Source organism: Paraburkholderia sp. MM6662-R1 (assembly GCF_050436245.1).
Taxonomy (GTDB): Bacteria; Pseudomonadota; Gammaproteobacteria; order Burkholderiales; family Burkholderiaceae; genus Paraburkholderia; species Paraburkholderia tuberum.
Genome location: NZ_JBNDLV010000001.1, coordinates 1,484,812 through 1,600,154 on the forward strand (window position 1 = coordinate 1,484,812; position 115,343 = coordinate 1,600,154).

General features: G+C 63.7%; 99 protein-coding genes, 1 tRNA gene and 2 pseudogenes (2 of these 102 only partly in view). 55 read left to right on the forward strand and 47 right to left on the reverse strand.

Going from position 1 to position 115,343, the window contains the following annotated elements; all coding sequences use genetic code 11:
- From OKW39_RS07070 to OKW39_RS07110, 9 genes are all read left to right on the forward strand, one after another.
- Window positions 1-113, forward strand: the end of a protein-coding gene (locus OKW39_RS07070; protein WP_429562329.1) for a hypothetical protein. It extends 349 nt beyond the left edge of the window; only the last 113 of its 462 coding nucleotides appear in the window; the start codon falls outside the window, past its left edge; it ends in the stop codon at window positions 111-113.
- Window positions 103-348, forward strand: a complete 246-nt coding sequence (locus OKW39_RS07075) for a hypothetical protein (protein WP_429362046.1) — start codon at window positions 103-105, stop codon at window positions 346-348. The genes OKW39_RS07070 and OKW39_RS07075 overlap by 11 nt, the downstream gene beginning before the upstream one ends.
- A complete protein-coding gene (locus OKW39_RS07080; RefSeq protein WP_429362047.1) occupies window positions 341-685 on the forward strand; it encodes a hypothetical protein in 345 nt (114 codons plus the stop codon). The genes OKW39_RS07075 and OKW39_RS07080 overlap by 8 nt, the downstream gene beginning before the upstream one ends.
- Complete coding sequence (locus tag OKW39_RS07085; RefSeq protein ID WP_429562330.1) at window positions 678-3,452, forward strand: DUF927 domain-containing protein; 2,775 nt, start codon at window positions 678-680, stop codon at window positions 3,450-3,452. Before OKW39_RS07080 ends, OKW39_RS07085 begins: the two co-directional genes overlap by 8 nt.
- Window positions 3,453-3,740: 288 nt before the next feature.
- Window positions 3,741-4,076 (forward strand): hypothetical protein, encoded by a 336-nt coding sequence (locus OKW39_RS07090; protein WP_429362051.1) that lies wholly within the window; start codon window positions 3,741-3,743, stop codon window positions 4,074-4,076.
- Entirely contained in the window at window positions 4,073-4,453 is a 381-nt protein-coding gene (locus tag OKW39_RS07095; RefSeq protein ID WP_429362052.1) for a hypothetical protein, read from the forward strand. Before OKW39_RS07090 ends, OKW39_RS07095 begins: the two co-directional genes overlap by 4 nt.
- Window positions 4,454-4,578: 125 nt before the next feature.
- The gene (locus OKW39_RS07100; RefSeq protein WP_429362053.1) at window positions 4,579-4,842 is read left to right on the forward strand and encodes a hypothetical protein; all 264 of its coding nucleotides are present in this window, start codon (window positions 4,579-4,581) and stop codon (window positions 4,840-4,842) included.
- A gap of 103 nt (window positions 4,843-4,945) precedes the next feature.
- Window positions 4,946-5,323 (forward strand): single-stranded DNA-binding protein, encoded by a 378-nt coding sequence (locus tag OKW39_RS07105; protein WP_429362054.1) that lies wholly within the window; start codon window positions 4,946-4,948, stop codon window positions 5,321-5,323.
- A gap of 240 nt (window positions 5,324-5,563) precedes the next feature.
- A complete protein-coding gene (locus OKW39_RS07110; protein ID WP_429363770.1) occupies window positions 5,564-5,782 on the forward strand; it encodes an HGGxSTG domain-containing protein in 219 nt (72 codons plus the stop codon).
- A gap of 992 nt (window positions 5,783-6,774) precedes the next feature.
- Here the strand turns inward: OKW39_RS07110 and OKW39_RS07115 are convergent.
- Both OKW39_RS07115 and OKW39_RS07120 read right to left on the reverse strand, forming a co-directional pair.
- Window positions 6,775-7,191, reverse strand: a complete 417-nt coding sequence (locus tag OKW39_RS07115) for a DUF4279 domain-containing protein (protein ID WP_429362055.1) — start codon at window positions 7,189-7,191, stop codon at window positions 6,775-6,777.
- 10 nt (window positions 7,192-7,201) lie between these two features.
- A complete protein-coding gene (locus tag OKW39_RS07120) occupies window positions 7,202-8,077 on the reverse strand; it encodes a hypothetical protein (RefSeq protein WP_429362057.1) in 876 nt (291 codons plus the stop codon).
- A 195-nt stretch (window positions 8,078-8,272) separates the two neighbouring features.
- Here OKW39_RS07120 and OKW39_RS07125 point away from each other — a divergent pair, with 195 nt between their 5' ends.
- A complete protein-coding gene (locus OKW39_RS07125; RefSeq protein WP_429362058.1) occupies window positions 8,273-8,530 on the forward strand; it encodes a hypothetical protein in 258 nt (85 codons plus the stop codon).
- A 717-nt stretch (window positions 8,531-9,247) separates the two neighbouring features.
- On the opposite strand, the gene OKW39_RS07130 is transcribed toward OKW39_RS07125, so the two are convergent.
- Both OKW39_RS07130 and OKW39_RS07135 read right to left on the reverse strand, forming a co-directional pair.
- Entirely contained in the window at window positions 9,248-9,640 is a 393-nt protein-coding gene (locus OKW39_RS07130; RefSeq protein ID WP_244144823.1) for a hypothetical protein, read from the reverse strand.
- Between the two features lie 6 nt (window positions 9,641-9,646).
- Window positions 9,647-10,171, reverse strand: coding sequence for a hypothetical protein (locus OKW39_RS07135; RefSeq protein WP_429562331.1), 525 nt, complete (start codon window positions 10,169-10,171; stop codon window positions 9,647-9,649).
- 902 nt (window positions 10,172-11,073) lie between these two features.
- On the opposite strand from OKW39_RS07135, the gene OKW39_RS07140 reads away from it, so the two are divergent.
- Window positions 11,074-12,012: a class I SAM-dependent methyltransferase gene (locus OKW39_RS07140; RefSeq protein ID WP_429335950.1), complete on the forward strand. Its 939-nt coding sequence runs from the start codon at window positions 11,074-11,076 to the stop codon at window positions 12,010-12,012.
- Window positions 12,013-12,036: 24 nt separating this feature from the next.
- On the opposite strand, the gene OKW39_RS07145 is transcribed toward OKW39_RS07140, so the two are convergent.
- The 5 genes from OKW39_RS07145 to OKW39_RS07165 form a co-directional block, all read right to left on the reverse strand.
- Window positions 12,037-12,876 carry a hypothetical protein gene (locus OKW39_RS07145; RefSeq protein WP_429362061.1) on the reverse strand — a complete coding sequence of 280 codons (840 nt, stop codon included), beginning with the start codon at window positions 12,874-12,876 and terminating at the stop codon, window positions 12,037-12,039.
- 142 nt (window positions 12,877-13,018) lie between these two features.
- Window positions 13,019-14,095 (reverse strand): acyltransferase family protein, encoded by a 1,077-nt coding sequence (locus OKW39_RS07150; RefSeq protein ID WP_429362063.1) that lies wholly within the window; start codon window positions 14,093-14,095, stop codon window positions 13,019-13,021.
- Window positions 14,096-14,222: 127 nt separating this feature from the next.
- On the reverse strand, window positions 14,223-14,930 hold the full coding sequence (locus tag OKW39_RS07155) for a glutathione binding-like protein (protein WP_184021434.1): 708 nt from the start codon (window positions 14,928-14,930) through the stop codon (window positions 14,223-14,225).
- A 128-nt stretch (window positions 14,931-15,058) separates the two neighbouring features.
- A complete protein-coding gene (locus tag OKW39_RS07160; RefSeq protein ID WP_090803585.1) occupies window positions 15,059-15,280 on the reverse strand; it encodes a hypothetical protein in 222 nt (73 codons plus the stop codon).
- A 229-nt stretch (window positions 15,281-15,509) separates the two neighbouring features.
- Window positions 15,510-15,701: a CsbD family protein gene (locus OKW39_RS07165; RefSeq protein WP_090803583.1), complete on the reverse strand. Its 192-nt coding sequence runs from the start codon at window positions 15,699-15,701 to the stop codon at window positions 15,510-15,512.
- A 203-nt stretch (window positions 15,702-15,904) separates the two neighbouring features.
- Between OKW39_RS07165 and OKW39_RS07170 the strand changes: the two genes are divergently transcribed.
- From OKW39_RS07170 to OKW39_RS07190, 5 genes are all read left to right on the forward strand, one after another.
- The gene (locus OKW39_RS07170; protein ID WP_429362065.1) at window positions 15,905-16,231 is read left to right on the forward strand and encodes a hypothetical protein; all 327 of its coding nucleotides are present in this window, start codon (window positions 15,905-15,907) and stop codon (window positions 16,229-16,231) included.
- Between the two features lie 306 nt (window positions 16,232-16,537).
- The gene (gene dcm / locus OKW39_RS07175) at window positions 16,538-17,830 is read left to right on the forward strand and encodes a DNA (cytosine-5-)-methyltransferase (protein WP_429562332.1); all 1,293 of its coding nucleotides are present in this window, start codon (window positions 16,538-16,540) and stop codon (window positions 17,828-17,830) included.
- 30 nt (window positions 17,831-17,860) lie between these two features.
- Window positions 17,861-18,307 (forward strand): very short patch repair endonuclease, encoded by a 447-nt coding sequence (locus OKW39_RS07180; RefSeq protein ID WP_090803578.1) that lies wholly within the window; start codon window positions 17,861-17,863, stop codon window positions 18,305-18,307.
- Between the two features lie 241 nt (window positions 18,308-18,548).
- Window positions 18,549-19,052, forward strand: a complete 504-nt coding sequence (locus OKW39_RS07185) for a YbhB/YbcL family Raf kinase inhibitor-like protein (protein WP_429562333.1) — start codon at window positions 18,549-18,551, stop codon at window positions 19,050-19,052.
- Between the two features lie 117 nt (window positions 19,053-19,169).
- Window positions 19,170-20,588, forward strand: a complete 1,419-nt coding sequence (locus OKW39_RS07190) for an MFS transporter (protein WP_429562334.1) — start codon at window positions 19,170-19,172, stop codon at window positions 20,586-20,588.
- Window positions 20,589-20,673: 85 nt separating this feature from the next.
- Here the strand turns inward: OKW39_RS07190 and otsA are convergent, their stop codons facing one another.
- From otsA to OKW39_RS07220, 6 genes and pseudogenes are all read right to left on the reverse strand, one after another.
- The gene (gene otsA / locus OKW39_RS07195; RefSeq protein WP_090803575.1) at window positions 20,674-22,101 is read right to left on the reverse strand and encodes an alpha,alpha-trehalose-phosphate synthase (UDP-forming); all 1,428 of its coding nucleotides are present in this window, start codon (window positions 22,099-22,101) and stop codon (window positions 20,674-20,676) included.
- Between the two features lie 234 nt (window positions 22,102-22,335).
- Entirely contained in the window at window positions 22,336-22,548 is a 213-nt protein-coding gene (locus tag OKW39_RS07200) for a hypothetical protein (RefSeq protein ID WP_429335943.1), read from the reverse strand.
- Between the two features lie 214 nt (window positions 22,549-22,762).
- Window positions 22,763-23,020, reverse strand: a pseudogene (locus OKW39_RS07205) (hypothetical protein); the annotation flags it as partial.
- Window positions 23,021-23,141: 121 nt separating this feature from the next.
- Window positions 23,142-24,542, reverse strand: coding sequence for a sigma-54-dependent transcriptional regulator (locus OKW39_RS07210; protein WP_429562335.1), 1,401 nt, complete (start codon window positions 24,540-24,542; stop codon window positions 23,142-23,144).
- Window positions 24,543-24,811: 269 nt separating this feature from the next.
- Entirely contained in the window at window positions 24,812-25,063 is a 252-nt protein-coding gene (locus OKW39_RS07215; protein ID WP_018419790.1) for a hypothetical protein, read from the reverse strand.
- 58 nt (window positions 25,064-25,121) lie between these two features.
- Window positions 25,122-25,439 carry a DUF883 family protein gene (locus tag OKW39_RS07220; RefSeq protein WP_184059523.1) on the reverse strand — a complete coding sequence of 106 codons (318 nt, stop codon included), beginning with the start codon at window positions 25,437-25,439 and terminating at the stop codon, window positions 25,122-25,124.
- A gap of 398 nt (window positions 25,440-25,837) precedes the next feature.
- Here OKW39_RS07220 and OKW39_RS07225 point away from each other — a divergent pair, with 398 nt between their 5' ends.
- From OKW39_RS07225 to OKW39_RS07235, 3 genes are all read left to right on the forward strand, one after another.
- A complete protein-coding gene (locus OKW39_RS07225; protein WP_429562336.1) occupies window positions 25,838-26,896 on the forward strand; it encodes a sigma-54 interaction domain-containing protein in 1,059 nt (352 codons plus the stop codon).
- Window positions 26,897-27,235: 339 nt separating this feature from the next.
- Window positions 27,236-27,814, forward strand: a complete 579-nt coding sequence (locus OKW39_RS07230; RefSeq protein WP_429335941.1) for a hypothetical protein — start codon at window positions 27,236-27,238, stop codon at window positions 27,812-27,814.
- Window positions 27,811-28,347 (forward strand): hypothetical protein, encoded by a 537-nt coding sequence (locus OKW39_RS07235; RefSeq protein ID WP_090803568.1) that lies wholly within the window; start codon window positions 27,811-27,813, stop codon window positions 28,345-28,347. Before OKW39_RS07230 ends, OKW39_RS07235 begins: the two co-directional genes overlap by 4 nt.
- Window positions 28,348-28,414: 67 nt before the next feature.
- Here OKW39_RS07235 and OKW39_RS07240 read toward each other — a convergent pair whose 3' ends face one another.
- On the reverse strand, window positions 28,415-29,761 hold the full coding sequence (locus OKW39_RS07240; RefSeq protein WP_026225663.1) for an AAA-associated domain-containing protein: 1,347 nt from the start codon (window positions 29,759-29,761) through the stop codon (window positions 28,415-28,417).
- Window positions 29,762-29,780: 19 nt separating this feature from the next.
- Complete coding sequence (locus OKW39_RS07245; protein WP_090803567.1) at window positions 29,781-31,532, reverse strand: ABC transporter permease; 1,752 nt, start codon at window positions 31,530-31,532, stop codon at window positions 29,781-29,783.
- 781 nt (window positions 31,533-32,313) lie between these two features.
- Between OKW39_RS07245 and OKW39_RS07250 the strand changes: the two genes are divergently transcribed.
- The gene (locus OKW39_RS07250) at window positions 32,314-34,005 is read left to right on the forward strand and encodes a sensor domain-containing diguanylate cyclase (RefSeq protein WP_429562337.1); all 1,692 of its coding nucleotides are present in this window, start codon (window positions 32,314-32,316) and stop codon (window positions 34,003-34,005) included.
- A 172-nt stretch (window positions 34,006-34,177) separates the two neighbouring features.
- A complete protein-coding gene (locus tag OKW39_RS07255) occupies window positions 34,178-34,444 on the forward strand; it encodes a hypothetical protein (RefSeq protein ID WP_090803564.1) in 267 nt (88 codons plus the stop codon).
- Window positions 34,445-34,505: 61 nt separating this feature from the next.
- Here OKW39_RS07255 and OKW39_RS07260 read toward each other — a convergent pair whose 3' ends face one another.
- Complete coding sequence (locus OKW39_RS07260; protein WP_090803562.1) at window positions 34,506-35,822, reverse strand: ATP-binding protein; 1,317 nt, start codon at window positions 35,820-35,822, stop codon at window positions 34,506-34,508.
- Complete coding sequence (locus tag OKW39_RS07265; RefSeq protein WP_090803560.1) at window positions 35,806-36,531, reverse strand: response regulator; 726 nt, start codon at window positions 36,529-36,531, stop codon at window positions 35,806-35,808. The genes OKW39_RS07260 and OKW39_RS07265 overlap by 17 nt, the downstream gene beginning before the upstream one ends.
- Before the next feature lie 218 nt (window positions 36,532-36,749).
- Here OKW39_RS07265 and OKW39_RS07270 point away from each other — a divergent pair, with 218 nt between their 5' ends.
- Entirely contained in the window at window positions 36,750-37,283 is a 534-nt protein-coding gene (locus OKW39_RS07270; RefSeq protein WP_090803559.1) for a periplasmic heavy metal sensor, read from the forward strand.
- 134 nt (window positions 37,284-37,417) lie between these two features.
- Here the strand turns inward: OKW39_RS07270 and OKW39_RS07275 are convergent, their stop codons facing one another.
- Window positions 37,418-38,128, reverse strand: a complete 711-nt coding sequence (locus OKW39_RS07275; RefSeq protein WP_429562338.1) for a pirin family protein — start codon at window positions 38,126-38,128, stop codon at window positions 37,418-37,420.
- Window positions 38,129-38,706: 578 nt separating this feature from the next.
- On the opposite strand from OKW39_RS07275, the gene OKW39_RS07280 reads away from it, so the two are divergent.
- The 5 genes from OKW39_RS07280 (at window position 38,707) to OKW39_RS07300 (ending at window position 43,744) form a co-directional block, all read left to right on the forward strand.
- Window positions 38,707-39,483, forward strand: a complete 777-nt coding sequence (locus OKW39_RS07280) for an ABC transporter substrate-binding protein (RefSeq protein WP_429562339.1) — start codon at window positions 38,707-38,709, stop codon at window positions 39,481-39,483.
- Between the two features lie 272 nt (window positions 39,484-39,755).
- The gene (locus OKW39_RS07285; protein ID WP_090803552.1) at window positions 39,756-40,445 is read left to right on the forward strand and encodes an ABC transporter permease; all 690 of its coding nucleotides are present in this window, start codon (window positions 39,756-39,758) and stop codon (window positions 40,443-40,445) included.
- Complete coding sequence (locus tag OKW39_RS07290; RefSeq protein WP_018419774.1) at window positions 40,442-41,155, forward strand: ABC transporter permease; 714 nt, start codon at window positions 40,442-40,444, stop codon at window positions 41,153-41,155. Before OKW39_RS07285 ends, OKW39_RS07290 begins: the two co-directional genes overlap by 4 nt.
- Window positions 41,156-41,194: 39 nt before the next feature.
- Complete coding sequence (locus OKW39_RS07295; protein ID WP_187613461.1) at window positions 41,195-41,974, forward strand: ABC transporter ATP-binding protein; 780 nt, start codon at window positions 41,195-41,197, stop codon at window positions 41,972-41,974.
- Window positions 41,975-42,586: 612 nt separating this feature from the next.
- The gene (locus OKW39_RS07300) at window positions 42,587-43,744 is read left to right on the forward strand and encodes a porin (protein WP_187613462.1); all 1,158 of its coding nucleotides are present in this window, start codon (window positions 42,587-42,589) and stop codon (window positions 43,742-43,744) included.
- 183 nt (window positions 43,745-43,927) lie between these two features.
- Here the strand turns inward: OKW39_RS07300 and glnK are convergent, their stop codons facing one another.
- Complete coding sequence (glnK, locus tag OKW39_RS07305; protein ID WP_013088783.1) at window positions 43,928-44,266, reverse strand: P-II family nitrogen regulator; 339 nt, start codon at window positions 44,264-44,266, stop codon at window positions 43,928-43,930.
- Between the two features lie 102 nt (window positions 44,267-44,368).
- Window positions 44,369-46,081: an NAD+ synthase gene (locus OKW39_RS07310; protein ID WP_090805620.1), complete on the reverse strand. Its 1,713-nt coding sequence runs from the start codon at window positions 46,079-46,081 to the stop codon at window positions 44,369-44,371.
- 150 nt (window positions 46,082-46,231) lie between these two features.
- Between OKW39_RS07310 and OKW39_RS07315 the strand changes: the two genes are divergently transcribed.
- Window positions 46,232-47,401: a GNAT family N-acetyltransferase gene (locus OKW39_RS07315; RefSeq protein ID WP_429562340.1), complete on the forward strand. Its 1,170-nt coding sequence runs from the start codon at window positions 46,232-46,234 to the stop codon at window positions 47,399-47,401.
- Between the two features lie 10 nt (window positions 47,402-47,411).
- Complete coding sequence (locus OKW39_RS07320; RefSeq protein WP_090803545.1) at window positions 47,412-47,729, forward strand: GIY-YIG nuclease family protein; 318 nt, start codon at window positions 47,412-47,414, stop codon at window positions 47,727-47,729.
- A 6-nt stretch (window positions 47,730-47,735) separates the two neighbouring features.
- Here the strand turns inward: OKW39_RS07320 and OKW39_RS07325 are convergent, their stop codons facing one another.
- Both OKW39_RS07325 and ppa read right to left on the reverse strand, forming a co-directional pair.
- Window positions 47,736-49,832 (reverse strand): FUSC family protein, encoded by a 2,097-nt coding sequence (locus OKW39_RS07325; RefSeq protein WP_429562341.1) that lies wholly within the window; start codon window positions 49,830-49,832, stop codon window positions 47,736-47,738.
- A 287-nt stretch (window positions 49,833-50,119) separates the two neighbouring features.
- Window positions 50,120-50,647: an inorganic diphosphatase gene (gene ppa / locus OKW39_RS07330; protein ID WP_090803541.1), complete on the reverse strand. Its 528-nt coding sequence runs from the start codon at window positions 50,645-50,647 to the stop codon at window positions 50,120-50,122.
- A 297-nt stretch (window positions 50,648-50,944) separates the two neighbouring features.
- Between ppa and OKW39_RS07335 the strand changes: the two genes are divergently transcribed.
- The 4 genes from OKW39_RS07335 (at window position 50,945) to OKW39_RS07350 (ending at window position 55,854) form a co-directional block, all read left to right on the forward strand.
- The gene (locus OKW39_RS07335) at window positions 50,945-52,384 is read left to right on the forward strand and encodes an aldehyde dehydrogenase family protein (RefSeq protein ID WP_187613467.1); all 1,440 of its coding nucleotides are present in this window, start codon (window positions 50,945-50,947) and stop codon (window positions 52,382-52,384) included.
- A 91-nt stretch (window positions 52,385-52,475) separates the two neighbouring features.
- On the forward strand, window positions 52,476-53,234 hold the full coding sequence (locus OKW39_RS07340; protein WP_090803537.1) for an SDR family oxidoreductase: 759 nt from the start codon (window positions 52,476-52,478) through the stop codon (window positions 53,232-53,234).
- A gap of 140 nt (window positions 53,235-53,374) precedes the next feature.
- The gene (locus tag OKW39_RS07345; protein ID WP_184065461.1) at window positions 53,375-54,694 is read left to right on the forward strand and encodes an MFS transporter; all 1,320 of its coding nucleotides are present in this window, start codon (window positions 53,375-53,377) and stop codon (window positions 54,692-54,694) included.
- 215 nt (window positions 54,695-54,909) lie between these two features.
- Window positions 54,910-55,854, forward strand: a complete 945-nt coding sequence (locus OKW39_RS07350; RefSeq protein WP_429335935.1) for a cupin domain-containing protein — start codon at window positions 54,910-54,912, stop codon at window positions 55,852-55,854.
- Here OKW39_RS07350 and OKW39_RS07355 read toward each other — a convergent pair.
- The gene (locus OKW39_RS07355; RefSeq protein ID WP_090803531.1) at window positions 55,851-56,813 is read right to left on the reverse strand and encodes a LysR family transcriptional regulator; all 963 of its coding nucleotides are present in this window, start codon (window positions 56,811-56,813) and stop codon (window positions 55,851-55,853) included. The two genes, OKW39_RS07350 and OKW39_RS07355, sit on opposite strands and share 4 nt — an antisense overlap.
- 743 nt (window positions 56,814-57,556) lie before the next feature.
- Here OKW39_RS07355 and OKW39_RS07360 point away from each other — a divergent pair.
- Window positions 57,557-58,672 (forward strand): lactonase family protein, encoded by a 1,116-nt coding sequence (locus tag OKW39_RS07360; RefSeq protein WP_429562342.1) that lies wholly within the window; start codon window positions 57,557-57,559, stop codon window positions 58,670-58,672.
- Window positions 58,673-59,275: 603 nt separating this feature from the next.
- Window positions 59,276-59,854, forward strand: coding sequence for an acetate uptake transporter (locus tag OKW39_RS07365; protein ID WP_090803527.1), 579 nt, complete (start codon window positions 59,276-59,278; stop codon window positions 59,852-59,854).
- A gap of 382 nt (window positions 59,855-60,236) precedes the next feature.
- Here the strand turns inward: OKW39_RS07365 and OKW39_RS07370 are convergent, their stop codons facing one another.
- Window positions 60,237-60,659 (reverse strand): ACT domain-containing protein, encoded by a 423-nt coding sequence (locus tag OKW39_RS07370; protein ID WP_429562343.1) that lies wholly within the window; start codon window positions 60,657-60,659, stop codon window positions 60,237-60,239.
- Between the two features lie 285 nt (window positions 60,660-60,944).
- Here OKW39_RS07370 and acs point away from each other — a divergent pair, with 285 nt between their 5' ends.
- On the forward strand, window positions 60,945-63,005 hold the full coding sequence (acs, locus tag OKW39_RS07375) for an acetate--CoA ligase (protein WP_090803523.1): 2,061 nt from the start codon (window positions 60,945-60,947) through the stop codon (window positions 63,003-63,005).
- Window positions 63,006-63,156: 151 nt separating this feature from the next.
- Here acs and OKW39_RS07380 read toward each other — a convergent pair.
- Window positions 63,157-65,212 (reverse strand): annotated as a pseudogene (locus OKW39_RS07380) (sigma-54-dependent Fis family transcriptional regulator).
- A 310-nt stretch (window positions 65,213-65,522) separates the two neighbouring features.
- Here OKW39_RS07380 and OKW39_RS07385 point away from each other — a divergent pair.
- The 5 genes from OKW39_RS07385 (at window position 65,523) to OKW39_RS07405 (ending at window position 72,818) form a co-directional block, all read left to right on the forward strand.
- A complete protein-coding gene (locus OKW39_RS07385) occupies window positions 65,523-67,049 on the forward strand; it encodes an aldehyde dehydrogenase family protein (RefSeq protein WP_429562344.1) in 1,527 nt (508 codons plus the stop codon).
- Between the two features lie 266 nt (window positions 67,050-67,315).
- Window positions 67,316-67,567: a PAAR domain-containing protein gene (locus OKW39_RS07390; RefSeq protein WP_429562345.1), complete on the forward strand. Its 252-nt coding sequence runs from the start codon at window positions 67,316-67,318 to the stop codon at window positions 67,565-67,567.
- Window positions 67,568-67,620: 53 nt separating this feature from the next.
- Window positions 67,621-71,457, forward strand: a complete 3,837-nt coding sequence (locus OKW39_RS07395; protein ID WP_429563467.1) for a type VI secretion system Vgr family protein — start codon at window positions 67,621-67,623, stop codon at window positions 71,455-71,457.
- A 1-nt stretch (window position 71,458) separates the two neighbouring features.
- Complete coding sequence (locus OKW39_RS07400; protein ID WP_429562346.1) at window positions 71,459-72,061, forward strand: hypothetical protein; 603 nt, start codon at window positions 71,459-71,461, stop codon at window positions 72,059-72,061.
- 154 nt (window positions 72,062-72,215) lie between these two features.
- Window positions 72,216-72,818 carry a hypothetical protein gene (locus OKW39_RS07405; protein WP_187613473.1) on the forward strand — a complete coding sequence of 201 codons (603 nt, stop codon included), beginning with the start codon at window positions 72,216-72,218 and terminating at the stop codon, window positions 72,816-72,818.
- 59 nt (window positions 72,819-72,877) lie between these two features.
- On the opposite strand, the gene OKW39_RS07410 is transcribed toward OKW39_RS07405, so the two are convergent.
- The 6 genes from OKW39_RS07410 to hemC form a co-directional block, all read right to left on the reverse strand.
- Complete coding sequence (locus OKW39_RS07410; RefSeq protein ID WP_429562347.1) at window positions 72,878-74,599, reverse strand: diguanylate cyclase; 1,722 nt, start codon at window positions 74,597-74,599, stop codon at window positions 72,878-72,880.
- 36 nt (window positions 74,600-74,635) lie between these two features.
- On the reverse strand, window positions 74,636-76,375 hold the full coding sequence (locus OKW39_RS07415) for a SulP family inorganic anion transporter (RefSeq protein ID WP_429562348.1): 1,740 nt from the start codon (window positions 76,373-76,375) through the stop codon (window positions 74,636-74,638).
- A gap of 113 nt (window positions 76,376-76,488) precedes the next feature.
- Window positions 76,489-77,517, reverse strand: coding sequence for an SDR family oxidoreductase (locus OKW39_RS07420; RefSeq protein WP_090805618.1), 1,029 nt, complete (start codon window positions 77,515-77,517; stop codon window positions 76,489-76,491).
- Between the two features lie 257 nt (window positions 77,518-77,774).
- Complete coding sequence (locus OKW39_RS07425) at window positions 77,775-78,965, reverse strand: heme biosynthesis HemY N-terminal domain-containing protein (RefSeq protein WP_184059569.1); 1,191 nt, start codon at window positions 78,963-78,965, stop codon at window positions 77,775-77,777.
- 2 nt (window positions 78,966-78,967) lie between these two features.
- Window positions 78,968-80,959 (reverse strand): fused uroporphyrinogen-III synthase HemD/membrane protein HemX, encoded by a 1,992-nt coding sequence (hemDX, locus tag OKW39_RS07430; RefSeq protein WP_429562349.1) that lies wholly within the window; start codon window positions 80,957-80,959, stop codon window positions 78,968-78,970.
- Window positions 80,959-81,957 carry a hydroxymethylbilane synthase gene (gene hemC, locus OKW39_RS07435; protein ID WP_429562350.1) on the reverse strand — a complete coding sequence of 333 codons (999 nt, stop codon included), beginning with the start codon at window positions 81,955-81,957 and terminating at the stop codon, window positions 80,959-80,961. The genes hemDX and hemC overlap by 1 nt, the downstream gene beginning before the upstream one ends.
- Window positions 81,958-82,500: 543 nt before the next feature.
- Between hemC and ppc the strand changes: the two genes are divergently transcribed.
- The 6 genes from ppc to OKW39_RS07465 all read left to right on the forward strand — a co-directional run bounded on the left by ppc (window position 82,501) and on the right by OKW39_RS07465 (window position 91,233).
- On the forward strand, window positions 82,501-85,737 hold the full coding sequence (gene ppc / locus OKW39_RS07440) for a phosphoenolpyruvate carboxylase (RefSeq protein ID WP_429562351.1): 3,237 nt from the start codon (window positions 82,501-82,503) through the stop codon (window positions 85,735-85,737).
- 165 nt (window positions 85,738-85,902) lie between these two features.
- Window positions 85,903-86,715 (forward strand): helix-turn-helix transcriptional regulator, encoded by an 813-nt coding sequence (locus tag OKW39_RS07445; protein ID WP_184045646.1) that lies wholly within the window; start codon window positions 85,903-85,905, stop codon window positions 86,713-86,715.
- Between the two features lie 140 nt (window positions 86,716-86,855).
- Window positions 86,856-88,262 carry an argininosuccinate lyase gene (argH, locus tag OKW39_RS07450; RefSeq protein WP_429562352.1) on the forward strand — a complete coding sequence of 469 codons (1,407 nt, stop codon included), beginning with the start codon at window positions 86,856-86,858 and terminating at the stop codon, window positions 88,260-88,262.
- Window positions 88,263-88,623: 361 nt separating this feature from the next.
- Entirely contained in the window at window positions 88,624-89,157 is a 534-nt protein-coding gene (locus tag OKW39_RS07455; RefSeq protein ID WP_090803500.1) for an energy transducer TonB, read from the forward strand.
- Between the two features lie 368 nt (window positions 89,158-89,525).
- Window positions 89,526-90,833: an MFS transporter gene (locus OKW39_RS07460; RefSeq protein ID WP_090803499.1), complete on the forward strand. Its 1,308-nt coding sequence runs from the start codon at window positions 89,526-89,528 to the stop codon at window positions 90,831-90,833.
- Window positions 90,834-91,053: 220 nt separating this feature from the next.
- The gene (locus OKW39_RS07465; protein WP_018419748.1) at window positions 91,054-91,233 is read left to right on the forward strand and encodes a hypothetical protein; all 180 of its coding nucleotides are present in this window, start codon (window positions 91,054-91,056) and stop codon (window positions 91,231-91,233) included.
- A 34-nt stretch (window positions 91,234-91,267) separates the two neighbouring features.
- On the opposite strand, the gene OKW39_RS07470 is transcribed toward OKW39_RS07465, so the two are convergent.
- Entirely contained in the window at window positions 91,268-91,399 is a 132-nt protein-coding gene (locus tag OKW39_RS07470) for a hypothetical protein (RefSeq protein WP_269217455.1), read from the reverse strand.
- A gap of 520 nt (window positions 91,400-91,919) precedes the next feature.
- Window positions 91,920-92,924: a lipopolysaccharide heptosyltransferase I gene (gene waaC / locus OKW39_RS07475; RefSeq protein ID WP_090803495.1), complete on the reverse strand. Its 1,005-nt coding sequence runs from the start codon at window positions 92,922-92,924 to the stop codon at window positions 91,920-91,922.
- 245 nt (window positions 92,925-93,169) lie between these two features.
- Between waaC and OKW39_RS07480 the strand changes: the two genes are divergently transcribed.
- Both OKW39_RS07480 and OKW39_RS07485 read left to right on the forward strand, forming a co-directional pair.
- On the forward strand, window positions 93,170-94,192 hold the full coding sequence (locus tag OKW39_RS07480; RefSeq protein WP_429562353.1) for an IS30 family transposase: 1,023 nt from the start codon (window positions 93,170-93,172) through the stop codon (window positions 94,190-94,192).
- Window positions 94,193-94,250: 58 nt separating this feature from the next.
- Window positions 94,251-95,687 (forward strand): chloride channel protein, encoded by a 1,437-nt coding sequence (locus tag OKW39_RS07485; protein WP_429335919.1) that lies wholly within the window; start codon window positions 94,251-94,253, stop codon window positions 95,685-95,687.
- Window positions 95,688-95,912: 225 nt separating this feature from the next.
- On the opposite strand, the gene minE is transcribed toward OKW39_RS07485, so the two are convergent.
- The 9 genes from minE to OKW39_RS07530 all read right to left on the reverse strand — a co-directional run bounded on the left by minE (window position 95,913) and on the right by OKW39_RS07530 (window position 105,665).
- Window positions 95,913-96,167 carry a cell division topological specificity factor MinE gene (gene minE, locus OKW39_RS07490; protein WP_008922443.1) on the reverse strand — a complete coding sequence of 85 codons (255 nt, stop codon included), beginning with the start codon at window positions 96,165-96,167 and terminating at the stop codon, window positions 95,913-95,915.
- Window positions 96,168-96,181: 14 nt separating this feature from the next.
- Complete coding sequence (gene minD, locus OKW39_RS07495) at window positions 96,182-96,997, reverse strand: septum site-determining protein MinD (RefSeq protein ID WP_018419744.1); 816 nt, start codon at window positions 96,995-96,997, stop codon at window positions 96,182-96,184.
- A gap of 106 nt (window positions 96,998-97,103) precedes the next feature.
- A complete protein-coding gene (gene minC, locus OKW39_RS07500) occupies window positions 97,104-97,952 on the reverse strand; it encodes a septum site-determining protein MinC (protein ID WP_184045634.1) in 849 nt (282 codons plus the stop codon).
- Window positions 97,953-98,160: 208 nt separating this feature from the next.
- Window positions 98,161-98,694 carry a GNAT family N-acetyltransferase gene (locus tag OKW39_RS07505; protein WP_090803490.1) on the reverse strand — a complete coding sequence of 178 codons (534 nt, stop codon included), beginning with the start codon at window positions 98,692-98,694 and terminating at the stop codon, window positions 98,161-98,163.
- A gap of 91 nt (window positions 98,695-98,785) precedes the next feature.
- Window positions 98,786-99,571, reverse strand: coding sequence for a type I methionyl aminopeptidase (gene map, locus OKW39_RS07510; RefSeq protein ID WP_187616018.1), 786 nt, complete (start codon window positions 99,569-99,571; stop codon window positions 98,786-98,788).
- A gap of 780 nt (window positions 99,572-100,351) precedes the next feature.
- Window positions 100,352-101,959, reverse strand: a complete 1,608-nt coding sequence (locus tag OKW39_RS07515) for a hypothetical protein (protein ID WP_090803486.1) — start codon at window positions 101,957-101,959, stop codon at window positions 100,352-100,354.
- A gap of 739 nt (window positions 101,960-102,698) precedes the next feature.
- Window positions 102,699-102,789: transfer RNA gene (locus OKW39_RS07520), tRNA-Ser, on the reverse strand.
- Window positions 102,790-102,991: 202 nt separating this feature from the next.
- On the reverse strand, window positions 102,992-104,287 hold the full coding sequence (serS, locus tag OKW39_RS07525) for a serine--tRNA ligase (RefSeq protein WP_090803484.1): 1,296 nt from the start codon (window positions 104,285-104,287) through the stop codon (window positions 102,992-102,994).
- Between the two features lie 64 nt (window positions 104,288-104,351).
- Entirely contained in the window at window positions 104,352-105,665 is a 1,314-nt protein-coding gene (locus tag OKW39_RS07530) for a replication-associated recombination protein A (protein WP_090803482.1), read from the reverse strand.
- A 212-nt stretch (window positions 105,666-105,877) separates the two neighbouring features.
- Here OKW39_RS07530 and cytX point away from each other — a divergent pair, with 212 nt between their 5' ends.
- The gene (cytX, locus tag OKW39_RS07535) at window positions 105,878-107,194 is read left to right on the forward strand and encodes a putative hydroxymethylpyrimidine transporter CytX (protein ID WP_429562354.1); all 1,317 of its coding nucleotides are present in this window, start codon (window positions 105,878-105,880) and stop codon (window positions 107,192-107,194) included.
- Window positions 107,195-107,314: 120 nt separating this feature from the next.
- Here cytX and OKW39_RS07540 read toward each other — a convergent pair whose 3' ends face one another.
- Window positions 107,315-107,503, reverse strand: coding sequence for a hypothetical protein (locus OKW39_RS07540; protein WP_244144826.1), 189 nt, complete (start codon window positions 107,501-107,503; stop codon window positions 107,315-107,317).
- A gap of 141 nt (window positions 107,504-107,644) precedes the next feature.
- Between OKW39_RS07540 and OKW39_RS07545 the strand changes: the two genes are divergently transcribed.
- Window positions 107,645-107,914, forward strand: a complete 270-nt coding sequence (locus OKW39_RS07545) for a hypothetical protein (protein WP_429562355.1) — start codon at window positions 107,645-107,647, stop codon at window positions 107,912-107,914.
- Between the two features lie 358 nt (window positions 107,915-108,272).
- On the opposite strand, the gene lolA is transcribed toward OKW39_RS07545, so the two are convergent.
- Window positions 108,273-109,016, reverse strand: coding sequence for an outer membrane lipoprotein chaperone LolA (gene lolA / locus OKW39_RS07550; protein WP_429562356.1), 744 nt, complete (start codon window positions 109,014-109,016; stop codon window positions 108,273-108,275).
- 151 nt (window positions 109,017-109,167) lie between these two features.
- Window positions 109,168-111,477: a DNA translocase FtsK gene (locus tag OKW39_RS07555; RefSeq protein WP_167368628.1), complete on the reverse strand. Its 2,310-nt coding sequence runs from the start codon at window positions 111,475-111,477 to the stop codon at window positions 109,168-109,170.
- 391 nt (window positions 111,478-111,868) lie between these two features.
- Between OKW39_RS07555 and trxB the strand changes: the two genes are divergently transcribed.
- The 4 genes from trxB to OKW39_RS07575 form a co-directional block, all read left to right on the forward strand.
- On the forward strand, window positions 111,869-112,870 hold the full coding sequence (gene trxB, locus OKW39_RS07560; RefSeq protein WP_090803474.1) for a thioredoxin-disulfide reductase: 1,002 nt from the start codon (window positions 111,869-111,871) through the stop codon (window positions 112,868-112,870).
- Window positions 112,871-113,073: 203 nt separating this feature from the next.
- Complete coding sequence (locus OKW39_RS07565; RefSeq protein WP_429563468.1) at window positions 113,074-113,841, forward strand: Smr/MutS family protein; 768 nt, start codon at window positions 113,074-113,076, stop codon at window positions 113,839-113,841.
- Between the two features lie 116 nt (window positions 113,842-113,957).
- Entirely contained in the window at window positions 113,958-114,617 is a 660-nt protein-coding gene (locus tag OKW39_RS07570) for a glutathione S-transferase family protein (protein WP_429562357.1), read from the forward strand.
- Window positions 114,618-114,747: 130 nt separating this feature from the next.
- Window positions 114,748-115,343 carry the 5' portion of a LysR family transcriptional regulator gene (locus OKW39_RS07575; protein ID WP_090803470.1) on the forward strand. 325 nt of this gene lie beyond the right edge of the window, so the window shows 596 of its 921 coding nt (coding positions 1-596); the start codon lies at window positions 114,748-114,750; its stop codon lies beyond the right edge, outside the window.

Consider the following 115,343-nt stretch of genomic DNA (forward strand, 5'->3'; position numbering starts at 1 on the left):
CGGCGCGCACGAGTCCCGAGGCAAAAGCGCGGAACGCTCGCACAAAACCGGCCGCCTCTTCGTGTGCGCGTAGCACTGAGGACTCCTCAAAGGAAGCAGGCCATGCGCGCTAACTCCTCAATACACAGCGAGGTACTGGCCGAACTCGAACAGGCGACCAATGTGCTCAACGCGCTCGACTCCTTGATCGGCGTGCAGTTCAGCGGCGGCGGTCTGGAACCGGAGGAGTTCTACACCGTCACGGCGGAACTCTCGGAGAGCATCACCCGCCGCCTTGATACCGCGCACCGCGCGATAGCAGGTAACGACACCGCGCCCGCCATATCACAGGAGGCGGCCCATGCCTGAGTGCGCCTACCGCTTGAAGCTCTCGACCGAATGGCCGTACCTGTTCACGTTCTATGTGGCCGTCGAGCGCGTGGCCCCGCACATGATCGATGTAGACGCCGTGGAGATTGTCGACGCACTGGCAAAGGCCGCAGAACGTCAGCGAGCGCGCCTGCAGGGCTCCGACTACAGCGAGCCGCGCGAGCCGTTCACGGTGGCCGCAATCCCGCACTACACCGTAGCGATTGTGTTCGATGCCCGCACATTCGACTCGTTCCGCATTCGCAACGAAGCGGCATCAATTCTTTTCACACTCAGGCGCGAGATCGAACGCGCGCAGGAGGTGCCGCATGAGTGAACTCATCATGGACGAACAGCAACGCATCGAGGCGGCGCTCGCCGCCATCCCACCCGACATCGAGCGGGAACAGTGGTGGCGCATCGGCGCTGCCCTGAAACACGAGCTCGGCGACGGCGGTTTCGATGCATTCGACCTGTGGAGCAGGGGCGGCGCGAGCTACAGCGTTGCTGACGTACGCGACACGTGGCGCTCACTGAGTACAGACGGCCGAATCACCATCGGCACGCTGTACGGGATCGCAAAGCATTACGGCTTCCAGCTGTCAAATCACGCCGCGCCCGCCGTCGATGTTGCGGTGATCGAGAGGCGCCGGGCAGATCGCGCCGCACGCGCCGAAAAGGCGGAGGCCGAGCGCCTGACGCGCGCCCGCGCGGCGGCAACACTCGCGTTCGCGGTGCTGGCGAAATCGTCACCGGCCCGCGACGATCATCCGTACTTGATACGCAAGGGACTAACCGCGCCCGCCACGCTGCGCGAGCTTGACATAAAGCACCTGACGGCGCTGCTGAACTATCCCCCGAAACAGGGAGACGTTCCGCTCACGGCACGCGTGCTGCTCGTTCGCATTGAAACCGCGGACGGTGTGACGAGCCTGGAGATGATCGACGGGGACGGCCGCAAGACAGCGTTGTCTGGCGGCACAAAGGCCGGCGCGTACTGGCTCGCTTCGCAGCCGGGCGACGCGGTGCACAGGATCGCGATCGCCGAAGGCGTGGCAAGCGCGCTTACGCATCAACAGCTCTACGGGACGGACCTTGCGGTAGCCGCCCTGTCGGCAGGCAATCTCCCGAAGGTAGCCGAGGCGATGCGAGCCGCCTATCCCCAAGCCGTGATCCTGATTCACGGCGAGATCGGCAACGGAGCCGGAAAGGCACTTGAAGCCGCCCAGTCCGTCGGCGGCGCGCTGGTTATCCCTGACTTCGGCGATGACCGTCCGGACGACGCGACCGACATCAATGACCTGTTCGTACTGCGCGGTGCCGAAGTGGCACGCGCGTGCGTTGATAGTGCGCAAGCCGTCGAACTGGCAGGGGAAATGGATCGTGGTTCAGCCAGTTTCCCCCGCATCGAAGAGCGTCCGTGCTGGCGCGTTTATGACGCGTGGGAGGAGATTGACGGCAGGCGGATGAAGCCGGGTGTTTACTGGCATGGCGTCAAGCTCGGCAAGGGCGACGCGCCGCCGGAGATGGTCGACAAGTGGATCAGTTCGCCCTTGTGGGTCGCGGCGATCACGCGCAATCAGGAAGACGCCGAGTATGGCCGGTTGCTCGAGCTGCTGTCGCCGGCCGGCAGGCGCAAGAAATGGGCGATGCCCATGTCCATGCTCGCTGGCGACGGAAACGAGGTGCGCGCCGTGCTGCTGTCCGAAGGGCTGGTGTTTGATCTGAATGACCGGCAGGCTGTGCCGCGCTATATCGCGGGCCAGCATCCAAAGCTGACGATGCGTGCGGCGAGCGTGACAGGCTGGCACGCCGGCGCATTCGTTCTACCCGAAGTAGTGATCGGCGCAGACGATATCTGGTTTCAGTCAACCGGGCGCACCGCGCCGTATTCGAGCGCCGGCACGTTCGAGCAATGGCGCGAGCTCGCGGCGCTCGCCGTCGATAACCGGCTGCTGGTGTTCGCCATGTGCGCCGGATTCGCCGGCCCCTTACTTGGTCCGTTGAACATTGACGGAGGCGGTGCGCACCTGTACGGCGACTCGTCACACGGCAAGACGACAGCGGCGCGGGCCGCAATCAGCATTTGGGGCAGTCCGCGCTTTGAGAGGAAATGGCGGGCGACTTCAAATGGTCTGGAGGGTACCGCTGCGCTCCACTCAGACACACTGCTGATGCTGGACGAGATCGGCGAGATCAAGCCGCACGACCTGTACGAGACAGCCTATGCGCTTGCCAACGGCATGGGAAAAACACGCGCGAACCGGCACGGTGAGGCCCGGCAGGCGACGCGCTGGCGCGTTTTCGTGCTCTCTACGGGCGAACCGACCGTTGCGGCACGCATGGCGGCCGGCGGCATCGAGGCGAAGGCGGGCCAGGCCGTGCGCCTGCTGGACGTGCCAGTCACCGGCACATACGGCGTGTTCGAAACACTGCACGGGCGCGCATCGGGTAGCGCGCTGTCGGACGAAATGCGCGCAATGGCGGCGACACACTACGGCCACGCCGGGCCGCGCTTCATTGAGGCGCTGGTGCGCGAGTTGCGCGCTGATTTTAGGCTCGCCGATGCGCTGCATGGTCTTCTGGAGAGATTCGACGCGGCGGAGGGACAGGAGCGGCGGGCGGCGCGTCTGTTCGCGGTGTGTGCGCTGGCCGGGGAAATGGCGATCGCTTGGGGCATCGTGCCGTGGCAATCGGATGAACCGACCCGCGCCGCCCTTCATGCGTTCAACCTCTGGCGCAGGGAACGTCCCCCCGGCGGTCAAAGCGCGGAGCACGCCGCCATCCTGCGCGCGGTGGCTGACTTCATTGACCGCTACGGCGACAGCCGGTTTTCGAACATCGAGGGAAGCGCCGACCTGATCCGCGATCGCGCTGGGTACTGGAAACAGGACGGCGAGCGGCGACTGTACCTGTTCACGTCTGGAGGCTTGCGCGAAGCGACAAAGGGCAACGACTTCAATCGGGCCTTGCGCGCGCTCGACGAAGCGGGCGCGATTGCTGATAGAGGCAAAGTGGAGATTGCGAAAGTGACGCACACGCCAGAAAGGAAGAAACGCCTCTATCACATCGACCCCAGCGCGATCGAGGGAGGCGGGGAATGAAATTCACAGCGGACATTGCATTTTGTGCCGTAACTCACGTAACCAACGTAACAAGCCCACCAGCAAAGGCTTTCAGCGGTTACGCCGGGTTCAGTGATGACGTAACTGACGTAACCCAATGTCATCAACCACACCATCCGTTACGTGGGTTACGCCCAGTCCAAAGCCGGCGTAACCGCGCAAACCCTTACCGCATAGGGCTGTTACGCCAGTTACGTGAGTTACGCCTCAAGAAAGAGTGGGTGGGGCGAATCCGTCAACTCGCGGAACCGGACAAGGGAGGCACACATGTTTTATGAAAATCCAAATGGATCGCCTTGGAGCGAGAAAGTCATTCCATTGGCGGGCGTCAGGCTTCCCTGGGGGCTGCGTCTGTCGGGTGATGAAATACTCGGCCTGCGCGGCGATCTGGTAGAGCTCGTTGAGCAGGTGGCCGCTTACGAATGCTGGGCGGAGGAGTTCCTGTGCAGCGTCATGTATCTGGCGCTACACGCGCCGGTAAGCGATCTGCTGCCCAACCTGCACCATTACCGGGAGCGGCTCGATGTGGCGGAGGCTGAGATCGACGCGCGCATCGCGCTTGATAAGAAACCGTCGCGCTCGCCCGATGAGAGGCTGCGATGAGTGAGCGCACCCCGAAAACCCTCACCGCCCGAGTGCGAGCGCCCGTCGATCCGGACGGCGGCGCGCATCTGCCGTGGGGACCGCACCTGTCACCCGATGACATGTTCGGGATGCGCGCCGAGCTGGCCGAACTGATCGAAGACATGGCCGATGCCGAGGACTGGCCCGCGTCATATCGCGATGAAGTGCTGGCGCGTGCGATGCGCGGGCCGTTGCATGACCTGTTGCCGAATCTGCATTACTTCCGCGAGCGCGTAGCCGAGTTCTCCGCCGAGTGCGAGGCGCGCGCGCTGTTGCGCCGCCGCGCTTGGCGCGCGAACGAGGATCTGTCGAAGCGCGGTTATTCGGAGGCGCGAGGCACGGCCGCGACCCGTTAGCCAGGGAGGGTGCGCCGATGACGGAGCGCATCCGCGAACCGATGCGCCACGGCGACACAGCATCGGAAACCAGTACGGGAGGCCGTCGTGATCAATGACCTGTTTTTCACCGCGAAGGAAATGCAATGACGATTCAGAACGAGTACGAACTGGCTGATGCAACCGCGACGCTCCTGTTGAGCGAGAACTGCGGAATGGATCTGTTGACCATGCAGGCGACTATCGCGCAGCACCTCTGCGACCGCGGCGACAGCCTGAACGACGAAACGCAGACGATCCTGCGCGGTGTCATGGTGGCGCTGAATGTCATGCATCGTCAGATGAACGTGACGGCCTCTTCGCTCGGGTTGCCGCCCTATCGCTCGGATATCGAGGGGGGCGCACAATGATGTGCGAACCGAAAGCGGTGTCCGGTCGCATCCGCTTCCTGATGGCAGATGGCGAGCCGCGCTGTCGAGTCGCGGCGGCTACTCAATCACGGAGGTGAATTGCATGATCGATGGGCTGATCGCGGGGAAGCTGTACGGCACCGCGCAAACACGCACGGGACAGAGTGGCAAGACGTTCGTCACGGCGAAGGTGCGCGCCGCCGGCGGCGACGGAGAAACGCTGTTCGTGAACGTCATCACGTTTTCGGATACGGCCGCCGCCGCGCTGCTCGCGCTCGAGGACGGCGACGCTGTGGCGCTGGCCGGCACGCTTTCGCCGAAGGTCTGGACGGACAGGCACGGCGAAGCCCGCCCGGCGCTCGACATGGTGGCGCACGCGGTGCTGACCGCCTATCACGTGCGGCGCAAGCGCAAGGCCGTGCAGCCAGAAGAACCCGGCCCGGTCGACGGCGCGCATCGTGACATGGACGACGATCTGTGAAAGCCCGGCGGCGCGCAGCGATTGCGTCGGCATCCCGAATTTCTTCAGTCCACCACGCGCGCGCGTTTGCACAGAGGGGCCACCATGACGACTGACGCAGAGAAGCGGCGACGCCTGAAAGCGCACTACGCCGAGTGCGATCGCGTGCGGGCACTGCGCGACGAGCTCGAACGTGCCGCCCACGCGCGATGGCTTGACCACCTTGTGATCTCCGGGCCTCGACGGGCCGGGCGGCCGCCCATGCCGGCACTCCCCGTTTGCCCACCCTTCCCTGATGATCTGCTCGGGCTTCGGTGCGGCGCGAAGACCCGGGTCGGAACACCCTGCAAGCGCGTCGACCTGTACGCGAACGGACGGTGCAAACTGCACGGCGGGCTCTCGACCGGACCCACCACGCCCGAGGGCAAGGCACGGGCCGCACGCAACGGCCACGCACCCAAACGGAAGCGGAGCCCATGAGCGGTTCATAAAAGTTAATATCCGCGTGTCATGCGGCGTCCATGTTTGAGCGGTATTGAAACCATGCCGCGCCGCGCGGTAGCCACTCAGGTATCCACGGAAAACGCAGTTACCACGCTGGCGGTTACCACTCTGGTTACCACGGTTTGGGCGGTTCGCACGCTGGTAGCCATCGGTCAGTGCGAACCACGGCGAGCGCGCCGCCCGTCACGGCTTTGCGGCTGGTTCGCGGCCGTTGGTTCGCGCTCAGGTTCGCACGGAAAACGGCCTTGCAGACTGCGAACCAAGCGGGGACCGGTTGCCACCGGAAGCGCCCCGCGAAGGCCCGCCAGCCAAGCAGAGCGGCTGGTTGCCACGCGTGAGGTTGCCACTCAGGTTGCCACGGAAACCGCCCATCTGACGGGGCTGGCGCCGGTTACCACTTGCTCGGTTACCACGGAGACCGGGAGTTTTTTTCCCCTATTAAAAGGAGCGAAACGGGAAAGAAACGCCGTGAGTGCCGACAGGACGGGCTCCCCGGACGCATTCCCAGCTACGCAAACCGGGGGCTCTGACGGAAAAAACCCGGACTCCACCACGCGGGCGCGGGCCGCAAAGTGTCTAGGTACAGGGTGCGGACGACCCGGCAATGGCTGCATAAGGCCGAACGAAAGCACGAATAGGTGCAAGCGGGAGACGTCCGCAAAGCCCTGTCGCGCAAGGCCGCGCGCGGTTAGCCGCTGCTGCGAAAGTTCGCACGAAACACCACCCGTTTGTACCGGGTAGTTAATGCGGGCCGACTTTCTTCAGTCCATCACGCGCGCGCGAGACGGGGTTTTTTCCGTCTATAAAAAGGGGCGGCGGACGGCATTAACCGTCGCTTGAAGGGCGCCACGCGATCACACAGACGCGCCGCCAGAATTCGAGTCCGGCGTCGAACTGGCAGCCGGGAAAGACCAGCACAAAAAAGCCGACTCGCGAGGGTCGGCTTTTGCATTTGGGCGCTTGCTGCGCTATCGGTATTCGTCAATCTCGACCGTGCCGCCCATTCCTTCCATCATCACGCGGATATCGTCGGGCACGTCTGGCACGCGATCGCCGCTCTCGTTGTACCAGTAACAGAAGAAGCGCATCCGAAGTCCCTTGTCTGCGAGCAGTTGACCAAGCTCCGCTCTCGGCAGATTCAGGCGCCCAATCAGGTAACGCAAATGCGGCTCAAGTGAATCGCTACGAACTGCGCCCTCACTGCGCACGCCCCAAAGGCCAACGCGGCCCGGCGCGCTGCTCGCTCGCCCAGACGGTGTGGTGAACGGCTGTCCCTTGGTAATCGCTGTATCCGGCTTGATGTCGAAATACGCCGTCCAAAAGGCTGGCTCCAATGAGTCGCCGGATATGTAAAAGGTCGCGTGCGCGAGTTGGTGATCTGCCATTGGAGTGGCCTCAGTTTGCCCAGTCATGAAAATTTCCGATGTGGTCACCATTAAAGTACACGTCGCCGTTGTCATGCCAGATGACGTTATCGGCTGGCCCCAAGCCATTGCCCGGCTTGAACCTGTGCAAGATAGCCCCAAAAGTCTTGCGGTCATACCCCAGCATCTTCGCCGCGTAGTTTGGGTTGTTCGTGCTCGCGGCGAGTTCAACGACATCGCCGCTCAACGCCTCAGGCACATACGCGAACGGCTTCGCATCGCCGAGTAGCGTCGGGTTCGCGATCGCGCCTGCACCGTTGCCGCCATTAACGGCGAACCGGGCGCCGCCGATTGCGGCCCCCGCCATTGCTCCGACCGCGCCCAGCCAGTCAAACCTGCTGCTGGAGCTGGGCGACGCGTATGGCGTGCGCTCGATAAGACGTCCGTCCGCACCGAACGGTACTAGCTGGCCGTCGAGAAACCCGTAGACGGTCGGCTTCGTGTCCGGCACCCGCTTCGGCCAGCTCTGCGGCCCGTAGGGCCGGGCAACCCGGCGACTACCCCGCCATGCACGGTTGATGGCAGGCACGAGCCGGCCATCGCGTACCGCGTCGCGAAGGATACGCGTCACGCTTTCGCCGTCGACTGGCGCGCCCAGGCACGAGATGCTCAGGTGCTCGCTGATAAAGGCGGCATAGGTGCTGAAGTCACTACAGCCGCGTGCATCGCGGCGTCGCGTGGAGACCCGGAACAGCCGGTCGAAGTCCCGCTGGTCCTGTTCGATCTGTTCTTCGCGCTCCTTGCGCGCTTTCTGCCGCTCCTCGTAAGAGAGCTTCCAGCCGCGATCCACCTCCTGCACATCGTGCGCCGGCACCAGCGCGCATTGCCAGTCGCTCGTCAGTGGCACGTGCAGCGCATTGTACGACTGCCCCCATTCCGGAAATGCCGTGTCTCCTCCGCTTCAATCTGAGGCGGGTATACGTAGCACGAAACAGGGACGTTCAGAGCGGCTGACAAAATATGACATTGCTGGCGGGTATACCCGGCTTCACGGCGACCGCTCCTGCTCCAGAATCGCCCCGTCGACACAACGGAGCTCACCATGAACCTGCTGAAAAAGCGCATCGCCGCGACCGACGCGAAGCTCGACGAAATGAAGGCGGCGCGCAAGGCCGCGCAGAAGGCGAGCCGCGCCACCTACAAACAGACGAAGGCCGACCGCGAGCGAAAGGCCATGCTCGCCGGCGAAGCGATCTTGCGGCGCGTCGATCGCGGCGAATTCGACGAGGCCGAATTCAAAGCCATGATGGACGAGTACGTGTCACGCCCCGCCGATCGGGCGCTGTTCGATCTGGACTGAGCAGGCCACCATGGCAAGTGTCCGATGGTTGTCAACGCAACGTTGATCCATGGCCGCTTGCTTGTGGATAAACGGGGCAGCAAAAATAATTGGGGGTACTTTTGGGGGTATCTGCAATAGCGATCGACATGAATAACCTTACTCAGTAACGCATTACGTCGACAATGTGAGAGCTGTCAGGGACCAGATAGCTTCCCGGCGTTGCCCAGAAAAGTATTGAACATGGGCCCAATCTGCACTGACGAGTCGCCGCGAACGTGAGACGGTGCGGAGGCAGCGCGCAGAAATTCAGCGAGCTTCACCTGTTGCGGTTCGTCCCTCGCCAAAGTGGTCGGGCTGGCAGTGACGATGCGTTTGCGGCCAGCGCGTACCTCACTACTCCCGGCGTCGCCGCAATATTCCGGTCGAGCATAGACCACACAAAGGTTGCCGGCTCTCGCCTGGATTTCGATTGCCACTAGTCCATCCATTCGTGCCCGCTCTAGCGGTACTCGTCAATCTCCACCGTGCCGCTCAGCGCTTCTGGCAGTTCGTCCTCGTTGCCGTCGCCGGACAGCAGTTGGGAAAGCTCGTCTGCGCGTACCGCCAGCATCGCTTTCTCGATCTCCCTGTCGTATCGGCGGTTGTTCCGATCATGCCCGGCGTGCGCCTTACGCGCGTACTTCTGAACGAAGCAACCACGCTCGCCAGCGAGGCGGTCGCGCTTTCGTTTTGCGATCACGGGAGCCGAGGGCCACATGTTCCGCCGTCGGTCTCATGGACCTCAAGCGAGTCACACTCAATCGCGAGTTCGGCACCCAGAGTGGAATAGATGAAAGCAAGCAGTGCGGCTTTCTTGTCGGTAAGTCGCTCTCCAGCTTCGAGCACAGCACTGGCCCGCGCGTGCTTCGCGTCGTCCGGGGCAACGATGTGAATGCCGTAGACGATATTCAGCAAGCCAAGATGCTCAACCGAAACACACGTCACGCCGTTGAACGTGACCAACGCGCGCCTGTTGGCAAGGTACAGGCCTAGCGTCAGCGTCCGGGGCTCGGTATTCGGGCCAATGACCACGCTGTCCAGATACCAATCGTGGAAATAGCCCCACGCCTTCAATATTTCATCCGTCATATCGATTTACCAAGGGAGTAAGGAGACCGGCGCGCCCTCGTCGCGGATGTAGCCGTCCCAATTGTGCGCGTGCGGATTTGGATTGTTGTGGTGCGCTTCAAGGTCAAAGTCCGCTAGCGGCGTGCCATTCGGCCCGAACTGACGCAACTGCGGCATCGTCCCCGGCATACTGGAGATCCACGTCCCCGGCGTGCCTTTGAACGGCATCCCGGCAACTTCATCTGCTGCACCACCCGGCATGTCGGGCTGATAGTCGAACGCCTGCGCATCGCCAAGCGGCGTTGATACCGGCGTAGCGATGGTTCCATCCGGAAGCACGTCACCGGGGCGGGCGAACCAGATGGCGAGATCATCGTCGGCGGCCAGTCGCGGAAGTACTGGACGCTGGAATGAACGCCCGGCACTCACCACAGGCAGCGAGCGCCTGAATAGCTGCGACGGCGTGACGGTCGCGTGGTACGGCCGGATCTTCTGCTCAATAGGCGCACCGCCTCCGCGCGACGTACGCGGCGTGGGCACGACTGCGATCACATCGCCACGTTCGACGGCGCTCTGTAGCGCCCGGCGCGGTCTGCTCTGGAGCAGCGCTACTCGCGTATGCGCCACTGCGCGCGTTGCGCATGAATTCGACGAGCCGCGCTAGCTGACGTCTGTCGCGCGTGAGTTCCCGCAATCCTGCCGAGGTAATGAGCTGGCGGCCGGCGCGCGCCTCGTTGCTCAGGGCATTACCGTGATACTCATGTCGCGTGTAGAGCGTGCAGCGCCGATGCGTTCCGACGTCGAAGTCAATCGCCATCTGTCTGTAATCCCATCAACTTGTGCCTCCTCCAAAAGCGATTTGAAGAGGCTATGTAGCACAAAGCCGGGAACGGAGCGACAGATCCGACACAATCGTTGACACTCGTCCCTGCGCCGGTCCGCCATGCGTCACCACGCACGGCCGTGCGCGTGTCGAAGCGCCGAAAAGGCCGGACGAAAAACCGGACTTGCAAGGATTCCTGCAAGGAGGAGACGAGTCTAGATGCTGCTGAATGCGGAGCAGCACTGAGGCGGCGAAGCGGCGAAAAACTACTCTCTTATGTGACGCCGGATATGAAGCAGCCCCGCTTTAGGGGGCTATACAAGCAAATCAATCGCCCCGCGATCGATTGCGCCGCATCCAGGTCACACAGGAATCGCACACGTTTTTCCTCAGGAGACCGATTCGAGGGGCACAGGTGGGGGGCACAACAAAATCGAAAACTCCCCGCAAACACCGCCAGCCTTGACGTATGAATTCTGTCAGGGCGACCAACCGCCACCGGTGCTTTTCGTTGCCGATCCGCCTTCCAGGCGAACCACCCGTTCGACAACCCCGGAAAATCAGGCCGCTCCCGTAAATCTCAGATCGCTATAATCGGCGAGCCGACTTCGAAACGTTTCCGAGGACCGACATGGATCAAGCGCTTGAATGCGTTACCACGTTGAATTTTTGTGAGCAGGCCTATCTCGCCGCAAATCCGGACGTCGCTGAGGCTGTCAGGCTCGGCGCATTACGATCGGGAAGATCGCATTTCGAAGTTTTCGGAAGCGCCGAAAGTCATCGCAGGCAAGATGCACTGGTGGCGGCCCAATCCAGGCAGGAACGAAGAAAAAGAATAGCGTCTGTCCTTCGCACTGATATGCCATTTAGTGACGACGGAAAATTTTTCGATTTTTTGTCGCCCGATCTGCGCTCCCAGTTCGACATTTACGACTCGGAACTGGCCGGAAGCAATCTGTACGATCAGGATGCACTGGGTATGATCGAGCGCCATCCGTCGGGGATCATTCTGGATTGTGGGGCCGGCAGCCGTCCCGCGATCTACGAAAACGTGATCAATTTCGACATCACCAACTATCCATCCACCGATGTGCGCGGTGTCGGCGAAGTTCTGCCATTCAAAGATGCATCGTTCGATGGCCTTCTGTCGTTGAATGTCCTCGAACATGTGAAGGACCCATTCACTGCCGCTAAAGAGATTCTTCGCGTGTTGAAGCCAGGAGGCGATCTGGTCGTGGTGGTTCCGCTCACTCAACCTACTCACGGCTACCCGCATCACTACTACAACATGACAGCCGAGGGGATTCTCAACCTGTTCGGATCTGCGATCAATGTCGAACGTGTGTACGTACCGGAATCGACATCGGCCATCTGGTCGATTTACTGGATCATGAGCGAATGGGCCGATGGTCTCGACGAGAATGCGCTGAAGGAATTCAAGGCGCTCACGGTCGAAGAAATTCTGCAAGGACCGCCGACGTTGCTGGATCGATCGTTTGTGAAGCAGCTAAGCGCAAAAAAGAATCTCGACATTGCGAGTTCGACGACGGTGATCGCGAAACGCGTTTGAGACGGCGCCAGTCCAGCGGCTCCATTATTTTTGCATCGGCCGACGGACACTTTGCTCATATATCGAAGGGTCGACGACGTTCATCTGATCCTTTGGGCGTTCACCAAAAACTCGCTCGAAGTCCTCGGGACCCAGAATGTCAGCAGCGTCGTGGAGAAAAGACGAATAGGCCTGGTTCAGCTCCGAGGCGGACGGAACATCGCTGCCCTGCGGGGCAGGTTGCAAACGCTCGACCCGCACCATAAATGCGCGTCGATGATTCATCAACGACTTGATTTTCGCATCCGCGTCGGGACCCTTCAAAGTCGCCTGAAGATGCTCCTCAAAATCGTCGACATCGGATTCCTGATGTCCTGGCTTCATCGCGTCACTCCCGCTTGGTGTCGAGCACTGAATCTTCTTGCTCGCCCATGCAGCATGCTGCTTGCCGTATGGTCCGAAGATCGCGATGCTCAACCAGTAGCCCCTGGACATGCGGACGGTAGCTGGAGCCGCTCCACCGCTGCCGGTCGCCCAAAGAATCTGGTTTGACAGCTGATGGCATACACCATCGCGACCATAGCTGAATATCGTTCCACGAGCGGCCGGATCGATGTTCGAGTCCACATCGGGCTTACATAGACAACTAGCATAAAGCAGATTTGCCGCGCCGGAAGCCAAAAAACCATCCGCACTGACCGGCGTCCCACCTCGGGCGTGGAAGCTGCCCCAGCTGTACCAATAGTGCTCGCCCGCGATCAGGACGTCCGCCAGCGCTGGGTAAATCTTCACGCGGCTGTCGTAGGTCGTCACCCATGTATGGTCGACCACGGAATCCTGGAAATACGCCGGAACGGACCACGCGAACAATGTAACGGCGCTCATTGCTTCACCTTTTCGTCCAGTCGCATCACAGCGCTGTCGCGCGATTCTCGCCCGATAAGCCGGTAAGAACTTTACTCACCTCAAAGGTTATACGCGCTCAGCGGTATTAATTTCAAGGACACGAAAACCCGTCGAAGCACGCTTACCGCTTCGCTCCGGCTACCGCGCTTCCCCACGACAACCCGGCGATCCAGCTGGCCACGGCCCGACTTGCCGGTCGCTCGACCCACCGATACGACCCGAGCGCCACCGCCGTCGACGCGACCACAACCGCCCCGCCAACCAGATCTCCCGGCAACCGATGTCGCACATCGATCATCTGCATGAAGCCGACCACGACCGGCATCGCGAGCAGATGCGTCAGATACAGCGAATACGACGCATCGCCGATGCGCTCGAGCCACCTGTTCCACCGCACCTTGCTCTCGACCGACAATCCCGCCACCACGACCGCCAACGCCGGCAGGCCAAATACGAGAAACCGGTTCGCATCGGTCAACCTCGGCGCAAACACGCCCGCTGCGGCGACCGCCACCAGCAATCCCGCCGCCGCGGCCACCGGCACCGTCCGCCCCGTCGCATACCAGGCTCCGAAGCAACACCCGAACACGAACTCCAGCACCAGCGGATTCGTGTAAAAGGCGAACGCGACGCCCTCGCCGGGCAGCAGATGCAACGCGGACGTCAGGAGCAGGAACGCCCCTACCGCCAGCAGACGACGTCTCGTTACGCACATCGCCGCGGCAAACACGCCGTAAAACCACATCTCGTAGTTCAACGTCCAGCCGACGCCCAGCACGGGCGCGGCCATGCCGGTCCAGCTCATCGACGGTAGAAACAGAAACGACGACAGCGCATGCCAGGCGCTCACGCGCGCATGACCGAACGCTTCGGAAACGCCCGGCACGAACGCGACGAGCGCGATAAACAACGCGGTGAGAATCCAGTAGAGCGGCACGACCCGCGCGATGCGGGCGCAAATGAACGAGCGCGCCGACTGGATTCCCGGGGGCAAACCCTGAGTCACCAGCACCATCACGAAGCCGGAGATCACGAAGAAGACGTCGACGCCGATTTCGCCATAGCGCGACACGCGCGGAAAAACATGGACGAGCCAGCCATGCGCGGCGACGATGCCGTCGGTATGAAACGCGACGACGCCCAGCGCGGCGAGCGCGCGCAACGCCTGAATTGATCGATACTTCCTGATACCTGTCATGCCCTTCGATCCGGCAAAGTGCGTAAGGGGGGCATGGCAGCGCAGAGCGTCGCGATGCCGAGTGGCCGGGCGCGTTCGATTCGCGCCCGGGCGGCCGAGCGGTCAAGCTCGCGAAACGCTCAGGCCATCAAGCCGGCCGTTGCGGAATATTCAGGCCGCGCACCACCGCCGGACGCTCGACGAACGCGGCCAGCACGCGCCGCACGTTCGGGAAGTCCTGAATGCCGACCAGTTCTCCCGCCTCATAGAAGCCGACCAGATTGCGCACCCACGGGAAGATCGCGATATCGGCGATCGAATACTGATCGCCCATCACCCATGTGCGTCCTTCCAGGCGCTGCTCCAGCACGCCGAGCAGCCGCTTCGATTCGGCGATGTAGCGATCGCGCGGACGCTTGTCCTCGTACTCCCTGCCGGCGAATTTGTGGAAGAAGCCGACCTGGCCGAACATCGGACCGATGCCGCCCATCTGGAACATCACCCACTGGATCGTCTCGTAGCGCCCGGCGGCGTCCCGCGGGATCAGCCGGCCGCTTTTGTCGGCGAGATAGATCAGGATCGCGCCCGATTCGAACAGCGGCAGCGGTTTGCCGTCGGGACCGTTCGGATCGAGGATCGCCGGAATCTTGTTGTTCGGGTTCAACGACAGAAACGCCGGCGTCATCTGATCGTTGGTATCGAAGCGCACCAGATGTGGCTCGTACGGCAAGCCGGTTTCCTCGAGCATGATCGAGATTTTTACGCCATTGGGCGTCGGCAGCGAATAGAGCTGAATCCGGTCCGGATGCTCGGCCGGCCATTTCTTCGTGATCGCGAAAGCGGATAAATCGGTCATGGGTTCGGTCGCCCTATGGGACAGAAATTGCAAGACCGCCCAATATAAACCGACTCGCCACAACGCGTGCGAGGCCGCGTGAAGACCCTACAAACGCTGCGGCAACAGCGCCGTTCGCGATCGGCGGTTCACCACAAGTCCTTCGTCGCCGTACCCGCGCGCACGTTGAAGCCCTCGCGCCACAGCGCCGCGCCGACCGTCAGCAGCAGCGTCTTTTCGGTGCCGTCGAGCAGTTCCCACGCGGTCGCGAGCCACGTCGCGAAGTTCGCGCAGGTCGCTTCGAGATCGGGCGGCGCCTTGCCTTCCAAATACTGCCGTTCAAACATCGAAAGTATCTTTTCGGGTGTCATTGGCGCGACCTCCTGATGGGATTGCGCCAAGTCTAAAGGGCTCGCAGCGCGTGCGGAATGCCGATCATCGCGATCACGGGTTACTCCCAGGCCGGCCGCCGCGCCAACGTCGGCCGTGACCCAGCTGGTGAAATCGGACGCGTCGTGTCCGACCTGCGCCGTACAAAATGCAAAGGCGCCGCGACGATCGCGACGCCTCCGCCGTTACGGCAACCTGCATCGAACGGGTTCAGTGACGACCGCGCTTTGCATCGTCCCTGGCGTCTTCCTTCGCATCGCCATAGGCCTTCTGCACCTTGCCGGCGCCCTGCTGCAGGTCGCCCTTGAGTTCCTTCGCAGGGTCCTTCGTGGCCTTGCCGACGGCCTCGTTGACCTTGCCCTTGACCTGCTCGCCAACGCCCTTCACTTGATCCTTGTTCATGCTCGGCTCCCATATGCGTAGTCGACGGAAATGCCGGCGCGGTATTGCGCCGGTGTGTGGGAAGCAGCAACGGCTGTTCCCGGGAGCTGCTGCGCGCGCCGGGCCGCGGCACCGGCGAACGCCGACGCGCGATCGGGCAAATTTTTTATCAAAAGGCCTAAAGTCTCGCCGCGCACCGCCGTAAATGCGCTCAGGGAGGAGTCATGGACCGCACGGAGACTACGATTTCGGGATCATCGCAAGCTGCGTTGATCGATCACGACATCGCGCACATCGCGCGGGTGATGCACGTATCGCTGCGCGGCGATTTCGGCGGTCCGATCCTGCCAGCCGCCTATTGGCGCAAACGACTGACCGCGCTGGTCGACAGCGGCCAGCTTTCTACCGCCCAATTGGACAAAGTCGATAGCCTGCTGCTGCAACTCGATCGGCTGGCCTCGACGCCGCTGCCCGAATGGGAACGCTTCGCGCCCGCACCGACCTCGCGTTTCGAGCCGGCTGGCCCGGTGAAGAAGGTGAAGTCGGCCTGACCGCATCCGCATCCGCCCCACCCGCTGCACCCGCATGCGTGGCGCCAAGCCGGCACGCGGCTCGTCTTTCGCGCCGAAAAAAAAGCGGCCGGGCACGAGGTCGCGGTCGCCAACACACGTCGCAACGCCGGAAACCAGCGTCACGGGACAAGCGTCTATCCGCATTCGTCACAGGCATGTTTCGCCGCAGACGAACGCAGCGGAGCGACGTATCGCGAAAAATTCCTGATCAATCGGCGCCGACAATAGGGAAAGGGGACGACCTTAGGTCATAATGTCCGCAAAAATTCCCAGCAAGGACGCCACGTGACCCTCGCCGCCCCGTTCGACCTGCTCAAGCAGGCGCGCGCCCGTTTCACCCAACGCGAAATCGCAGCCCATGTCGGCAAGGACATCAAGACGGTGCGTCGCTGGGAAAAAGGTGAAACGCCTTGTCCCGCGATGCTGGAACCCGCGTTGCGCGATCTGCTGCGACAAGGCGCGCGTGAGGCGCAACACGCGGGCGACGCGGCGCGCTTCCACTTCATCGATCTGTTCGCGGGTATCGGCGGCATTCGCATGGGCTTCGAGGCGCACGGCGGCGAATGCGTGTTCACCAGCGAGTGGAACGAGTTCTCGACGCGGACTTATCGCGAGAACCACGGCGACAACTCCGCGAGCGGCGGCGCGCACGCGCTGATCGGCGACATCGTCACGTTTCCCGCCGAGGACGTGCCGAGCCACGACGTGCTGCTCGGCGGCTTTCCGTGCCAGCCGTTTTCGATCGCCGGCGTCAGCAAGAAAAACGCGCTTGGCCGGCCGCACGGCTTCGAATGCACGACCCAGGGCACGCTGTTTTTCGACGTCGCGCGCATCATCGCCGCGAAGCGCCCCGCCGCGTTCCTGCTCGAAAACGTAAAGAACCTGCTGTCGCACGACAAGGGCCGCACCTTCGACGTGATCCTGCAAACGCTGCGCGACGAGCTCGGCTATGAGGTGCACTACCGCGTGATCGATGGCCAGCATTTCACGCCTCAGCATCGCGAGCGCATCATCGTGGTGGGCTTTCGCGGCAAGACCGGGTTCACATGGGACGACCTGCGCCTGCCCGAACAGGGTCCGCGGCTCGGCGCAATCCTGCATCGCACGGACGGCACGGAACCGATGCTGCCGTGGGACCACGACCGCTTCTTCGACCACACCGCGCGCCGCGTGCAGCCGAAGTACACGCTCACCCCGAAGCTGTGGGCGTATCTGCAAAACTACGCGGCCAAGCATCGTGCGGCGGGCAACGGCTTCGGTTTCGGCATGGCCTATCCGGACAGCGTGACGCGCACGCTGTCGGCGCGCTATCACAAGGATGGCTCCGAAATTCTCGTCTATCAGGGCGAGGCGCTGCGCCCGCGTCGCCTGACGCCGCGCGAATGCGCGCGACTGATGGGCTTTCCCGACACCTTCAGGATTCCGGTCAGCGATACGCAGGCCTACCGGCAGTTCGGCAATAGCGTCGTGATGCCGGTAATGCGCGAAGTGGCGCGTATCATGCTGCCGCATGTGCAAACCCTGCTTGCCCACCCGACCCGCGATGCGTCGAAACACTCCCTGCCGCTCTACGCGTGAGCGGCCGCGCGACCCGTTGGCCCGCTGACGATGGTCGATATCGTCGATAGCGCGACGCGCAGCCGGATGATGTCCGGCATTCGCGGCCGCAACACCAAGCCGGAGATCCTGATCCGCAGCCTGCTGCATCGGCGGGGCCTGCGCTTCCGGCTCGACGCGCGCGATCTGCCCGGCCGCCCCGACATCGTGCTGCCGCGCTATCGCGCGGTGGTGCTCGTGCATGGCTGCTTCTGGCATGGCCACGACTGTCATCTGTTCAAATGGCCCCAGACGCGGCCCGACTTCTGGCGCGACAAGATCGGCCGCAATCGCAGCAACGACGACAAGGTGCGCGCCGCGCTGCTCGCGAGCGGCTGGCGCGTCGCGGTCGTGTGGGAATGCGCATTGCGGGGCGCGAATCGCGATATCGCGGGCGTGATCGAGCGGCTCGTCGCGTGGATCGGAAGCGACGCGCCGGAGTTCGAGGAACGCGGCTGAAAACCGCGCGCGACCTGCCCGGCTCGCGCGAGTCTCGCGGCCGCTGGTGCTACACTCGAAAGGCTCACCCGGCGCGCTTTCGAGATGCCTTCGAGGCACGCTTCGGCGGCGTTTTCCGGGTGCTTCCAGGCGCTTTCGCGGCACGTCCTCACGCGCTTCGGCATGCCGCGAGATGCGCCTCGCCCGCCGCGACATCGCGAACTCCGACGATCCCAGAACCAATCAACAAGGGAGGCACATCATGGCTGACTTCCGTCTCTGGTCCGACGATTTTCCCACCAACGGCTTCATGCCGAGAGCCCACGAGTACAACGACAAGGCGTTTGGCAGCGACGGCGAAAACATCTCGCCGTCGCTGCAATGGGAAGCGCCGCCCGCGGACACGCAAAGCTTCGCGCTCACCGTTCACGATCCCGACGCGCCGACCGGCAGCGGCTTCTGGCATTGGGTCGTGGTGAACATTCCGGCCGACGCGCGCTCGCTGCCGCGCAACGCCGGCAAGGCCGACGGCTCGCTGCTGCCGCAGGGCGCGATGCAGGTGCGCAACGACTATGGGACGGTCGGCTTCGGCGGCGCCGCGCCGCCGCGCGGCGATCGCACGCATCGCTATATCTTCCGGCTGCATGCGCTGAAAGTGCCGCATCTGCCGGTCAGCGCGGAAACCACCAACGCGGTCGCGCGCTTCATGACGCACCTGAACGAAATCGATTCGACGACCCACACGGGCCTTTACGAACTCAAATAACGCACGCGCGGCGCCGGCGCCCGGTAACGCCGGCGCCGCGCCGACCGATACGCCCGCAGCGGCCAGCGCGTGAGCCGCGCACAGGCGCGCCAACATCTCCGACAAATCAAACAATCGATGAACGCACCCTCCCCGCGCACGGACGGCTCGACGTCCTCCACTTCCCGCTTCGAAGGCAAGGAACTGGGCCTACCGGTTCCACAACGCTACTGGGCGATGCTCGTCATCGCGCTCTCGCTGACGCTCGCGGTGCTCGACAGCGCGATCGCCAACGTCGCGCTGCCGACGATCGCGCGCAACCTCAATGCGAGCGCCGCCGCGTCGATCTGGGTCGTCAACGCGTATCAGCTTGCGATCACGATCTCGCTGCTGCCGCTCGCGTCGCTCGGCGACCGCATCGGCTACCGGCGCATTTATCTGTCGGGCCTGATCCTGTTCACGGTCGCGTCGTTCGGTTGCGCGCTGTCGAACTCGCTGGCGACGCTCGCGTTCGCGCGAGTGATCCAGGGCTTCGGCGCGGCCGGCATCATGAGCGTGAACACCGCGATCGTGCGCATGATCTATCCGCCCAACCAGCTCGGGCGCGGCGTCTCGATCAACGCGATGGTGGTGGCGGTGTCGTCGGCGGTCGGGCCGACGGTCGCCTCGGGCGTGCTCGCGATCGCGAGCTGGCCGTGGCTGTTCGCGATCAACGTGCCGATCGGGATCGCGGCGATCGTCGGCGGCTTCAAGGCGCTGCCGATGAACCCCGGCCACGAATCCCCGTATGACTATCTGAGCGCGGTGATGAACGCGTTCGTGTTCGGCCTGCTGATTTTCGCGGTCGATGGCCTCGGCCACGGCGAGCGTTTCGGCTACGTGACGCTCGAGGCGCTCGGAGCGCTGGTCATCGGCTACTTCTTCGTGCGTCGCCAGCTGACGCGGCCCGCCCCGCTGCTGCCGATCGACCTGCTGCGTATTCCGGTGTTCGCGCTGTCGATCGGCACGTCGGTCTGCTCGTTCTGCGCGCAGATGCTCGCGTTCGTGTCGCTGCCGTTCCTGCTGCAGGAAACGTTCGGCATGTCGCAGGTCGAAACGGGTCTTTTGATGACGCCGTGGCCCGCGATCATCATCATCGCGGCGCCCATTGCCGGCGTGCTGTCGGACAGGATATCGGCCGGCTGGCTCGGCGGCGTCGGGCTCGCCGCGATGACCGTCGGCCTGCTGCTGCTCGCGACGCTCGGGCCTCACCCGGACGCGCTGCAGATTTCGTGGCGCATGGCGCTGTGCGGCGCGGGCTTCGGCATCTTCCAGTCGCCGAACAATCGCACGATGCTGTCGTCCGCGCCGCGCGAACGCAGCGGCGGCGCGAGCGGCATGCTCGGCACCGCGCGCCTGACCGGGCAAACGCTCGGCGCGGCGCTGGTCGCGCTGATCTTCGGCGTCGCGCCGCAGAGCGGGACGATCATCGCGCTGTATGTGGCCGCGGGGTTCTCGGCGGTCGCGGCGGTCGTCAGCACGATGCGGGTCGTGCAGAAGGTGGCGCAGCCGGCCTGAGGGCTGTGGCCGTTACGCGCGCAAGACATGCACGACGTGAGCGGCACACACGCGCCGCCCGCCCGCGCGGGCCGCGCCTGTCGGCTCAGGGCGATGCCGTCACGTCAGCGAGCTTTACCGCTTTGGCCGTCACCGAAGACGCGGTCGCGACGTGGCGCAGATCATCGAGCAACGTATCGCGCCACACCGACAGGTTGCTCTCGCGCATCGGCTCCATCATGTCCGCATGACGCGCCTGACGTTCGGCGAGCGGCATCGCTAATGCGCGCTCGAGCGCTTCGGCCATCTGCGACAGATCGAACGGATTGACGACCAGCGCGCCCGGCAGCTGCTCGGCCGCGCCCGCGAATTGCGACAGCACGAGCACGCCCGGATCGGCCGGATCCTGCGACGCGACGTACTCCTTGGCCACCAGGTTCATGCCGTCGCGCAGCGGCGTCACATAGCCGACCTGCGACTGGCGGAAGAGCGCCATCAGCAGATTGCGCTCGTACTTGCGGTTCAGATACTGGATCGGCGTCCAGTCGAGCTGCGCGAACCGGCCGTTGATGCGGCCCGCCTCGCCTTCGAGCGTTTGCCGGATGCGCTGATAGGTCTGCACGTCGGCGCGGGTCGGCGGCGCGATCTGCACGAGCGACACGCGGCCGTGCCAACCGGGCGCGTTCTGCAACAGCCGCTCGAATGCCTGGAAGCGCTCGACCAGCCCCTTCGAATAATCGAGCCGGTCGACGCTCATGATCAGCTTGCGCCCGCGCATGCCGTCGCGCAGGCTGCGCACCGCCTTGCGGTCGGTGAACTGCTCGGCGGTCTTCGCGATCGCGTCGGGATAGATGCCGATCGGGTACGCGCCGACCTTCAGGAAGCGGTTGTACGCGTGCACCATGCCGTCTTCGCTCGACGTGCCATGGTGACCGCGCTCGATATAGTCGACGAACGACTGGCGATCCGCCTCGGTCTGAAAGCCGATCACGTCGTAGCTGCACATCGCCTTGACGAGTTCTTCATGCGGCGGAATCGTGCGCAACACTTCGGGCACCGGAAACGGAATGTGCAGGAAGAAGCCGATCGGGTTCTTCACGCCGAGCTCGCGCAGGCAGCGCGCGAACGGCAGCAGATGGTAGTCGTGCACCCAGATGATGTCGCTGGGCTTGAGCAGTTCCTTGAGCTGCTTGGCGAGCGTCGCGTTGACGCGCTGGTAGCCCGCGTAGTCCTCGCGGTCGTAGCGGGACAGGTCGTTGCGATAGTGGAAGGTCGGCCACAACGTGGTGTTCGAAAAACCGCGGTAGTACTCGTCGTAATCGCGCTTGGTGAGGCCCACAGTCGCGTAGGTGACGTTGCCCTGCTTCTCGATCACGGGCGCGGATGGCTCGCTGACCGTTTCGCCGCTCCAGCCGAACCAGACGCCGCCGGTCTCCTTCAGTGCGTCCAGCACGCCGATCGCGAGCCCGCCCGCTGCCGGACGCGCTTCCTGAATCGGTGCGACACGATTCGATACCACGATCAATCTGCTCATTAGTGCTCCATTGTTTCGTTGTATGCGGAATTGCGCCAAAACGGTGCATGCAATCATCGTGCCGATATATGAGATATCGGAAATAAAGTTGTATGAAAATGTGACAAACGAGCGAATCCCCGCAATCATCACGGATTGCGAAGAAGATTTTTCTGTTAGATCCGACGAATCCAGAGGTCTTTCTTACCGGTATCCCGGGTCGCCGGGATACCCCCGCCCGGGTGCTACGCTGCCTCAGGCATCCTGCTCCGAGCCCAGATCGCGCTGGTATTCGAGGCCTTCCTGACGCACCCCGCCCTGGTTGTGCTCGCCGTCCGGCGGCGTATGCGGGGCGATCCGATTCTGCGCGGCCGGGTCCGGCGACACCACCGGCCCAGTCTCGACCTCGGCCGGCCGTGGCCCGCGCTTGGGGTGCCGCGCGGAACGTCGCAATGCGGGATGTCTCATGATCGTGCCTCCGGGGGAAGCCTGCCGCTTGTCGCGGCATCCCTACAGTCTAGGGGGCGAAACCGTAAATTGCCGGTAAAACATGCGCCGGCTTTGTAACAAGTACAGCAATGCTCTGCACCGACCCAAGGCATGACGCCTTGCAGTGCGGGATGTGGTTCCATCGAGTGCGCGACAGGGCGCCGACAATCGACGGTCGTATCAACATTGCCGCGGGTCGCGACGGACGGTCGGCGGCCTGAGGCGTTTGCGTTGGCTGCGGCGGCGGATCGCCGATCGGCAGCGTGACCGGTTCGACGGGTTCGATCGGATCGGGTGTCGGGCCGGGGATCGTGTCGGGTTCGGCCGGGTCCGGCGGCGCGATGGGAGGTGCAGTGGGCGGCTCGACCGGCTCGGGCCGATGAGCGTGCAACGGCCTGGACGGCGCGGAAACGGCAGCGTAATGCGACAGGTGCGGCGGCAGGTGCGGCATGTCGGTGACCTCGTTTTGCGTTCCACCGGAGCGCAGCAAGGCTTGTGCCGTTCGGGTGCCCGCCCGGAAGCCCGGGCGGGCGGATACTGGGGACGCGGATGACGTGCGAACGAGGCGCGGATCAGGCGTCCGCGCCGCCGAGTGCGCGTGATTCGTCGGTGGGATCGCCGTCGTCGCGCGCATCGTTGCCGTACTCGACGAGGCGGTTGTACAGCGTCTTCAGGCTGATGCCGAGAATTTCCGCGGCGCGCGTCTTGACGCCGCCGCATTGCTCGAGCGTCGCAACAATCAGCTGACGGTCGGCTTCCGCGAGCGAGGTGCCGAACGGGATCGTGATCGCGGTGCCGGCCGCGGGCTTCGACAGCGTGATTTGCAACGGCACCGTCGCCGTGCTATCCGAATCCCCGCTCGACATGATGTGCGCGCGCTGCACGTAGTTCTTCAGTTCGCGCACATTGCCCGGCCACGGATACGACAGCAGCATGTCCTTCACCGCGACAGGGAAATGCTTCTTCGTGCCGTGACGCTCGTTGAGCTCATCGAGGAACGATTGCGCGAGCAGCTCGACGTCCTTGCCGCGCTCGCGCAGCGGCGGCAGGCTGATCGGAAACACGTTCAGCCGGTGGTACAGATCGAGCCGCAGCTTGCCTTCGAGCACCGCCTGCTCGGGATCGCGATTGGTGGCCGCGATCAGACGCACGTCGGTTTCGATTTCCTTGGTCGTGCCGACGCGCATGAACATGCCGGTCTCAAGCACGCGCAGCAGCTTTACCTGCAGCTCGATCGGCATCTCGGTGATTTCGTCGAGGAACAGCGTGCCGCCGTTCGCGCGCTCGAAATAGCCCTTGTGCTGCCGGTCCGCGCCGGTGAAGGAACCGCGCTCGTGGCCGAACATTTCCGATTCGATCAGATTCGGCGAAATCGCGCCGCAGTTGACCGCGAGGAACGCGTGCTTGCGGCGCAGGCTCAGCTCGTGCAGCGTCTGCGCGGCAACTTCCTTGCCGGTGCCCGATTCGCCGACCAGCATCACCGAGGCCGCCGTCGGCGCGACGCGGCTGATCTGGTCGTAGACCTCCTGCATCGCCGGCGAATTGCCGAGCATCAGACCGAAGCGGCCCATGCGGCGCAACTCGCCGCGCAGCGTGCCGATTTCCGCCTTCAGGTCGCCGGCGCGCGGCAGGCGCGACAGGATCGACTTCACGCGCTGCATGTTGATCGGCTTCACGAGGTAGTCGGCCGCGCCCATTTTCAGTGCGCTGACCGCCGACTCGACCGTCGCGTGGCCAGTGATCACGATCACTTCGACGCCGGAGCGCGGATCGAGATCTTCGAACAGATCGACCCCGCTGCCGTCGGGCAGCTTCAGGTCGGTGAAAACGACGTCCGGCATCTGCCGGATCAGTTGAATACGCGCTTCGCGCAGATCGCCCGCGGTGGCGGTGGTCAGCCCGTCTTCCCCGATGACGGCGGAAAGTGCCTCACGGGTACCTGCGTCGTCATCGACAATGAGTACATGTGGCATCGCGTTTCGAAAGCCTGCAAGCGTGGGTCAGAAAATATGCGGAACATGCCAATGGGCATGCGGCTGGGTCCGGTCGGCTGCATGGCGCGGACTCGATTGCGTTCCGTTCCGCCGACCATTTGATGAAAAATTGCAACAATAACGGCCAGATTCGCGCCAACTTCCGCGTCATTGTTGTCTATTTACCTATTATACGGCTTTATAAGATTCATTTAACAATCCCGTCCCAGGCGCCGGCCGCAGGCCGCGTTGCATTCGAGCCAACCGCGTCAGCCGCGCGGAAACGGCCATGCGCGGGGTTCGCCGTTGACCTGCCCCGAGCCGTTGGCGCTGTGCGAGGCAGGCGCCAGCTCGGTCGACAAAGTCGCCGGCGCCGCCACCGCGCCGCCCTCGTTTTCCCAGCGGCTCAGCTCGCGCGCCGGTGAGACCTGGCCCGTGCGCTTGTGTTGCACGTAGCGAACCGCCAGGAAGCCGCCGATTGCCATCAATGCGCCAAAAAAACCAATCGTGGGTCGTGTCATCATGAACTCCTTGGATCGTGATGCGGATGGATGCAGCCGTGCCAAGCGTGCGCCGCGTCTAACGCGCGACCAGCACGCCGAGCAGAAACCCGGTGCCCGCCGCGAGCGCGAGCGAGCGCCACGGGTTATGGCGCACATAGTGCTCGGCGCTGACCGCCGCCCCGCGATACCGGCGATGCACGTTGCGTTGCGCATCGCCGAGCGTCGATTGCAGCGTTTCCACGTGCGTGCCGAGCCGGTCGCGCAAGGCGCCGACGCCTTCGCCCGGCACGTTGGCGGCGAGCCGCAGCATTTCCTCCGAGTCCCTCAGCAGCACCCGAAGATCCTCGACGATCTTCTGTCCGCCGAGTGCAAGTTGTTGTGTGGTGTCAGTCATCGTTCACTCCTCGTCTGATTCGGCGTTCGTGCGTTGCCGCGGAATCGGTGCGTTGACCGGTGCAACAGTTCGGGCTTCGGGCGCACGATGCGGGCTGCCGGTTTGCGCCGGCCGGCGGCGCTGCGACGTAACCGTCAAACCTCGCACGACTCGATCAAACGGTCAATGATGCAATGCATGTGCCCGGTATATTTACCGCTCCAACGCGCTGATAAAGCCAATTTCGCGCACTTTCGACCGATTGCGCGCACGGCTATTTCAGCGGCTGCCAGTTCGATTGCCGGAATCAGTGTCGAAGTGGTTAAATCGTCTTTTATGAGATAGTGGCTGTACGGTCTATCGCATTCAAGGCCTGCGCGCCGCAATACGAACTCCATTTGCACAGGACTTCCCTTTTTATGGCGTCAATCGATCTGGACTCGCCCACCGTGTCCGCCGGTGGCAATGCTTCGCCACAAGCGAAGCAGCGCGTCGCGGACGCCGTCGCGGGACTGAAATCGTACGGGCTGCTGTACGGCTCGTCGCCGGTAATGCTCGATCTGTACGAACAGATCGAACGCGTCGCCGATACCGACGCGACCGCGCTGATCATCGGCGAATCGGGCACCGGCAAGGAGCTGATCGCCCGCACCATTCACGAGCGCAGCGGCCGCAAGGACGGCGCGTTCGTCGCCGTGAACTGCGGCGCGATTCCCGATGAGCTGATCGAAGCCGAACTGTTCGGCCACGAAAAAGGCAGCTTCACCGGCGCGGTCCAGGGCCGCGTCGGCTACTTCGAACATGCGAACGGCGGCACGCTGTTTCTGGACGAAATCACCGAAATGGCGCCGGTGCGCCAGGTCAAGCTGCTGCGCGCGCTCGAAACCGGCACGTTCTATCGCGTCGGCGGCAACGAGTTGATCAGCGGCAACGTGCGCGTGATCGCCGCGACCAATCGCGACCCCGCCGTAGCCGTCAAGGAAAACGGCTTGCGCGAGGATCTGATGTACCGGCTCGCGGTGTTTCCGCTGCGCGCGCCGCCGCTGCGCGAGCGCGAAAACGATCGCGAACTGCTCGCGCAACACTTCCTCGCGCAATTGAATCAGCAGGAAGGCACCCACAAGAGCTTCAGCAAACGCTCGATCGAAACGCTGCGTTCATGGTCGTGGCCGGGCAACGTGCGCGAGTTGAAGAACGCTGTCTATCGCGCGTTCATTCTCGCGGAAAAGACGGTCGAATTGCCGCATCCGCATCTTGCGTCGCGAGTCAAGAAAGCGGTCACGCAAGGCGACGCGATGAGCGTGTGGATCGGCACGCCGCTCGCCGACGCGCAGAAGCAGATCATTCTCGGCACCCTCAAGTACTGCGGCGGCGACAAGCGACGCGCTGCCAAAGCGCTCGGCGTGAGCCTCAAAACGCTGTACAACCGGCTGAGCGCATACGGCGACGAAAGCGGGGAAGACGAAGCCGACTCATAGGCACGGTGCAACGCGAGCCGTGCGCCGATGGCGGCGGCCAGCTGTTGCGCTGTTCGTCATGATCCTTTCGCCGCGGGTTTCGCGGCACCGAATTCACCTGCTCAACGTCTCACGCCGACGGCAAATTTACCTGATGTCCCCAATACCTGGCAGAGCCAGGTAAGCCCGCCCATGCGACAGAAAACATCACAGTGCACGATGTTTTGCAATTTCTTGCACTTTTTCGCTGCCAATTACAAAACGCATCCTGCACAATGCGGCTGCATAATGAACGACGTGTCCTTCGTTTACACGCGCGAAGCGTGAACGCAGGCACCTGTACGGGCAGGGACGGGAGAAATGCAAAAGAACATGGTGTGGGCTGTCAACGCGAAGTCCGATGTCGCTGGCAAACGCCCCCACGTAGCAGCGCTGATCGCGCTGGCGCTGGCGGTTTCGTCGGCATTGAGCGGCTGTAGTTCGTTGTACTCGGAAGGCGCGGTCGCGGGCGCCGGTGTCGCGGGCGCCGCGGTCGCCAACAAGGTCACCAGCAATGCGGCGGTCGCGACCGGTATCGGTCTTGGCGCGGTCGCCGCCGCGCGCGCCGGTGTGCAGTACTCGGAGCGCGTAGTTCACACGAATACGCAGAACAGCATCGCGCAGGCGGCCGGTCCGCTCGAGGTCGGCGCGGTCGCCCCGTGGAGCATCACCCACTCTTTCCCAATCGAAGACGACGAACACGGCCGCGTGACCGTCAGCCGTCTGATCAGCACCGGCCCGCTCGACTGCAAGGAAATCGTCTTTTCCGTCGATCAAAACGAAACCCGCGACAAGCCCGCGAGCAGCGCGTTCTACATCGCATCGGTTTGCCGTGATGGTAAGGACTGGCGTTGGGCATCGGCCGAACCCGCCACCGAGCGCTGGGGTGCGCTGCAATGAAATTGCGTTCGCTTGGCGTTCCGATGGGTGATCGGATGCGGCTCATCGCGGCCGGCGCGCTATGCGTCGGCGCGAGCCTGCTGGCGAGCGGCTGCGCGTCGATCGGCGCGGCGAGCGGCGCGGCGGCGGGTATCGCGTCAGGCCTCGTGACCAGCAATCCGGCCGTCGCGCTCGGCGTCGGCGTGGCCGTGCAGGCCGCGACCGACGAAGCGGTCGCGCGCTACATGCGCAGCATGCACAAGGATCAGCAGGATCTGATGGCGGCGCTGGTCGGCACGATGCCGGTCGGCGAAACGAAACCGTGGTCGGTCAAGCACACCTTGCCGATCGAAAACGGCCATGGCGAGGTGCGCGTGACCCGCGCGTTCAGCTCGGCGCTCGCGCTGTGCAAGGATTTCGTGTTCTCGGTGCAGGACGGCGACGGCCCGAACGCGCCCGAGAGGTGGTTCACGGCGAGCGCGTGCCAGCAGGACAAGGGTTGGAAGTGGGCGACGGCCGAGCCGGCGGTTGCACGCTGGGGCAATCTGCAATAAAAAAGCGGCGAGGTTTTCCTCGCCGCTTTTTTGTCTGGACCGCAGTCGTTTCCGCGGCAACCCAGGCTTAAGACTCCACGTCTTCCAGACTGAAGATTTCGGTCTGGTCGTTATACGAAAAGATCTCGCCGTAACGGCCCCAGTTGATGACCGCGTCGAGCGTCTCTTCCGCCGCGCTGTCCGACAGGAAGTCCTCGAGCTCCTGCTCGAAACGCACGCGCGGCGCACGATGTCCGGGCCGCTCGTTCAACACCTTCTTGATCCGCGCCGCGAGCGGCACGTGCCGCAGCAGATGCTCGGCGAACATCATCTTCCGTTCCTGCGTGCCGAACTCGGAGAACACGCGCGCCGGCGGCGTCAGGAAAATGTCGCCCTCGCGCACGTCGGCGAAACCGAGGTGCTGCAGCACTTCGGCGATCGGGAACAGATCGTCGACCTCCAGATGCAGCGAGCGCGCGATTTCCGGCATGTCCGCGCGGCCGTGATACGGCGCGGCGGCGAGCGTTTCGATCAGACCGGCCATCAGGTTGGTCGACACGTGCGGCAGCCAGCTACCGAGCTCCAGCCCCTTCTTGGTCTTTTCGTCGGTCTGACGCGCGGTCATCTTCGCGTAGATCTCGTCGACAAGGCGGCGGAATGCCGGGTCCAGACGGTTGCGCGGATGCTTGAACGGCACCTTGATCTCGGCGATCACGCGGCCCGGGTTCGACGACAGCACCAGAATGCGGTCGCACATGAACACCGCTTCCTCGATGTTGTGCGTCACGATCAGCACCGCCTTGATCGGCATGCGCCCCTGCGTCCAGAGATCGAGCAGGTCGGTACGCAGCGTTTCGGCGGTCAGCACGTCGAGCGCGGAGAACGGCTCGTCCATCAGCAGCAGCGTCGGATCGACGACGAGCGCGCGCGCAAAGCCAACGCGCTGGCGCATGCCGCCCGACAACTCGCGCGGATACGCGTTTTCGAAGCCGTCGAGGCCGATCAGGTCGATCGCGGCGAGCGCGCGCGTGCGCCGCTCCGACGCACCGACGCCTTGCGCCTCGAGACCCGCTTCCACGTTCTGCAGCACGGTCAGCCACGGAAACAGCGCGAAGGTCTGGAACACCATCGCGACACCCTTGGCCGGGCCTGCGAGCGGCTTGCCCATGTACGTGACTTCGCCGTCGGTCGGCTCGATCAGACCGGCGATGATGCGCAACAGCGTCGACTTGCCCGAGCCCGAACGGCCAAGCAGGCCGACGATCTCGCCCTCGCGCAGCGACAGATTCGCGTCGTCGAGGACGAGCAGTTCGCCCTGCGTCTTGTTGAAGCCGCGGCACACGTCCTTCACGCGCAGGATTTCCTCGCCGAGGCGCGGGGGCTTCGGCGGCGTCTGGATCGGCGCGGCGGTCATAGCAGCTTTAGGATTTTGCATCGCGTTAAGCCTTCATTTCTCAATCTAGACGGAGCTTGCCTTCGGCGTAGGCGTACATCGGACGCCACAGCAGACGGTTGAACAGGGTCACGAATAGGGACATCACGGCGATGCCCACGATGATCTTCGGATAGTCGCCCGCCGCGGTAGTCTGCGCGATATAGGCGCCGAGGCCATGCGCGGCGACCTTGGTATCGCCCCACTGCACGAACTCGGCAACGATGCTCGCGTTCCACGCGCCGCCCGACGCGGTGATCGCACCGGTCACGTAGTACGGAAAAATGCCCGGCAGCATCGCCTGACGCCACCACTGCCAGCCGCGAATGTGGAAATTCTTGGCCGCCTCGCGGTAGTCGTTCGGATACGAGCTTGCACCTGCAATCACGTTGAACAGGATATACCACTGCGTGCCGAGCACGATCAGCGGCGACAGCCAGATGTCCGGATTCAGGTGAAAGCGCACGATCGCGATCACGAACACCGGGAACAGCAAATTCGCCGGGAACGCCGCGAGGAACTGCGCGAGTGGCTGCATCTTTTCCGCGAGCGCGGGGCGCAGGCCAATCAGCACGCCGACGGGCACCCAGATCACGGAAGCGATCGCGATCAGCACGACCACGCGCAGGAGCGTGATCAGGCCCAGCACGAACACGTGGCCGATCTCGTCGAGCGTCACGCCGGTACGCACATACAGGAACACGCGGTACACCACATACACCGTGGCGAGCAGCACGATCGCCGCCCAGATGAAGTCGCCGAGCTTCGAGTTCTTCTCGCGCTGCGGGATGTGAAAGCGCGGCGCGCTGAACGCCGGCAGTTGGAAGCGCACCCGAGCCGCGCGCGCGAACATCCAGCCGAGCGGCACGAGCAACCGGTGAATCAGGCGCGTGCGGCGGATCAGGTCGAGCAGCCACGATTCCGGCGCATCGCCCGAACTCGTGAACTCCATGCGGAACTTGTCGGCCCACGCGACGAGCGGACGGAACAGCAACTGGTCGTAGGCGAGAATCACGACCGTCATCGCGAGGATGACCCAGCCGATCGCGTGCAGGTTCTTGTCGCTGATCGCCTGCGCCAGGTAGGCGCCGATGCCCGGCAGCGTAACCGTATGATTGCCGACCGTGATCGCTTCGGAAGCCACGACGAAGAACCAGCCGCCCGACATCGACATCATCATGTTCCAGATCAGGCCGGGCATCGAGAACGGCACTTCGAGTTTCCAGAAGCGCTGCCATGAAGTCAGATGAAAGCCGCGCGAGACTTCGTCGAGATCGCGCGGCACCGTGCGCAGCGACTGATAGAAGCTGAACGTCATGTTCCACGCCTGGCTCGTGAAGATCGCGAAGATCGCGGCGAGTTCGGCGCCGAGCACGCGGCCCGGGAACATCGCGAGGAAGAACGTGACCGTGAACGAGATGTAGCCGAGCACCGGCACCGACTGCAGGATGTCGAGAATCGGCACCAGCACGAGACCGGCGCGGCGGCTCTTGGCGGCCAGCGTCCCGTAGACCAGCGTGAAGATCAGCGACGCGACCATCGCCGCGAGCATGCGCAGCGTGGTGCGCATCGCGTACTCGGGCAGGTTGGCCGGATCGAGCGAGATCGCCTGCGTCTTTAGCGTCGACATCGGCGCGAGCGTCTCGTGAAAGCCGATCGACGCCATCGCGATCAGGCAGATGATCAGCGGGAACGCGACGAAGTCCCAGCGGTTGGGCAACACGCGCCATGCCGACGCATTGGCGGTGCGGTTCAGGTTGAAGCTGAAATCCATCAGATGCCCTCCCTCTTCAAACAGGCATTCGAACGCTCGAAGGAGGCCGCGGCTGCTCCGCGGCGGTCTATGGGTCGGTCCGGAAAGCGGAAATCAGGCATGGCAAAACGCGCGTGCGTGGTAAATCGTTAGCGTTGGAGACACATGGGCCGGCAATGGACAGATTCGTGAACGCGTCGCCCACGACCACAACCATCACGCCGAACTCCTGTCGCCGCGGGCGCCGCCCGAGGGCTGGCGGGCTTTCCTCGTTTTGGACGGCACGACACTACACCATCCTATGTTTCAGGCACAACCTTTCGCCGCAAATTGCGATACGGCCTTGCGAGGCCGGGGCGTAAGGCTTCAGCAAGCCCCGGCACGCGTCGCCGCGCCGCACTGTACTCTGCTGCCGCGTGCTTCAGCGTGACACGTCGCGAGGCCGTCTCGCGGCGTGGCGCGCAAGCCACATCGGCGCGTCGCCCCGGCCGTCGTCGCTCGATCGCTTCATTGGCCCGCACAGCTATCAAGAAAGCGGCGCGGCTGCCGTTAAGAATCTGATCAGTGCGGCATATGCAGGCGGCATCCCAGCAATAACGGTGGCATCGTGCCCCGCGACGGTTAAAATCGGGAAACGACGTACCTGTTTATCAGCGGATCATCCCGGGCATGGCGACGGCGCAGCGCACCTCGCTCGCGACGGGACGAAACCGCAGCTGATGCAGATAACGACACAGCGTTGAGAGCGCGCTGCCCACGAACGAGCAAGTTGCATGTCACAGCCAGACGGATCAGAGGGTCGATGAACAGGACAACCTTGCGCCAGGTAGCCGGGCCGGTCAGCTTCGTGCTGATCGTACTCGTCTGCTGGTTCGTGGCTGGCATGGTCGCGGACCGGATGGTACAGCAAGAGCTGGACGCGGCGTTGCGCACGCAGCGGCAAATGTCCACGTCGATCGTCGACAACATGGCCGAAGTGATTGCCAGCGACCTCGCGATGTCCCGCGCCATCCCCGCAACCATGGCCGAAATGGACGTGGTCCAGCGTGCCCTCGTGCAATCGCAGAATTATGCCGTGAACAGCGAGGCGGCGGAACCCGCCTTGCGAGCCGCCTTGCTCAAGGATCCGAAGATGGCCGGGGTCAGCAGGTTCCTGCACGAAGCGCAGGGCTTCTCCGGGCTCGATCAGGTCTGGATCGTCAACGCGAACGGCATCTGTGTTGCGTCGAGCGGCACGATGTCGAACCCCCAGGGTGCGCAGCAATCGTTCGTCGGCGTGGACATGCGCGCGCGCGGCTATCTGACCAACGCGCTGCTCGGCGCATTCTCCGAAGCCTACGGCGTGGGTCGCGCGAGCGGCGAGCCGGGCATCTTCATCGCCGCGCCGGTGTACGCGGACGGGCTGCTGGTCGGCGCGGTGGTCGCGAAGGTCGGCATCGCGCGGTTGCGTCACTGGGTCGCGCACGCGGGCACCTTCGTGTCCGACGACAACGGCGTCATCATCATGGCGCACAACAGCGCGCTCGAAGGCCACGCGTTGCCGAACTCGCGCGTCACGCTGATGAGCCCCGCCGAGCGGCGCATCATCTACCGCCGGGAGACGTTCCCCGACATGCTGATCCGCGAAGACACGCAAGTGCGTGAGCAGGCGCCGTGGGTGCCGGCGTCGGTCGCCGCGCAGCTGTTCGGCATGATCGAACGGCCGGCCCCGGCGCTCTATCAGAACCGCGGCGGCCTGAACTCGGGGCTCTCCGCGCACCTGGTCGATCCGCTCGCCGCGTGGCCGGAGCTGCTGCGCAACCACAAGCGCGACCACCTGCTGGTGTTCCTGACGCTGGCCGGCACCGTCGCGCTCGCGTGGGTGATCACCGTGTCCTACGTGCGCGAGCGGCGCCACCATCGCGCGACACGCGATCTCGCCGAGCAGTTGCAGTCGGCCAATACGCTGCTGTCGGCGGAGGCGCGGCACGATGCGTTGACCGGCGCGCTGTCGCGGCGCTATTTCCTCGACCTGCTGCGCCACGAGATCGATCGCGCGCACGCGGGGCGCGAGCCGCTGTGCATGGCGATCGCCGATCTCGACCACTTCAAGCAGATCAACGACCGCTTCGGCCACGCCGCCGGCGACCGCGCGCTCGAACATTTCGTCGATACGTGTCGCGCCGAGTTGCGTGGCTCCGACGCGGTCGGCCGGCTCGGCGGCGAAGAGTTCGGCCTGCTGCTGCCGGCCACCGATCTGACGGGCGGGCGCGAAGTCGTCGAGCGTCTGCGGCTGCGGTTGAAAGCGGTGCCCTCGCCGAAGCTGCCGGCCTCGGCGGGGCTGAGCGTGAGCATCGGCATCACCGAACTGTCGCCCGACGATCTGCCCGAGCGTCTCATGAGCCGCGCCGATACCGCGCTGTATGCGGCGAAGACCGGCGGGCGCGACCGCACCGAAGCACTGCCGCCCGACGATACGGCGCCGCCTACGCGCACCGCGGTGAATGCCTGGTGAATGCCTGACGCTCGCCGAAATATTCAGCGCGCGACGGTATCGCCCTCTCCGCTCAGCCAACCCACGCCGACACCCTGCCCCGCGCTGAAAACGACGCCGAGCCTCCCACAACGAAGCAGGTATCATCAATCCTGATATCGGATTGTCACTACCGCACTAACGGGAGATTCGCATGAAGGGAAATCTGGTGATCGTCTGTCGCGATCACGACGCTGATGCTTTCGACCAGCTGCTCGCCGAATACGGCGCGTTCCAGACGCGTCTGTCGTCGACCGCGTGGTATCTGAAACTGGAGGTCGCGCCGGAACTGATTCAGGAGGAAATACTCGCGCGCCTCGGCAAATATACGACGCACTATATTTTCGAGGCGGAATCGGTGACGTGGAATACCGTCGATAGCGAAACGGCGAACGCGTTGAATACGCTGTTTTCGGACTGAGCTCTCGCCGCTCGCGATACCGACGCCTCGCGCGCGCATCGCGACTCCAACACCCCTGCTTCTACCAGGCGTTTTCCGAGGCGGTCGCGACCCGCGGCAGCACGTCGAACGGAAAACTCATCAACACCCGCAAACCGCGGCCGCCATGATTGCCGATTTCCCATTCACCGCCCGCACGCCGCACGAGCCGCTCGACAATCGCAAGGCCCAGCCCGCTATGGCCGTTGCCGCCTCGCGCCGGATCGAGCCGCACGAACGGCCGGCTCGCGTTGATCAGGTCCTGGGCGGCGATGCCCGTGCCGCTGTCGCTAATTGATAGCGTAAAGCTCTGCGGTGTGCGCGCGGTCGCGACGACCACCGGCGGCGCGCCATACGCATGCGCGTTGTCGATCAGATTGGACAGAATCCGGTCGAGCGTGGCCGCCGGCAGCAGAAATGACGGCCCGGCGTTCAGTTCCGTGTGCACGGTCGGCGCACTGGTGGCCACCGCCCGATAGCTGCGCACGACACGCTCGCACTGCGCATCCACTTCCACGGGTTCGCTGCGGTCCGCGCCGTCGTGCGCGAACAGCAGGAACTGCTCGACGATATGCGTCATCGAATCGACGTCGCGCACGACGCCGTCGCGCGTCTTCGCGTCGTCCATCATTTCGGCGCGCAGCCGCAGACGCGCGAGCGGCGTCTTCAGGTCATGCGCGACACCGGCAAGCATCACCGCGCGATCATTCTCGGTGCGCGCGACTTCCTGCACCATCTGATTGAAGCCATGGGTGAGTTGCCGCAACTCGCGCGGCCCGCGCTCGGGCACCGGCGGCACCGGCAGCCCGCGACCGAAGCGCGCCACCGCCTGCGCGAGCAAGCGCAGCGGCCGCTGCAGCGCCCAAGCAGCGAACAGCGCCGCCATCACCGCAAACGAGAAAATGATGACGAGCCACAAGACCGTGCGGTCGAGCGAGCGCGGCATGCGCAGCGGCTGCACCGGCACGACGATCCAGTTCTGATCGGTCACGGCGCGCACCCATAGCATGGGCGGAGCGCCGGGCGGACCGACGCGCACCTGGGTGTCGGCCGGCATGCGGTCGCGCACGTCCTCGACGAAACGCGCGAGCGGCGGCGGCATGTTCGCGCTGGCCGCCGGCACGTCCGGACTCGCCGGGTCGACCAGCTTCACACGCGACGGCAGCGGTTGATCCGGTGTGCGGGCGACGTGCTGACGCACCGCGTCGACGAGGAAGGTCGCTTCCTCGACCGCGTAGCGCGTTTGCAGTTGCGAACGTTCGAGTCGCATCAGCGCATACCACGCGAAATGCGACAGCAACAGCACCGCGACGACGAGCAGCGCGAGCCGCCCGAACAGCGAATCAATGGGCCGACGCATGCTGCTCGCCGTCCGGCACGAACACGTAACCGCGGCCGCGCACGGTCTGGATGAAGCGCGGCGTGGATGGATCGGTTTCGAGAATGCGACGCAGGCGCCACACCTGCACGTCGATGCCGCGGTCGGTGCCGTCGTACTCGGGACCGTGCAGCAGTTCCAGCAGGCGCTCGCGCGTGAGCGTGCGCATGGGGTGATTGACGAAAATCTTCAGCAGCGCGAACTCGCTGCCCGACAGCGCGAGCGGCTTGTCTTCGAGATGCAGCGTACGCGACTGGAAATCCAGCGTGAAGCGGCCGAAGCTGAACGGCTCGCGCTGCTCGGGCGCGGCCGCCGACGGCAGCGTGCGGCGCCGCCGCAGCACCGCCTGCACGCGCGCGAGCAGTTCGCGCGGATTGAACGGTTTGCCGAGGTAATCGTCCGCGCCGAGTTCGAGCCCGACGATACGATCGACGTCGTCCGCACGCGCGGTCAGCATGATGACGGGGATATCGTCGCCCGACGCACGCAGCTTGCGCAGCGCGGTGAGGCCGTCCACGCCGGGCATCATCAGGTCCAGCACGATGAGGTCGGGGCGCTCGCGCTCGAGGCGCCGTTCGAGCGAGCCCGCGTCGTGCAGCACCGAAACTTCGATGCCCTGACGGGCGAGATAGTCGCGCAACAGATCGCGCAGTTCGACGTCGTCGTCGACGACCAGGATTTGAGTAGCCATGGAATGAAGTTTAACGCGCAGCCAAAAGGGATTTCGTTTTCCAAACGGTCTGAAGGGTTACCGGGTGTTACGGTGAAAGCCACACGTAATTGCTGGTAATAGCGGCGTCCGGGCGCGTAACACAGCGGCGCACGCGGTTCTCTACGCTGTGCCTTACCGAGTGCAGGCAGTCCAAAGACCGGTTGCTTCGTCGGCTATTCCATTACAAGGAGCCTCATATGTCCACCAAAAAGATGTCGCGCGTTCTCGCCGTTGCTGCCACCGCTCTCGCCATCGGCGCGGGCGCCGCTTACGCCGCCCAACCCGCCGAGCAGGCGCACGGCGGGCCCGGCGGCTGGCATGGCCACTTCATGAAGGAACTGACCCAACTCCACGACCGGCTGAAGCTGAACGCGGATCAGGAAAAGCTGTGGCAAAACGCGCTCGATACGATGAAGCAGAACCGCGAAGCGATGCGCGCCAACCACAAGCAGGTTCAAGACCAGTTCAAGGCCGCACAGCAACAGCCGATCCTGGATCTGAACGCGATGGCCGCGACGCATCAGCAGATCGAGCAGAAGGACGCGCAACTGCGTCAGCAAACCACCGACGCGTGGCTGAAGTTCTATAACGGCCTGAACGACCAGCAGAAGACCACCGTCAGCACGGCGCTGAAGCAGCGCTTCGCGCGGATGGAGCAGCGTCACGAGAAGATGCGCGAGCGCTGGGAGCATCACAAGGGCGCCGCGTCGGCGCCGGCCGCCAATCAATAAGCGGCGCATTCGCGAGGCGGACCAGGGAGGGCGCCTCGCTAATAGAAAAACGCCACGGAAGAGGTTTTCCGTGGCGTTGCTGTTTGGCGCTGCTCGCCGCTCGATCGGCGGCCCGCGCGAATCAACTGCTTGAATCAGCCGTTCACCTGACCCAGATCGAACAGCAGCACTTCCGCGTCGTCGCCCTGTTCCAGCGTCACCGTGTCGACGTCGCTGAGCTTCGCGGCATCGCCCGCCTCGAGCACCGTGCCGTTCACGCTCAGCGTGCCGCGCGCGACGTGCAGATAGCCGAGGCGCCCCGCCGGCAGCGCGAACGTCGCGTGTTCGGCGCCGTCGAACAGTCCCGCGTAGATCGACGCGTCCGCATGGATCGTCACCGAGCCGTCACGGCCGTCGGGCGACGCGATCACGCGCAGGCGGCCGCGCTTGCTGTCGGCGTCGAAGCGCTTTTCCTCGTAGCCGGGCTGGTCGCCCGCGCGGCGCGGGATGATCCAGATCTGCAGCAAGTGCGCGAGTTCGTCGCGCGACGCGTTGAACTCGCTATGCTGCACGCCGGTGCCCGCGCTCATGCGCTGCACGTCGCCGGGACGGATCGTCGAGCCATTGCCCATGCTGTCGCGATGCGCGAGCGCGCCTTCGAGCACATACGTGACGATCTCCATGTCGCGATGCCCGTGCGTGCCGAAACCCTGACCGCCGGCGATGCGGTCTTCGTTGATCACGCGCAGCGGCCCGAAGTGCACGTGCTCGGGGTCGCGGTAATCGGCAAACGAGAAGCTGTGATACGAATCGAGCCAGCCGTGGTTGGCGTGACCGCGTTCTGCGGAGCGGCGAATCTCGATCATGGAAAGTCTCCCGGTAAGTAGTCAATCAGAGCGATGCTGGGAATGTAGGGGTTGCGCCGCCCCATAACAATCGTGCGCAACCGCACCGCAGCGTTCCATCGCTGCATGCAATCGCGCGACCGGCGAGCCCATCGCACGGAAAGCCCGGCGCCCGGCAGCCGGCGCCCGCAAAACCGCGCCGGCGTCGCGCACGCACAACGCGTTGCACGGCGTCTTGCCGCTCGATGCCGCGCTGGGCTGGCAGCTTGCCGCTCTTCGGGTAAAATACCGCGCTTTTCAAGCCGCGTGGACGTCCCGCGGGACGCGCAGGCCGCGCCGGCAAGCCTCGGCGGGCGGGCCGCAACCGGTGCGCGACGGGCTTCGACTCGGCACCAAACCGTGCGAGCCACGCCCGATACGCACCGAACGCGCCGGACCGGCGCGCCACGTCGGACGAACCGCCCGCGCAAGGACGACCAGAGCGCGGCGACGATCCCTGCGGCACGGCAATTTTGACCGCCTAGAATACCGACCGTCGGCCCTCGGCCGGTGCTCGTCGAGTCGTGTCATTACGACGATCAGTTTGATTCAGGAGAAACATGAAGAAGTTCGCACTGTGCGTGGCTCTGGCAGTCATGGCCACCGGCGCGATGGCGAAAGAATGGAAAACGGTGCGCATCGGGGTCGACGCCAGTTATCCGCCATTCGAATCGAAGGCGCCTGATGGCGACATCGTCGGTTTCGATGCCGATCTGACCCGCGCGCTGTGCGCGAAGATGAACGTGAAGTGCGTGTGGGTCGCGCAGGATCTCGATGGCATCATCCCGGCGCTGAAAGCTCGCAAGTTCGACGCGATCATTTCCTCGCTGAGCGTCACCGACAAGCGCCGCGAGCAGATCGACTTCTCCGACAGGATGTTCGACGCGCCCGCCCGCATGATTGCGAAAACCGGTTCGCCGCTTCTGCCCACCCCTGAATCGCTGAAAGGCAAGCACGTCGGCGTCGAGCAGGGTTCGACGCAGGAACAGTACGCGAAGGCCTGGTGGGAGCCGAAGGGCGTGCTCGTCGTGTCGTACCAGAATCAGGACCAGGTGTACGCGGATCTCGCGTCGGGGCGCCTCGACGCCGCGCTGCAGGACGAAGTGCAGGCCGACGCCGGCTTTCTGAAGACGCCGCGCGGCAAAGGGTTCTCCTGGGCCGGTCCGGAAGTGAAGGATCCGCAGACGATCGGCGAAGGCACCGCGATCGGTCTGCGCAAGGGCGATGCCGAGCTGAAGGCGAAGTTCAATCAGGCGCTCGCCGAGGTTCATCAGGACGGCACGTTCAGGAAGCTCGAAAAGCAGTACTTCGATTTCGACATTTATCCTGGCCGTTGAGCGAAACAGGCAGGATACTGCGTGGTAAGCCGGCTCGTGCCGGTGGCAGTGAAAGCGGCAACGAAGGTGGCGACACCAGGCAGTAGATTCAAAACAATCCGAGACGAAAGTCCCACAAGCGCGCTGCAGGAGCACCAACGTTTCTGCAGCATGATTTGCACAGCGGCACGCTGTGCGCTGCGGATCACGGCGAGCCAGGCGCTCGTCCCCGACGCGGCGCTACGCGGACCGCGTCTTTCGCGGTGCGCGTAGCGCATCGTCGTGGACTACCTATGTTCCTTCAAGGCTACGGCCCGCTGCTTCTCAGCGGCACCTGGCAAACCGTCAGGCTGGCGGTGTTCTCGCTCGCGCTCGCGTTCGTGCTCGGCCTGCTCGGCGCGGCGGCGAAATTGTCGAAGAACCGTCTGTCGAACGGCATCGGCACGGTGTATACGACGCTCGTGCGCGGCGTGCCCGATCTCGTGCTGATGCTGCTGCTGTTCTATAGCATCCAGATCTGGCTGAACAACCTGACCGACGCGCTCGGCTGGGAGCAGATCGACATCGACCCGTTCGTGGCCGGCGTCGCGGTGCTCGGCTTCATCTACGGCGCGTACTTCACAGAGACGTTCCGCGGCGCGTTTATCGCGGTGCCGCGCGGCCAGCTCGAAGCGGGCGCCGCCTACGGCATGACGAGCTGGCAGGTGTTCTCGCGCGTGATGTTCCCGCAAATGATGCGCTTCGCGCTTCCGGGCATCGGCAATAACTGGCAGGTGATGGTCAAGGCGACCGCGCTCGTGTCGATCATCGGTCTCGCCGACGTCGTCAAGGCCTCGCAGGACGCCGGCAAGGGTACCTTGCGGTTCTTCTTCTTCACCCTGCTCGCGGGGGCGATCTATCTCGTCATCACCACCGTGTCGAACTTCGTGCTGATGTACCTCGAAAAGCGTTACTCGACCGGCGTGCGAAAGGCGGATCTATGATCGAGATCATTCAGCAATACTGGCGCAACTATCTGTTCACCGACGGCTATCGCTTCACCGGGGTCGCGATCACGTTATGGCTGCTGGTCGTGTCGATCGGCCTCGGCTTCTGCCTGTCGGTGCCGCTCGCGGTCGCGCGCGTGTCGAAGAAGAAATGGCTCGCGGGCCTCGTGTGGCTCTATACGTATATCTTCCGCGGCACGCCGCTCTACGTGCAGCTGCTGCTGTGCTATACGGGTCTCTACAGCCTCGAGATCATCCGCAACAACGAGCTGACCAACGCGTTCTTCCGCGACGGCATGCACTGCACGCTGCTCGCGTTCACGCTGAATACCTGCGCGTACACGACCGAAATCTTCGCGGGCGCGATCAAGGCGACGCCCTACGGCGAGATCGAAGCGGCGCGCGCGTACGGCATGTCGTCGTTCACGCTGTACCGGCGCGTGATTCTGCCGTCGGCGCTGCGCCGCGCACTGCCCTACTACAGCAACGAAGTGATCCTGATGCTGCACGCGACCACCGTCGCGTTCACGGCCACGGTGCCGGATATCCTGAAGATCGCGCGCGACGTGAACTCCGCGACGTACCAGTCGTTCAATGCGTTCGGCATCGCCGCGCTGCTGTATCTGTGTATTTCTTTCGCGCTCGTGTGGCTGTTCCGCCGCGCCGAGCGTCGCTGGCTCGCTTACCTGCGGCCGCAAGGCAAGTAACTGCGCGTCCCTGGACAAGCAAGCTCGTTAAGGATCCTGATGAACTCCAAGAAGCAGAAGCTCTTCGTCGACCAGCTTCACAAAAAGTACGGCGACAACGAAGTCCTCAAGGGCGTGTCGCTGAAAGCCAATGCCGGCGACGTGATCAGCGTGATCGGTTCGTCCGGTTCGGGCAAGAGCACGATGCTCCGCTGCATCAACTTTCTCGAACAGCCGAACGCGGGGCGCATTTTCGTCGACGGTGAGGAAGTGCGCACGCAGACCGCCAGGGACGGCGCGTTGCGCGTGTCGGACCCGAAGCAGTTGCAGCGTGTGCGCACCAAGCTTTCGATGGTGTTCCAGCACTTCAACCTGTGGTCGCACATGAACGTGCTCGAGAACATCATCGAGGCGCCGGTGCATGTGCTCGGTCTGAAGCGCAAGGAAGCCGAGGACCGCGCGCGCGAATATCTGGAGAAGGTCGGTCTCGCGCCGCGTCTCGAGAAGCAGTATCCGTCGCATCTGTCGGGCGGCCAGCAGCAGCGTGTCGCGATCGCGCGGGCGCTGGCGATGCACCCCGATGTGATGCTGTTCGACGAGCCGACCTCCGCGCTCGACCCGGAGCTCGTCGGCGAAGTGCTGAAGGTAATGCAGAAGCTCGCCGAGGAAGGCCGCACGATGATCGTCGTCACGCACGAAATGGGCTTCGCGCGCAACGTGTCGAACCACGTGATGTTTCTGCACCAGGGCCGCGTCGAGGAACAAGGCCATCCCGACGAAGTGTTCAGGAACACGAAGAGCGAACGTCTGAAGCAATTCCTGTCGGGCAGTCTCAAGTAATAAAATTACCCGCGACTTATGATGCGAATGGCATGGAAAATGTAGTCAATGTAGTTTTACAAGGCGCTTACGAGCGCCTTTTTCGTTTTTACCATGTCCTTCCGCCCGGCCATTCGAACGACGAAAAAGCGCCGAAAATCCCACAAAACGGGCCATTCAGGCCGAGCTTTCGCCTACCCCGCCACTTTTGACTCGTCAATAGTGACAATCCTTAATACGACCCCTTCCAAGCCGCGATTCCCTTGCCGGACAAGGCTTTTCGCCTTTTCCCGAGGAACTCGTTCGGGTCCCAGCCCACATTCGTATTGCAATTTGGCGACACCCCCTGTTGGCGGTACTAATTTCTTCTCCCAGTTAAAGTTATTTTTGATAAATTGGTAACCAAAGTAGCAAAACAAAGTTGATTAAAAGTAGTTTCACTTCAAAACGCAGAGGAGAACCGGTCGGCGTGGGATCGGCATGATGCAAAGATAGCTCGACGCTACATGTCATGACAGGAGAATCCCTATCCACCCGCCACTCTCCCTGGTACCGCTTTCTGTTCGGTGCTTATCGCGTCCGAACACCACTCGCAGTACTGGGTTTCTTTTTTGACAGGGTATGGAGGAGAAGATGAAGAAAGCTTTGCTCGTCGCTGCGCTGATGTCGGCCGGCGTTGTTGCACACGCTCAGAGTAGCGTCACGCTGTATGGCCGTTTGGATGCAGGTCTCGAGTACATGTCGGGCGTCCCGACCGGCGCTAACGCCAACGGCGCGGCCAACACCAGCTCGAACCGCTTCAAGGCGGAAAGCGGCGACTGGGGCACCAGCCTGTGGGGCATGAAGGGTGTCGAGGACATCGGCGCCGGCAACAAGATCCTGTTCCAGTTGGAAGGCTCGTTCAACACGATGACGGGCGCAGGTCCCGGCGGCGGCGGTCTCTTCAATCGCTGGGCAACGGTCGGCATTTCGAACAACCAGTACGGTACGTTCACGATGGGCCGCATGCTCTTCATCTCGAACGGCGTGTGGGACTTCGACCCGTTCGGTCAGTCGAACTGGTCGTCGGCATCGCTGGTGCGTGGCCGCAACTGGCCGCAATCGAGCAACAACTTCGCGTACCAGTCGCCGAAGATCGCAGGCTTTGACTTCTACGGTCAGTACGCGCTGTCGAACGCGACGAGTTGGAACGGTAACGGCACGACGCCGCAAGGTCGCGAAGCTGGCGCGCAGGTCACCTACACGACGTCGCTCTTTCAGGTCCGCGGTCTGTACGACGAAATCCGCAACCCGACGACCGGTGGGTTGTGGGGTGGCCCGGTTGCCAACAACGGTATCAATACGGCTAACACGGCCAACGGCGTATTCGCTGCATCGCGCGAGTACTCCGCTCTGCTGAACGTGTTCCTCGGCCAGTTCAAGATTCAGGCTGCTTACCAGGCAGTCCGTTCGGCAGGCGCAACGGGGGTTCTGCCCGGTCAGCCGACCACGCTCGATCACGAATGGGGCGGTGTGACGTGGCAGGCAACGCCGGCTGCAGCACTGATCGCGGCGGTCTACCACGTGAACGGCAACAACGGCGCGGGCAATGCGACGATCTACACGATCGGCGGTTCGTACAACCTGTCGAAGCGCACGCTGCTCGACCTGCAGGCCGCGACGGTGCGCAACAGCCGTAATGCTAACTTCGGTCTGAACGCGAACAATGCGGGCTTCGCCGCTGCAACGGACAACCCGCTGCAAGGCCGCCAGCAAAGCGGCGTGTACGCAGGTATCCAGCACTCGTTCTGATCGAACGGTGCGCCCCGAGGGTCATCCCTCGGGGTGTAATACAGGTTTCTTCGAGAGAATCTTTTTCACGCTGCTGCGAGAGGCGCGTATCGGTGCGATATCCGCAAGGGTATTGCACCGTTTTTTATTCGGCGCACGGTTTTTGCCGTTGCGCGCACCGGGCCGGTGCGTGATTGCGTCGACTTATACGGCCGCTTCGTTCTCTTCGCCGGTACGGATACGGATGACGCGCTCGACGTCCGCGACGAAGATCTTGCCGTCGCCGATCTTGCCGGTACGCGCCGCGCCGATGATCGCGTCGATGACCTGATCGCACTGGCTGTCCGCGACCACGACTTCGATCTTCACTTTCGGCAGAAAGTCGACCACGTATTCCGCACCACGATAGAGCTCGGTATGCCCTTTCTGGCGGCCGAACCCCTTGACCTCGGTAACGGTCAGGCCGGTGAGGCCGACTTCCGCGAGGGCCTCGCGCACTTCGTCGAGTTTGAACGGTTTGATGACTGCGGTGATGCGCTTCATGGCGAACCTCGTCTCTTGATGGGAAGAGTGAAAAGGAAAAGGATGATTTTTATTCTACGCCGCGCCGGATGCATTGCGGCATCCGCGCGCGGGTGTCGTCTTTCACTCCACCGGTTCGGTGTAGCGCGACGTGATCGGATAACGCCAGTCGCGGCCGAACGCGCGATGCGTGACGCGAATGCCGATCGGCGCCTGACGGCGCTTGTACTCGTTGATCTTGATCAGGCGCGTGACGCGCTTCACGTCGTCGACCTGATAACCCGCCGCGATGATCTCCGCGAGCGAACGGTCCTCCTCCATATACATGCGCATGATCGCGTCGAGTACTTCGTATTCGGGCAGGCTGTCCTGGTCGGTCTGGTTCTCGCGCAGCTCAGCGGACGGCGCGCGCGTCAGAATCCGCTCGGGAATCACGTCGCGCGTCGCAAACGTGGTGGCCGCGTTGCGATAGCGGCACAGCCGGTACACGAGCGTCTTCGCGATGTCCTTGATCACCGCGAAGCCGCCGGCCATGTCGCCGTACAGCGTGCAATAGCCGACCGCCATCTCGCTCTTGTTGCCGGTGGTCAGCACGATCGAGCCGAACTTGTTCGACAGCGCCATCAGCAGCGTGCCGCGAATGCGCGCCTGAATGTTCTCTTCGGTCGCATCTTCGGCGCGGCCCGCGAACTCCTCGGCGAGCGAGCCGCGGAACGCGTCGAACATCGGCGCGATCGCGATCTCGTCGTAGCGCACGCCGACGCGGCGCGCCATCTCGGCGGCGTCGCTGGTCGAGATATCGGCCGTGTAGCGCGACGGCATCATCACCGCGCGTACCTTGTCGGCGCCGAGCGCATCGCATGCAACGGCCAGCACGAGCGCCGAATCGACGCCGCCCGACAGACCGATCAAAGCACCAGGAAAACCGTTCTTGCCGATGTAGTCGCGCACGCCCATCACGAGCGCCGCGTAGACCTGCGCTTCGATCGACTGCTCCGGCGCGATCGCGGCCGGCAGCGGCGTGCCAGCGTCGAACTCCACGACAGCCGTGGCTTCCTCGAACTGCGCGAGCTTCGCGACGAGTTCGCCCCGCGCGTCGAGCACGAACGAACCGCCATCGAACACGAGTTCGTCCTGGCCGCCGACCATGTTCACGTAGACCATCGGAATACCGGTTTCGCGAATGCGCGCGCGCAGGATGTCGAAGCGCACCGCTTCCTTGTTCAGGTGGTACGGCGAGCCGTTCGGAATCAGCAGCACCTGCGCGCCCGCGGCCTTTGCCATCTGCGCGGCCGACGCATGCCACGCGTCCTCGCAGATCACGACACCGTACTTGACGCCGTCGAGTTCGAACACGAACGGCTGCGGGTCGGAGGCGAAATAGCGTTTCTCGTCGAACACTTCGGTGTTCGGCAGATCCTGCTTGCGATAGGTGCCCTTCACTTCGCCGTCGACGATCAGCGACGCCGCATTGAACGTATCGACCGGCGGCACGCCGCGCTCGATCGGCGCGTTTGCATTACCATGGCCGTTCGCCGGGCGGTGCGCGAGGTTGTCCGACCCGTCGCGCAGCGGATGGCCCACGATCACATGCAGACCGGTGAACGGCTTCAACTGTGCGGTGAGATCGGCCAACGCCGCCGCGCTGGCGGTGTAGAACGCAGGGCGCAGCAGCAGGTCTTCGGGCGGATAACCCGACAGCGCGAGTTCAGGCGCTACCAGCAGCTTCGCACCATCGCTGTGCGCGGCGCGCGCGGCGGCGACGATCTTCGCGACGTTGCCGGCGAAGTCGCCGACGGTGACATTGATTTGAGCAAGAGCGATTCGGGTCTTCATGGCAGGATCGACAGGCAAGCCTTCACGGCTCGCGGTACCGCGGCTCGATGGCTCGACGGGATTGAACAAACCGGATAAACGAACTCAACGAACGACGTGGCAGCTTCAGTTTCACGGCGCCGCGCCGGTCATTGCATACAGTCACTCAGATTGAACCAGCAACGTATCGATTATCGCACGGGCATTCTGGCCTCGCCCTCCGAGGTGGGCGCCGCCGAGTGGAACGCCCTCCTCGCCGCGCAGGCGCAGCCCACGCCGTTTTTGCGGCACGAGTTTCTGAGCGCGCTCAACGCGACGCAATGCGCGGTTCCCGACACCGGTTGGGCGCCGCAATTCGTCACGCTGACCGACGCGCGCACGGGCATGCTCGCGGCGGCGGCGCCCGTCTATCTGAAGGGACACTCGTACGGCGAGTACGTGTTCGACTGGGCCTGGGCCGACGCGTACAAGCGCAACGGCCTGCCCTATTACCCGAAGCTGCTGTGCGCGGTGCCCTTCACGCCGGTACAGGGCAACCGGCTGCTGTCGGCGAACGAGCATGCGTTGCGCCATCTCGCGGCCACGTTGATGGCGTTCGCCGAGCAGGCCGAGGTGTCGTCGCTGCATGTGCTGTTTCCGACGCAGAGCGAAGCGAACGCGCTCACCGATATCGGCATGATGCAGCGCGAAGGCGTGCAGTTTCACTGGCTCAACGATGGCTATCGCGACTTCGAAGACTTTCTGTCGACGCTCGAACAGAAGAAGCGCAAGAACATCCGCGCCGAACGGCGCAAGGTGCACGAGGCCGGCATCACGATGCGAAGGATCCGCGGCGCAGACATCGAGGATGCCGACTGGCGCTTCTTCAGCAAGTGCTATCGGCAAACCTATCGCGAGCATTTTTCGAGTCCGTATCTGAACCTCGATTTCTTCCGGATGATCGGCGCGTCGATGCCGGAGAATCTGCTGCTCGTGATCGCCGAATATGAAGGCAAGCCGATCGCGAGCTCGCTCGTCGTCTATCAGCGCGACGAGAAAACCGGCGGCACCTTGTATGGCCGCTACTGGGGCGCGCTCGAACACGTGCCGTGCCTGCACTTCGAAACCGCGTACTATCAGCCGCTCGAATTCTGCATCGAAGAAAAGCTCGGCGCATTCGAAGGCGGCGCGCAGGGCGAGCACAAGATGGCGCGCGGCTTTCTGCCCACGGTCACGCGCTCGACGCATTGGCTCGCGCATCCGGCATTCGCCGATGCGGTCGGCCATTTCCTCGATAACGAAAAAAACAGCATCCACGCTTACGTGGACGAGCTGCGCGAACACAATCCGTTCAAAGGCTAGAAGCGCGGTTATGGCGTGGTTTCTCTATCTGCTCGAATGCTCGGACGGCAGCGTCTATACCGGCATCGCGACCGATGTCGCTGCTCGCTTCGACAAACATCTGAGCGGCACGGGCGCGCGTTATACGCGCTCGCGCAAGCCGGTGCGGGTGCTGGCGTCGTTCGAACTGGCGGACCGGTCGAGCGCGTCGAGCGCCGAGTATTGGGTCAAGCGGCTCACGGCGGCCGATAAACGGGCGCTGGCGGCCGGGGTGTTCACGCTGCAGTCGGTGTTGCCGGTTGCAGCAGTGAATGACGTCGCGGAAGACGGCGAGCGTTCCGACGGCTGAGTCGTGCTACCCCCTCGCCTCCCGCATCCTCTCCGTCAGCAGCCGATGCACGCGCGCCAGCTCGCCCACTACATCTGCTTCCAGCGACGTCAACTGCTCGCGAGCGGGTAACTCGAGCCGCACCGGCCGTAACGTGCGGTTCAGCGCGGCCTCGATCGCCGCGCTGATCGCCTCGACCCATTCGTCGAGTTCGCTATGCATGTCGCGGCGGTTCGCGGTGAGGCGCAACTGCGTCGCGGTGCCGGCCATCCGTCGCAGCAGGCTCAGCACCGTCAGCGTGACCGTATCGGCCATCGAGTCCTCGAGCTTTTCGAGCCGCACGCGGCCGATCGCTTCTTCCGCGTTGTTGCTGGTGAGGCCCGCAGCGCGGCGCAATTGCTCGATCTCCTTGCCGCCATGCCGAGGCGCGTCGAGCGACGCGCGCAGATACGCGAGATTCGCGCGCACCGCGTCGCCGAGATAGACGCGCACATCGAGCTTCTCGCGCGTCGGCCATAGAAGGAACGTCGCGAGCAGCGCGAGCACGCAGCCGAGCACGTTGTTGCCGAGCCGCGTCAGCGCGAACGCCAACTGGTTGGCGCCCGGCGTCGCGAAGTCGGCGACCAGCACGAAGGTCGGCGTCAGGAACAGCACGAACAGGCTGTAACTGACGGGGCGCAGCGCCATCGTCGCCATCACCAGCGGGAACACCGCGAGCGAGATGCCGAGCGGCGAATGAATCGCATAGCCGATCGCCGCCGCGAGCACGCCGCCGACGATACTGCCCGTCGCGCGTTCGATGCTGCGCGGCCAGGTCGCGGCGATCGACGGCTGCAGGATCAGCAGCGTGGCCATCGTGGCCCAATAGCCGAACGGCAGACCGAGCGCGCGAATCACGACGAAGCCGGCCGTCGTCGTCACGCCGACACGCGCCGCATGGCGCAAGCCGACCGACTGCCACGACAGGTTGGCCTTCAGCGTCGACCACGCGCGCGCCGTATAACGCGCGACGCACGCGCTCCACGGCTCGACGTGCACCTCACGCGGCGCGAAATCGACGAGCTCGAAACCGGATTGCAGCTTCACCGGTTCGAGCAACGCGCTTTCGAGCCGATGCGCGAGACGCCGCAGACGCGCCTGCGGGTCCGCGAGACGTTCCCAGCGCGCGTCGCCGGTCGCGCTGCCGATGTCGCTGAGCACTTCGCCGATCGCATTGAGCGAGCGCACCGCGCGTCGCGTGCGGCGCGGATCGTCGGGCACTTTCGCGCCCGCGCCCGACACCGCGATCAGATACGCGAACAACGCTTCGCCGTCGGTCAACAAGCCGAGCAGCGTGTCGTAGACGGCCGCGCCGCCCGCTTTCGATGCGGGCACGTTCGCGAGCGCATCGCGCGAACGTTCGAGCGACGCGCGCGCATCGGCGCGAAAGCGCGCGGCATGCGTGGCCCATTCGCGCGGCGCGGCACGTCCGCCGACAAGCCGCGCGCTATCGAACGCGACATCGGCTAGGCGCAGATACACCGCGCGCAACGACGCGCGGCTCGCGCCGAATGGATGAATGCGCCACACCGTCAAGCTCAGCACGATCGCGAACAGACAGCCGACCAGATAGACGCCGAGAAACGCGACACCCGCGCGCGCGTCGTGCATCGGCCGATCGACCATCACGACGCAGGCGGTCGCCGCGAGGATCGTCACCTGCGACGTGGCCGCGCCCCAGATGCGGCCGAACGCGCCGAGCGTCGTGAACGCGAGCACCGCGAGCGCGGCCCACGCGGCACCCGAGGCGGACGCGAACGCGGTCATGCCGCCGCACAGCGTCGACAGCAGCGCGAAGCTCATCATCGACATGAAGCGTGCGCGGTTCGAGCCGGCGGCATCGGCGAGGCAGGTCCAGAACGCGCCGATCGCCGCCCACGCAAACACCGGATCGTGCAGCACGTTGCCGAGCGCAAGCATCGCCGTCGATGCGCATGCTGCTCGCAAGCCCTCCGACAGATTCGCCTCGCTCGCCGCGAACGACACCATCCAGACCGGCCGCTTGCGATAGATCGCGGTGACGACCGAATGCAGCCGGGTCGACCAGCGCGGCGATGTCGAGTGGGACTTGCTGCGGTTCATCATCCGGACCGTGGTTCTTGAAGTGATGGAAACGCGCGTAGATGCCGTGAGTTCGCGCGCGAGGTCGTGCGGCGAATGATAAGGGTTTACACCTAAATATAAAAATGCGTTCCGTTCATCGGAGCGATGCGTTCAGGTTATGCGCGCGAGACGAAGCGTGCCAGACGAAGATCGCGGCGTTTTTGCACGGTAGTCGAATACCGCGCAAATCAGATGAAAAAACCGCGCGGTCCTTGCGGACTCGCGCGGTTTTCGTATTGCGTGCAGCAAGCGGATGAACCGCGGCGCGCTTACTTCTTGTAGTTCGCCACGCCTTCGCTGATTTCCTTGTGGGCAGCATCGACGTCGGCCCAGCCTTCGACCTTGACCCACTTGCCCTTCTCCAGCGCCTTGTATTGCTCGAAGAAGTGCTTGATCTGGTCCTTCAAGTAAGCCGGCACGTCGTCGACCGACTTCAGGTTCGCCGTCATCGGGCAGATCTTGTCGTGCGGCACGGCGATCAGCTTCGCGTCGACACCTGACTCATCGGTCATCTGCAGCATGCCGAGCGCGCGGGCGCGCACGACCGAGCCTGCCAGCAGCGGGAACGGCGTGATCACCAGCACGTCGACCGGGTCGCCGTCGCCCGACAGCGTCTGCGGAATGAAGCCGTAGTTGGCCGGATAGCGCATGCCGGTGCCGATGAAACGGTCGACGACGAGCAGGCCCAGGTCCTTGTCGGCTTCGTACTTCACCGGGTCGCTTTGCGCCGGGATTTCGATGATGACGTTGAAATCGTGCGGAAGGTCATTGCCTGCGGGAACGTGATTGAAGCTCATGAGCGCTCTCTGAAGGGGATGGAAATCGGAAGGCGGCGAACGGCGCGCGGGCTGCGGATGCGGTGCGAACTGTGTGCGAACCGCGAACGTCGGGCACTGAAACCCTCTCGCCCCGAACGACGGGTCCGCGCACCGGACCGTACGGAATGCGCCATTATAGCCAATCGGCAGGTGGCATCCGCGGTCGGATCGGCGCGATAATCGTCTGGCGAGTCTCGCTTCGCGTCTCTACCGTTTTGTGTCTCCCCTTCGAACCCGCGCCGCCGCACGCCGGCCGCACGTCATCAAGGAGCATGCATGGAAGAAGCACGGCATTTCATCGGCGGCGAGTGGTGCGCCGCTTCCGGCGGCGAATCGATCGCCGTACTCGATCCCTCGGACGGCCAGCCGTTCACGCGCATCGCGCGCGGCACCGAGGCCGATATCGACACCGCCGTGCACGCCGCGCGCGCAGCGTTCGACGGCGCATGGGGTGCGCTGAGCGCCGCCGAGCGCGGCCGCGTGCTGTACCGGCTGTCGCTGCTGGTGGCAGCGCGCCAGGAAGACCTTGCACGGCTCGAAGCGCGCGACACCGGCAAACCGCTCAGGCAGGCGCGCGCCGACGCCGCCGCCCTGACCCGCTACTTCGAGTTCTACGCCGGCGCGGCCGACAAGCTGCACGGCGAAACCCTGCCCTACCAATCCGGCTACACGGTGCTGACGATCCGCGAGCCGCACGGCGTGACCGGCCACATCGTGCCGTGGAATTACCCGATGCAGATCTTCGGGCGAAGCGTCGGCGCGGCGCTCGCGACCGGCAATGCATGCGTCGTCAAACCGGCCGAGGACGCGTGCCTTTCCGTGCTGCGGGTCGCAGAGCTCGCCGCCGAGGCCGGCTTGCCGGCCGGTGCGCTGAACATCGTGACCGGCTATGGGCACGAAGCGGGCGCCGCGCTCGCGCGTCATCCGGGCATCGATCACATCTCCTTCACGGGCTCGCCCGAAACCGGCAAGCTCGTCACGCAGATGGCCGCCGAAAACTACGTGCCGGTCACGCTCGAACTCGGCGGCAAGTCGCCGCAAATCGTGTTCGCCGACGCCGATCTCGACGCCGCGCTGCCGGTGCTGATCTCCGCGATCGTGCAGAACGCCGGGCAAACCTGCTCGGCGGGCAGTCGCGTGCTGATCGAGCAGGCGATTTACGAGCCGCTGCTCGACAGACTCAGCAGCGCCTTTCAGGCGTTGCGCGTCGGGCCGTCGAATGCCGACCTCGACTGCGGACCGCTGATCAGCGCGAAACAGCAGCAACGCGTGTGGGACTTTCTGTCGGACGCGCAACACGATGGCATCGCGATGGCCGCGCACGGCGAGGTGATCCCCGAAGCGCCTGAAAGCGGCTTCTATCAGGCCCCGACCTTGCTGCGCGACGTGCCCGCGAGCCACCGCCTCGCGCGCGACGAAGTGTTCGGTCCGGTGCTCGCCGCGATGTCGTTCCGCGACGAAGCCGAAGCGCTCGCGCTCGCGAACGGCACGCAGTTCGGGCTCGTCGCCGGCATCTGGACACGCGATGGCGCGCGCCAGATGCGCCTCGCCCGACGCGTGCGCTCGGGCCAGGTGTTCATCAACAACTATGGCGCGGGCGGCGGCGTCGAATTGCCGTTCGGCGGCGTCAAGCATTCGGGACATGGCCGCGAGAAAGGCTTCGAGGCGCTGTATGGCTTTACGGTGCTGAAGACGATCGCGATCCGGCACGGCTAGCGGGTGCCGTAGGGCTCGCTCGCGATCGGCGCGAGCAGCACGTTACAGGCAACAACGCATCGCTCTATCCATCACAAACAACGGAGACATCATGCGGTTGACAGGTAAAACGGCCATCGTCACGGGCGGCGGTTCGGGTTTCGGCGAAGGCATCGCAAAGACCTTTGCGCGCGAAGGCGCGAACGTCGTGGTCAACGACCTCAACGGGCCGGCCGCCGAACGCGTCGCGAGTGAGATCGCGATTGCGGGCGGCAAGGCGATCGCGGTCCCCGGCAACGTCGCGCAACGCGACGACTGGCGCACGCTGCGCGAGGCCGCGCTGGAAGACTTTGGCAGCGTGCAGATCGTCGTCAACAACGCGGGCACCACGCATCGCAACAAGCCGGTACTCGAGGTGACCGAGGCCGAGTTCGACCGCGTCTATGCGGTGAACGTGAAGAGCATCTACTGGAGCGTGCAGGAGTTCGTGCCGTATTTTCGCGAGCAAGGCGGCGGCAGCTTCATCAATATCGCGTCGACGGCGGGCGTGCGGCCGCGGCCCGGGCTCGTCTGGTACAACGGCAGCAAGGGCGCGGTGATCGTCGCTAGCAAGTCGCTCGCCGTTGAGCTGGGGCCGGAGCGGATTCGCGTGAACTGCGTGAATCCGGTGATCGGTGAGACCGCGCTGTTGTCCGAGTTCATGGGGGTCGAGGATACGCCGCAGAACCGGCAGAAGTTCCTGGCAGGGATTCCTCTCGGGCGGTTTTCGACGCCGCAGGATATTGCGAATGCGGCGCTGTATCTGGCTTCGGATGAGGCGGAGTTTATTACCGGCGTGTGCCTCGAAGTGGATGGGGGGCGCTGCGTGTAGCGGTAGGTGAAGCGCTGCGCACGCACTGCGTGCGCAGTCAGTGTTTTCCCCCAATATCGATTCGTCCTGCAAAAAACCTGGCGCGGATAGAATCGTTCGGCTGCGGCACTTCAATTCCATAAAAATGAGGAGACATAGTCATGGCTAGTCCTGCAGATCCGCTCCACCATCCCGGCGCTGGCGCGCCGCCTTCGACGTTCGAAGAGGCGACTTATCGCAAGGTTACCTGGCGGCTCGCGCCGCTATTGATGCTCTGCTACATCGTTGCCTATCTGGACCGTGTGAACGTCGGCTTCGCGAAGCTGGGGATGAGCACCGATCTTGGCTTGAGCGATGCGGTGTATGGCTTCGGCGCGGGGATTTTCTTCATCGGCTATTTCATCTTCGAAGTGCCGAGCAACGTGATCCTGCATAAGGTCGGCGCGCGTGTCTGGATCGCGCGGATCATGATTTCGTGGGGCGTGATATCCATGCTGACGATGTTAGTCACCACGCCGACGATGTTTTATGTGATGCGCTTTTTGCTCGGGCTTGCAGAGGCGGGTTTCTTTCCTGGGATTATTTTGTATCTCACCTACTGGTATCCGGCGCATCGGCGTGGACGGATGACGACCTGGTTTATGACGGCGATTGCGTTGTCGGGGGTGATTGGTGGGCCGGTGTCTGGGTACATCCTGAAGAACTTCAACGGCGTGAACGGGTGGCACGGGTGGCAGTGGCTGTTTCTGCTCGAAGGGGTGCCGTCGGTGCTGGTCGGGATCATCGTGTTCGTGATGCTCGATGATCGGATTTCGAAGGCTAAGTGGCTGACCCGGGAAGAGCAGCAGTTGCTTGAGAGTCAGGTGTCGGCTGAGGAAGCGACCAAGCACGATATGCCGATTCGGCAGGTACTCACTAGCGGGCGGGTGTTGATGTTGAGCCTCACCTACTTCTCGTTTGTGATGGGGCTTTATGGGGTAAGCTTCTGGTTGCCGACGATTATCAAATCGACCGGCGTTACCGATGCGTTTTTGATTGGGCTGCTATCGGCGGTGCCGTTTGCGGCGGCTGTTGTGGCGATGGTGTTTGTGGCGCGGAGTGCGGATCGGTCGAGGGAACGGAGATGGCATATTGCGTTGCCGGCGTTTCTTGGTGCTGTGGGGCTCGTGCTTTCCGTCGTTTGGGCGCATAACACCCTGCTTGCCATGACTGGGTTGACCCTGGCTACTATGGGCATCCTCACTACACTGCCGCTGTTTTGGAGTTTGCCTACGGCGATTCTGGCAGGCACCGGCGCCGCTGCCGGGATTGCGATGATTAATTCGATTGGCAACCTTGCCGGTTTCCTTAGTCCTTATGCTGTGGGGTGGTTGAAGGAGGTTACCGCGGCGAACGATTCAGGGATGTATATGTTGGCGGCGTTCATGGTGCTGGGCGGTTTGCTTGCTATTAGTGTGCCGGCGAGGATGGTTAATAAGTAACCTTGGCCGATGATGAACTGCTAGCGGCCCGGCACGAACAACCCGCCGCGCCTCGAAACCGTCGTGGCACGGTGTTCCTATTGCGCAAAGGTGATTTCGATGTCCGGCACTTCCGGCGCCAACGCCCCGCGCCTAAAGTCAGGTCAGCCTTCGGATGCGGATCCTCACAAATGGAACCGCGCGAAGCCCCCTCAAAACTCAATAGGAGCAAAACCATGCTGACCAGGACATCCCCCGACCTTCTCACCAAACCGAATGTCGCCACGGAAGACGCGCAATACTTCGAATACACTTCGTCCGCCAATCCGATTGGTGCGAAGCTCATCTCGCGTGTGCCGTTCTGCAGCTTCTCGCCTTCGCTTTATGCAGACGGCGCAACCCGAGTCGTGCCGCTTGACCTGTCTGCGGAGTTGGGCTGCCCGGGTCCCGCGACCGGTCCCGGCTTGAGCGCCAACTTCCTGCGCATCAATGCGGGCGATGCGTTGACACTCGATCCCAATGCGACCTCGCAGGTCTGCTACGTCATTAGCGGAGCGGGTAGCGTGCAGCAGTCCGAAACGAGCTTCCCGTTTTCGATGGGCGATTTCTTCACGTTCCCGGGCGGCCATGCCACGGTGCTGTCCGCTGCTGCGACGGCCACGCTCTATTACGTCAATGACGCGCCACTGCTCACCTATCTTGGTACCACCGGGGTACATGCGCGCTTTGCGCCGACACGCTATCCGGCCGCCGAGGCGCAGGCAGCACTGCGCGCGGTCGCGGAACAAGCGAACGCGGGTCGTCGCAACCGCATCAGCGTACTAATGGGCAACACCAACTTTCCGCAGACGCGCACGGTCACGCATGTGTTGTGGGCGATGTTCGGCATCGTGCCGCCCAACTCGGTGCAGAAGCCGCACCGGCACCAGTCGATTGCACTCGACTTCATCGCCAGCGGCAAGCCGGGTGTCTATACGCTGGTCGGAACGGAACTGGACAGGGACGGCAATATCGTGAACCCGACCCGGGTCGATTGGGAAGCGGGAATGGCATTCGTCACGCCGCCGGGACACTGGCATGCGCATTTCAACGAAACGAACGAAAACGCCTATGTGATTCCGATCCAGGATGCAGGCTTGCAGACTTACCTGCGCACGCTAGACATCCGCTTCGCCCATTAAGGCTGACGCTCCAGTGCGAGTCCGTCGTCCCAGTACGGCGGCTCGCCAAACGCCTCGGCATAGAAATCCACGAAGGCGCGCACCTTCGACGAGACGATCTTCTTCGGTGGGTAGACCGCCCAGACCGCGGGTTCGGCTCGTCCGGTGCGTGCTTCCCATTCCGGTAGCACGTGCTGCAAGCGTCCTCCGCGCAGGGCCGTAGAGGCGAGCCATGTCGGCAGGAGCGCCACGCCACAACCGGCCACGGCGAGCGCGAGCACGGCTTCGGAGTCGTCAGCGCGCAAGCGCCCCTGCAACTCCACCAGCACCTGTTCCTGTTCTTGCGACGCCCGCGCGTCCGCGGTGACCAGCGTGAAATACCATTTGTCGTCCGGGACCAGGGACACGCGAAGCGCATCGCGCGCGGCCAGATCGCCAGGCACACGCGGTGTGCCGCTACGCGCGAAATACGCCGGGCTGCCACAGACGATACGACGATGCGGTGCCAGGCGCCTCGCCATCAATGACGAATCGGGCAGCACGCCGGTACGGATCGCCACATCAATGCCCGCATCGATCATGTTGAGCGTTTCGTCCGTAGAGACGATGTCGAGGTCGATATCAGGATAGCGCGCCATGAAGGCCGGCAGATGCGGCACGATGTGCAGGCGGCCGAATGCCGGTGGCATTGTCACGCGCAGCACGCCTTGTGGCGTGCGATTTAGCGACGACGTCACTTCGCGCGCGTCATCGAGTGCTTGCAACGCTAACAAGGCGTGTTCACGAAACAGCCGGCCGCCTTCTGTCAGGACGAGGCCGCGCGTCGACCGGTTGAATAGGGCGATGCCCAGATCTCTTTCGAGTTCGCTGACGTAGCGGGAGACGGTCGAGGTCTTGACTGACAGTGCATTGGCCGTCTTGCTGAAGCTCTGCAGTTCCGCTGCGCAAACGAAGGCCCGTACTGCGGCGAAGTAGTCCATGGACTGTCTGACGTGGATGGGATTACCTGGCTTTTGCCGAGACCGGTAGTGTACTGCCCCGGCGCGGGCGAGTGTCGCTCGTTCCCCGGCTGCAGCCCGGCAGCGATTGGCGGCACGCGACCCCTTCGAGTCACTCAATCCACGTTGACGAATGTTTCCTTGCTGCCCTACAGGAGGCCATCGTCAATCTATTCGCGCCGAAGGGCTTTTCAAGTCAAGGCCGAAGGTAGTCCATTGGCAGCACTTACTGGCGGATCAGTCATACCTTTGCCGGGATTCAACGGCATCGGGAGCACCCGTCAAAAAATGTTCATGGTCAAGCGGCCCAGATGGACTATATACAAACGAGGGGCGGCGAATGGCTGTACGTCCAACGAAAACCGCCCTTGACTCAGGTCCGCGAGAGCCGCAGTCAAGCCGAACGGAGATGTACGACGCCGAATAGTCGCGACCCGTCTTTTCCCACATAGACCGGTCAGTGTATCGCAGCGTTAGCATCATTGCCGGGGGCGACGCGCTCCCGACCAATCCACCGCTGCCCGATGTTCCCTGTTCGACCTCCTTAACCACCGTGTAGTCAACGCGACAAGGGGTGAAGTAATGAAACAGCTCGCGAACTGGCTAACGCTCCTGCAGGTCTGCCTGTAGCCCAATTTATCAAGGACGTAACGTACAGCTACCTGCTCTGCCCACTCGTCCATCCGACGTCACCGTTCGCTCGTCGTCCACGCAAGGAGTACGCCATGTCATTTATCACGTGCCGTTTAACGTTTCTATTGCGAACCATCGCGTTCGCGACGGCGTTAGGATTCGCTTCAATCAGCATTGCGCAAGCCGATTCGGAGGCCGATCCGCCAGGAGCGGTTTACGTTCTGTCAAACCAGCCGTCCGGGAACTCGGTTCTTGTCTATTCGCGCGCTGCCAACGGAATACTGAACTACGAGGCCACGTACTCAACTGGCGGTAAAGGAGCAGGCACGGGAGCCGATCCACTAGGCTCGCAGGGTTCCCTAACGTTGGCAGCGGGCTTTCTCTTCGCCGTGAATCCGGGCAGCAATGATGTTTCGCTGTTCGCGATCGACGGCAGCAAACTGACGCTGCTCGACAGAAAACCATCGGGTGGTCAAATGCCCGTCAGCGTGACAGTCAAGGGGCCCATCGCGTATGTGCTTAATGCCGGAGGCACACCGAACATCAATGGCTTTATCGTCGACGCGTTTGGCAAGCGTCTCGTTCCATTACCAGGCTCACAACGACCACTTGCCGGCGGAAACTCCGCCCAGCCCGCGCAAGTGACGTTTGCGCCGGAAGGCAACGAACTGCTGGTGACGGAAAAGGGCACACAACTCATTGACACGTATTATGTCGGCTTCACCGGCTACGCCTCGAAGACTCCAACCCCCCATGCGTCAAACGGCGTCACGCCGTTCGGGTTTTCCATCACGACCCGGGGTTACGCGATCGTCTCCGAGGCCGGGTCTGGTTCTGTTTCCTCATATGAGGTCGAGGACAGCAAACATCTGACTTCCATCAGTGCGGCAATTCCCTTGGGCCAGAGCGCCCCTTGCTGGCTTGTCACCACGGGCGATGGACGTTTTGCCTACACGGCCAATGCCGGGAGCGACTCGATCAGCAGTCTGCGGATCGCGGCGGACGGTACAGTACGCTTGCTCAATCCGACTGCAGGCACGCTCAGCGCTCCCCTTGACATGGCGCTCAGTGGTCACAGCAAATTCCTCTACGTTCGTGAAGGTAACGGCGCTGTAAGTGGCTTTCGCGTGATGCCAGACGGAACACTCGAGCCAGTTGGCTCAGTCACCGGCGTACCGCCGGGGGCACAAGGGATCGCGGCGCGCTAGACACATCTCCCCCGCGCTGGGAGATGTGCACGCGGGATCATGCTTTCGTATCCCTGTATCGGCAGCGTTCGCGCAAGAACGTTGCCGGTACCGCTGAGCACCCGCCGTCCACCTTGATCCGATTGAAATCGAGACTCCCGGTCAAGCAGGTGTTAGGTGAGTCCAAACGGGCGACGGTGAGCGAGTCGAATCCCATCACTTTCTTCAAGGCTTCCGGGAGTCATATTGACTCCCGGCCCTCCCATGGCCGATCCGCCGGTTGGCACGGGTGGGGCCAAGAGACCGCTTTTGAGTGCCCAACCGACGCTCGAACGCCATTGACCCGCTTTCGATCACGTTCATACGGGTAGCGACACGCTGCGTCTATCTGGCGGTCATCCTCCAGCCAGATCAGTACCATCCGATTCGGCGAGCGGCGCAACGCATCCTACACTTAAGTTCAACCGCGCAGGCTTGCACGTGGCTGCGCCACAAATTGGGCCGAACGCATATTGCGCTGATGGCCATCGATAGCGAGCATGGCGCGGTCGCGTTCGGCGGCGACCGAGGGATTCGTATCGTCTCCGGATATGTCTCAGATGCTAACCACCAAGGAGGCGGTTTATGAACAGTAAGTTAGCCAACCCGGCGCCGCTCGGGCTCGCTGGATTCGCATTCACCACATGGATGCTCAGCATGGTGAACGCCGGCTGGTTCGACAAGGATGCCTTGGGGCTCGTGCTGGCGCTAGCGTTCGCTTTCGGCGGCACGGCGCAGATGATCGCGGGCGTGCTCGAATTTCCACGCGGCAATACGCTAGGCACAGTGGCGTTCCTCAGTTACGGCGCCTTCTGGTGGTCCTTTGCGCTGTTTGCCGCGTTCCTGGGCACCAACGTGCCTGAGGCCTTCATCGGCTGGTATCTGTTTGTGTGGGGGGTCTTCACGTTCTACATGTGGATCGGCTCGCTGCACACGAGTACGTCTGTGCAACTGGTGTTTCTCTCGCTGTGGGTCACTTTTCTGCTGTTGGCGATCGGCGCATGGACAGGTATGGGCCTTGCCACGCGGGCCGGCGGCTATGTAGGCTTGATTACCGCTCTACTGGCGTTCTATGCGTCGGCGGCGATGGTAATCAACGAAAGCTTCGGACACACCGTGCTTCCGACACACGACTGGGCACAAGCCCATCCGCAAGCGGCCTAGCCACTCGGCGCGGGTCGGCCGGCGTGCAGCAAGCGCGCCGGCCAGTCAGGCCTGCGGTGCTCCATGGAGACGGAGACCAAGTCTGAGTATCGAGTCTTTCCGGTATCAGCCAAGTGGGTCGAGAAATGTGGACCGACTGGACTCGTTACGAGGCGATGGATCGCCGTTCGATGGAGGAACTCTGATGTTCGAACGAATACCCCCTGACAATTCGCGCTATCGGCGGCTGTGATCACTGGCCGGCTCTACGACGTCGTAAACGTGTCAGGGCGCTGCTCTGATGGCGTCCCACGGCCGGCGTCGCCTTCGTCTTGTCTGAGGAGTGGGCCATGCCGAGCACACGGCATTGCGGCACCCGTTGCTGTCGCGGCGGCGCAACGTCCTACGCCTGCTGCAAAATCTCCATTGCACGAATCGTGTCACCCAGCGCGTCCATTGCCAGGTAGGCAACGAACTGTGTGCCGATAGCGGCACCCGAAACGCCGCGAAGGTTGATTCCCCCGGTAGCCAACTTTTGGGTCAACTCTGCAATGATGCCCGGCCGGTCGGGGCCCATCACCCGCACCGAGTGAAGACTCGGGAGGACGTTGAACCCCACCTGCGAGGCGGCACGGATTTCTCGGTCGTTCTGAAGCGGCGCGAGAAACACGACCGCCTTCCCGGGTGCTTCCGCAGTTCGACGGGAGATGATGAATTGCAGGTTCGCTCCGGCATCTCGCAGGACACTTAACACTTCGGCGAGACCGCCGGGCCTGTCCTCGATTGTGGCCGCCCATACGTCGACACGTTCAACGAGCAGATCCATGGCGCCTCTCCCGTTTGATGAACCCCAATGAGAATTTAGTTCAGGGTTGACCGACCGGCAAGTCAACGCTCGTCGCGCGCTAACACCATTGGCCCTCGGGATGCAGTTCTTTGACAGGGAATACGTTGCTTGGCATTGCATCCGCCCTGGCCTTAAATTCGTTATGCAGCGCACGGACTGTCGCGCCTGGTGTCCAGACCCATGAGACAGGTCAAAAGACGCGCTGCCGCGGGTAGCGTGGGACACCTCGTGTCCCTGGGCACCTAGAAGCAAGGAGGAACTGTCATGTCACGAGACAAGTCATCGCGCCGCGCTTCCGCAGAGCAACAAGCGGCCGAGGTTTCCGAGGCGCAAATCGCCGTGCACTGGCCTGAAGAGGAATATTTCCCGCCGCCCGCCTCGTTCATCGCCCAAGCCAATCTGACAGACGCGGGAGTGTTCGCACGTTTCTCTCTCGACAAATTCCCCGAGTGCTTCAAGGAGTTCGCGGACCTTCTCGACTGGTACAGGTACTGGGACACGATGTTCGACGCGAGCAATCCTCCGTTCTGGCGCTGGTTCGTCGGTGGTCGGATCAATGCCTGCTACAACTGCGTGGATCGTCACCTCGCCGCCTACCGGAACAAGGCCGCCATCCATTTCGTGCCAGAGCCCGAGGACGAGACGGTCCAGCATGTCACCTACCAGGAACTTTATGTCCGCGTAAGCGAGTTCGCGGCCATGCTACGCGACTTCTGCGGTCTAAAAGCCGGTGACCGGGTTACTCTCCATATGCCTATGGTGGCGGAGCTGCCCATCACGATGCTCGCCTGCGCCCGGCTCGGAGTGATTCACTCGCAGGTATTTAGCGGCTTCAGCGGCGCGGCCTGCGCCGACCGCATCCTGGATTCCGAGAGCCGTCTGCTGATTACGATGGACGCTTACTGGCGTGGCGGCAAGCTGATCGATCACAAGGAAAAAGCCGACACCGCGTTCGCCGAAGCTGCCGGGAAGGGTCACCAGGCCGAGAAGGTTCTGATCTGGCAGCGGTATCCGGGCAAGTATTCGAGTCCGACGCAGCTCGTGGAAGAACGCGATGTCATCGTCAACGACGCCCTCAAGGCGTTTCGCGGCAAACGTGTCGAGCCCGTGCAGATGCCCGCTGAGGCACCGCTATTCCTCATGTATTCGAGCGGTACCACGGGCCGCCCTAAGGGGTGCCAGCATTCCATTGGAGGCTACCTCGCCTACGTCGCCTGGACATCGAAATACATCCAGGACATCCACCCCGAGGATGTGTATTGGTGCATGGCCGACATCGGCTGGATTACCGGTCACTCCTACATTGTCTACGGCCCGCTCGCGCTCGCGGCCTCGTCGGTCGTGTACGAAGGCGTGCCCGTCTACCCCGATGCCGGGCGCCCTTGGCGAATTGCCGAAAACCTCGGCGTCAATATCTTCCACACGTCGCCGACTGCGATCCGCGCACTGCGGCGCAGCGGACCGGACGAACCCGCGAAGTACAGCTATCACTTCAAGCACATGACGACCGTGGGCGAACCCATCGAGCCCGAAGTCTGGAAGTGGTATCACCGGTCTGTCGGGAAGGGGGAGGCCGTCATTGTCGACACGTGGTGGCAAACTGAAACGGGCGGGTTCCTTTGCAGCACGGTGCCGGCGTTGCACAAGATGAAGCCCGGCAGTGCCGGTCCGGGAATACCTGGCATTCATCCGGTGATTTACGACGACGCCGGTAATGAACTTGCAAGCGGTTCCGGCAAGGCGGGCAACATCTGTATTCTCAATCCGTGGCCCGGCGCGTTTCAGACCATCTGGAGAGCCCCGGAGCGCTACGTGAAAACGTACTATGCCCGCTACTGCCGGGATCCCAAGAGCAAGGACTGGCGCGACTGGCCCTACATGGCGGGAGACGGTGCTGTCGACGCTGCGGACGGCTACTTCCGGATTCTCGGTCGCATCGACGACGTGATCAACGTCGCCGGCCATCGCCTCGGTACCAAAGAAATCGAGTCAGCCGCCCTGCTTGTCCCCGAAGTCGTCGAAGCGGCTGTCGTGCCCGTCGCCGACGAGATCAAGGGCAGAGTGCCCGAACTGTATGTTTCGTTAAAGCCCGGAGTGGAAGCTTCGGAGGAGCTTGCAAAGCGGGTCACAAACTCGGTGGTCGATCGGATCGGAGCCATCGCGAAGCCGCACCGGGTGGTCATTGTTCCGGACATGCCCAAGACCCGGTCGGGCAAGATCATGCGGCGCGTGCTCGCAGCACTTTCAAACCATCAAGACCCCGGAGACGTATCCACGCTGGCTAACCCGGAGGTCGTTGACAGTCTGCGGGAGCTCGTGAAGTAATGGGGGCTACGTCCATGATCATCACGCGGCGCGCGCGGCGGGCGGGCGGCCATCGGGCGCCGCAGCCTTCGTCACCCATGTGACTCGACTCATAGGGAAAACTGGCCGGTCACCGCGGCCATTATCGATTGGTCCTGCGAAAACTCCCGCGTCAATCCTTTTCCGCCACCCGCCCCGGCTGCACAGCCGGCATCCTGCGATAGATCGTGTTCCGCGAGACCCCGAGCGCACGCGCCGCGGCAGACACGTTTCCGCCGTGGCGCGCCAGCGTCATCGCAACCACAGAGGTGGCAACATCCTGCAGCCGAGCACCGTCGGGCCGCGACGCATCGCCAGCAGCGGTGGCATCCGCAGCCGAACCGGCCGAAATGGCTGAAGAGCTCGAAGCGGCCGACGCAGCAGAGTCCCCCTGTCCAACCTCGCCGTCGCCGCAACCCGCGCCCCCCACATCATCCAGAAAATCATCCGGCAAATGCTCCCAGCGAATCACCCAATCCTCCTCCACCATCGCCGCCGCGGTCCGCAGCAGATTAGCCAGTTGCCGACAGTTACCCGGCCACGCATGTCGCCCGAACACCGCCATCACATCAGCCGCAACGCTGAGCGCCTGCCGCCCCCCGCTTTCGACTGATTCCCACCGCAACATCTTTTGAACGACGACCGCGAGATCGCTCCGCTCACGCAACGCCGGCAACCGAACCGCAAGCCCGTTGATCCGATAGTAAAGATCCTCGCGAAACTGGTTCTGCGCGATCATCTCGCGCAAGTTGCGGTGGGTCGCGCAAATAATGGAGACATCGACAGGAACCGCCCGCGTCGCCCCAAGCGGCGTCACAACCCGCTCCTGCAAAACACGCAGCAACCGCACCTGCAACGAATACGGCATATCCCCGATCTCATCGAGAAACAGCGTGCCTCCATTCGCCTGCATCAGCTTGCCGATCGCCCCTTTACGCCGCGCGCCGGTAAACGCGCCCTCTTCATACCCGAATAGCTCAGATTCGATCAGCGACTCCGGAATCGAAGCACAGTTGACCGCAACAAACGGCCCATCACCTCGCGGCGAATCGTTATGAATCGCCTGCGCGAGCAACTCCTTGCCGGTACCTGTCTCGCCGGTGATCAGAATCGGAATATCCTTGCCGAGCACCTTGCGAACCTTCGCGATCAGTGCGGACACACGAGCATCGCCGGTATCGAAGATCGCCGAGCCGCGACAGTCCCGCAGCCGGTTGACGCGCATTCGCACACACCGGTCGCGGTGCGACTGCACCCTGCACATCGACGGCTCCACGCCCCAGCCCAAAAGACGCCCGCCTGAACTGCCCGCGCGCGCAAACCACCGCACCGTTGTGCAAATTCAGCATCAGATGCGGCGCGACGCCATGCACCAAACGATCGATCAATTGCGCATACGAGATCTGAAATAGCGACGACAGCGTATGCGCGCGCAACGCAGCGAGCGACAAGCCCAACTGAAACTGCGCACTTCGATTCGCGGACAGAAAGCGCCCATCATCGGTAAACGCAATGATCCCTTCCATCAGCGTGCCGAGAAATTCCGGCCGGCCGTGGAAAGATACTTGCAGCACGTCGCGAAACGCAGTCGAGAACAGATGGTTTTCGATCATCTGCACCGACATCTTCGCGAGTGCCGTCGTGTGCTGGTGATAGCTGCGGTGGTCGCCCGTCACGTCGAGCACGCCGATCAGATCGCCGTACGGATCGAGAATCGGCACACTCGAACAGGTCAGGAAGCGGTTAGCAGCCAGATAGTGCTGGTCCCCATGAACGACCATCGCACACCCCTCGGCCAGCGAGGTACCGATCGCGTTGGTCCCCTGACGATCCTCGGCCCAGTTCGCGCCAGGGCGCAGCGCCACTTTTTCCGCGCGACGCAGAAAGTCGTCGTCGCCGATCGAATGCAGGATCAACCCTTCGGCGTTGGTCAGCACGATCATGCTTTGCGTGTTGACGATCTGCTCGCGCAGCGTCTCCATGACCGGCATCGCATGCGCGCACAGCACCTGGTTCTGTTCGCGCTGCAGCGCGAGTCCCGTGCCGGACAGGATGTCGTAATCCGGCCGGATCGATGCGCGCAGGCCGAACGTCTCGGAGCGTTCGTGGGCTTTCTGGATCGCCGGTGCGGGCCAACCTTTGGAGCGGTTAGCCGCCGCCACGCCGAGCGGATGAACGTCGTCGCGCATTGTCTCCTCCTGAATGCGCCCGGGTCGTGCCGGACGCTTTGATGCGTGTCAACAGAATACTCCCTTTGCCAGTCCGCCCGACGCGTGCGGCGACCCCGCGCGGGCCCGCATCCTTGATCTGCGTCAGCGTCGGCCGAATCTGCGGCGTTTCTGAACACCCGCTGCCCGCGCAACCGTTCCGAAACGGAACACTTCCGCCATCCAGCTCACCGCAATCCCTGAAATAGCCTACTTCGATGCATTGGTACGGTTCGTGCCTGATGTAGTCCCGCGCAGTCACCCGATCACCATCACAAAACGGAGACAAGTGATGAATCCATTTGACCTGAAAGCCCTCGGCATCGACATCGAGTATCCCTATCGCCAGCGTTACGAAAACTACATCGGCGGCAAGTGGGTACCGCCGGTCGGCGGCGACTATTTCGACAACGTGTCGCCGATCAACGGGCAGCCGTTTTGTCGCGTGCCTCGCTCGAGCGCTGCCGATATCGACCTCGCCATCGACGCCGCGCACGCAGCGCGCCGCAAATGGGCGAAGACCTCGGTGACAGAGCGCGCGAACCAGTTGCTGGCGGTGGCCGAGCGCATGGAGAAGAACCTGAAGCTGCTAGCGGTCGCCGAGACGATCGACAACGGCAAGCCGCTGCGCGAAACGATGGCCGCGGACCTGCCGCTCGCCGTCGATCATTTCCGCTATTTCGCGGGCTGCATCCGCGCGCAGGAAGGCGGCATCTCGGAGATCGACGACAACACGGTCGCTTATCACTTTCACGAGCCGGCTGGGGTGGTCGGTCAGATCATCCCGTGGAATTTTCCGCTGCTGATGGCCGCATGGAAGCTCGCGCCCGCGCTCGCGGCCGGCTGCTGCGTCGTGATGAAGCCCGCCGAGCAGACGCCGGCTTCGGTACTCGTGCTGATCGAACTGATCGGCGACCTGTTCCCCGCCGGGGTCATCAACATCGTCAACGGCTTCGGCAAGGAAGCGGGCGAAGCGCTCGCCACCAGCAAGCGCATCGCGAAGATCGCGTTCACCGGCTCGACGCCGGTCGGCAAGCGCATCCTGCACGCAGCCGCGGACAACCTGATCCCGTCGACGGTCGAACTCGGCGGCAAGAGCCCGAACATCTTCTTCGCCGACGTGCTCGATCGCGACGACGCGTTCCTCGACAAGGCGCTCGAAGGTCTCGCGATGTTCGCGCTGAATCAGGGCGAAGTGTGCACGTGCCCGTCGCGCGTGCTGGTTCAGGAGTCGATTTACGAGCGCTTCATCGAGAAGGCGATTGCCCGGGTGGAACGCATCAAGGCTGGCCATCCGCTGAACCTCGAAACGATGATCGGTGCGCAGGCATCGCAGCAGCAGCTCGACAAGATCCTGTCGTATATCGACATCGGCCGGGACGAAGGGGCGCAGTGCCTCGTCGGCGGCGAGCGCGCAACCCCTGGCGTCGGCCTCGGCGAGGGTTTCTACGTGAAGCCGACGATGCTGTTCGGCAACAACGATATGCGTGTGTTCCAGGAGGAGATCTTCGGGCCGGTCGCCTCGGTGATGACGTTCAAGGACGAACAGCAAGCGATCGAACTCGCGAACGACACGTACTATGGCCTGGGCGCGGGCGTGTGGACTCGCGACGGTACCCGCGCTTACAAGATGGGACGCGAGATCGAGGCGGGACGCGTGTGGACCAACTGCTATCACCTGTATCCGGCGCATGCGGCCTTCGGTGGCTACAAGCAGTCGGGGATCGGGCGCGAAACACACAAGATGGCGTTGTCGAACTATCAGCAGACGAAGTGTCTGCTGGTCAGCTATCAGGCGGAGGCGCTGGGGTTCTTCTAAGCGAAGGGCGCGTCGTCTATGGACGGCGCGTGCCGAAGAATGCAGCCGTGCGGCGTGGTGGCCGCTCCGGCTGCATCAATCGATGCGAAATCACGAAGTCCCCACAGACCTCAGTCCGCCTCGACTTCTCTTCTGGAAGCTGTGAGATCCCGTTCGCCCGACAAATCAAACAAATTGCCTGCATAGGCTAAAAATTCATCCAATTCCGAATGCTTCTGGTTGCCCCGCTCCCGATACTGTCGTTCGCACATAACAGGGGATGACCGATGAAGAACGGCAACGGCCAGCCGATGATCCGGCTCGCAGACAAGACGACGCACGACGGCACGGTCATCGAGGCCGCGACAGACCTCATGCACATGGGCATCCCGGTTGCACTCGATGGACACGGCGTCGAATGTCCGAAGTGTGGCGGTGTCTATCCGATCATCGCGACCGGCCAGCGAACCCACAACGGCAAGCGGGTCAGCCATGCCGGCGACAGGACGGGCTGCGGCGCGACCCTGATCGCTTCATGATCGCTTCCCGGTTGCCACGAAACACCGAGCTCCTTGCACGCATGGTCGAACCCGTGCAGGACCGCACGCTAGGTCTTTCCAGTGACGCACTACCCACATGGGGCAATGAGCCTTTGCTGGCTCCGCTCCGCCTGCGCGGCACCGAATCCCTGGGCAAGCTCTATCGATACACGCTCGATGTGGCGACGATCGAAAGTCCGACGCTCGGATTGTGGCAAGCACAGGAACTGGTCGTACCCGATAACCTGATTGGCAAAGTCATCGACATTTCGATCGCGTTCGACGGGAACGGATTGTTCGGTCAACAGGAGTTGAAACCCGGTGACGTGGCACACGTGGGCGCGGGCCGCCGCACGATTTCGGGCCTCGTCACAGGCATGAAACAGACCGGCACCGACGACCGGCGCGCCCATTACCGCTTCGTCGTGCGCCCCTGGCTGTGGCTGGCCACGAAGAACCGCGAAAGCAGGATCTTTCAGGACGCGAGCGTGGTGGACATCACCGACCGGATACTCAAGGAGCGTTATCACTTTCCGGTCGTGATGGAGTTGGGCGCGACCGGTCTGTGCGAAGGCTACCCAAAGCGGGACCATGTCCGGCAGATGTGGGAATCCGATTTCGAATTCCTCACGCGGATCTGGAGAGAATGGGGAATCTACTATCTGTTCGACGGAATGACGCTGGTACTGTGCGATTCGCCCGGCTCGCACAAACAGCACGACAACGGCTACGACACTATCCGCTATCACGCGCCTGACAGCCGGCACGTCGACGAAGAACACATTCACAGGCTCGAGGTCTCGCGTCAGATCACGACGGGCAAGGTCAGTCTGATCGACTACGACTACACGCGCCCCGGCATGCACTTCGAGGGCGAGTACGAGAGCTTCAGCGAACGGGCCTTCGACAACATCGAGCAACACGGCTGGGGCGACTACTCGCAACCGCTCGCCGGCGAGATGGGATTGTCGGGTAGGCGAAACAACTTCCGCAATGAAGCCGAGCACCTCGCGAGCGTGCGCGTCGATGCAATGCGCTGCCACCGGCTGCGTCTGAAGGGCCGAGGGAATCTGCGCGGCCTGACAACCGGCAAAACATTCTGGCTCGACAACCATCCGCAATGCGACATCAACGCCGAGTACCTGGCGGTATCGACCACACTCGACATTCGCAACGCGCCGCAGAACACACAGCCGTCCAGTAACGACACGAACGACGCGTTGCGCCAGTGCGTGACCAGCTTCGTGCTTCAGCCTGCCAATACATTCTTCAGAAACCGCCCGAAGAAAAAGCCGCGCTGCGCGGCGGAAACGGCGATCGTGGTTGGGCCCGAGCATCAGCCGATCTGGGTCGATGGATACGCGCGCGCCAAGGTGCGTTTCGCGTGGGACCGGCTTGGCCCGAAAAACGAGAGCGCCAGTTGCTGGGTGCGCGTGTCGTCGCCGTGGCAAGGCAATGGCTTCGGCGCGATCTATCCGCCGCGTGTCGGGCAGGAGGTCATGGTCAGCTACCACGAAGAGGACCCGGACAAGCCGTACGTATCGGGCCGGATGATCAATGGCTGGAACCAGCCGCCCTGGAAGCTACCGGATAACCAGGCGCTTTCAGGCGTCTTGAGCAGTGAACTCAAAGATGGCTGCGACGGCCAGACCAATCACGTCGTACTGGATGACACGCCGGGCCAACTCCAGGCACAGCTCGCCAGCGATCACGCACGCTCGCGCCTCGTGCTGGGCTACAACACGCAGGTCGTGCGCGAGGCCGGCCGACAGCAGGCACGCGGTGAAGGCTGGGAACTGGCCACCGACGCCTGGGGTGTCGCGCGCGCCAACAGAGGCATGCTGTTCACCACGGAGGCGCGTCGCGGCGCGACCGCGCCGGCAAAGGATCTCGGCGAGACCGTGGCGCGCCTCACGCAGGCGCGCGATATCCACGAGAACCTCGCGGGTCTCGCGCGGCAGTATGAGGCACAGGAGCAACAGACCAGTCAAAGCGACGTATCGCGGGCCATCAAGGCGCAGAACGAGGCGATACGCGGCGTCGCGGCGCGTGCGGACCTTCCCTTCCCGCAACTCAGCGCACCCGACATGGTGCTGGCCAGCGCGGCGGGGGTCGGTCTCACCGCAGCGCAAAGCACGCACGTGGCGAGTATCGAACACATCGCCCTCACAGCGGGCGGACACGTCAGCATGGCCGCGGCGAAATCGCTGTTGGCGTCGGCAATCAACGGCGTGCGGGTGTTCACGCAGAATCTCGGCATCAGGCTCAAGGCCGCGTCAGGCAAAGTGCGAATCGACGCGCAGAGCAATGATGTCGAGGTCATCGCGCAGCGGGTCGTCAGCATCATCAGTAGAACCGATTCGATCAATCTGATGGCCAGCAAAGAGATCGTGCTCCATGCGGGAAGCACGAAGGTGGTGATCAATTCGGAAGGGTACAGGGTCTATACGGATGGAGAGCATCGGGTCCATGCGCGTGGTCATCAAACCGACACGCCAGCGGCGCGGCCTGTCAATGTGCCGGTAACGCCCGGAAAGCCGGGCAAGCTGGCTGCGCATCATGTTCTGATCGAACACGATACGGGCTTTGCACTGCCGAACCAGCCGTACCGGATCACGCTCGACGATGGTCAGGTGATTCAGGGCGTGACCAATGCGCTTGGAGAAACGAGTCTCGTCACGAGCAATCTTCTTGCATTCGCGACGGTTGAACTGTTCGCCGCGAGTGAACCGGACAAGGTTATTGCGGTGAGCAGAGGCGCGGTGATCAGGGAGACGAACGAGCCGATTGCGGGCGCAGTGCCCAACGCCGAGAAGCGCACCGCCAGGGTCGCAGGAAAGGCCGTGGCCTCTCCCAATCAAAGCGCGACGACGGAAGACAAGCCGCCCGAATTCGTTTCATGTGATCCGATGAACTTCGGGCTGCGCTTTTATCACTTCATCAACGGTGCGACCGAGGCTGATGCGCCGGCTGGCATCTCGATGCGCAAGGATGTTGAATATCCGGTGACCAAGGCTTATACGGCTGCGATTAAAACCGCGTTGCAGGGAATCGATTGGGCCGGGTTGCCGTGGCCTTTGACTTCCAGTTCGATAGAGACGATTCAAAACGCGGTCACGCCGCAATTGGAAATCGCGCTTAGTGAGGGGCCCTTTGGATTGCCACGACGCGATGCCGCCAACTCGGAAAATGGTGGTGCCATGCCAAAGCTTGTGATTGTCGATCCACAGCGGGCAACGCAGTACGCCCTGCGGCAGGATGTCAGCGCCGCGTTTATCGGTGACGATTGGGCTATCGCCGTCAACGAGAGCGAGATTGCACGCATCGTCGAACTGATGGACCAGCCGGCTTCGCTGGATCACCGCCTCAGGGCATTTGCCGACACGCTGTATCACGAGTCTCGCCACTGCCAACAGTACTTCTGGATGCTTTCTTTGCTTCAGCATTTTCCAGACGACTACAGGGAGCTGCCGAATATCCGCTTGGTGTATTGGTCGACGATGCTAAAAAAGGCCTATACGGCGGCTGGAAACACGCCGCTACCCGACGATCACCGCGTTCACATCGGTCTGCACAGGATGCTTGTATTCCACTACTACTGGCTGATCTCCTGCATGCAGGACAAGCCGGGCTGGGAGTACGTCAGGCGAGATCTCCCGAGTGCTGAAAGGAAGGTATGTGACCTGCTGAATGTCTCCGCTGAAACAGCTCAAAAAATGGTGCAATTCGAAACCGGCTATAGGAGCCAGATTCATGAAGAAGATGCCTACGCCTGCGCGGAAGTGGTTCAGGCCTACTGGCGCAATCCTGGTGATCCTCTCGTTCGCAACCCCGGTACATGCACGGCTCAGTACGCTGACGCCCTCAGGATCGTCGGGGCCAGGAGCTGAGATGAGACCGATCGTGACCGACGCCCAGCGCGACATGGCCTTGAGAATATTGACCACGGCAATGGCGATCCTGCGGGACGACCAGCCCTTCGATCCCGCACATACGATTTTCGGCCGCATTATCGCGGCGCGGCCTGAGCGCGGCGTGGTAGGTGTTACAGAGTATTCCTTCGAGAATCCGGCGTTCCCACGGACGGAAATCACCGTAGTTGTGATACCCGATCCGCTCGACCGCTCTGCCGACCGCGCGCAGGTCAAGCAAGTTATGCTGGACTTCACGATCCGCTTCAGTCCACTGTTGACAGACATTAACCGTTCGACGCTGGAAGACCTCCTCCATGTCGATATCGGCTACTGGATCGACGGCAACGGCGAGCGGCGACCCAGCAACGATATGGGGACAGTGCCGCCGCACGTTCGTCTGCATCACTATCGCTATCGTGCTTCGAATCTGTCAACGAGCCGGTTTCCGGTGGACGTCGAATTTGCTTTCGGCGACCCCGACCCCAACGATCCGGCGCCGGACGAACCCAAAACGCCGGTCCTGATGGACGTTCGCCTCAATCGTGACTATTCCGCGTTGAAACGGCAACACCGTGAATGAAGCCCGTCTTGAACAGCAGGTGGCAAAGCGCCACGGCGCGCGGAAGTGGTTCAGGCCTACTGGCGCAATCCTGGTGATCCTCTCGTTCGCAACCCCGGTACATGCACAGCTCAGTACGCTGACGCCCTCAGGACCGTCGGGGCCAGGAACTGAGATGAGACCGACTGTGACCGACGCCCAGCGCGACATGGCATTCAGGATATTGACCACGGCAATGGCGATCCTGCGGGACGACCAGCCCTTCGATCCCGCGCACACGATATTCGGCCGCATTCTTGCGGCGCACCCACTGCGCGGTCGTGTAGGTGGTATGGAGTACTCCTTCGTCAATCCGGCATTTCCGCGGACGCAAATCATTCTATTTGTGGTACCCGATCCGTCCGCCCCCTCCGCCGACCGCACGAAGGGCAAGCAAGTCGCGACGCACTTCACGATCCGTTTCAGTCCACTGTTGACAGACATTAACCGTTCGACGCTGGAAGACCTCCTCCAGGTCGATATCGGCTACTGGATCGACGGCAACGGCGAGCGTCGACCCGGCAACGATATGGGAACGACGCCACCGCAGATTCGGCTGCATGGCTATCGCTATCGTGCTTCGAATCTGCCAACGAGCCGGTTTCCGGTGGATGTCGAATTTGCTTTCGGCGACCCCGACCCGAACGATCCGGCACCGGACGAACCCCAAACGCCGGTCCTGATGGACGTTCTCCTCAGTCGTGACTATTCCGCATTGAAACGGCAACACCGTGAATAGAGCCCGTCGTGAACAGCAGGTGGCAAAGCGCCGCATGTACAGAGACGACATCCGCATTTTCAGCTTTGCATGGACTCGCTTGCCACCACCCTGTTTCGCCCACCCGCCTTCGCGGCGTACAGTCGCTGGTCCGCGACCGCAATCAACCCCTCGAGGTCAAAGCAGTTATCCGAAACACTCTCCGCCACCCCGATCGATATCGTGAACCATATCTCACGGCCCGGCGCGGTGCGGGTTAATTGCGTCTCCTGAAGGACGCAGGCGTTGCGGGCGACGGCCTCGCGCACGCGCTCCGCAATTTGGGCCGCGTCGTCCGCGGTCGTATCGGGCAGCAGCACACAGAACTCCTCGCCACCCAGACGTGCCATCAGATCCCCCGGGCGCACGGCAATCCTGACCACGTTGGTCAGGTGCTTCAGGGCCTCGTCTCCGCCAGCGTGCCCCCAGTTGTCGTTGATCACCTTGAAATGGTCGATATCGATCATCAGCAGCGCGATGCGGCGCTCGTCGTTGCGCCGTGAAAGTGCGTCGAATTCCTCATTCAAACGGCGGCGGTTCGCGAGACCGGTCAGGGGGTCCGCGAGCGACAATTCCCGCAGCCGCCCGTTGAGTGCCATCTGCGTGGAAAGAAGCTGGTCGACGACAAAAAGAGTGGCCCAGAGAAGCAATGCCATCAGTATCCACACCCCGGCAAACAGCGCGCTGCTCAAGCGAACGACCGAGAAGAATACGGTCGCAGCGGATACGTAATCGGTCAATACGAGATCCGCCGTATCCAGCTTTCTGAAGAGCAGGAAGTCCTGTCCCGCACTCAACGTTCCGCTGGGTGTCCGAAACAGCGTGGAAGCAGAGAGCGTGTTCCACTGCGCCGGCAGAGTCTTCAGCCAATTCTCATCATTGACCGAGAAAGTACTTCCGCTCGTTGCAATTGGCATCCCGCTCGGGTCTATCAGAGCGTGAGTTTCATCCGCTGTGGTGTTGTTCCACAGATAGTCCTGAACGATGCGTTGCGGGACCACAAAGAATATGAGGCCGCGAACCACGTCGTTACTCATCACCGCTGTCCCAAACAGCAGGCGAGGTCCTGCCGGGTTCTTGCGCCCGCGAACCGGATCGAACGTGACGTCATAGTCGAGCGGGTTCTGGTTGGCCAGCTGTAACAGGCGCGAGCTGCCGTACATTTGCAACAGCCGGACTACCTCGTCGTCGTCAATGGTTGGGTGAGCGACCACGATACCGGTCGGCGAGACATATACCGCGCGTTCGAGACCCGTGCCCATCTGGAATTGCACGGCAAACAGCCGGCTCATCAATTGGGCGAGCCGCAGGTCCTCGACAAATGTGGGCTCGTCACGGTGCAAACCAGGAGTCACCGCGAGCTGCTGTGTGCCGATACCCCGAATGGGGGCGTCGATATCGCGGACTTGAAGAGTCCAGACGCGCTCGTCCTGCGCCCGGAGTACCGCCTGGAGCGAGGCATCCGGCGTTCGATCGAGCTGTGCTGTCCGGTCCGCAAGGAGCCGCTCGGCACTCTCGCGAAGAAACTGCAAGTGCTGCCTGTTATTGCGGACCGCGACATCGAGAACCCTGGCCTGAATCTCGAGCCGATGCGAACGGTTATCGAGCTCCCGGGCACGCACGAGAAAATATTGGTGTACAGCAAGAATCAACGTGACAACGAATACCACGGCGAAACACAGGATCACGGTATGCCGCGGACGTGAACTGGCGCGGTCCCAAACCGTTTTCGCAGGCGTTTTAGACGCGGACGGCAGGCGCATGCCGGCTCTCCGGTGATCCAGCTCCAAGTCTGAATACTATTCCTTCCCAACCCCCTCGACATAGCTATCAACCGCACTGTTCACCGTCGGATGAAAGCACGCATCGCCAATCAGATCGGTCAGCTCGAAGCGTCTGAGCTTGTCGCGAACCGGATCCTTCATCTCTGCAAAGTGCAGCGCAATCCCGCGCTCGTCGAGCGTGCGCGTCAGTTCCCGCAGCATGTCGGCGGAGGTGACGTCCACGCTCGTCACCGGTTCGGCCGCCACCACCACACGCCGCACCGGTGCCGGCGATTCGGCGACGGCTTCCAGCAGGCGCTCCTGAAACTGCTCGGCATTCGCAAAGAACAGCGGTGCATCCCAGCGAAACAGCACGAGCCCGGGGATTCGCTGGGCATGCGGATAGCGCTGCAAGTCGTGATAGCCGCGCAAACCTTCGACGCGACCGAGCACCGCGTAGTGCGGTCGCCAGCCGTCCCACAGAAATTCGATGACCGCGATCACCACCGCGAAGCAGATGCCGGGAATCGCACCGAACACCGCGACGCCGGCAAAGCAGGCCATCGACAGCCAGAACTCCCATTGCTGGATGCGGAAAATCCGCTTCAGGTCCGTGATCTCGAACAGACCGATCGCCGCCGCGATGACGACCGCGGCGAGCGCACTGTTGGGCAGGTAGCGCATCAGATTGGGCGCGGCCATCAGCAGCGCCGCGACCGCCAGCGCGCCGACGACGCCCGTCAGTTGCGTCTTCGCACCCGCCGCCTCGGCGACCGGCGTGCGCGACGAACTGCTGCTGATCGGGAAGCCGTGGAACAGGCCGGCCGCAAGATTGGCCGCGCCGAGCCCGACCATCTCCTGATTGGGGTCGACGCGGCTGCGAAAACGTGCCGCGAAAGTTCGCGACAGCACGCTGGTATCCGCGAACGAGATCAGCGCGACCGCGCAGCCGCCGAGCAGAATCTTGACCAGATCGGCATCGGTGACCCACGGCAGCGCAAAGGTCGGCAGGCCTTGAGGAATCTTGCCGAGCACTTTCACACCCATGCTATCGAGGTGCAATGCGGTTACGCACAACGTCGCAACGATCACGGCGATCAGTATGCCCGGCAGCTTTTCGAAGCGCTTGAGAAACAGGATCAGCACGAGGCTTCCAGCGCCCACCGCGAAGCTATACCAGTTGGATTTGCCATCGGCGATGGCCTGCACGAGGCTCACGATGTCCCGCAATGGCCCGCGCTCTTCGATTGAGATGGCAAACAGTTTGGGCAACTGACTGATCAGCACGGCGAGCGCAATGCCGTTCATATAGCCGTATCGAATGGGTTTCGACAACAATTCAGTGATGAATCCCAGCCGCAGCAAGCCCATCACGATACAGAACAGGCCGGACACGATCGCCATCATGCTGGCCGCCGCAATCGCGCGCGACGGGTCGCCTGCAGCGATTTGCACCACGACCGCCAGAATCGGAGCGGCGAGCGCGGAGTCGGGACCGAGCACGAGAATCCGGCTCGGACCGAACAGCGCATACGCCAACAGCGGAACGATCGTCGCGTAGAGGCCGTACACGCCAGGGACGCCGGATGCCTCCGCGTAAGCGATCCCAACCGGCACCAGCATCGTGGTCAGTACCAGTCCCGCCGTCAGATCGTTCGGCAACCAGCTCAGCCGGTACGTCTTGAGCACCGTCAGTCCCGGCAGCCAGCGCATCCAGCGGCGCGCCCTGCTTACAGCAGTCTGTTCTTTGTGAGGAACTGGCCTGTCCGCTTCCATTTTTGGAATGTTCGTAGTCGAGGACGCCGCACCACGGTTTGTGGGCGGTACCGTCATTCGAAGGATAGTCCAGACATTCCGTTGGCGACAGGATGAGGCCGACCGGCCGCACATCAGGGCCGCTGGCGCCTCAGCAGCCACGCGACGCCCCCCGCCAGCGCCATCACTGCCGCGCCGTACACCGCATTGCGATGCCGCTCGGTGAACATCTGCCAGCAGTACGCATGCGCTTCGTCATCGAAGCGACCATGCGAAGTGTAGTGGCCCGGCACCGGCTCGTAGAGATTCGCGGGAGCATCGGCGGGCAACGGTTCATCGGTCAATTGCCCGTCGTAACCCGCCCGCGCGAGATAGCGGTCGAGCAGCGCCGGCGCGATCCGGTTCGCGAGGATTGCCTTGACCGTCGACCACCCGACCCACACCTGCCGCCGCCGATGGGTGGCCGCAAAGTAGATCGCCCGTGCCGCCACTTCCGGCTGAAACACCGGCGCCACCGGCCGTGCCCTGCGCCCCGTGCGATTGAGCGCCCAGTCGAATTGCGGCGTATTGACCGCGGGCAGATCGACCATCGTCAAATGGATATCGACTCCGTCGTGCAGCAACTCGGAACGCAACGAATCGGTGAAGCCGCGCACGGCAAACTTCGCGCCGCAATAGATCGACTGCAACGGCACCGACCGGTACCCGAGCGCCGAGCCGACATTGACGATCGTCCCGTGCCCGCGCGCGCGCATCACGGGGAGCGCCGCCAGCATGCCGTTGACCTGCCCCAGATAGGTCACCTGCGTGCCGCGTTCGACATCGCGCGCGCTGAGCGCCGACACCGGCGCAAACGCGGTCGCCATCGCGACGTTGACCCAGACGTCGATGCCGCCCCACTCGCGCTTCACGCGCTGCGCCGCGCGCTCGATCGCGTCGGCATCGGCGACATCGGCCGGAATGGCGAGTGCGCGCACGCCATAGGTCGCGGCGATCTCCTCGGCGGCACGAGCGAGCCGTCGCGGCTCGCGCGCGATGAGCCCAACGTCGTAGCCCTGCCGCGCGAATTCGGACGCGCTCGCGCGCCCCACGCCGGCACTTGCCCCTGTAATGACGACGACGCCCTTGCGCTCGACGTCGCCGCTGCGGGTCTCGGTTTGCACCGTCACAGCGTCGCTGGCCACTTTGAACACCTCCGAGGTTGCGTATCCAGTGAGGTGGTGAAGCAAAGCGCAGTCCCGACGATTCGAGCTGGGGATCTGCGAATTGCGCGCGAGTCCAGCGCACGCTCGGCCGCCGGAACGCCGGCCGCCGGAACGCCGGCCGCCGGAAAAACAAATGGCCGCAGCGCGGGGCTGCGGCCATCAGGTAGCGGTTTCCGGGGCTTGCGCGCTTCAGCGCATGGCCGAAAACGCCGAACTCACGTCACGTTCATCGCCAACGCACTCTCGCGATAGTGCTGGCTCGCCTTGTCGGTATCGCCCAGCTGCTCGTGCAGACGCGCGAGCGCGCGATGCGAGCGGATCTTCAGCGTCTCGTTGTCGGCAAGCTTCAGCGCGCGTTCGAGGAACGACTGCGCCTTGCCCCACAACTGCTGATGCAGGCACAGGCGCCCCAGCGCGAACATCAGGTCCGCGTCTTCCGGCCGATCCTTCTGCCACGCCTCGGCCTTCTGGATCAGCGGCAACGCGTCGCCGCCGGCCGTGTCCGGATAGCGGCGCAACAGGCGCGCATCCCAGTTCTGCGCGAGCGCCTCCTCGACGATCTTGCGCGCCTCCTGAGGACGGTTCAGCGCGACCAGCAGTTCGGCGGCGGTGTCGGCGAGGCGCGGCGAATGACGCTCGGTCGCCGACAGCGAGTTCCACAGTTCGAGCAGCGCGTCCGCATTGTGGCGACGATCGCGCAGCAGATTTTCCGCCGCCAGTTGACGCAGCCGCACCGCGACCGCCGGATGGATCGCCTCGCGCTTCTCCAGCGTCTTCACGAGCTTCAGCACTTCGCCCCAGTTCTTCAGTTGCTGCTGTGCACGCAGCATGATTTGCTGCGCGTGAATGCGCCGCGCGCCCTGCGATTGCATCTCGGTCAGCGCATTGAGCGCGCCGTCGGCGTCGCGGCCGTCGGCGCGCATGTCGGCGGTGGCCATCAGGCGCGCGTCCTGCCAGTCGGCTTCGTCGATCTGCGCGAGCCATTCGTCGCGCCGCGCGTACTCATGCATGCGATGCGCTGCGGTCGCCGCGATCAAACCGGCCGCGCCCTTGTTGTCGCCATTCGTGAGCGCGTCCTTGGCGGCCTTTTCCGCGCGCGAGAAACGCCCCGCGTACAGGTTGCCGATCGCATCGCGCAACGCCGCGTGCGCCTTCGCGACACGCGCGCGTGCGCGGTACGCGGCGACGCGCTGCGGCATGCGCCAGATATTGCGGATGATGCGCAACAGCGCATAGAGCAGGACGAACAGCACCACCAGCCCGACGACGAACAGGTTCAGCGACATGTCGACGCGGTACGGCGGATAGATCAGCAGCACTTGCCCAGCGTCGAAGCGCCCGCCCACCGCGAGCACGACCGCGACGGCGAACAGCGCCGCGAGCCACAGGAGTCCCCGGATCGCCATGATTAACCCCGGTTCCGGTATTGATTGACGGCCTGCAGGCTCGTATCGAGGTTCGGCAGCTCGACCGCGGCCGAATCGGCGTCCACCTGCTTGACCAGATCGATGACCGTCTGCGTGTCTTTCGACGACGTGTCGAAGTAGCGCGTCAACGCGGACTGCGCTGCCTGCAGGTCGGACTTCAGCGTGGTCTGGTTGCGCGACAGCAGCGCGAGACGCGCCGACAGCAGACGCAGTTTCAGGTTCTCGCGCACGAAGTAGCCTTGATCCGGCGTGACCAGCATCGCGTCGGCGTTGTCGATACGGCGCACCTGCACGAGGCTCGTCAGCTGTTGGCCGATGCCGTGCGTGACCTCGTCGATCCACACTTCCCAGCGCGGCTTGCCGGTGGCAGCGGCCACCTTCGCAGTGTCGGCCCACGTGGCCGCATGCGGCGCGGCACGCGGAATCGGTGCTTCACCCGACAGCGGCAGGCCGTTCACGCGATCGATCGCGTTGTCGAGCTTGATCGCGAGGCCGGTCAGATCGGTGGACGGCGCGGCCTTCAGCTTGTCGATGTCCTGCGCGATCGCCTTGCGCACCGCGACCGCCTGCGGACTGTCCGACGCCGCGAGGCGCGTATCGGCGCTTTGCAACGCGAACAGCGCGAGCTGCGTATTGCCGGTCAGCTGCAACTGCTGGCTCGCCGCCGACAGCATCTGCCCGACTTCGGCGAGCGTCCAGTCGTCGCGATTGCGCGCGAGATCCGCGTATTGCTGTTGCAGCGCCTGCTGCGCGGCCTGCGCATCGGCGAGCTTGCCTTCGAGCTGCGCGACCTGCGAGTCCGATTGATGCACGGTGGCGAGCGCCTGGTCGATCTTGATGCGCAGCTCGTTGGTCTGCGTGTCGTTGGCCTGCTGACGCTGCGCGAGTTCCTGCTCGGTGCGCACGAGCTTGCGGTTCATCGCGAAGCCGCCCACGCCCGCCGCGCACGCGATGACCACGATGACCAACCACAGCAGCGGTCCGCTCGTGCTGCGGCGCTTTTGCGCTTCGTACGGCGTGAAGGGTGGGTTCGGCGGCAAGGCGGCGCTTGCGGGCGGCTGAGGTGAGGCGTTCGTGGATGCGTTCGTTTCAGTCATGCGTGGTTGAGCCGGGTTGGACGATACCGGTTGGACGACGGGAGGCACGGCGGCTGCGGCAACGAGGGCTCGGACTATGCGTTCGTCGCCCGCGCCGGACACCGTAATCCTATCAAAACCCAATGCCCGCGCGGTCTGCGCGATGCGCGGATGCGGCGTGACGAGGGGCGCGTGTTTGAGCTGCTCGATCTCGCCGGCGGTCAGATGCTCGTGCGCGAGTTCGTGCAGATTGCGTACGCCTTCGGAGCTGGTCAGAAGCCATGCGTGCGGCGTGCCCGCGAGCAGTTCGTGCACGCGCGCCCATGCGCCGATCGACGGCTCGGGCACGATGCGCCGGTAAGCGGCCACCGCGTCGACTTCGGCGCCGGCTTCACGCAGGCGCTCGCTCAGCCATTCGCGGCCGCCGTCGCCGCGCACGATCAGCACGCGCTTGCCTTCGAGGCCCGCGGCACCGAGTTGCGCCTCGAGCGCGGCAAACAGGCTCTCGGAGTCGAAGCTCGTCGATTCGTCGTCGGCGCCCGCGGCGGGGCTGATCACGCGATGCTCGGGCGCGCTGACGCCGTGGCGCGCGAGCGCATGCACGCTGCCCGGGCCGACCACGCCGATCGGCAGCGCATGCGGCCAGATATCGTTATGGCGCGCGAACGCGTGATCGACTGCGTTCGGCGACACGAACACGACGAGCGCGTAGCGTTCGAGCGACGCGAGCGCGGCGCACAACGGCGCGTCGTCGATGACGGGCGCGATGTCGATCAGCGGGAAGTCGAGCGACGCGAGTCCGGCTGCTTCGAGCTGTTCGACGAGTTCGCTCGACTGGCCGGCCGGCCGCGTGATCACGACCGTGAAGGGCGCCTTCTCGGGCGAGACGGCGGCCATCACTCGCTGGCCGCCGCGCTGGGCGCGGCCGCGGGACCGCTCGCCGTACTGAGCGCGCGGACGATGTCGAGCGCGCCCTGCTGCACGAGCGAGTGCGCCACTTCCTCGCCGAGCGCGAGCGCGCGCTCGACGGTGGGCGCCGGCGCCGACGCCTGCGCGCTCAGCACGCACTGGCCGTCCGGCGTCGCGACGATGCCGCGCAGATGCAGCGCGCCATCGCTCCAGGTTGCATAGGCCGCGAGCGGCACCTCGCAGCTGCCGCCGAGCACGCGCGATACCATGCGCTCCGCTTCGACGGCCGCCGCCGTGTGCGGATGATGCAGCGGCGCGAGCCATGCGGCGAGGTCCGCGCGATCGGCGCGAATCTCGATGCCGAGCGCGCCCTGGCCCGCCGCGGGCAGACTGTCCTCGGGATCGAGCAGCGCGCGGATGCGATCGGCGAGACCCAGCCGCTTCAGCCCGGCCGCGGCCAGAATGATCGCCGCGTAATCGCCGCGATCGAGCTTGGCGAGTCGGGTATCGAGATTGCCGCGCAACGGCCGCACGTCGAGATGCGCATAGCGCATGCGCAGCATCGCCTCACGCCGCAGACTCGAGGTGCCGACCACGGCACCGGCCGGCAGCGCGGCGAGCGAGTCGTACTGATTGGACACGAACGCGTCGCGCGGGTCCTCGCGCTCCATGATGGCGGACAGAGCGAAACCGGCGGGCAACTCCATCGGCACGTCTTTCAGCGAATGCACCGCGAGGTCGGCGCGGCCATCAGCGAGCGCGGCTTCGAGCTCCTTCACGAAGAGCCCCTTGCCACCCACCTTCGACAGCGTGCGATCGAGAATCTGATCGCCACGTGTCGTCATTCCGAGGATTTTTACGTCACAAGATGGATATAATTTGTGCAGCGCACATCGCACATGCTCGGCTTGCCACATGGCAAGGCGGCTCTCTCGCGACGCAATCACAAGCGTGTGGGGTGGCGTGGAAAACGTCTCGGTGTTCATTAGCTTGCTGCTGGATGTCGGGATGGAATAACAATCAATGTTAGCACGCGCCCTCGTTCGCGCCCTTTGGTTCCAAGGCACGGCGAAGCGCCGTGCGCAAGCGGCATCGACCGAGGAGACGGGCTTCGCGCCATGCGCGAAGGCGCCCATTCCGCGTTGTCACGTACGGTCGTTCGCGCACTGCGCGGCGGCATGCGGGATGATGCAATGCGGCGAACATGCTGAGGCAATGCCTGCCGCGTGTTCGGTCCCAGCGCGGGCTGGCAGCCCGTGGCTCCTTTCTCCCTCGTCGGCGTCTCGATTCGGCAGCGCTCGTGTCGTTCCGCGTACGCGGTGCGGCACGCGCGGGCCGCTTCGTAGTGGGTCGAGCAATCGCCGTGTACAGTCGCCGTTTCAAGTCTCCGTTGCAGTTGCACTAGCAGTCCGTCTTGTAGTCCGTTGCGTAGTCCCTGTTGCACGCAGTTCACGTTGCACTTGCTGGTGGCAGTTCCGCAGTCGCAGTTCATCAATCAACAGACCCTGGCTTCCCCGAGGAAACTCATCGTGACGTCTTCCGGATCGGCGCGCCCCGCCCGCCGCAACACTGCCTCGCCCACCGCTCGCCCGGCCGACGCCGCGGCGCCTGACGCCCTGTCCGACGTTGCCGCGCACGCCATATCGTCGAGCGTCGGTCAACATGGCGAGACGCGCGCCGACCAGCGCGCCAGGCGCCGCGCCCTCGCCGCTCGCGCCACCAAAGCCCCGAAGGCCGCGCAGACCTCGGTGCCCGTCAAGCAGGACAAGGCGCAAAAGGCGTCGAAAGCCGGCAAGGCCGAACAGGCCGCGACGTCGGCCACCGCGCGCAAGCCGGCCAAGGCCAAGGCCAAGGTCGATGGCGACGCAACACCCCCGCGCGCCGCGAACCCGTCGAAACCGAAGGACGTACCGCCGGCTGAGTCCGCCGCCGCGACCACCGCGAAAAGCGGCGGCCGCACGCGCGAGGACAAGGACCACCCGCTGTTCCAAGACATCCGCTATCTCGGGCGTCTGCTCGGCGACGTGCTGCGCGAGCAGGAAGGCGAGGCGGTGTTCGACATCGTCGAGACGATCCGGCAGACGGCAGTGCGTTTCCGTCGCGAGGACGACAGCGCCGCCGCGCAGACGCTCGACAAGAAGCTGCGCACGCTGACGCCCGAGCAGACCGTCAGCGTCGTGCGCGCGTTCAGCTACTTTTCGCATCTCGCGAACATCGCCGAGGACCGGCACCGCAACCGCCGTCACCGAATTCACGCGCTCGCGGGCTCGGCCTCGCAGCCGGGCACGATCGCCCATGCGCTCGAGCGGCTCGCCGCGGCTGGTGCGGCCGCGACACCGGTGCTGCAGCGGTTTTTCGACGACGCGCTGATCATGCCGGTGCTGACCGCGCACCCGACCGAAGTGCAGCGCAAGAGCATTCTCGACGCGCAGCACGACATCGCGCGTCTGCTCGCCGAGCGCGACCAGCCGCTGACGAACCGCGAGCGCGCGCACAACGAAGCGATGCTGCGCGCGCGCGTCACGTCGCTGTGGCAAACGCGCATGCTGCGCGACTCGCGTCTGACGGTCGCCGACGAAATCGAAAACGCGTTGTCGTACTACCGCAGCACCTTCCTCGAAGAACTGCCGGCGCTGTACGCCGACATCGAGGAGGCGCTGAAGGAGCATGGTCTCGAAGCGCGCCTGCCGCCGTTCTTCCAGATGGGCAGTTGGATCGGCGGCGATCGCGACGGCAATCCGAACGTCACCGCCGAAACGCTCGAAAATGCGATCACGCGTCAGGCCGCAGTGATCTTCGAGCACTACCTGGAGCAGGTGCACAAGCTCGGCGAGGAGCTATCGATGTCGAATGTGCTCGTCGGCGCGAGCGATGCGCTGAATGAGCTCGCGGCCATCTCGCCCGACCATTCGCCGCATCGCACCGACGAGCCGTATCGTCGCGCGCTGATCGGCATCTACACGCGGCTCGCGGCAAGCGCGCGCGTGCGCCTCGGCGAAGGCAGCGTGCCGCTGCGCAGCGCCGGCCGCGGCGTCGCGCCGGTCCGCGCGATTCCCTACGACGACGCCGCCGACTTCGTGCGCGACCTCCACGTGCTGATGGATTCGCTCGCCGAGCATCACGGCGCGCCGCTCGCCGCGCCGCGTCTCGCGCCGCTCGCGCGCGCGGCCGAAGTGTTCGGCTTCCATCTCGCGAGCATCGATCTGCGGCAAAGCTCCGACATCCACGAAGCGGTGATCGCCGAGCTGCTCAAGCGCGCCGGTGTCGAGGACGATTACGCGGCGTTGCCGGAAGCCGACAAGCTGACCGTGCTGCTCGCCGAACTCGCGCAGCCGCGCGCGCTGCGCGTGCCCTCCGCCGACTACTCCGAGCTCGTGAAAAGCGAACTCGCGGTGCTCGAGGAAGCGCGCATGACGCGCGAGAAGTTCGGCGCGCGCGCGGTGCGCAACTACATCATTTCGCACACGGAGACCGTTACCGACCTGGTCGAGGTGATGCTGCTGCAGAAGGAAACCGGCCTGTTGCGCGGACGCCTCGGCCACGAGCACGACCCCGCGCGCGCCGGCCTGATGGTGATCCCGCTGTTCGAGACGATCCCCGACCTGCGCAACGCGCCGCACATCATGCGCGATCTGATCGCGCTGCCGGGCATTCGCGCGCTGATCGAACATCAGGGCAACGAGCAGGAAGTGATGCTCGGCTACTCGGACAGCAACAAGGACGGCGGCTTCCTGACGTCGAACTGGGAGCTGTATCGCGCGGAGCTTGCGCTCGTGTCGCTGTTCAACGACCGCGGCGTGACGCTGCGTCTGTTCCATGGGCGCGGCGGCACCGTCGGGCGCGGCGGCGGCCCGACCTACCAGGCGATCCTGTCGCAGCCGCCGGGCACCGTCGACGGTCAGATCCGTTTGACCGAGCAGGGCGAAGTGATCGCGAGCAAGTTCGCAAATCCGGAAATCGGCCGGCGCAATCTGGAAACCGTCGTGGCCGCGACGCTCGAAGCGTCGCTGCTGCCGCACGACCACACGTTGGCCGAGCTGCCGGTGTACGAGGAAACGATGCAGCAGCTGTCCGATACGGCGATGGCCGCGTATCGCGCGCTCGTCTACGAAACGCCGGGCTTCAAGGAGTATTTCTTCGAGTCGACGCCGATCGCGGAGATCGCCGAGTTGAACATCGGCAGCCGCCCCGCGTCGCGCAAGCTGCAGGATCCGAAGCAACGCAAGATCGAGGATCTGCGCGCGATTCCGTGGGGCTTCTCGTGGGGTCAATGCCGGCTGCTGCTGACCGGCTGGTACGGCTTCGGCAGCGCGGTCGCCGAGCACCTCGACAGCGCGCCGTCCGACGCCGAACGCGCGCGCCGTCTCGCGCTGCTGCAGAAGATGCACAAGAGCTGGCCGTTCTTTTCGAACCTGATGTCGAACATGGACATGGTCATCGCGAAGACCGACCTCGCGGTCGCGTCGCGTTATGCCGCGCTCGTGACCGACAAGAAGCTGCGCAAGCATGTGTTCGAGCGCATCGTCGCCGAGTGGGAACGCACGTCGAAGGTGTTGTCGGAGATCACCGGCAAGAGCGACCGGCTCGCCGAGAATCCGCTGCTCGCGCGCTCGATCAAGAATCGCTTTCCGTACCTCGATCCGCTCAATCACCTGCAGGTCGAACTGCTCAAACGCTATCGCGCGGGCGACACGAATGCGCGCGTGCGGCGCGGCATTCATTTGAGCATCAACGGAATCGCGGCGGGGTTGCGCAATACCGGTTGAGGTTGCCGCATTGGCGGACAAAAAGCCGGGTGTGGCCGACGCAGGTCACGCCCGGCTTTTCTCATTGCGCGAATCCAGCCGCTACAATAGAGCCCGCCATGTACCAGTACAAGTTCGGCAATTATTCTGGTATCTCTATTACCCCCTCCACGCGCAGCCGATAGCATGACGACGCCGTCTTCCGCCGCTCACCCGCCGCCGCTCGACGCCACCCCGGCCCGCGCGCTCGGCGACTTCATCCGCGCCCATCGCGAGCGGCTGTCGCCGCAGGCGGTCGGGCTGCCGCCGGGGCCGCGTCGCCGCACGCCCGGTCTGCGGCGCGAGGAAGTCGCGCAGCTGTGCGGCGTGAGCCCGACCTGGTACACGTGGATCGAGCAGGGCCGGCCAGTGTCCGCTTCCGCCGATGCGCTCGCGCGCATCGCGGTCGCGTTGCAGCTGTCGCGCGCCGAGCGCGCGTATCTGTTCGAGCTGGCCGCGCAACGCGATCCGGCCGAGCCCGACCCGGCGGCCGCCGATGCGCCCGCCACGCTGCTGCAAACCGTGCAGCTCATCGACACGCCCGCCTACGTGCTCGACCGGCAGTGGAATGCGCTTGCGTGGAACGAGCGCGCGGCCGATCTGTTCGTCGGCTGGCTCGACGGCGCGCACGACCGCAACCTGCTGCGCTACACGTTCACCGAGCCGGCCGCGCGCGCGTTGATCGTCGATTGGGAAACGCGCGCGCGGCGGCTCGCCGCCGAATTCCGCGCCGACTCGATCCGCCATCTGAACGATGCACCCACACGTGGGCTGATCGATTCGCTGTCGGCCGCGAGCGACGAGTTCGCACGCTACTGGGCCTCCCAGGACGTCGGCGGGCGCGAAGGTGGCAGGCGCGAGTTCAACCATCCGCGCGACGGGCGCATCGTTTGTGACCAGATCACGTTCAAGCCCGCGCATCGCGAGGATCTGAAGCTCGTGGTGCTGGTGCGCGAATAGGCCCGCGACGGGCGGCAGCGCTTTGGCCGCCCTCACCCGGTGTTAAAATCTTCGTCTTTCTTCGCTGCGGCGGCGCTTCTGCACGATTCGCGCATTCGCGTTGCCAGCCTCTTCACCGCTCGTTTTTACCGCCCAACACCATGACGTCCCAACTGCACAAAAAAGGCGAAGCCTGGTCGGCTCGCTTCTCGGAGCCGATGTCGGAACTCGTCAAACGCTACACGTCGTCGGTTTTCTTCGACAAGCGTCTGGCGTTCGTCGACATCGAAGGGTCGCTCGCGCACGCGTCGATGCTCGCCGCGCAGAAGATCATTTCCGCCGACGACCTCGCCGCGATCCAGCGCGGCATGGCGCAGATCAAAGGTGAAATCGAGCGCGGCGAGTTCGAATGGCAGCTCGATCTCGAAGACGTGCACCTGAACATCGAAGCGCGCCTGACCGCGCTGATCGGCGACGCCGGCAAGCGCCTGCACACCGGCCGCTCACGCAACGACCAGGTCGCGACCGACATCCGCCTGTGGCTGCGCGGCGAGATCGACCGCATCGGCGAGCTGCTCACCGAACTGCGCGTGGCGCTGCTCGAGCTCGCGGAGAAGAACGCCGCGACCATCATGCCGGGCTTCACGCACCTGCAGGTCGCGCAGCCCGTCACGTTCGGCCACCATCTGCTCGCGTACGTCGAAATGTTCTCGCGCGACGCCGAGCGCATGATCGACTGCCGCAAGCGCGTGAACCGTCTGCCGCTCGGCGCGGCCGCGCTCGCCGGCACCAGCTATCCGATCGACCGTCACGCCGTGGCGAAGACGCTCGGCTTCGACGGCATCTGCGCGAACTCGCTCGACGCAGTCTCCGACCGCGACTTCGCGATCGAATTCACGGCCGCCTCCGCGCTCGTGATGACGCACGTGTCGCGCTTCTCCGAAGAACTGGTGCTGTGGATGAGCCCGCGCGTCGGCTTCATCGATCTGGCCGACCGTTTCTGCACCGGCTCGTCGATCATGCCGCAGAAGAAGAACCCGGACGTGCCCGAACTCGCGCGCGGCAAGACCGGCCGCGTGAACGGCCATCTGATGGCGCTGCTCACGCTCATGAAGGGCCAACCGCTCGCGTACAACAAGGACAACCAGGAAGACAAGGAGCCGCTGTTCGACACCGTCGATACCGTCGCCGACACGCTGCGCATCTTCGCCGAAATGGTCGCCGGCATCACGGTCAAGCCGCAGGCGATGCGCGACGCCGCGCTGCAAGGCTTCTCGACCGCGACGGACCTCGCCGACTATCTCGTCAAGCGCGGCCTGCCGTTCCGCGACGCGCACGAAGCAGTCGCGCTCGCGGTGCGCGTGTGCGCCGATCGCGGCTGCGATCTCGCGGACCTGACGCTCGACGAAATGCGCGGCGAACTGCCGAACGTCGCGCATCTGATCGGCGACGACGTGTTCTCGTATCTGACGCTCGAGGGCTCGGTGGCGAGCCGCAATCATCCGGGCGGCACCGCGCCCGAGCAGGTGCTGGCCGCGGTGAAAGCGGCGCGTGCGACGTTGAAGTAATCGACGCCTGGGCAGCGCCGTGAGCCTCAGCTTGCGGCGTAGCTGGTTGAACCGGATCGAAAAGGCGGACCCGTTTGGCGGGTTCGCCTTTTTTATTGCCGCGTTTGAATGGCGAATCGAAGGCAAAAGAAAGCCCGCCAGAAGCGGGCTGAAAAGACTTCCACCGATGCCTCAAGAAGAGGCCATCAGAGTGTAGGCGGGTTTCGCTCGCCGACCAATGCGCGCACATTTCCGGCCATTACAGCGGAAAGCAAAGCGCCTCAGCGGGGCACGCACGATGACATCCGGCGGGCGAACGCCAATTGAATCCCGACGGTTTTTGACTACCATTCAATCAGGTTCTCCTCGCGGTTCGTCGACGATGCTCTCTCGCACTTCTCCCCCTCCTGTTTCTCACCGTGTGGCTCTGCGCTCCTTCACGGCCGCTCGCATGCATCGGCTATCGCTCGCCGCGCTCGGTGTTGTCGCCGTGGCCGGTTGCACGATCACACCGCTGACGCCTCACGAAACCGTCAGCACACCGGTGGCCGCGATCAACAGCGCGACGCTCGATCAATATCGCGACGCGGTCGCACGACGGATCGTCGAGCGCAATCCGTCGTATGTGCTCCAGGGCAGGCCTCAGCCGATGCTGCGCTCGCTGGTGGTGGTGTCGTTCACGGTCGATCGTTATGGACACATCGTCGAGTCGTCGGTGTATCGCACGAACGGCGACGACGAAGCCGAAAGCACCGCGCTCGCGACGCTGCGCCGCTCGGCGCCGCTGCCGCAACCGCCCGGCAAGCTGCTGAATGGCCGCGGCCAGCTCGAGCTGTTCGAAGACTGGCTGTTCAACGACAACGGCAAATTCCAGCTGCGCGAGCTCGCCTCGCCGCAAGCGGAAACGTACGACTGAGCGCGGTTGGCGCGTGCGCTGACACGCACCGCCCAGCGCAGCCGCGCATGGGTCGGCCACGCGCGAGCTACTCGAGTCATCGCGCATAACTCATAAAGCAACCTCGTTGCCGCGCAAGCTTGCGCCGCCATTGCTGCGCGACGAGCGCGCTCGCTATAATTTTCCGATTCCCCGCGCCGGAGCCTTCCGGCATGGCTCACGCCGTCCGCACACCCGCCGGCGCGGCGCATGAGCCGACTGCAGTGCCGCGCCGCCACCCCGCGTGCGGCGCCCAAACCTATACCTCAACGAGGATGCCGCCGTTGCGCGCCGCCTGTCTGCGAAACACGGCTCAGCGCGCCGCGGCCTCATACAATTGGAGACCCTGCATGTCCACTTCGCCGATTTCCGCCGCTCAGCCCGCAAGCGGGCAAAACAATACCGCGCGGATCATCTTCGCGAGCTTCATCGGCACCGCGATCGAGTTCTACGATTTCTATGTCTACGCGACCGCCGCGGCGCTCGTGATCGGACCGGTATTCTTCCCGCATGGCTCGGCCACCGCGCAGGCGCTGTCGGCGTTCGTCACGTTTGGCATCGCGTTCGTCGCGCGACCGATCGGCTCGTTCCTGTTCGGCCACTTCGGCGACCGCATCGGCCGCAAATCGACTCTGGTTGCGTCGCTGCTCGTGATGGGCCTGTCGACCACGCTGATCGGCTTCGTGCCGGGCTACGACGCGATCGGCAGCCTCGCGCCGATCCTGCTGTGCGTGCTGCGTTTCGGCCAGGGTATCGGCCTCGGCGGCGAATGGGGCGGCGCCGCGCTGCTCGCCACCGAAAACGCGCCGGCCGGCAAACGCGGCTGGTTCGGCATGTTCCCGCAACTCGGGCCCTCGATCGGCTTTCTCGCGTCCAACGGCCTGTTCTTCGCGCTCGCAATGTCGCTCTCCGACGAGCAGTTCCGCAGCTGGGGCTGGCGCGTGCCGTTCATCGTCAGCTCGGTGCTCGTCGCGCTCGGGCTGTACGTGCGGCTGAAGATTGCCGAAACGCCCGCGTTCCAGGTAGCGATCGAGCGCAAGGAGCGCGTGCGCGTGCCGATCGCGACGCTGTTCTCACAGCACTGGCGGCCGACCGTGCTCGGCGCGCTCGCGATGGTGGTCTGCTACACGCTGTTCTACAACGCGACGACGTTCTCGCTGTCGTACGGCGTCGGGTCGCTGCATATTCCGCGGCAGACGTTCCTCGGCCTGCTGTGCATCGCGGTCGTGTTCATGGCAATCGCGACGCCGCTGTCGGCCCGTGCGAGCGATCGCTTCGGGCGTAAGCCGGTGCTGATCGTCGGCATCATCGCGGCGATCCTGTCGGGCTTCACGATGGCGCCGCTGCTCGGCAGCGGCGAGCCGTTGCTCGTGCTGCTGTTTCTCGTGATCCAGCTGTTCCTGATGGGCGTGACCTTCGCGCCGATGGGCGCGCTGCTGCCGGAACTGTTTCCGACCAACGTGCGCTATACGGGCGCCGGCGTCGCGTACAACCTCGGCGGGATTCTCGGCGCGTCGGTCGCACCGTATATCGCGCAGGTGCTCGCCGCGCACGGCGGCTTGGCGTGGGTCGGCGCGTACGTGTCGGTCGCCGCGACCGTGAGCCTTGTCGGCGTGCTGTGCATGCGCGAGACGCGTGATGAGAGTTTGATGAAATGATGCAACGCGCATCGGCGAAACAACGCTTTCGTCGATGCGCGTTTGCCGAGGTTCGATCGATGCTGCACCCGCGCAGTTTTTACGCGTCTGCGGCAACATGCTGAGAGCATTATTTCCTCGCTGTTTCCGCGGCCCGGCCCGGGTAAAACCCCCGCCTTGCGCGTCCTTTTGAGTTGCCTATACTCCCTGACATAACCCTATAACAAACGGGGAGATCCGCATGAACGTCCATCTTCACAATGCCGATATCGTGACGATCATCGCGCTGGCCTTGCTCGGCTCGCTGCTGCTCGCGCTGCGCTTCCGTCCGACGACATGGAAATCCATCGTCGTCGAGGCGCTGGCCGCGAACGCCGCGGCCATTGCCGCGGTGGTCGCGTTCGAAATGCTGGTCGCCTGAGGCTGGTGCTCCGGGCCTGAGCACGGCGCGCGGCTTAGCGGTAGTAGTAGCCGTGATGGTAGTAGCCACCGCCGTAGTAATAGCCCGGCGCCGGCGCGATAACGCAGCCGCCGAGTGCCGATGCGAGCAGCGTGCCGGCCACGAGAGTCAGGATCAAGCGTTTCATGTTGTTCTCCATCGAGTCAGATTGATTCGAGCGCAAACCCCGAATGACCCGATTGGACACGACGCGCGCCGCAGCGAACGTTGCCATTTGTAAGGAAACATCACCGAGCTGTTACAGGACCGGCGCGCTGGATCGGCGCGTTCGATCGACCGCCCCGCTGCCGCCAGATCGCGCCACCATGGCGGAAAACACCGCCTATACTCCGTTGAGCGCACTGTCGCGATAGAAACCTTGCTGGCCGCGCCGGCGTCGCCGCAATCGAGCGGTTCAACGCGCGCCGTGCGAGCCTCGACGCACCGCGGCGTATCAGCTTGCCGCCCCCGCGTCCGCGCATCGGACGCTTCGGCGTCCAACGAAAAGCGACAGTTTTAACAGACGTGTAATCGATTCCTCTCCGCCCGCTGTTCCCCGACACGGGCGTTCTTTGAGGCGCGACGATGCAGTCCCCGCCAGCAAGGGTGGACTACGCATCGCGCCTCTTTTCTTTTGCGCAAACGATTGCGCGAGCGCACGAACGAACTCAGGCGGCGGCAGATCCTTGCTGCATCGCGAGCACCGGCTCTGCCGCGTACACGTAGTCGATCGCTTCGAGCGCCGCGCTGATCGGCGGCACCGAGTCGCCGTCGCCGATCGAGGTCGAGCGATACGGCGCCTCGACGCCGCAATGCGATGGCGACGTCGCGACGAAGATCATCACGGTGCGCTTCTGCAGCGCATGCGCGAGGTGCACGAAACCCGTATCGGTACCGACCACGAGCGCGCACGCGCCGATCATCTGCGCAACTTCGGTCACACTCAATGGCGGCAGCACGGTCGCGCCTGGCACCTGCGCGGCGATCTGCCCGGCTTCGGCAAGCTCACCGTCCGAACCCCACGGCAGCACCACACGAAAACCGCGCTCGCTCAACTCGCGTCCAAGCGCCGCCCAGTGCGTGAGCGGCCATTTCTTGTCTGCTTTCGAGGTGGCGTGAAAGAGCGCCGCGACAGGCGCGTCTTGCGTCGCGAACGGCTGCGGGACGGTTTCGGGTAGCTGCAGGTCGTAGATGGGCGGTCCTTCCACTTCGTAGCCGAGCGCCTCGCTGGCGCTGATGCGCATGCCGTGCCACGCGCTGCCTTGCGGACGTGGGCCGAAACGCCCGGTGTAGGCGAACGCCGCGCCACGCTCGCCCAGATCCAGGGATTGATAGCCGATGCGCCGCGATGAGCGCGCGAGGAAGGCGATGATCGCGCTCTTGTAGACGCCGTGGATGTCGATGATGTAGTCGTAGCGATACGCGCGCAGCTCGGCGATGGATGCCCAGATCGCCTTCAGATCACTCCAGCGACGCGCCTTCTTGAAGCGGCGCAGCGGCGCGCACAGCACGCGATCGACGCCCTGGCTCCAATGCACGACTTGCGCGAATGCTTCGTCCGCCGCCCAATCCACCTGAACGCCAGGAAATGCGCGTTTGATGTCGGCGACGACTGGCAACGCCTGCACGATATCGCCTAGTGAAGTGACCTTGACAATAAGTATTCGCTTCATTGAGGGTCTGTTCGTTATTCGAAATTGAAACTATTCTAGCTGACGTTTTACCGATCCCGCCAAATGGCCGTTGCGCACGGTCCGATTCTCAATACGGCACGTTACAGCAAAAAAAATATCCGCCTGATGATTCACTTCACTTCATTATTTCAAACATCTTTCACGTGTTGTGGTCGATCCCGCACGCTTTATACTTGGCGGCCTCAAATCTGAAGTGCAACACCTGTTTCGTATAAGGTGTTGCGATGCACGAAAGAACTCAGTACCAGCAACTTCAGCCTGAAGAGCGCCTGACCATTGCAAGTCTGCATCTGCAGGGTTCGAGTATCCGGGCCATGGCCCGGATACTCGGGCGCTCGCCAGCCACCGTTAGCCGTGAACTGGCGCGAAACAGCTTGCCTGCTGGCTACGCGTCCGTGCCGGCTGAAGCGCTCAGTGCCGCACGCCGCAGCGCAGGTCGCAGCCCCACAAAGCTTTGCCTGCAAAGCGTCTGCTGGCGCATCGTTCTCACCCTGCTCGAGTGGAAATGGTCACCCCAGCAGATATCGGGCACACTGAAGCGTATGTATCCGACCGACCCGACCCAGCAGGTTTCGCACGAAACCATCTACACGGCCATCTACGCCCAGCCGCGCGGCGAACTGCGCCGTCAGCTAATTGCGTGCTTACGCCATGGCCACAGCACGCGCATGCCGCGTACACGGGGCACCGACCGGCGCGGACAGATTCCCGACATGGTCAGTATTCATGTGAGGCCGCCCGAAATCGAAGACCGACTGCTGCCTGGGCACTGGGAAGGCGACTTCATCAAGGGTGCCGGCAACCAGTCCTCGGTAGGCGTGCTGGTCGAACGGACCAGCCGCCTGGTGCTGCTCGCCAAGATGGAAGACGCCACCGCCGCTTCCGCGCTGGCGGGCTTCTCTGCCAAACTCAATTCGATTGTTGCGCCACTGCGCCAGAGCTTCACTTATGACCAGGGAAAAGAAATGTCGCGCCATAAAGAGCTCGCTGCCGCAACCGGCGTGAACGTGTACTTCTGCGACCCGCACAGTCCCTGGCAACGCGGCACTTGCGAAAACACCAACGGGCTGCTGCGACAGTATCTGCCCAAAGGCACAGACCTTTCGGTCTACAGTCAGGACGAACTCGACGCCATCGCCGACAGTCTGAACAGCCGGCCTCGTGCAACTCACAACTTCCATTCACCCTTCGAGGTCTTCGCCGCGACCCTCGCATCAGCAAGTCAACCTCAAGGCTCTAAACATTAAACCCGCTGTTGCGCTTCACTCTTGAAACCGCCCTTGGCCCTTTGCACGAATCTAATTCATGTCCCGGCCCTTCCCTTCCCGTTCGCCCGCTGTCATGCGTCACGCAAAACGCCTGTGGCGGCAATACGGCATCTTCTGGCTCGGTGCCATCGCCGTCGGCCTGGTCGCGGTGCTGTACGCGCGTCTGATCGACTGGGGGTATGACGCGTTTCTCGATGTCCGGCAGCGGTATGTGTGGGCGCCGCTCGTGATCACGCCCGCGGTCGCCGCACTCGCGGTCTGGCTCACGCGCAAGTTCTTTCGCGGCTCCGAGGGCAGCGGCATCCCGCAGGTGATCGCGACGCTGCACATGAAACAGCGCGGATACGGCACGCGGCTGCTGTCGCTGCGAATTCTGCTCGGCAAAATCGGCGTGTCGTTTCTCGCGATTCTCGGCGGCTTTACGATCGGCCGTGAAGGACCGACGGTGCAGGTCGGCGCCGCGCTGATGTTCAATCTGCGCCGGTTCTATCCGCGCTCGAATGCGCAGATCGAACGGCAGCTCGCGTTGGCGGGCGCGGCAGCGGGTTTGTCGGCGGCGTTCAATACACCGCTCGCGGGCGTCGTATTCGCAATCGAGGAATTGACGCGCAGCTTCGAGGCGCGCACGAGTGGCGTGCTGATCACGGCGATCATCATTGCGGGTGTCGTCGCACTGGGCCTGAACGGCAACTACACGTATTTCGGTACGATCCAGATCGGCGCGCATTTCCCTGATCTGCTCGCCGTCGCGGTGGTGCTCACCGCGATCGTCACGGGAATCGCAGGCGGTATCTTCGGCTGGCTGCTGCTCAATACCGCGCGCTGGATTCCGGAGCCGCTGCGTCAGTTGCACGGCGAGCGGCCGGTTGTGTTCGCCGCGCTGTGCGGCTTCGCGATCGCGGTGGTCGGCGTGATCTCGGGCGGCACGACGTTCGGCAGCGGCTATACGGAAGCGCGCGGCCTGCTCGAGGGACACGAGCAGTTGTCGGTGTTCTATCCGTTCCTGAAGATGATCGCGATGGTCGGCTCATACCTGCCGGGCATTCCGGGCGGCATCTTCGCGCCGTCGCTGTCGATCGGCGCGGGCTTCGGCAATCTGCTGCACATGGTGTTCGATTCGATGCAATTGCCGATGCTGATCGCGCTCGCGATGGTCGGCTATCTGGCCGCGGTCACGCAGTCGCCGATCACTTCGTTCGTGATCGTGATGGAGATGATCGACGGCCACGCGCTCGTGATTTCGCTGATGGCCACCGCGTTGATCGCGAGCCGAGTGTCCCGCCTGTTCGCGCCGCCGCTCTATGAGTCGCTCGCCGAGCGCTACGTGGCGCCGCTGCCGCAGCCCATGCCTGCGCCAGTGCCGGAAGTGCCCGAGGTCGAGGTGCCGGAAGCGGAAAGCGAGGACGGCGAGCCGAGCGCCGACGATGCCGCAGACGACATCACGACGGATACCGCCGACTCGCCGCGTCAGTAGATGCGTGAGGGCGACGCGAGGCTGACGTTGCGCGGGGTAACGGCACCGCTGGAGTGCAACGGTTCATTTCGACCGGGAAATGGCGAGCGCCGTGGAGATGCGAAGAGACGGCTTCAGACAGAAGCCAGAGGACGAGCCGAACGCCGCAACGCATCACGTCGCTCCGACGCGACGCCATGCGACGTCCTGCACATGATGCGAGACGGACCGCGGTCCATCCGAAGCTCAGGCCTGGGGTATTTCGATCTTGACTTCAAGCACTTCGAGATCGTCCTGACGCTCGAGACTCACGCGTATGTCGTCGTCGGAAATCTTCACGTACTTCGAGATCACGGCCACCAGTTCGCGTTGCAACGCAGGCAGATAATCGGCGGGCGCATGGCCGCCGGCGCGCTCGTGCGCGATGATCAACTGCAGGCGTTCCTTCGCTACCGACGCGGACTTCTTTTTCTCGCCCAGCAAAAACGAAAGAATCGACATGACGTGCGCTCCCCTTACTTGGTGCCGAAGAGGCGCTGCAGCAGCCCGGGCTTCTGGTAATCGACAAAGCGAAGCGATTTCTGCTCGCCGAGGAAACGCGACACGACGTCCTTATAGGCTTCGGCCACATCGGTGCCGTCCATATGCACGGCCGGCAGACCTTGGTTCGACGCGTGCAGCACCGCTTCCGATTCCGGAATCACGCCGATCAGATCGATGCGCAGAATTTCCTGGATGTCGGTCAACGACAGCATTTCGCCTTCGCTGACACGCTTCGGGTTGTAGCGGGTGATCAGCAGGTGCTCCTTGATCGGTTCCTTGCCTTCGATCGCGCGCTTGGTCTTCGACGACAGGATGCCGAGAATGCGATCGGAGTCGCGCACCGACGACACTTCCGGGTTCGTCACGATCAGAGCTTCGTCGGCGAAGTGCATCGCAAGCAGTGCGCCCGACTCGATACCGGCCGGCGAATCGCAGACGATGTATTCGAAGTCCATCGCGATCAGATCGTTGATGACCTTCTCGACACCTTCCATCGTCAGCGCGTCTTTATCGCGCGTTTGCGAGGCCGGGAGGATGAACAGGTTCTCGCATTTCTTGTCTTTGATCAGCGCCTGATTCAGATTCGCTTCGCCCTGGATCACGTTGATCAGGTCGTACACGACGCGGCGCTCGCAGCCCATGATGAGGTCGAGGTTGCGCAGGCCGACGTCGAAGTCGATCACGGCGGTCTTGCTGCCGCGCAACGCGAGGGCCGACGCAAAGCTCGCGCTCGTGGTCGTCTTGCCCACGCCACCCTTGCCCGAAGTCACCACAATGATTTTTGCCATTACCCTTACCTTGTGTTCGTCAAATGCGTCAATTGGTGCGCGGCCCGCCTCGCCGTGAAACGCCGCGTGCCGCAATCGCTCGGGGCAGGGCGCGTTTCGCGGCGCTTTACGTGAGCCGCAGCGGTTCGATCATCAGCTTTTCTTCTTCGAGCCAGATCTGCACCGGCTTGCCGAGCACGTCGGCCGGCAGCGGGTTCTCGGTCGTTCGATAGATGCCCGCGATCGAGATCAGTTCCGGTTCGAGACACGTGCAGAAGATGCGCGCGTCGTGATTGCCCTGCACGCCGGCCAATGCCCGGCCGCGCAGCGGCGCGTAAATGTGGATGTTGCCTTCCGCGATGACCTCGGCGCCGTAGCTGACCAGACCGAGCACGACCAGATCGCCTTTTGCGTAGATGCGCTGACCCGAGCGCAACGGCTTGTCGACCACCATCGTTTGCGGCGACGTGGCAAGACGCACCGGCTCGGCGGCGGGCGTGGGTTCGACGGCGGCGGCAGCGGCCGTGCCCGTGGCCGCGCTGGCGGTTGCGGATGCAGAACTGGCGGACGCGCTCGTGCCCGCGCTTGCCTCGGTGCCTGCCGCCGCGTTTGCCGCGCTCGCCGTGCTGTCCTCATCGGCCTGCTTCGCCGGCGCGCCGCGGCGATCGCGCGCTTCGAGCAACGGCAATCCCGACTCCGTCGCCCACTGTTGCTCCGCATTCGCGACCACGCCGACCGGACGCATGCGCACGCTGTCGAGCAGTTGCGCGATGTCGGCGAGCGGCACGCGTTCGTTGCCGGCGAGACGCCGCACGTCGATCGCGACGACGTCGTTAGCGAAGAATTCGGGGGTCGCCTCGAAGCGTCGCGTCAGCTCGGCACGCATCGCATCGAGGTCGGTCGTTTTGACCACGAACATCAGCGTGTCGACAGAGCCGCTGCGCAGTTCGAAAAAGGGCGATTTCTTGGGCGACATAGCGTTCGGCGAAAAATTTTGCGTATTTTACAGGCGTACAAGCGCGCGGCCACTATTTTTCCCGGGAGAATCGGTACTCGCGCGCGAGCGCAACGCGTGTCGTCGATGCGATCGACGCGCGACGGTGCGAAAGAAACGCTGGCGGGAAAAAGACCGTGATGAAGGGACGGCGAAGACGAGCGGCGCGCGCGACGCGCCGCTTGGGCGATCACTGCTGTAACACCTGCGAAGTGGTCGGCACGTGCCGCACCAGCAGACTTTCGACCTGCTCGGGTGCGCGCTCGACGCGCCGGTGCTCGCCTGTCGGGCCAAAGCCCAGCGCTTCGTAAAAGCGCATCGCGTTGCGGTTCGCGTCGGCGACCCACGCGTAGATTTCCGTGGCGCCCGCATTCGCGAGCCAGCTGCTCGCGGTATCGACGAGCAGCTCGCCGCCGCGCAGATGGCGCACGGCCGGCGCCACCCACAACTCGCAGACGAACGCGCGGCGCGCCGCGGTGTCGTCGAAATGCGCCTCGATCAGCCCGGCCGGATGACCCTCGGTATAGAGCAGGAATGCACCGACGGACTGCGAAACCGCGTGATTCGCCGCGGTCGCGTCGAAACTGGCGGCATCGGCCGACAACGCGTCCTCGAGCGTCGCGCCGAAGGCATACGGCGCCTCCCGCAGCGAGGCCGTGCGGAGTTCGCGAAAAACGGCGCCCTGATCAGCAGTGATGCGGCGAACGGTCAATGACGGACTCATGCAGACGAAACCCCTGGAAACCCTAACGCGTAGCTTTAACCGAACCGGCCGGCGAGTCAAATTTATTATTGACCAGAATATGCGGTCCCGCTCACGGCGCGTCGTAGTCGCCCGTGCCGTCCGGCCACGGCGTCAGCAGTTCATAGCCGTCGTCGGTCACGGCGACCATGTGCTCCCATTGCGCCGACAGCGAGCGGTCCTTCGTGATCACGGTCCAGCCGTCGCGCTGTACCGACGTGCCGGCGCGGCCCGCGTTGATCATCGGCTCGATCGTGAAGACCATGCCCGGCTTCAGGCGCACCCCCTGCCCCGGCTGCCCATAGTGCAGCACCTGCGGGTCCTCGTGATAGACCTTGCCGATGCCGTGCCCGCAGTAGTCGCGCACGATCGAGAAGCCCTCGCGCTGCGCGACCTTCTGGATCGCGTGGCCGACGTCGCCGAGCGTCGCGCCCGGCTTCACCTCGCGGATGCCGGCCACCATCGCCTCGTAGGTCGTGTCGATCAGCGCACGCGCGACCGTGCTCGACTGGCCGACGCAGTACATGCGGCTCGTGTCGCCGAAATAGCCGTCCTTGATGATCGCGACGTCGATGTTGAGGATGTCGCCGTCCTTCAGGATCTCGTTGCGATTCGGAATGCCGTGACACACGACATGGTTGACCGACGTGCAGACGGTCTTCGGAAAGCCCAGATAGCCGACATTGGCCGGAATCGCTTTTTGCGTGTGGACGATGTAGTCGTTGCACAGCGCGTCGAGGTCGTCGGTGGAGACGCCTGCCTTGACGTGCTCGCCGATCATTGCCAGCACATCGGCCGCGAGGCGGCCCGCAATGCGCAGCTTCGCGATATCGTCGGGAGTCTTGTACGTAATGGCCATGAATTCAGTCGATGTGAGTCGCGGGTCAAGCGCGAGATGACCCGCCGCGCCCGAAAGCCCGGCGGCCCGCAACCGCCGCTCGATTGGGCGATTTCGGGCAATTGTACAGAGGATCGTCAGTGGACCCCTCGAAAACCGGCCGAAGCGGTGCGCGAGAAGCGGCGGTGGCGCTGTCGCGGCTTGCTGCGGCGCGCGCCCGAATCAGGATGACAGTTTTTGCGCGGCCCGTTGCGGGCCTGGGCGCTCGCATCGACTTAAGAGCAAAGGAACTCGAAGGATCATCGAGCCGGCAACGCCAATCGTTCAGCTTTCCATACTAAATCAGCGCACCGAGAAGCAGGCTGCCTCGCTCGGCGAGACGGTCTCGGCGATGGAGCAGCTCACCGCGATCGTGCAGCTCAACGCGAGCATTGCCGAATAGGCGAGCGAACTCGCGCGCGTCGCGCGTGACGAGCATCGTCGGTGAAATCGCGCAGGTGTCGCGTGAACAGAGCGATGGGATTCAGCAGCTGGGCATCGCGATCACGCAAATGGTCGAGGTCACGCAACAGAACGCGGCACTCGTCGAGAAAAGCGCGGCGGCGGCCGCGTCGCCCGCGGATCAGGCGCGGGCGCTGAGGGAGGTGATGGAGGGGTTCGGGGTGGATGAGGCGCCCGCACCCCCGCCTCGATACTCCGAAGGGAAGATTGGGCGCCGCCGTCAGGCCCGGCGACATGTCGCTCTTGACACCGGGCAGCATCGACTACGGACGGGCGGAACTGCTTGCGTCGACCCGCGGCCTAGTTGTCGGGATGGGCCGCCGTGAAGCTTTGGAAAGCACTGTAAGACGGATTCAGCGGTGAACCGTTGAGCATGATGCCGTAAGTCTGGTCGCCGCTGTCGAGCACGTAATACATGACGGACTGGATGTTGTGCGTCTTGCGGTTCTGATAGAACTCGCCGAGCTTCGTCGAGATGTAGTTCGAACGATAGGCCTCAGTTTGCTCCGGTCCGGTGTTCCACTCGGTGACGATGAACGGCACGCCATACCGGGCCTTGCAATAGATCGGCAGATCGAAGCCTGGCATCGCGCCGTCCGTACCGAGGTCGAACAGATCGCCATACACCTCGTAGTTGTGCCACGTGGTGATGTCCCAGCGCACGGTCGGGTAACCGCCGCTACCATCCGGCTGCATACCGTCCCACAGCGCGTCCGCCGCGCCGATATCGTTCACGCAGAAGTTGATGCCGCATTTGGCGTTGGACTGAACCGACTTCACGCCGTCGATCATCCCGCGCATGACGCCGCGCATCACCGGCCAGTTCGCGTTGTTGAAGTCCGACGCCCTCGTGCCCGCATAAGTGAAGTTGAGCACGGTGGCGTTCTGCCGCGTCAGCTCGTTGCCGCATTCGTAGATGGTCACGCCATACGGCTTCAGTGCGTTCGCGACGGCCTGGGCTACCGCGTAACCCTGGCTGTAAGCCGCATTCTCGCCAGCAATCAGGTTGCCGCTGGAGTCGTAGACGCCCTGGTTGATCAGCACGATCAGCGTCATCCCCGCCGACTGGAAAGCCTGCGCGAGTCCGATCACCGCGTTCAACTCGGTCGACGTGTTGTTGCAGCCGACGCGATAGCTCGTGCAACCCATGCCCTTCAGGATCGACACGATCTGTTGGGGCGTGTAGTTGTAGTCGAAGTGGCCGTTCATGCCGTAGAACATGCCGGCGGACGGTGTGATCGCGGTGCGCGGATCGTTACAGGGCAGCCAATGGCCGGCGGTGTCGTTGTTCACGTAGAACTGGCCACCCGTGCCGCAATGCCAGATCTTGCCGCCGTACCACAACACGAGCGAGACGTTGTACGTGTCGCCGACCGTCGCCCCGTTGCAGTAAATGACGCCGTTAGTCAGCGTCCAGATTGCGCCGGACTTGTCGATGATGTACGGAGAAGCGGGCAGCGAGGTGCCGTCGGCCGAAGTGCCGCCGAGGCGCGGGTCGTTGCAGCCCACCCAGCCCGAGCCCGTCCATTCGTAAAACTGACCACCCGTACCTTCGTGATAAATCACGCCGCCGTAAAACAGCACGAGCGAGACGTTGTAGGTGTTGCCTGCCGCCGACCCGTTGCGGTAGACCGAACCTCCGGAAAGGGTCCAGACGTTGCCGGAGTTGTCCGTGATGGACGTGGCGGGCGGCATGGAGATGCTGTTCGGGTCGCTCGTCTTCGCAGTCGGCGTTGTATTGCTCGAGGCACCGGACGCACCCGACGCTGCCGCGGCACCGGAAGCGCCAGTCGCAGCGGCTGCCTTGCCAATCGCGTTCGATGACCCACTGCCCCCACCACACGCGGTCAAAAGATAACTTGCGCTCAGGGCCGTCAGGCCCCCAATGAATTGACGTCGTTTTATCATCGCGGAGTAATTCCAAATGTCGGGAAAATTCCCGATAAAAAGACCAAAAGGTGAATTCGCTGTGATTCGACGGACAATGAATAAGGATTCGATGCAAATGAATTTGCAGGCCTTAAAGACTATTGTCCCGAAGTGCTTTGAACGCACGTCTGTGTTGTCCGATTGAACCGAGGCGCGCGAAGGTGGTCCTCGCGGTGGTTCAGATTGACAGGGCTGGGTGCGCGTTGGTTCGCAAACGTTTGCGGTGCAAACGTTTTACTGATTAATTGCCGAAGCTTTCATTTTCAGGAAAATTCTTCCTGTAAAAGCTTCTGACGGCGTAAATCGTACCCTGAACGAATGACCGAGCCCAATCAAAAATCGTATTTATTTGTAAAAAAGGGCAGATCTTGCGGAGATCTGTGGGGTCGGCGAAGATTCGCACTTTCAGAAGTCGATCGGGGGGCGGGTCGCCCGCAAATTTTCTGACTTCGACCCCTTATAGCGTATAACAGCCACGCCCCGAATATGTCCGGTATATGAATTAGGGGACAGTGCAGTACGGATGACTTAAGATATTTGTATGGAAATGAGATGAAAAAGACCACGAGCAACGAATGGCTTATGTAAAAAATTGAAACAAAGGATTTCGCCAAAATAGAAATGATGCTTGAATAATTTCGAATTGCCTTGGCAAAGCCATTCGAGAACTCAAAGCAAAAACCCCTTGATCTCGGTGAAATCAAGGGGTTTCAGAATTTGGCGGAAAGGGTGGGATTCGAACCCACGGTACGGGGAAACCGTACGCCTGATTTCGAGTCAGGTACATTCGACCACTCTGCCACCTTTCCGGGTATTCCAACTCGCTACTGCATCGTCGGATCCAAGCGGGCCGTTGCTTGGGAGAAAAAGATTATAGAACAGCTCGAATTAGTTTTCCAAGCCCCCTCGTCCAAAAAATTTCTAAAAAATTTTCGCGGGACCCCGATGCCGTTCGCGGCATCCATCGTCGGACACGGGACGACACCGCGCCTGCGCGCGCATCGGCGACGCTCAGGCCGCCGGCACTTGCAGCCGCTCGACGCCGCCGAGGTAAGGCCGCAGTGCCGTGGGCACCGTCACCGAGCCATCGGCGTTCTGGAAGTTCTCGAGCACCGCGACGAGCGTGCGGCCCACCGCGAGACCCGAGCCGTTGAGCGTATGCACGAGCTCCGGCTTGCCCTGCGCGTTGCGGAAGCGTGCCTGCATGCGTCGCGCCTGGAACGACTCGGTATTCGAGCAACTCGAAATCTCACGATAGGTGTTCTGCGCGGGCAGCCACACTTCCAGGTCGTAGGTCTTCGCTGCGGAAAAGCCCATGTCGCCGGTGCACAGCGTGATCACGCGATACGGCAGTTCGAGCTTTTGCAGAATCGCCTCCGCATGGCCGACCATCTGCTCGAGCGCGTCGTACGATGCGCCTGGCGCTACGACCTGCACCATCTCGACCTTGTCGAACTGATGCTGGCGGATCATGCCGCGCGTGTCGCGGCCATACGAGCCCGCTTCCGAGCGGAAGCACGGCGAGTGCGCGGTCAGCCTGATCGGCAGCGCGTCCGCTTCGACGATGCTCTCACGCACCGTGTTCGTCAGCGAAATTTCCGAGGTCGAGATCAGGTACTGCGTGACCGTATGTTCACCGCCGCCCTTTTCGACGCGGAACATATCGTCCGCGAACTTCGGCAGCTGGCCCGTGCCGTACAGGATGTCGGGATTGACGATATACGGCGTGTAGATCTCGGTATAGCCGTGCTGCTGCGTGTGCGTGTCGATCATGAACTGCGCGAGCGCGCGATGCAGCCGCGCAATCTGGCCGCGCAGCATCGTGAAGCGCGCGCCCGACAGCTTCGCGCCGGTCTCGAAGTCGAGGCCGAGCGGCGTGCCGACGTCAACGTGATCCTTGACCTCGAAGTCGAACTGGCGCGGCGTGCCCCAGCGGCGCACTTCGACGTTGCCGGCTTCGTCGTTGCCGACCGGCACGCTTTCGTGCGCGAGATTCGGCACGTCGAGCAGCAGATCGGACAGACGCTTCTGGATGTCTTCGAGCTTGACCGCCGACGCCTTCATCTCGTCGCCGATGCCGCCGACTTCGGCCATCACCGCCGACGTGTCTTCGCCGCGTCCTTTCATCGCGCCGATCTGCTTGGACAGGCTGTTGCGGCGCGCCTGCAGTTCTTCGGTACGGGTCTGGGTATCGCGGCGTTCCGCTTCGAGCGCGGTGAAGGCCGCAACGTCGAGGGTATAGCCGCGGTCGGCGAGGCGCTTTGCGACGCCGTCGAGGTCTTTGCGCAGCAACTGGATGTCGAGCATGGGATGGGACGGATGTTCGTTGTATGAAAACGCGATTTTAACGCACCGGCAAAGGTGAAACGCCTCAAGCCTTCTTCGGCTTGTTCTCGGCGCGCCACCGCGCATCGAGTTCGCCAAGGCGCGCGAGCTTCTCGCCGATCTTGCCTTCGAGACCACGCGGTGTCGGCTCGTACCAATGCGGCTCGCGCATGCCGTCGGGCAGATAGGTTTCGCCGGCCGCGTACGCATCGGGTTCGTCGTGCGCGTAGCGGTAGTCGTGGCCGTAGCCGAGTTCCTTCATCAGCTTCGTCGGCGCGTTGCGCAGATGCACCGGCACCGCGCGCGACTGGTCCTTGCCGACGAAGCGCCGCGCCTCGTTGTACGCGTTGTACCCGGCATTCGATTTCGGCGCGACCGCCAGATAGATGATCGCCTGCGCAAGCGCGAGCTCACCTTCGGGCGAACCGAGACGCTCGTAGGTTTCGGCAGCGTCGAGCGTGATGCGCGCGGCGCGCGGGTCCGCGAGGCCGATGTCTTCCCACGCCATGCGCACGATGCGACGCGCGAGATAGCGCGGGTCCGCGCCGCCGTCGAGCATGCGACAGAACCAGTACAGCGCGCCGTCCGGGTTGCTGCCGCGCACGGATTTATGCAGCGCGCTGATCTGGTCGTAGAAGGCGTCGCCGCCCTTGTCGAAGCGGCGCAGATTCTCCGCGAGCGCGCTGCCCAATAACGCGCCGTCGATCTCGGTGGTCTTCTGCTGTGCGGCCGCGCGCGCGACGATCTCGAGGTTGTTCAGCAGCTTGCGGCCGTCGCCGTCGGCCGAACCGATCAGCGCGGCGCGCGCTTCGTCGGTGAAGGTGAGGCCGCCGAGCTCCTTCTGCGCGCGCTCGAGCAGCTCGCGCTGTTCGTCGTCCGTCAGGCTCTTCAGCACGTAGACGGCGGCGCGCGACAGCAACGCGCTATTGACCTCGAACGACGGATTCTCGGTCGTCGCGCCGACGAACACGAACAGGCCCGACTCGACGTGCGGCAAGAACGCGTCTTGCTGGCTCTTGTTGAAGCGATGCACTTCGTCGACGAACACCAGCGTCTGATGGCCGTTCGCGCGATGGATCTGCGCGGTTTCGACCGCCTCGCGGATATCCTTCACGCCCGACAGCACCGCCGACAACGCGATGAACTGCGCGTGAAACGCATCGGCCATCAGCCGCGCGAGCGTGGTCTTGCCGACGCCCGGCGGGCCCCACAGGATCATCGAATGGGCCTCGCCCGATTCGAACGCGACCCTGAGCGGCTTGTTCGGACCGAGCAGATGCGACTGGCCGATCACTTCGTCGATATTGCGTGGCCGCAGGCGTTCGGCAAGCGGAACATTGGCACGGGTTTCTTCAAACATGACGTTTTGGGGATAATCTCGGCTTTCCGGGGCACGCACCGCTTCGGAGCAGCGCCTCGCGGGACAAGCGCAAAGCCCGCGTCCGGCCGGAAACACAGGCACGAACGCGGGCAACGTCCTGCATTATGACAGTGACGGCGGCCAGGCGATGGCCGACCCGGGGCGCCGGCAACGCAAAGAATCACAGCACCACCAACAGGAACGAACATCAGATGGCTCAAGATTCCGTCGCCGGAAACGCCGGCTCCACCTACGCGCCGCTCACGCCGGTGCCCGACGCGCGCCGCGCGTTTCGCACCGGCGACGCGTTCGCGCTGTGGTTCTCGCTCGGCATCGGCCTGCTCGTCGCCCAGGCGGGCGCGCTGCTGGTGCCGGGGCTGTCGCTGCCGCACGCGCTCGTCGCGATCGTGCTCGGCAGCGTCATCGGCGTCGTGCTGCTCGCGCTCGTGGGCGTGATCGGCACCGACACCGGGCTCGCGGCGATGTCGTCGCTGCGTCCGACGCTCGGCGTGCGCGGCGCGTCGGTGCCGGCCGTGCTGAACATGGTGCAACTGGTCGGCTGGGGCTCGTTCGAGGTGATCGTGATGCGCGATTCTGCCGATGCGCTCGCGAAACAGGCGTTCGGCCTGTCGATGCCGCTCGTGTGGACCGTGATCTTCGGCGTGCTCGCGACGCTGCTCGCGATCAGCGGCCCGCTGTCGTTCGTGCGGCGCTTTCTGCGCAAGTGGGGGATCTGGCTGCTGCTCGCGGGCGCCGCATGGCTCACGTGGAATCTGCTCGCGCGCCACAATCTCGCGGACCTGATGCGTCGTCCCGGCACCGGCGAGATGTCGTTCGGCGGCGCGGTCGACCTCGTGGTCGCGATGCCGCTGTCATGGCTGCCGCTGATCGCCGACTACACGCGCTTCGGCCGCCGCGCCGGCGAGACGTTCCGCGGCACGCTATACGGCTATGGCATCGCGAACATCTGGTTCTATGCGCTCGGCGCGGTCTACGGGCTCGCTGCCGGCGGCGGCGATGCATTGCTGACCGGCGCGCTCGCGCAAGCGGGCGGCGGGTTTGCGCTGCTGCTGATTCTGATCGACGAAATCGACAATGCGTTCGCCGACATCCACTCGGCCGCGGTGTCGACCGGCACGTTCTGGACGCGCGCGAGCGTGCCGTTGCTGTCGGCCGCGTTCGGTGCGCTGTGCACGCTGATCGCGCTGCTCGTGCCGATGGCGAAGTACCAGAACTTCCTGCTGCTGATCGGCTCGGTATTCGCGCCGCTGTTCGGCGTCGTGCTGATGGATCACTTCATCGTGCGCAAGCGTCGCGTCGACGCCGCGGTGCTCGCCGATGTGCTCGGCCGCTACGGCTTCTCGGGCGGCTGGCACCTGAGCGCGTTCGTCGCTTGGGCGATCGGCATCGCCTCGTACCAGGTGATCAATCAATGGCTACCGAATGTCGGCGCGACGCTGCCGTCGCTTGCGATCGGCGCGGTGTGCTATTACGCGTTCGTCTCGGCGCGCAAGACCGCGTATGCGTGAGCGCGTCACCCTCAGCGCGTTGCATTAGACGCAGCTGTCACAAAATAAAAAAGACCTGCAATCCAACTGCAGGTCTTTTTTTGTGACCGTCGAACGGCCAATCACAGTGCGCGCCGCGGGCTATTTTTTCGCCGCTTTGCGCCGACGCGATTCGGCCTTGCGACACAGATCCGTGAGCAGCCAACGGGCGACGGTCTCCGGCCGATTCGGCGCATACGAGGCGAATTTGCTCTCGTTCGCGAAATGGACGACGACGGTGCCCGTCATGACGCGATAAGTTCCGGCATAGTTTACGCCGTCCAGTTCCACGCTAAGCGCGTGGGTGGTTTCATATTCCGCGAAAGTCAAAATAAATGTGATATCTCGAAACGAGACATTATCGCTACGATTTTTCGGAAGTCAAAAAAATATGCAATTGGTTGCATATTAAATTATCACCGGCGGTAATTGTTGCGTTTCCCGCTCGAAAACCCAAATAACGGGCTGCCGGATACGTTAGATAACCTGACTGCCTTACTGCCGTTCAAGCGGAACCGCCGGCGTATCGGCGAAACGCTCAAGCGCGCGATTGCCTTCCCGATGGGCTTCGGCCTCATCGATAAAGGTCTTTTCACTATATGCAACGACCTTGAAACCACTTCCGGCCGCGCGCGGAACCGTTATTCCCCAATGCCACCCGCCCTCCTGCTGGAACACATGGAGGGATGGGGACAAGCGTGAATCGTGTGAAGAAGACAATCTCATGACATGCCTCACCTTTCCAGACATCTGAAGCGACAACCAGATTCGATCAGTTTAGGCGTTATTTTGTTGCGTTGCAGCAAAAAATTGTTAGAGATTGCGTACCCAATCCCGGAAAATGATCGGACGCGCCAACTCCAGCCCATGAGCAATGCCGCTCTTTCCAGTCTCGCACTAAATCATTACGTCTGCCGGTACGACGATTTAACGTTCGTCGCGGCGCCGGGCGCGCATCCCTAAGCAATCCACGCGCCGCGCGAAATAAAAAGCCGCGCTCGACAAGCGCGGCTTCGCGGGCGTTTGCAAAGGCGCCACGTGTCGGCGCCTACCGCGCGGTTTATCCGTTGATCACATCCGCGCCCTTCGGCACCGTGAACTTGAATGCATCGGGCGGCAGTTGCGGATTTTTCTGGATGTTCGAGAACGTGAGCAGCGTCACGTTACCGAACACGTCGTGCAATTCCATCGCTTCGAGATTGCCGTCCTTGAAACCGATGCCGACGCGCTCGAACTGCGTGTCCTTCGCCTTCGGCGTCAGTTCGAGCCAGTCGATGCCGGCCTTCACGCCCGCGTCGCGCAGCGAGAAGTTCTTGTCCAGATCGTTGCTGCCGAACAGGATCGCCGCCGGGCTTGCGCCGAGCGCGTTGCCGAGCGGGCGCACCGTCACCTGGTTCAGATCCTTGTCGTAGACGTAGAACTTGTCGCCGTCCGCCTGCAGCAATTGCGAGTAGGGCTTCTCGTATTGCCAGATGAACTTGCCGGGCCGCGCGAACATGAACGTGCCGCTCGACGTGGTCGGCTTGGCCGGGTTCGCGGTGGACAGCGCGCCGCTCGCGCCCTGCGCCTTGCTCGGCGCGCGCACTTCCTGCTGCACGAAGGCGCCGCGCGCCGAATGGACCTGCGCGATGAATGCCTTCAGTTGCTCGGTGCCGCTCGCGAACGCGTGCGAGGCGACGAGCAGCGACGCACCGATCGCGACATTGCCCACGGCGCGCGCGATCTTGCGCATGCCGCGGGACACGCGCTCGCCGAGGCGCCCCGCTCGACGCTGTCGGGCATCCTGCTGCGCGATTGCTTGCATAGGTTTTTCTCCCTTGAATGAATTCGGTGATGGGCTGCGCCGGCTCGATGCACTCGCTGAACACAGAGTGACTGGCCCAGCGTCGAGCCGCAATGGCGCACCGGACGGTGCACGCGGCGTCGCTCGCGATGGCCGCAATGGCTCGTTGCGGCTATTCCGCCTCGCGCGCCGGCGCCAGGATCTCGCGATTGCCGTTCGACGACATCGCCGACACCACGCCCGAATTCTCCATCTGTTCGAGTAGACGCGCCGCCCGGTTGTAGCCGATGCGCAGATGCCGCTGCACGAGTGAAATCGACGCGCGGCGATTCTTCAGCACGACGTCGACCGCCTGATCGTATAACGGGTCCGACTCGCCTTCGGTGGACGCGGTTCCCGCCGAGCCTTCGTCGCCCTCGCCGCTCACGCCGCCTTCGAGAATGCCCTCGATATAGTTCGGCTCGCCCTGCTCCTTGAGCTTGTCGACGACGCGGTGCACTTCATCATCCGACACGAACGCGCCGTGCACGCGCACCGGCAAACCGCTGCCTGGCGGCAGATAGAGCATGTCGCCCATGCCGAGCAGCGACTCGGCGCCCTGCTGGTCGAGAATCGTGCGCGAGTCGATCTTCGACGACACCTGGAACGCCATACGGGTCGGCACGTTGGCCTTGATCAGGCCGGTGATCACGTCGACCGACGGACGCTGCGTAGCGAGAATCAGATGGATGCCGGCCGCGCGCGCCTTCTGCGCGATCCGCGCGATCAGCTCTTCGACCTTCTTGCCGACGACCATCATCAGGTCGGCCAGTTCGTCGATGACGATCACGATGTTCGGCAAACGCGTCAGCGGTTCCGGATCGTCCGGCGTCAGGCTGAACGGATTCGGCAGCTTCTCTTCGCGCTTGGCCGCTTCGTCGATCTTGTTGTTGTAGCCGGCGAGGTTACGCACGCCGACCTTGCTCATCAGCTTGTAGCGGCGCTCCATTTCGGCGACCGCCCAGTTCAGCGCGTGGCCCGCCTGGCGCATGTCGGTGACGACCGGACACAGCAGGTGCGGAATGCCTTCGTAGACGCTCATTTCGAGCATCTTCGGATCGATCAGGATCATGCGCACCTGCTCGGCGCTCGCCTTGTACAGCAGCGACAGGATCATCGCGTTGATACCCACAGACTTGCCCGAACCAGTCGTGCCGGCGACGAGCAAATGCGGCATCTTCGCGAGATCCGCGCACACGGGCTTGCCGCCGATGTCCTTGCCGAGACCCATCGTGAGCGGCGACGCGGCATCCGCATACACGGCCGAGCCGAGAATTTCGGACAGGCTCACGGTCTGACGGCGCTGGTTCGGCAGCTCCAACGCCATGTAGTTCTTGCCCGGAATCGTTTCGACGACGCGAATCGACACGAGCGACAGCGAGCGCGCGAGATCCTTCGCGAGATTAACGATCTGACTGCCCTTCACGCCCGTGGCCGGCTCGATTTCATAGCGCGTGACGACGGGCCCCGGATACGCGGCGACCACGCTCACGTCGACACCGAAGTCCTTCAGCTTCTTCTCGATCAGGCGCGACGTGAATTCGAGCGTGTCCGCGGAAATGGTTTCCTGCGCGGCTGGCGCGGGGTCGAGCAGCGCGATGGGCGGCAGCGTGGAGTCGCCGGGCAGATCGGTAAAGAGCGGCACCTGGCGTTCCTTCTCGACACGCTCCGACTTCGCCGGCGTGGCGAGCGGCGGCACGATCACTACGGGCTCGTGCTCCTCGATGCGCACGCGGCCCTTCTCGACCTTGCCTTCGCGCTTCACGGCGGCCGCTTCGCCGAGCTTGCGATCGAGCCCGGCCTCGCGGCGCAGCTTCGCGAACGTCACCGCGGAAATGATCGATTCGCCGACCTTCTCCGCGACCGACAGCCACGAAAAACGGAAGTACAGCGACAGCCCGATCCCGAGACCGAGCAGCAGCGCGAGCGTGCCACCGGTGAAGCCGAGCGCATGCGAGATGCCGCGCGCGACAGCCTCGCCGATCACGCCGCCGGGCGCGCGCGGCAACTGCACCTTCAGCGACCACATGCGCAGCGCCTCGAGGCCGTTGCACGACAGCAGCACGAGCATGAACGCGAACGCGTCCGCGAGCCAGCTGACGCCGCGCGGCGCGTCGTCGTCCTGCGGCTCTTCGTTGCGGCTGATGCGCTTGTAGTTCGCGGAGATGTGGCGGCCGAGCAGCACGATCCACCAGTAGGCGGACAGGCCGAACAGCAGCAGCAGGATGTCGGAAGTCCACGCGCCGACGCGGCCCGCCCAGTTCGAGATATGGTCGACCTGCGCGGCATGGGTCCAGCTCGGGTCGTGCCTGCTGTAGCTGACGAGCGACATCAGCAGGAACACGCCGAGGGCCACCTGCAGAATCCAGCGGATTTCGGTGAAGAGGCGCGACATGCGGTGCGGCAATGCCTGCGCGCTCGCGGTATAGGGAGCTTTTGCCATTGATCCTGTTGCCTGGGGTAGCCGGTTCAGGCTGAAACTGCCGCCGGGAACGCGGCCCGAGCCTCGCCGCGCACGGCTTCGGGCCCGATCCCGGCTACCGGAAACTTCGATCCGGGCTATTGTAAACGCTGTGTCCCGCGCAAGGCTGTAAATGACGGTAACCTGGCTGTTTGACCACAGACGCATGCGCGAGGCGCGCTGAATTCGCCGTATCGCGCCGCGGGCTCGCCCCGAGCGCCCACGCCGCCACGCTATCGCGGCGATCAGAAAGCTTGATGGCGCAGCGGCACGCCCCGCCCTTTATAATGCCCGACTGATACCCATCTACAGTTTCAGCTCAAAAACGCACGGCTACGCAGCGGCGAGCCGCGCGCCGTACAAGGATTCGATCATGCCCGCAACTGCAACGAAACACGCCAAGGTTCTGATTCTCGGTTCCGGTCCCGCCGGCTACACGGCGGCGGTTTACGCGGCGCGCGCCAACCTCGCGCCGGTGCTCGTCACCGGCATCGCGCAAGGCGGCCAGCTGATGACCACGACCGACGTCGAAAACTGGCCCGCCGACGCCAACGGCGTGCAAGGCCCGGAACTGATGGCGCGCTTCCTCGAGCACGCCGAGCGCTTCAATACCGAGATCATCTTCGACCACATCCACACGGCGAAGCTCGATGAGAAGCCGATTCGCCTGATCGGCGATTCGGGCGAATACACGTGCGATTCGCTGATCATCTCGACGGGCGCATCGGCGCAGTATCTCGGCCTGCCGTCGGAAGAGGCGTTCATGGGCAAGGGCGTGTCGGCCTGCGCGACCTGCGACGGCTTCTTCTACAAGCAGCAGCACGTCGCCGTGATCGGCGGCGGCAATACGGCCGTCGAAGAGGCGCTCTACCTCGCCGGCATCGCGAAGAAGGTGACCGTGATCCATCGCCGCGACAAGTTCCGCGCCGAGCCGATCCTGATCGACCGTCTGCTCGCGAAGGAGAAGGAGGGCGTCGTCGAGATCAAGTGGAACCATGTGCTCGAAGAAGTAACCGGCGACAACTCCGGCGTGACCGGCCTGCGCATCAAGCACACGCAGAGTGGCGAGACCACTGACATCGCGCTGCAGGGCCTGTTCGTCGCGATCGGCCACAAGCCGAACACGGACATCTTCGCAGGCCAGCTCGAGATGAAGAACGGCTACATCATCACGAAGGGCGGCCTGAACGGTTTCGCGACCGCGACCAGCGTGCCGGGCGTGTTCGCCGCGGGCGACGTGCAGGACCACATCTATCGCCAGGCGATCACCAGCGCGGGCACCGGCTGTATGGCCGCGCTCGACGCGCAGCGCTATCTCGAGACCATCAACGAAATGGCCGGCGAGCACGCGATGAGCGCGGAAGCGGACCGCTGATCCGCGCCGCGCTGCCGTATGTCGAGACGAAGTCCCGACAAACGGGCGCGACAGTAAAATGACGGTGGCGCAGCGCTGCTGTCATTGGCTCACGAAGGCCGCGGCTGAAATGCCGGCGGCCTTTGTCGTTTTTGCCGCCTTGTCAATGTGCGTCGAGCGCGTTGGCAGCACCACCGACCGACCTTTCCGCCTGTATTGCCGACATGCCGAAGAATCAGCCCCATCCGAACGATCCGAAACGCGCGCAAGCCGCCACGCGTCCCGCGCCCGCAACGGCTGCGCCCGCCGTCGCACCGAAGCTCGATCGCGCATCGGGGCTCGCCGGACTCGGTGCGTTGCGTGAAGCGTTGAAGGGCGAAGCCGAGCGGCGCGAGCGCGAACAGGCGGCGACGCGAGCGGCGCAGCGCGAAGCGGCCGCCGACGCCGATCTGTTCCGCCGCGAGATCGGCGAAGTCGCGCCGCTCGCGATTCCGCCGCGCGCGACGCTCACGCGCAATCCCCCGCCGCCGCTGCCGGTGCAGACGCTGCTCGACGAGGAGGCGGTGCTGCACGAAGCGATCTCCGACGAATTCGACCCCGAAGTGCTGCTCGAAACCGACGAAACGCTGTCGTATTGCCGCCCCGGCTTGAGCCGCGACGTAGTGCGCAAGCTGCGGCGCGGCGACTGGATCGTGCAGGCGCAGATCGACCTGCACGGCATGCGGCGCGAAGAGGCACGCGAGGCGCTCGCGGAATTCATCCGCGAATCGGCCAAACGCGGCCTGCGCTGCCTGCGCGTGATTCACGGCAAGGGTCTGGGGTCGATCGGCAAGGAGCCGGTGCTGAAGGGCAAGGTGCGCGCGTGGCTCGTGCAGAAATCCGAAGTGATCGCGTTCTGTCAGGCGCGCCCTCATGACGGCGGCGCCGGTGCGGTGCTCGTGCTGTTGCAGCCGGGCTCGTTGCCGCCGCATGGGGCGAGCGCGAAGGTCTGAGGTCGATTTTTTCGGCCGTCGTTCGTCGTGGGGTAAACGGCCAGTCTGGCCGTCGCGCGGTGTGGCTCTCGTCGTCACCGCGTACTCGTGCTGTGCAACCGTCAAAGGTGATCGCGATGCCCATGCTGCTTTATGCCCATCCGTTCTCGTCCTACTGCCAGAAGGCCCTGACCGCGCTGTACGAAAACGGTACGCCGTTCGAGATGCGCGTGCTCGCGCATGACGACCCGAAGGTCATGGCCGAATTGGCCGCGCTGTGGCCGATCAGGCGCTTCCCGGTGCTCGTCGACGGCGGGCGCACGGTGGTCGAGGCGAGCATCATCATCGAATATCTGGGCCTGCATTATCCGGGGCCTGTCACACTGTTGCCCGCCGATCCGCGCGTAGCGCTCGAGGTGCGCACGATGGACCGCTTCTTCGACAACTACATTTCGACTCCACAGCAAAAAGTCGTGTTCGATAGCCTGCGTCCCGAAGCCGAGCGCGACCGGCGTGGCGTCGCCGATGCGCGCGCGCTGCTCGACACTTCGTACGCATGGCTCGACCGTCACATGGCCGAGCGCGAATGGGCCGCCGGCGACAGCTTCAGCCTCGCCGACTGCGGCGCCGCCCCGTTCCTGTTCTACGCCGACTGGACACACCCGATCGACCCCGCGTTCGCGCACGTGCGCGCGTACCGGCAGCGGCTGCTCGCGCGGCCCTCGTTCGCACGCGCGGTCGACGAGGCGCGGCCCTACCGGCCGCTATTTCCGCTGGGCGCGCCGGAGCGGGATTGAGCCACGAGCGGCGGTGGCAGTTGCGCGCGAACGAGACGCGGCAGACAACCCGTTTTGCTGGCTGTAGACTTCCTGTCGTGTCGCAAACCTGCCCCGCCCTTCTTCTGGCTCACCACCCACAAGGCACACCATGGACCGTTTCGAAGCGATGGAGATCTTCACGCGCGTGGTCGAAGCGAACAGCTTCACCAAGGTTTCGGAATCGCTCGATCTGCCGCGCGCGAAGGTCAGCCGCACGATCCAGGCGCTCGAGGAACACGTCGGCGTGCGGCTCCTGAACCGCTCGACCCGCCAGGTCAGCGTGACCGAAGACGGCGCATCGTTCTACGAGCGCTGCGTGCGCATTCTCGCCGACGTCGCCGATGCCGAGTCGTCGCTGTCGAGCAAGCGCGAGAATCCGGCCGGGACGATCCGCGTCGACACCTCCGGCACGCTCGCGCGCTCGCTGCTGCTGCCCGCGCTCGACGACTTCTACGCGCACTACCCCGCGATCGACGTGCGCCTCGGTCTCGCGGACCGCAACATCGATCTGATCCAGGACGCCGTCGATTGCGTGATCCGCATGGGCACGCCCGAAGAATCGAGCCTCGTTGCGAAGCGCATCGGGCTTGCGCGCATCGTCACGTGCGCATCGCCCGCGTATCTGCGCAAGTTCGGCACGCCGACCACACTGGCGGACCTCGGCGAGCATCGCGCGGTCAACTACGTGTCCGCGCGCAGCGGCAG

Excerpts from the sequence above, each read along its gene's own strand:
- OKW39_RS07260 (WP_090803562.1), bottom strand. The coding sequence starts at position 35,822 with ATGCGTCGGCCCATTGATTCGCTGTTCGGGCGGCTCGCGCTGCTCGTC.
- OKW39_RS07565 (WP_429563468.1), top strand. The coding sequence starts at position 113,074 with ATGCCGAAGAATCAGCCCCATCCGAACGATCCGAAACGCGCGCAAGCC.
- OKW39_RS07170 (WP_429362065.1), top strand. The coding sequence starts at position 15,905 with ATGGACCGCACGGAGACTACGATTTCGGGATCATCGCAAGCTGCGTTG.
- OKW39_RS07390 (WP_429562345.1), top strand. The coding sequence starts at position 67,316 with ATGAAGAACGGCAACGGCCAGCCGATGATCCGGCTCGCAGACAAGACG.
- OKW39_RS07415 (WP_429562348.1), bottom strand. The coding sequence starts at position 76,375 with ATGGAAGCGGACAGGCCAGTTCCTCACAAAGAACAGACTGCTGTAAGC.
- acs (WP_090803523.1), top strand. The coding sequence starts at position 60,945 with ATGTCACGAGACAAGTCATCGCGCCGCGCTTCCGCAGAGCAACAAGCG.
- OKW39_RS07385 (WP_429562344.1), top strand. The coding sequence starts at position 65,523 with ATGAATCCATTTGACCTGAAAGCCCTCGGCATCGACATCGAGTATCCC.
- OKW39_RS07325 (WP_429562341.1), bottom strand. The coding sequence starts at position 49,832 with ATGATGAACCGCAGCAAGTCCCACTCGACATCGCCGCGCTGGTCGACC.
- otsA (WP_090803575.1), bottom strand. The coding sequence starts at position 22,101 with ATGAGCAGATTGATCGTGGTATCGAATCGTGTCGCACCGATTCAGGAA.
- OKW39_RS07455 (WP_090803500.1), top strand. The coding sequence starts at position 88,624 with ATGCTCTCTCGCACTTCTCCCCCTCCTGTTTCTCACCGTGTGGCTCTG.
- hemC (WP_429562350.1), bottom strand. The coding sequence starts at position 81,957 with ATGAACACCGAGACGTTTTCCACGCCACCCCACACGCTTGTGATTGCG.
- OKW39_RS07465 (WP_018419748.1), top strand. The coding sequence starts at position 91,054 with ATGAACGTCCATCTTCACAATGCCGATATCGTGACGATCATCGCGCTG.
- OKW39_RS07295 (WP_187613461.1), top strand. The coding sequence starts at position 41,195 with ATGAACTCCAAGAAGCAGAAGCTCTTCGTCGACCAGCTTCACAAAAAG.
- OKW39_RS07310 (WP_090805620.1), bottom strand. The coding sequence starts at position 46,081 with ATGAAGACCCGAATCGCTCTTGCTCAAATCAATGTCACCGTCGGCGAC.
- OKW39_RS07355 (WP_090803531.1), bottom strand. The coding sequence starts at position 56,813 with ATGGACTACTTCGCCGCAGTACGGGCCTTCGTTTGCGCAGCGGAACTG.
- OKW39_RS07165 (WP_090803583.1), bottom strand. The coding sequence starts at position 15,701 with ATGAACAAGGATCAAGTGAAGGGCGTTGGCGAGCAGGTCAAGGGCAAG.
- OKW39_RS07270 (WP_090803559.1), top strand. The coding sequence starts at position 36,750 with ATGTCCACCAAAAAGATGTCGCGCGTTCTCGCCGTTGCTGCCACCGCT.
- OKW39_RS07250 (WP_429562337.1), top strand. The coding sequence starts at position 32,314 with ATGAACAGGACAACCTTGCGCCAGGTAGCCGGGCCGGTCAGCTTCGTG.
- OKW39_RS07290 (WP_018419774.1), top strand. The coding sequence starts at position 40,442 with ATGATCGAGATCATTCAGCAATACTGGCGCAACTATCTGTTCACCGAC.
- OKW39_RS07360 (WP_429562342.1), top strand. The coding sequence starts at position 57,557 with ATGTCATTTATCACGTGCCGTTTAACGTTTCTATTGCGAACCATCGCG.
- OKW39_RS07215 (WP_018419790.1), bottom strand. The coding sequence starts at position 25,063 with ATGACACGACCCACGATTGGTTTTTTTGGCGCATTGATGGCAATCGGC.
- OKW39_RS07240 (WP_026225663.1), bottom strand. The coding sequence starts at position 29,761 with ATGCAAAATCCTAAAGCTGCTATGACCGCCGCGCCGATCCAGACGCCG.
- OKW39_RS07400 (WP_429562346.1), top strand. The coding sequence starts at position 71,459 with ATGAGACCGATCGTGACCGACGCCCAGCGCGACATGGCCTTGAGAATA.
- OKW39_RS07090 (WP_429362051.1), top strand. The coding sequence starts at position 3,741 with ATGTTTTATGAAAATCCAAATGGATCGCCTTGGAGCGAGAAAGTCATT.
- glnK (WP_013088783.1), bottom strand. The coding sequence starts at position 44,266 with ATGAAGCGCATCACCGCAGTCATCAAACCGTTCAAACTCGACGAAGTG.
- OKW39_RS07300 (WP_187613462.1), top strand. The coding sequence starts at position 42,587 with ATGAAGAAAGCTTTGCTCGTCGCTGCGCTGATGTCGGCCGGCGTTGTT.
- OKW39_RS07235 (WP_090803568.1), top strand. The coding sequence starts at position 27,811 with ATGAAATTGCGTTCGCTTGGCGTTCCGATGGGTGATCGGATGCGGCTC.
- OKW39_RS07220 (WP_184059523.1), bottom strand. The coding sequence starts at position 25,439 with ATGACTGACACCACACAACAACTTGCACTCGGCGGACAGAAGATCGTC.
- OKW39_RS07095 (WP_429362052.1), top strand. The coding sequence starts at position 4,073 with ATGAGTGAGCGCACCCCGAAAACCCTCACCGCCCGAGTGCGAGCGCCC.
- OKW39_RS07275 (WP_429562338.1), bottom strand. The coding sequence starts at position 38,128 with ATGATCGAGATTCGCCGCTCCGCAGAACGCGGTCACGCCAACCACGGC.
- OKW39_RS07515 (WP_090803486.1), bottom strand. The coding sequence starts at position 101,959 with ATGATAAAACGACGTCAATTCATTGGGGGCCTGACGGCCCTGAGCGCA.
- OKW39_RS07075 (WP_429362046.1), top strand. The coding sequence starts at position 103 with ATGCGCGCTAACTCCTCAATACACAGCGAGGTACTGGCCGAACTCGAA.
- minE (WP_008922443.1), bottom strand. The coding sequence starts at position 96,167 with ATGTCGATTCTTTCGTTTTTGCTGGGCGAGAAAAAGAAGTCCGCGTCG.
- OKW39_RS07570 (WP_429562357.1), top strand. The coding sequence starts at position 113,958 with ATGCCCATGCTGCTTTATGCCCATCCGTTCTCGTCCTACTGCCAGAAG.
- OKW39_RS07460 (WP_090803499.1), top strand. The coding sequence starts at position 89,526 with ATGTCCACTTCGCCGATTTCCGCCGCTCAGCCCGCAAGCGGGCAAAAC.
- OKW39_RS07085 (WP_429562330.1), top strand. The coding sequence starts at position 678 with ATGAGTGAACTCATCATGGACGAACAGCAACGCATCGAGGCGGCGCTC.
- minC (WP_184045634.1), bottom strand. The coding sequence starts at position 97,952 with ATGTCGCCCAAGAAATCGCCCTTTTTCGAACTGCGCAGCGGCTCTGTC.
- OKW39_RS07345 (WP_184065461.1), top strand. The coding sequence starts at position 53,375 with ATGGCTAGTCCTGCAGATCCGCTCCACCATCCCGGCGCTGGCGCGCCG.
- OKW39_RS07100 (WP_429362053.1), top strand. The coding sequence starts at position 4,579 with ATGACGATTCAGAACGAGTACGAACTGGCTGATGCAACCGCGACGCTC.
- lolA (WP_429562356.1), bottom strand. The coding sequence starts at position 109,016 with ATGCAAGCAATCGCGCAGCAGGATGCCCGACAGCGTCGAGCGGGGCGC.
- trxB (WP_090803474.1), top strand. The coding sequence starts at position 111,869 with ATGCCCGCAACTGCAACGAAACACGCCAAGGTTCTGATTCTCGGTTCC.
- ppa (WP_090803541.1), bottom strand. The coding sequence starts at position 50,647 with ATGAGCTTCAATCACGTTCCCGCAGGCAATGACCTTCCGCACGATTTC.
- OKW39_RS07255 (WP_090803564.1), top strand. The coding sequence starts at position 34,178 with ATGAAGGGAAATCTGGTGATCGTCTGTCGCGATCACGACGCTGATGCT.
- OKW39_RS07485 (WP_429335919.1), top strand. The coding sequence starts at position 94,251 with ATGTCCCGGCCCTTCCCTTCCCGTTCGCCCGCTGTCATGCGTCACGCA.
- waaC (WP_090803495.1), bottom strand. The coding sequence starts at position 92,924 with ATGAAGCGAATACTTATTGTCAAGGTCACTTCACTAGGCGATATCGTG.
- OKW39_RS07265 (WP_090803560.1), bottom strand. The coding sequence starts at position 36,531 with ATGGCTACTCAAATCCTGGTCGTCGACGACGACGTCGAACTGCGCGAT.
- OKW39_RS07350 (WP_429335935.1), top strand. The coding sequence starts at position 54,910 with ATGCTGACCAGGACATCCCCCGACCTTCTCACCAAACCGAATGTCGCC.
- map (WP_187616018.1), bottom strand. The coding sequence starts at position 99,571 with ATGGCCATTACGTACAAGACTCCCGACGATATCGCGAAGCTGCGCATT.
- OKW39_RS07225 (WP_429562336.1), top strand. The coding sequence starts at position 25,838 with ATGGCGTCAATCGATCTGGACTCGCCCACCGTGTCCGCCGGTGGCAAT.
- OKW39_RS07555 (WP_167368628.1), bottom strand. The coding sequence starts at position 111,477 with ATGGCAAAAGCTCCCTATACCGCGAGCGCGCAGGCATTGCCGCACCGC.
- OKW39_RS07160 (WP_090803585.1), bottom strand. The coding sequence starts at position 15,280 with ATGACACCCGAAAAGATACTTTCGATGTTTGAACGGCAGTATTTGGAA.
- OKW39_RS07155 (WP_184021434.1), bottom strand. The coding sequence starts at position 14,930 with ATGACCGATTTATCCGCTTTCGCGATCACGAAGAAATGGCCGGCCGAG.
- minD (WP_018419744.1), bottom strand. The coding sequence starts at position 96,997 with ATGGCAAAAATCATTGTGGTGACTTCGGGCAAGGGTGGCGTGGGCAAG.
- OKW39_RS07530 (WP_090803482.1), bottom strand. The coding sequence starts at position 105,665 with ATGTTTGAAGAAACCCGTGCCAATGTTCCGCTTGCCGAACGCCTGCGG.
- OKW39_RS07280 (WP_429562339.1), top strand. The coding sequence starts at position 38,707 with ATGAAGAAGTTCGCACTGTGCGTGGCTCTGGCAGTCATGGCCACCGGC.
- OKW39_RS07200 (WP_429335943.1), bottom strand. The coding sequence starts at position 22,548 with ATGAGACATCCCGCATTGCGACGTTCCGCGCGGCACCCCAAGCGCGGG.
- OKW39_RS07150 (WP_429362063.1), bottom strand. The coding sequence starts at position 14,095 with ATGACAGGTATCAGGAAGTATCGATCAATTCAGGCGTTGCGCGCGCTC.
- OKW39_RS07245 (WP_090803567.1), bottom strand. The coding sequence starts at position 31,532 with ATGGATTTCAGCTTCAACCTGAACCGCACCGCCAATGCGTCGGCATGG.
- OKW39_RS07185 (WP_429562333.1), top strand. The coding sequence starts at position 18,549 with ATGGCTGACTTCCGTCTCTGGTCCGACGATTTTCCCACCAACGGCTTC.
- OKW39_RS07210 (WP_429562335.1), bottom strand. The coding sequence starts at position 24,542 with ATGCCACATGTACTCATTGTCGATGACGACGCAGGTACCCGTGAGGCA.
- OKW39_RS07125 (WP_429362058.1), top strand. The coding sequence starts at position 8,273 with ATGAACCTGCTGAAAAAGCGCATCGCCGCGACCGACGCGAAGCTCGAC.
- serS (WP_090803484.1), bottom strand. The coding sequence starts at position 104,287 with ATGCTCGACATCCAGTTGCTGCGCAAAGACCTCGACGGCGTCGCAAAG.
- hemDX (WP_429562349.1), bottom strand. The coding sequence starts at position 80,959 with ATGGCCGCCGTCTCGCCCGAGAAGGCGCCCTTCACGGTCGTGATCACG.
- OKW39_RS07115 (WP_429362055.1), bottom strand. The coding sequence starts at position 7,191 with ATGGCAGATCACCAACTCGCGCACGCGACCTTTTACATATCCGGCGAC.
- OKW39_RS07080 (WP_429362047.1), top strand. The coding sequence starts at position 341 with ATGCCTGAGTGCGCCTACCGCTTGAAGCTCTCGACCGAATGGCCGTAC.
- OKW39_RS07480 (WP_429562353.1), top strand. The coding sequence starts at position 93,170 with ATGCACGAAAGAACTCAGTACCAGCAACTTCAGCCTGAAGAGCGCCTG.
- OKW39_RS07425 (WP_184059569.1), bottom strand. The coding sequence starts at position 78,965 with ATGGCGATCCGGGGACTCCTGTGGCTCGCGGCGCTGTTCGCCGTCGCG.
- OKW39_RS07470 (WP_269217455.1), bottom strand. The coding sequence starts at position 91,399 with ATGAAACGCTTGATCCTGACTCTCGTGGCCGGCACGCTGCTCGCATCG.
- OKW39_RS07445 (WP_184045646.1), top strand. The coding sequence starts at position 85,903 with ATGACGACGCCGTCTTCCGCCGCTCACCCGCCGCCGCTCGACGCCACC.
- OKW39_RS07410 (WP_429562347.1), bottom strand. The coding sequence starts at position 74,599 with ATGCGCCTGCCGTCCGCGTCTAAAACGCCTGCGAAAACGGTTTGGGAC.
- OKW39_RS07230 (WP_429335941.1), top strand. The coding sequence starts at position 27,236 with ATGCAAAAGAACATGGTGTGGGCTGTCAACGCGAAGTCCGATGTCGCT.
- OKW39_RS07180 (WP_090803578.1), top strand. The coding sequence starts at position 17,861 with ATGGTCGATATCGTCGATAGCGCGACGCGCAGCCGGATGATGTCCGGC.
- argH (WP_429562352.1), top strand. The coding sequence starts at position 86,856 with ATGACGTCCCAACTGCACAAAAAAGGCGAAGCCTGGTCGGCTCGCTTC.
- OKW39_RS07370 (WP_429562343.1), bottom strand. The coding sequence starts at position 60,659 with ATGGATCTGCTCGTTGAACGTGTCGACGTATGGGCGGCCACAATCGAG.
- OKW39_RS07110 (WP_429363770.1), top strand. The coding sequence starts at position 5,564 with ATGCCGGCACTCCCCGTTTGCCCACCCTTCCCTGATGATCTGCTCGGG.
- OKW39_RS07335 (WP_187613467.1), top strand. The coding sequence starts at position 50,945 with ATGGAAGAAGCACGGCATTTCATCGGCGGCGAGTGGTGCGCCGCTTCC.
- OKW39_RS07340 (WP_090803537.1), top strand. The coding sequence starts at position 52,476 with ATGCGGTTGACAGGTAAAACGGCCATCGTCACGGGCGGCGGTTCGGGT.
- OKW39_RS07405 (WP_187613473.1), top strand. The coding sequence starts at position 72,216 with ATGAGACCGACTGTGACCGACGCCCAGCGCGACATGGCATTCAGGATA.
- OKW39_RS07190 (WP_429562334.1), top strand. The coding sequence starts at position 19,170 with ATGAACGCACCCTCCCCGCGCACGGACGGCTCGACGTCCTCCACTTCC.
- OKW39_RS07140 (WP_429335950.1), top strand. The coding sequence starts at position 11,074 with ATGGATCAAGCGCTTGAATGCGTTACCACGTTGAATTTTTGTGAGCAG.
- cytX (WP_429562354.1), top strand. The coding sequence starts at position 105,878 with ATGGCTCAAGATTCCGTCGCCGGAAACGCCGGCTCCACCTACGCGCCG.
- OKW39_RS07145 (WP_429362061.1), bottom strand. The coding sequence starts at position 12,876 with ATGAGCGCCGTTACATTGTTCGCGTGGTCCGTTCCGGCGTATTTCCAG.
- OKW39_RS07285 (WP_090803552.1), top strand. The coding sequence starts at position 39,756 with ATGTTCCTTCAAGGCTACGGCCCGCTGCTTCTCAGCGGCACCTGGCAA.
- OKW39_RS07105 (WP_429362054.1), top strand. The coding sequence starts at position 4,946 with ATGATCGATGGGCTGATCGCGGGGAAGCTGTACGGCACCGCGCAAACA.
- OKW39_RS07130 (WP_244144823.1), bottom strand. The coding sequence starts at position 9,640 with ATGACGGATGAAATATTGAAGGCGTGGGGCTATTTCCACGATTGGTAT.
- OKW39_RS07365 (WP_090803527.1), top strand. The coding sequence starts at position 59,276 with ATGAACAGTAAGTTAGCCAACCCGGCGCCGCTCGGGCTCGCTGGATTC.
- OKW39_RS07320 (WP_090803545.1), top strand. The coding sequence starts at position 47,412 with ATGGCGTGGTTTCTCTATCTGCTCGAATGCTCGGACGGCAGCGTCTAT.
- OKW39_RS07505 (WP_090803490.1), bottom strand. The coding sequence starts at position 98,694 with ATGAGTCCGTCATTGACCGTTCGCCGCATCACTGCTGATCAGGGCGCC.